General features: G+C 72.2%; 85 protein-coding genes (1 of these 85 running past the window's edge). 41 read left to right on the top strand and 44 right to left on the bottom strand.

All coding sequences use genetic code 11. The features are described from left to right. Both ggt and ACIO3P_RS08005 read left to right on the top strand, forming a co-directional pair. A protein-coding gene (ggt, locus tag ACIO3P_RS08010; protein WP_401848509.1) for a gamma-glutamyltransferase crosses the window boundary here: on the top strand, nt 1-595 show its 3' end. 1,232 nt of this gene lie to the left of the window's left edge; the window shows 595 of its 1,827 coding nt (coding positions 1,233-1,827); its start codon lies off the left edge, out of view; the stop codon is at nt 593-595. Between the two features lie 253 nt (nt 596-848). Beyond that, on the top strand, nt 849-3,872 hold the full coding sequence (locus tag ACIO3P_RS08005) for a family 16 glycoside hydrolase (protein ID WP_401848511.1): 3,024 nt from the start codon (nt 849-851) through the stop codon (nt 3,870-3,872). Between the two features lie 45 nt (nt 3,873-3,917). On the opposite strand, the gene map is transcribed toward ACIO3P_RS08005, so the two are convergent. Further along, nucleotides 3,918-4,685, bottom strand: coding sequence for a type I methionyl aminopeptidase (gene map, locus ACIO3P_RS08000; protein WP_329827998.1), 768 nt, complete (start codon nt 4,683-4,685; stop codon nt 3,918-3,920). A gap of 63 nt (nt 4,686-4,748) precedes the next feature. Between map and ACIO3P_RS07995 the strand changes: the two genes are divergently transcribed. The 15 genes from ACIO3P_RS07995 to ACIO3P_RS07925 all read left to right on the top strand — a co-directional run bounded on the left by ACIO3P_RS07995 (nt 4,749) and on the right by ACIO3P_RS07925 (nt 21,456). Beyond that, nucleotides 4,749-5,000, top strand: a complete 252-nt coding sequence (locus ACIO3P_RS07995) for a helix-turn-helix domain-containing protein (protein ID WP_401785702.1) — start codon at nt 4,749-4,751, stop codon at nt 4,998-5,000. Nucleotides 5,001-5,115: 115 nt separating this feature from the next. Then, nucleotides 5,116-5,499 (top strand): PPOX class F420-dependent oxidoreductase, encoded by a 384-nt coding sequence (locus ACIO3P_RS07990; protein ID WP_329827996.1) that lies wholly within the window; start codon nt 5,116-5,118, stop codon nt 5,497-5,499. Nucleotides 5,500-5,621: 122 nt separating this feature from the next. Beyond that, nucleotides 5,622-7,058 carry a hypothetical protein gene (locus ACIO3P_RS07985; RefSeq protein WP_401848513.1) on the top strand — a complete coding sequence of 479 codons (1,437 nt, stop codon included), beginning with the start codon at nt 5,622-5,624 and terminating at the stop codon, nt 7,056-7,058. Between the two features lie 160 nt (nt 7,059-7,218). Further along, nucleotides 7,219-8,061 carry a nitrilase-related carbon-nitrogen hydrolase gene (locus tag ACIO3P_RS07980; protein ID WP_329827993.1) on the top strand — a complete coding sequence of 281 codons (843 nt, stop codon included), beginning with the start codon at nt 7,219-7,221 and terminating at the stop codon, nt 8,059-8,061. Further along, on the top strand, nt 8,058-9,338 hold the full coding sequence (locus ACIO3P_RS07975) for an aspartate aminotransferase family protein (protein ID WP_329827991.1): 1,281 nt from the start codon (nt 8,058-8,060) through the stop codon (nt 9,336-9,338). The genes ACIO3P_RS07980 and ACIO3P_RS07975 overlap by 4 nt, the downstream gene beginning before the upstream one ends. Nucleotides 9,339-9,484: 146 nt before the next feature. Continuing rightward, entirely contained in the window at nt 9,485-10,891 is a 1,407-nt protein-coding gene (gene hydA / locus ACIO3P_RS07970) for a dihydropyrimidinase (protein ID WP_329827990.1), read from the top strand. Nucleotides 10,892-10,908: 17 nt separating this feature from the next. Continuing rightward, complete coding sequence (locus ACIO3P_RS07965) at nt 10,909-11,910, top strand: TIGR03842 family LLM class F420-dependent oxidoreductase (protein WP_329827989.1); 1,002 nt, start codon at nt 10,909-10,911, stop codon at nt 11,908-11,910. 182 nt (nt 11,911-12,092) lie between these two features. Continuing rightward, nucleotides 12,093-13,640, top strand: a complete 1,548-nt coding sequence (locus ACIO3P_RS07960) for an NCS1 family nucleobase:cation symporter-1 (protein WP_329827987.1) — start codon at nt 12,093-12,095, stop codon at nt 13,638-13,640. A 67-nt stretch (nt 13,641-13,707) separates the two neighbouring features. Then, nucleotides 13,708-15,054, top strand: coding sequence for a 6-phospho-beta-glucosidase (locus ACIO3P_RS07955; RefSeq protein ID WP_329827986.1), 1,347 nt, complete (start codon nt 13,708-13,710; stop codon nt 15,052-15,054). 93 nt (nt 15,055-15,147) lie between these two features. Then, nucleotides 15,148-15,585: a VOC family protein gene (locus ACIO3P_RS07950; protein ID WP_329827985.1), complete on the top strand. Its 438-nt coding sequence runs from the start codon at nt 15,148-15,150 to the stop codon at nt 15,583-15,585. 238 nt (nt 15,586-15,823) lie between these two features. Next, on the top strand, nt 15,824-17,428 hold the full coding sequence (locus ACIO3P_RS07945) for an ABC transporter substrate-binding protein (protein WP_401848514.1): 1,605 nt from the start codon (nt 15,824-15,826) through the stop codon (nt 17,426-17,428). Further along, nucleotides 17,425-18,378, top strand: coding sequence for an ABC transporter permease (locus ACIO3P_RS07940; RefSeq protein WP_329827983.1), 954 nt, complete (start codon nt 17,425-17,427; stop codon nt 18,376-18,378). The genes ACIO3P_RS07945 and ACIO3P_RS07940 overlap by 4 nt, the downstream gene beginning before the upstream one ends. Continuing rightward, complete coding sequence (locus tag ACIO3P_RS07935) at nt 18,375-19,277, top strand: ABC transporter permease (RefSeq protein ID WP_401848516.1); 903 nt, start codon at nt 18,375-18,377, stop codon at nt 19,275-19,277. Before ACIO3P_RS07940 ends, ACIO3P_RS07935 begins: the two co-directional genes overlap by 4 nt. Beyond that, a complete protein-coding gene (locus tag ACIO3P_RS07930; RefSeq protein WP_329827982.1) occupies nt 19,274-20,404 on the top strand; it encodes an ABC transporter ATP-binding protein in 1,131 nt (376 codons plus the stop codon). Before ACIO3P_RS07935 ends, ACIO3P_RS07930 begins: the two co-directional genes overlap by 4 nt. Next, the gene (locus ACIO3P_RS07925; RefSeq protein WP_401848517.1) at nt 20,401-21,456 is read left to right on the top strand and encodes an ABC transporter ATP-binding protein; all 1,056 of its coding nucleotides are present in this window, start codon (nt 20,401-20,403) and stop codon (nt 21,454-21,456) included. Before ACIO3P_RS07930 ends, ACIO3P_RS07925 begins: the two co-directional genes overlap by 4 nt. On the opposite strand, the gene ACIO3P_RS07920 is transcribed toward ACIO3P_RS07925, so the two are convergent. Continuing rightward, nucleotides 21,436-22,305, bottom strand: coding sequence for a LysR family transcriptional regulator (locus ACIO3P_RS07920; protein ID WP_401848519.1), 870 nt, complete (start codon nt 22,303-22,305; stop codon nt 21,436-21,438). The two genes, ACIO3P_RS07925 and ACIO3P_RS07920, sit on opposite strands and share 21 nt — an antisense overlap. Nucleotides 22,306-22,401: 96 nt before the next feature. Here ACIO3P_RS07920 and ACIO3P_RS07915 point away from each other — a divergent pair, with 96 nt between their 5' ends. The 12 genes from ACIO3P_RS07915 (at nt 22,402) to ACIO3P_RS07860 (ending at nt 34,609) form a co-directional block, all read left to right on the top strand. Next, the gene (locus ACIO3P_RS07915; protein WP_329827979.1) at nt 22,402-22,536 is read left to right on the top strand and encodes a hypothetical protein; all 135 of its coding nucleotides are present in this window, start codon (nt 22,402-22,404) and stop codon (nt 22,534-22,536) included. 294 nt (nt 22,537-22,830) lie between these two features. Beyond that, complete coding sequence (locus ACIO3P_RS07910; RefSeq protein ID WP_401848520.1) at nt 22,831-23,718, top strand: sulfurtransferase; 888 nt, start codon at nt 22,831-22,833, stop codon at nt 23,716-23,718. Between the two features lie 15 nt (nt 23,719-23,733). Then, the gene (locus ACIO3P_RS07905) at nt 23,734-24,636 is read left to right on the top strand and encodes an ABC transporter permease (protein WP_329827977.1); all 903 of its coding nucleotides are present in this window, start codon (nt 23,734-23,736) and stop codon (nt 24,634-24,636) included. A gap of 8 nt (nt 24,637-24,644) precedes the next feature. After that, nucleotides 24,645-25,511, top strand: a complete 867-nt coding sequence (locus tag ACIO3P_RS07900; RefSeq protein ID WP_401848522.1) for an ABC transporter ATP-binding protein — start codon at nt 24,645-24,647, stop codon at nt 25,509-25,511. Beyond that, the gene (locus ACIO3P_RS07895; RefSeq protein ID WP_401785730.1) at nt 25,508-26,500 is read left to right on the top strand and encodes an ABC transporter substrate-binding protein; all 993 of its coding nucleotides are present in this window, start codon (nt 25,508-25,510) and stop codon (nt 26,498-26,500) included. The genes ACIO3P_RS07900 and ACIO3P_RS07895 overlap by 4 nt, the downstream gene beginning before the upstream one ends. Before the next feature lie 37 nt (nt 26,501-26,537). Further along, nucleotides 26,538-27,647 carry an LLM class flavin-dependent oxidoreductase gene (locus tag ACIO3P_RS07890; RefSeq protein ID WP_401785731.1) on the top strand — a complete coding sequence of 370 codons (1,110 nt, stop codon included), beginning with the start codon at nt 26,538-26,540 and terminating at the stop codon, nt 27,645-27,647. Nucleotides 27,648-27,853: 206 nt separating this feature from the next. Next, nucleotides 27,854-29,182: an FAD-binding oxidoreductase gene (locus tag ACIO3P_RS07885; RefSeq protein WP_401848843.1), complete on the top strand. Its 1,329-nt coding sequence runs from the start codon at nt 27,854-27,856 to the stop codon at nt 29,180-29,182. A 139-nt stretch (nt 29,183-29,321) separates the two neighbouring features. Then, a complete protein-coding gene (locus ACIO3P_RS07880) occupies nt 29,322-29,759 on the top strand; it encodes an SH3 domain-containing protein (RefSeq protein ID WP_329827974.1) in 438 nt (145 codons plus the stop codon). Between the two features lie 302 nt (nt 29,760-30,061). Beyond that, nucleotides 30,062-31,276 (top strand): ABC transporter substrate-binding protein, encoded by a 1,215-nt coding sequence (locus tag ACIO3P_RS07875; RefSeq protein ID WP_401848524.1) that lies wholly within the window; start codon nt 30,062-30,064, stop codon nt 31,274-31,276. A 59-nt stretch (nt 31,277-31,335) separates the two neighbouring features. After that, a complete protein-coding gene (locus tag ACIO3P_RS07870) occupies nt 31,336-32,316 on the top strand; it encodes a carbohydrate ABC transporter permease (RefSeq protein ID WP_401848526.1) in 981 nt (326 codons plus the stop codon). A 28-nt stretch (nt 32,317-32,344) separates the two neighbouring features. After that, nucleotides 32,345-33,184, top strand: a complete 840-nt coding sequence (locus tag ACIO3P_RS07865; RefSeq protein WP_329827970.1) for a carbohydrate ABC transporter permease — start codon at nt 32,345-32,347, stop codon at nt 33,182-33,184. Between the two features lie 138 nt (nt 33,185-33,322). Continuing rightward, complete coding sequence (locus tag ACIO3P_RS07860) at nt 33,323-34,609, top strand: alpha-L-fucosidase (protein WP_329827969.1); 1,287 nt, start codon at nt 33,323-33,325, stop codon at nt 34,607-34,609. A 30-nt stretch (nt 34,610-34,639) separates the two neighbouring features. Here the strand turns inward: ACIO3P_RS07860 and ACIO3P_RS07855 are convergent, their stop codons facing one another. Together ACIO3P_RS07855 and ACIO3P_RS07850 are read right to left on the bottom strand one after the other, a co-directional pair. Beyond that, nucleotides 34,640-36,031 (bottom strand): ATP-binding protein, encoded by a 1,392-nt coding sequence (locus ACIO3P_RS07855; protein WP_329827967.1) that lies wholly within the window; start codon nt 36,029-36,031, stop codon nt 34,640-34,642. Further along, on the bottom strand, nt 36,025-36,756 hold the full coding sequence (locus ACIO3P_RS07850; protein WP_401848528.1) for a response regulator transcription factor: 732 nt from the start codon (nt 36,754-36,756) through the stop codon (nt 36,025-36,027). Before ACIO3P_RS07850 ends, ACIO3P_RS07855 begins: the two co-directional genes overlap by 7 nt. Before the next feature lie 341 nt (nt 36,757-37,097). Here ACIO3P_RS07850 and ACIO3P_RS07845 point away from each other — a divergent pair, with 341 nt between their 5' ends. Next, nucleotides 37,098-39,329 carry an MMPL family transporter gene (locus ACIO3P_RS07845; protein ID WP_401848529.1) on the top strand — a complete coding sequence of 744 codons (2,232 nt, stop codon included), beginning with the start codon at nt 37,098-37,100 and terminating at the stop codon, nt 39,327-39,329. A 157-nt stretch (nt 39,330-39,486) separates the two neighbouring features. Here ACIO3P_RS07845 and ACIO3P_RS07840 read toward each other — a convergent pair whose 3' ends face one another. The 7 genes from ACIO3P_RS07840 to ACIO3P_RS07810 all read right to left on the bottom strand — a co-directional run bounded on the left by ACIO3P_RS07840 (nt 39,487) and on the right by ACIO3P_RS07810 (nt 49,933). Further along, nucleotides 39,487-40,254 (bottom strand): SDR family oxidoreductase, encoded by a 768-nt coding sequence (locus ACIO3P_RS07840; RefSeq protein ID WP_401848531.1) that lies wholly within the window; start codon nt 40,252-40,254, stop codon nt 39,487-39,489. Nucleotides 40,255-40,258: 4 nt separating this feature from the next. Further along, entirely contained in the window at nt 40,259-41,020 is a 762-nt protein-coding gene (locus ACIO3P_RS07835; protein ID WP_329827963.1) for an enoyl-CoA hydratase/isomerase family protein, read from the bottom strand. Continuing rightward, complete coding sequence (locus tag ACIO3P_RS07830; RefSeq protein ID WP_401848533.1) at nt 41,017-42,681, bottom strand: AMP-binding protein; 1,665 nt, start codon at nt 42,679-42,681, stop codon at nt 41,017-41,019. Before ACIO3P_RS07830 ends, ACIO3P_RS07835 begins: the two co-directional genes overlap by 4 nt. Before the next feature lie 156 nt (nt 42,682-42,837). Further along, nucleotides 42,838-43,461 (bottom strand): TetR/AcrR family transcriptional regulator, encoded by a 624-nt coding sequence (locus ACIO3P_RS07825; RefSeq protein ID WP_329827960.1) that lies wholly within the window; start codon nt 43,459-43,461, stop codon nt 42,838-42,840. Between the two features lie 149 nt (nt 43,462-43,610). After that, nucleotides 43,611-45,527 carry a beta-glucuronidase gene (gene uidA, locus ACIO3P_RS07820; RefSeq protein ID WP_401848534.1) on the bottom strand — a complete coding sequence of 639 codons (1,917 nt, stop codon included), beginning with the start codon at nt 45,525-45,527 and terminating at the stop codon, nt 43,611-43,613. Between the two features lie 78 nt (nt 45,528-45,605). Continuing rightward, entirely contained in the window at nt 45,606-48,716 is a 3,111-nt protein-coding gene (locus ACIO3P_RS07815; RefSeq protein WP_401848535.1) for a glycoside hydrolase family 2 TIM barrel-domain containing protein, read from the bottom strand. Next, nucleotides 48,713-49,933 carry a glycoside hydrolase family 1 protein gene (locus tag ACIO3P_RS07810; RefSeq protein ID WP_401848536.1) on the bottom strand — a complete coding sequence of 407 codons (1,221 nt, stop codon included), beginning with the start codon at nt 49,931-49,933 and terminating at the stop codon, nt 48,713-48,715. Before ACIO3P_RS07810 ends, ACIO3P_RS07815 begins: the two co-directional genes overlap by 4 nt. Before the next feature lie 181 nt (nt 49,934-50,114). Here ACIO3P_RS07810 and ACIO3P_RS07805 point away from each other — a divergent pair, with 181 nt between their 5' ends. Beyond that, complete coding sequence (locus ACIO3P_RS07805; protein WP_401848537.1) at nt 50,115-50,735, top strand: TetR/AcrR family transcriptional regulator; 621 nt, start codon at nt 50,115-50,117, stop codon at nt 50,733-50,735. A gap of 88 nt (nt 50,736-50,823) precedes the next feature. Here the strand turns inward: ACIO3P_RS07805 and ACIO3P_RS07800 are convergent, their stop codons facing one another. The 4 genes from ACIO3P_RS07800 to ACIO3P_RS07785 all read right to left on the bottom strand — a co-directional run bounded on the left by ACIO3P_RS07800 (nt 50,824) and on the right by ACIO3P_RS07785 (nt 56,153). Further along, nucleotides 50,824-51,684 (bottom strand): ATP-binding cassette domain-containing protein, encoded by an 861-nt coding sequence (locus tag ACIO3P_RS07800; protein ID WP_329827954.1) that lies wholly within the window; start codon nt 51,682-51,684, stop codon nt 50,824-50,826. After that, on the bottom strand, nt 51,681-53,582 hold the full coding sequence (locus ACIO3P_RS07795; protein ID WP_401848538.1) for a dipeptide/oligopeptide/nickel ABC transporter permease/ATP-binding protein: 1,902 nt from the start codon (nt 53,580-53,582) through the stop codon (nt 51,681-51,683). The genes ACIO3P_RS07800 and ACIO3P_RS07795 overlap by 4 nt, the downstream gene beginning before the upstream one ends. Continuing rightward, a complete protein-coding gene (locus tag ACIO3P_RS07790) occupies nt 53,579-54,520 on the bottom strand; it encodes an ABC transporter permease (protein ID WP_401848539.1) in 942 nt (313 codons plus the stop codon). Before ACIO3P_RS07790 ends, ACIO3P_RS07795 begins: the two co-directional genes overlap by 4 nt. Before the next feature lie 76 nt (nt 54,521-54,596). Then, on the bottom strand, nt 54,597-56,153 hold the full coding sequence (locus ACIO3P_RS07785) for an ABC transporter substrate-binding protein (RefSeq protein WP_401848540.1): 1,557 nt from the start codon (nt 56,151-56,153) through the stop codon (nt 54,597-54,599). A 414-nt stretch (nt 56,154-56,567) separates the two neighbouring features. Here ACIO3P_RS07785 and ACIO3P_RS07780 point away from each other — a divergent pair, with 414 nt between their 5' ends. Continuing rightward, nucleotides 56,568-57,275, top strand: coding sequence for a TetR/AcrR family transcriptional regulator (locus ACIO3P_RS07780; RefSeq protein ID WP_401848542.1), 708 nt, complete (start codon nt 56,568-56,570; stop codon nt 57,273-57,275). A 16-nt stretch (nt 57,276-57,291) separates the two neighbouring features. On the opposite strand, the gene ACIO3P_RS07775 is transcribed toward ACIO3P_RS07780, so the two are convergent. Further along, nucleotides 57,292-58,308, bottom strand: coding sequence for a zinc-binding dehydrogenase (locus ACIO3P_RS07775; protein WP_401848845.1), 1,017 nt, complete (start codon nt 58,306-58,308; stop codon nt 57,292-57,294). Between the two features lie 182 nt (nt 58,309-58,490). Here ACIO3P_RS07775 and ACIO3P_RS07770 point away from each other — a divergent pair, with 182 nt between their 5' ends. Next, nucleotides 58,491-60,206, top strand: a complete 1,716-nt coding sequence (locus ACIO3P_RS07770) for an IlvD/Edd family dehydratase (RefSeq protein ID WP_329827949.1) — start codon at nt 58,491-58,493, stop codon at nt 60,204-60,206. A 147-nt stretch (nt 60,207-60,353) separates the two neighbouring features. After that, entirely contained in the window at nt 60,354-62,096 is a 1,743-nt protein-coding gene (locus ACIO3P_RS07765; protein WP_401848543.1) for a CocE/NonD family hydrolase, read from the top strand. Here ACIO3P_RS07765 and ACIO3P_RS07760 read toward each other — a convergent pair. The 4 genes from ACIO3P_RS07760 to ACIO3P_RS07745 form a co-directional block, all read right to left on the bottom strand. Next, nucleotides 62,080-62,328, bottom strand: a complete 249-nt coding sequence (locus ACIO3P_RS07760; protein ID WP_401848545.1) for a hypothetical protein — start codon at nt 62,326-62,328, stop codon at nt 62,080-62,082. The genes ACIO3P_RS07765 and ACIO3P_RS07760 overlap by 17 nt on opposite strands. Nucleotides 62,329-62,333: 5 nt before the next feature. Then, nucleotides 62,334-62,579 (bottom strand): DUF4184 family protein, encoded by a 246-nt coding sequence (locus tag ACIO3P_RS07755; RefSeq protein WP_401848546.1) that lies wholly within the window; start codon nt 62,577-62,579, stop codon nt 62,334-62,336. An 87-nt stretch (nt 62,580-62,666) separates the two neighbouring features. Continuing rightward, nucleotides 62,667-63,587 (bottom strand): trypsin-like serine peptidase, encoded by a 921-nt coding sequence (locus ACIO3P_RS07750; protein WP_401848547.1) that lies wholly within the window; start codon nt 63,585-63,587, stop codon nt 62,667-62,669. A 149-nt stretch (nt 63,588-63,736) separates the two neighbouring features. Beyond that, nucleotides 63,737-65,383, bottom strand: coding sequence for a TlrC/CarA/OleB/SrmB family ABC-F type ribosomal protection protein (locus tag ACIO3P_RS07745; RefSeq protein ID WP_401848549.1), 1,647 nt, complete (start codon nt 65,381-65,383; stop codon nt 63,737-63,739). A gap of 434 nt (nt 65,384-65,817) precedes the next feature. On the opposite strand from ACIO3P_RS07745, the gene ACIO3P_RS07740 reads away from it, so the two are divergent. Together ACIO3P_RS07740 and ACIO3P_RS07735 are read left to right on the top strand one after the other, a co-directional pair. Further along, the gene (locus ACIO3P_RS07740) at nt 65,818-67,632 is read left to right on the top strand and encodes a gamma-glutamyltransferase family protein (RefSeq protein WP_401848550.1); all 1,815 of its coding nucleotides are present in this window, start codon (nt 65,818-65,820) and stop codon (nt 67,630-67,632) included. 65 nt (nt 67,633-67,697) lie between these two features. Next, nucleotides 67,698-68,558 carry an inositol monophosphatase family protein gene (locus ACIO3P_RS07735; RefSeq protein ID WP_329827943.1) on the top strand — a complete coding sequence of 287 codons (861 nt, stop codon included), beginning with the start codon at nt 67,698-67,700 and terminating at the stop codon, nt 68,556-68,558. 63 nt (nt 68,559-68,621) lie between these two features. Here the strand turns inward: ACIO3P_RS07735 and ACIO3P_RS07730 are convergent, their stop codons facing one another. Continuing rightward, nucleotides 68,622-69,416, bottom strand: a complete 795-nt coding sequence (locus ACIO3P_RS07730) for a nucleotidyltransferase domain-containing protein (RefSeq protein WP_329828138.1) — start codon at nt 69,414-69,416, stop codon at nt 68,622-68,624. A 167-nt stretch (nt 69,417-69,583) separates the two neighbouring features. Here ACIO3P_RS07730 and ACIO3P_RS07725 point away from each other — a divergent pair, with 167 nt between their 5' ends. Continuing rightward, nucleotides 69,584-71,002, top strand: coding sequence for a phytoene desaturase family protein (locus ACIO3P_RS07725; RefSeq protein ID WP_401848553.1), 1,419 nt, complete (start codon nt 69,584-69,586; stop codon nt 71,000-71,002). A gap of 84 nt (nt 71,003-71,086) precedes the next feature. Here the strand turns inward: ACIO3P_RS07725 and ACIO3P_RS07720 are convergent, their stop codons facing one another. The 20 genes from ACIO3P_RS07720 to ACIO3P_RS07625 form a co-directional block, all read right to left on the bottom strand. After that, nucleotides 71,087-71,968 carry a peptidoglycan-binding protein gene (locus ACIO3P_RS07720; protein WP_329827941.1) on the bottom strand — a complete coding sequence of 294 codons (882 nt, stop codon included), beginning with the start codon at nt 71,966-71,968 and terminating at the stop codon, nt 71,087-71,089. Between the two features lie 106 nt (nt 71,969-72,074). Further along, the gene (locus ACIO3P_RS07715; RefSeq protein ID WP_401848554.1) at nt 72,075-73,742 is read right to left on the bottom strand and encodes a DUF6519 domain-containing protein; all 1,668 of its coding nucleotides are present in this window, start codon (nt 73,740-73,742) and stop codon (nt 72,075-72,077) included. Between the two features lie 68 nt (nt 73,743-73,810). After that, nucleotides 73,811-76,030, bottom strand: a complete 2,220-nt coding sequence (locus ACIO3P_RS07710) for a hypothetical protein (RefSeq protein ID WP_401848555.1) — start codon at nt 76,028-76,030, stop codon at nt 73,811-73,813. Then, entirely contained in the window at nt 76,027-79,992 is a 3,966-nt protein-coding gene (locus tag ACIO3P_RS07705; protein ID WP_401848556.1) for a putative baseplate assembly protein, read from the bottom strand. Before ACIO3P_RS07705 ends, ACIO3P_RS07710 begins: the two co-directional genes overlap by 4 nt. Beyond that, nucleotides 79,989-83,258, bottom strand: a complete 3,270-nt coding sequence (locus tag ACIO3P_RS07700) for a putative baseplate assembly protein (RefSeq protein WP_401848559.1) — start codon at nt 83,256-83,258, stop codon at nt 79,989-79,991. Before ACIO3P_RS07700 ends, ACIO3P_RS07705 begins: the two co-directional genes overlap by 4 nt. After that, nucleotides 83,255-83,638 carry a GPW/gp25 family protein gene (locus tag ACIO3P_RS07695; protein WP_329827936.1) on the bottom strand — a complete coding sequence of 128 codons (384 nt, stop codon included), beginning with the start codon at nt 83,636-83,638 and terminating at the stop codon, nt 83,255-83,257. Before ACIO3P_RS07695 ends, ACIO3P_RS07700 begins: the two co-directional genes overlap by 4 nt. After that, entirely contained in the window at nt 83,635-83,982 is a 348-nt protein-coding gene (locus ACIO3P_RS07690; protein WP_401848560.1) for a hypothetical protein, read from the bottom strand. The genes ACIO3P_RS07695 and ACIO3P_RS07690 overlap by 4 nt, the downstream gene beginning before the upstream one ends. Before the next feature lie 110 nt (nt 83,983-84,092). Next, the gene (locus ACIO3P_RS07685) at nt 84,093-84,617 is read right to left on the bottom strand and encodes a phage baseplate assembly protein V (RefSeq protein ID WP_329827934.1); all 525 of its coding nucleotides are present in this window, start codon (nt 84,615-84,617) and stop codon (nt 84,093-84,095) included. A 34-nt stretch (nt 84,618-84,651) separates the two neighbouring features. Then, the gene (locus tag ACIO3P_RS07680) at nt 84,652-85,791 is read right to left on the bottom strand and encodes a hypothetical protein (protein ID WP_329827933.1); all 1,140 of its coding nucleotides are present in this window, start codon (nt 85,789-85,791) and stop codon (nt 84,652-84,654) included. Further along, nucleotides 85,784-86,146, bottom strand: a complete 363-nt coding sequence (locus ACIO3P_RS07675) for a hypothetical protein (RefSeq protein WP_401848563.1) — start codon at nt 86,144-86,146, stop codon at nt 85,784-85,786. The genes ACIO3P_RS07680 and ACIO3P_RS07675 overlap by 8 nt, the downstream gene beginning before the upstream one ends. A gap of 6 nt (nt 86,147-86,152) precedes the next feature. After that, nucleotides 86,153-86,845, bottom strand: a complete 693-nt coding sequence (locus tag ACIO3P_RS07670) for a hypothetical protein (protein ID WP_329827931.1) — start codon at nt 86,843-86,845, stop codon at nt 86,153-86,155. Nucleotides 86,846-86,863: 18 nt separating this feature from the next. Next, entirely contained in the window at nt 86,864-87,550 is a 687-nt protein-coding gene (locus ACIO3P_RS07665) for a hypothetical protein (protein WP_401848565.1), read from the bottom strand. Nucleotides 87,551-87,565: 15 nt separating this feature from the next. After that, nucleotides 87,566-94,258 carry a DUF4157 domain-containing protein gene (locus ACIO3P_RS07660; protein ID WP_401848566.1) on the bottom strand — a complete coding sequence of 2,231 codons (6,693 nt, stop codon included), beginning with the start codon at nt 94,256-94,258 and terminating at the stop codon, nt 87,566-87,568. Continuing rightward, nucleotides 94,255-94,575 carry a hypothetical protein gene (locus ACIO3P_RS07655; RefSeq protein WP_401848568.1) on the bottom strand — a complete coding sequence of 107 codons (321 nt, stop codon included), beginning with the start codon at nt 94,573-94,575 and terminating at the stop codon, nt 94,255-94,257. Before ACIO3P_RS07655 ends, ACIO3P_RS07660 begins: the two co-directional genes overlap by 4 nt. Continuing rightward, the gene (locus ACIO3P_RS07650) at nt 94,566-96,593 is read right to left on the bottom strand and encodes an ATP-binding protein (RefSeq protein WP_401848570.1); all 2,028 of its coding nucleotides are present in this window, start codon (nt 96,591-96,593) and stop codon (nt 94,566-94,568) included. The genes ACIO3P_RS07655 and ACIO3P_RS07650 overlap by 10 nt, the downstream gene beginning before the upstream one ends. A 32-nt stretch (nt 96,594-96,625) precedes the next feature. Continuing rightward, a complete protein-coding gene (locus ACIO3P_RS07645; protein WP_401848571.1) occupies nt 96,626-97,486 on the bottom strand; it encodes a Pvc16 family protein in 861 nt (286 codons plus the stop codon). Between the two features lie 4 nt (nt 97,487-97,490). Then, the gene (locus ACIO3P_RS07640) at nt 97,491-98,264 is read right to left on the bottom strand and encodes a hypothetical protein (protein ID WP_401848572.1); all 774 of its coding nucleotides are present in this window, start codon (nt 98,262-98,264) and stop codon (nt 97,491-97,493) included. Further along, nucleotides 98,257-99,003: a hypothetical protein gene (locus ACIO3P_RS07635; RefSeq protein ID WP_401848573.1), complete on the bottom strand. Its 747-nt coding sequence runs from the start codon at nt 99,001-99,003 to the stop codon at nt 98,257-98,259. The genes ACIO3P_RS07640 and ACIO3P_RS07635 overlap by 8 nt, the downstream gene beginning before the upstream one ends. A 136-nt stretch (nt 99,004-99,139) precedes the next feature. After that, nucleotides 99,140-99,664 (bottom strand): phage tail protein, encoded by a 525-nt coding sequence (locus tag ACIO3P_RS07630; protein WP_313939720.1) that lies wholly within the window; start codon nt 99,662-99,664, stop codon nt 99,140-99,142. Nucleotides 99,665-99,699: 35 nt separating this feature from the next. Continuing rightward, a complete protein-coding gene (locus tag ACIO3P_RS07625) occupies nt 99,700-101,550 on the bottom strand; it encodes a phage tail sheath family protein (protein ID WP_401848574.1) in 1,851 nt (616 codons plus the stop codon). A 560-nt stretch (nt 101,551-102,110) separates the two neighbouring features. Between ACIO3P_RS07625 and ACIO3P_RS07620 the strand changes: the two genes are divergently transcribed. After that, nucleotides 102,111-103,610 (top strand): AlkA N-terminal domain-containing protein, encoded by a 1,500-nt coding sequence (locus tag ACIO3P_RS07620; protein WP_329828137.1) that lies wholly within the window; start codon nt 102,111-102,113, stop codon nt 103,608-103,610. A gap of 16 nt (nt 103,611-103,626) precedes the next feature. Beyond that, the gene (locus ACIO3P_RS07615; protein WP_329827922.1) at nt 103,627-104,229 is read left to right on the top strand and encodes a methylated-DNA--[protein]-cysteine S-methyltransferase; all 603 of its coding nucleotides are present in this window, start codon (nt 103,627-103,629) and stop codon (nt 104,227-104,229) included. 84 nt (nt 104,230-104,313) lie between these two features. On the opposite strand, the gene ACIO3P_RS07610 is transcribed toward ACIO3P_RS07615, so the two are convergent. The 3 genes from ACIO3P_RS07610 to ACIO3P_RS07600 form a co-directional block, all read right to left on the bottom strand. Next, nucleotides 104,314-105,528 (bottom strand): hypothetical protein, encoded by a 1,215-nt coding sequence (locus ACIO3P_RS07610; protein ID WP_401848576.1) that lies wholly within the window; start codon nt 105,526-105,528, stop codon nt 104,314-104,316. 182 nt (nt 105,529-105,710) lie between these two features. Further along, nucleotides 105,711-106,964, bottom strand: a complete 1,254-nt coding sequence (locus tag ACIO3P_RS07605) for a MerR family transcriptional regulator (RefSeq protein WP_401848578.1) — start codon at nt 106,962-106,964, stop codon at nt 105,711-105,713. A gap of 71 nt (nt 106,965-107,035) precedes the next feature. After that, the gene (locus tag ACIO3P_RS07600) at nt 107,036-110,047 is read right to left on the bottom strand and encodes an AAA family ATPase (protein ID WP_401848581.1); all 3,012 of its coding nucleotides are present in this window, start codon (nt 110,045-110,047) and stop codon (nt 107,036-107,038) included. Between the two features lie 196 nt (nt 110,048-110,243). Between ACIO3P_RS07600 and ACIO3P_RS07595 the strand changes: the two genes are divergently transcribed. Together ACIO3P_RS07595 and ACIO3P_RS07590 are read left to right on the top strand one after the other, a co-directional pair. After that, complete coding sequence (locus tag ACIO3P_RS07595; protein ID WP_401848582.1) at nt 110,244-113,180, top strand: AAA family ATPase; 2,937 nt, start codon at nt 110,244-110,246, stop codon at nt 113,178-113,180. 393 nt (nt 113,181-113,573) lie between these two features. Continuing rightward, on the top strand, nt 113,574-115,181 hold the full coding sequence (locus ACIO3P_RS07590) for a LuxR C-terminal-related transcriptional regulator (RefSeq protein ID WP_401848584.1): 1,608 nt from the start codon (nt 113,574-113,576) through the stop codon (nt 115,179-115,181). Nucleotides 115,182-115,343: the final 162 nt, after the last annotated feature.

Below are 115,343 nucleotides of genomic sequence, written 5' to 3'. Positions count from 1 at the left end.
GGGCGAGAACACCACGCATCTCACCGCCGCGGACAAGTGGGGCAACGTCGTCGCGTACACCCTGACCATCGAGTCGACGGGCGGCAGCGCGATCACCGTGCCGGGCCGGGGCTTCCTGCTCAACAACGAACTGACGGACTTCTCGTTCGCCCCGGCCAACCCGGCGGTCCACGACCCGAACCTGCCGGGACCTGGCAAGCGGCCGAGGTCGTCGATCTCCCCGACGATCATCCTGGACCGGCACGGCAAGCCGGTCCTGGCGGTCGGTTCGCCGGGCGGCGCGACCATCATCACCACCGTGCTCCAGACGCTGACGGGCACGCTCGACCGCGGTCTGCCGCTGGTCGAGGCGATCGCCGCGCCCCGGGCCAGCCAGCGCAACGCGGCCTCCACGGAGCTGGAGCCGGGGCTGTGGAACAGCCCCGTACGGCAGCAACTGGAGGCGCTGGGTCACACGTTCACCCAGAACCCGGAGATCGGCGCGGCCACCGGGGTGCAGCGGCTGCCGGACGGCCGCTGGCTGGCGGCGGCCGAGAAGGTACGCAGGGGAGGCGGCTCGGCGATGGTCGTCCGCCCGGCGGGCGGGACGCCCTGACCTGGTCCTGATCCACCGGTCCGAAGGGGCTGATCCACCGGGTCCGTAGAGCCCGTTCCACCGCGGGCGGAGGGCCCGGACCGCCGGTCCGGGCCCTCCGCCCGCGCCGTCCCGCCCCCACCGCCTCACGAGTTTCAACTCGTTGTGGACAAAGTGTGGACGGTTCGAGGCACTCTTCGTACGCTGGGCGTCGCTCTCGCACGGAAGGTCCGTCCCCGGCCGCGCTGCCCCGCAGCGCACAGCAGGAGGAAGAGTGACGCCCCGCACGCACCAGAGCGCCCCCAGCCATCGCCGTAGCCCCCGGAGAATCGCCGGGCTGTTCCTCGCGGCCCTCCTCACCGGCGGCCTCGCGGCGCCGGTCGCCGAGGCGGACGAGAGACCCTTCGGAGACCTGCCGCCCCAGGAACCCGGGGTCACCCTGCGGGTCTTCGACATCCAGTCCCCGCTGAGCAAGCTCTGCGACCTCAAACCGGCCCAGACCCCCAACGTCGACAAGCTGATCCCCACCGTCGACTGGTCCTCCACCGACGGCTTCGGTTTCACCGACAACTTCGTGTCGCAGATCATCGGCAACATCGACGTGCCCGCGGACGGTACGTACGCCTTCCGTCTGATCAGTGACGACGGTTCGCGGCTGTTCATCGGTGACAAGAAGGTCATCGACCACGACGGACTCCACGGCGCCGAGCCCAAGGACGGCGAGATCGCCCTCCTCCCCGGCTACCACCCCCTGCGGATCGACCACTTCGACCGCGGCGGCGGCCAGCAGGTCACCCTCCAGTGGAAGCCGCCGGGCGCCGACGCCTTCACCCTCGTCCCCAACTCCGTGCTCAGCACCGACGCCGGAGTCGTCCGGGTCACCGCCCCCGGCCGCAAGGAGTGCGAGGGAACCTACGACACCCCCGGCGACGGTCTCCCGCTGACCTCGGTCAACCCCGGCTACACCCTCACCGATCTGCGCCCCGAGGGCTTCGAGCCGCAGGTCTCCGCGATGGACTGGCTGCCGGACGGCCGGCTCGCCGTGACCACCTGGGGCGGCAGCACCGAGACCGAGGGAGAGGTGTACGTCCTCGACCATGTGACAGGCGACACCGGTCCGGAGAAGGTCACCTACACGAAGATCGCCGACGGCCTGAAGGAGCCGATGGGGATCAAGTACGTCGAAGGAAAGCTGTACGTCTCGGAGAAGCATCAACTGACCGAGCTGTCCGACACCGAGGGCGTCAACTCCGCTGACGAGATCCGCAAGGTCGCCTCCTGGCCGTACGGAGGGAACTTCCACGAGTTCGCCTTCGGACTGCTCTACGAGCGCGGCGACTTCTATCTGAACCTCTCCGTCGCCATCAACTACGGCGGCGCGACGACCGTTCCGCAGCCCGCCGAAAACCGCGGCACCACCGTCAAGGTGAACAGGAAGACGGGCAAGGTCAGTTACCTGGCCGGCGGCCTCCGTACACCGAACGGGATCGGACGGGGCCCGGAGGGTGAACTCTTCGTCACCGACAACCAGGGCGGCTGGCTGCCCGCCTCCAAGCTGCTCCATGTCAAGAAGGACCGGTTCTTCAACCACTACACCGAGCCGGACGGCCCGTTCGACGACCGTACGGTCACCAAGCCGGTGCTCTGGCTGCCGCAGAACGAGATAGCCAACTCGCCCAGTACGCCGATGCTGTTGAAGAAGGGGCCCTTCGCCGGGCAGATGCTCTTCGGCGATGTCACCTACGGCGGGCTCCAGCGCGCCGACCTGGAGAAGGTGAAGGGCGAGTACCAGGGCGCGGTGTTCCGGCACACGCAGGGTCTGGAGGCCGGCATCACCCGGATCAGCACCGGACCGGACGGTGCGATCTACGCGGGCGGTCTCGGTGCCGACGGAAACTGGGGCCAGGAGGGCAAACTCCGCTTCGGCCTCCAGAAACTCACCCCGAACGGCAAGGTCGCCTTCGACGTCAAGACCATGCGCGCCACCCGCGACGGCTTCGAACTCACCTACACCCAGCCCCTGTCGGAGGAGACGGCCGCCAAGCTGACGAGCGGCGCCTACTCCGTCGAGCAGTGGCGTTACGTGCCCACCCCGGCGTACGGAGGCCCCAAGGTCGACCAGGAGGTCCTGCCCGTCACGGCCGCCCGGCTGTCCGACGACCGCCGCAAGGTCCGGCTCACCATCCCCGGCCTCAAGACCGACCGGGTGGTGCACGTCCGGTCGCCGCGCCCGTTCGCCTCGGCCGCGGGTGAACAACTCTGGTCCACCGAAGCCTGGTACACACTGAACGCCCGCCCGGGACCCGAGCAGCCCGTCACCTCGTACGACGCCGAGTCGGGGCGCCTGAGCGGCGGGGCCGACATCGACACCGAGCACGCCGGCTACACCGGCGGCGGCTTCGTCGACGGCTTCGGCGCCGAGGGCGCCACCGTCACCTTCGAGGTCGACGCACCCGCGAAGGGCAGCTACGACGTGGGGCTGCGCTACGCCAACGGCCCCGACCCCTTCACCGGCACCAAGACCATCGGCGTCGGTGTCAACGGCGGGCAGACCCGGCAGACCGGTCTGCCCTCCACCGGCGCCTGGAACCGCTGGTCCACGAAGACCGAACGGTTCACCCTGAACAAGGGCCGCAACACCGTCACGTACACCCACCGGCCCGAGGACACCGGCCATGTCAACCTCGACATGATCGAGGTGCGCGGGGCGGGCAGCCGTATCGACCTGTTCTCCGGTGGCAGCGTCTCCAGCGCCTGGCAGCACACCGACGGCCGCGGTGTGGAATGGCCGCGTACCGCCGAGAACTCCATCGAGGTGTGCTGCGGCGACATTCGGACCAAACAGGCGTTCGGCGACTTCGCGCTGCACGCCGAGTTCCGGGTGCCGAAGCTGCCGGACGACGTCACCGGGCAGGACCGCGGCAACAGCGGCATCTACCTCCAGGAGCGGTACGAGATCCAGATCCTGGACTCCTTCGGTGTGGAGAAACTGGCCGCGAACGAGGCCGCGTCCATCTACAACAAGAAGGCCGCCGACCTGAACGCCGCCACCGCGCCCGAGACCTGGCAGACGTACGACATCGTCTTCCGCGCGGCCCGTTTCGACGCCGAGGGCCGGAAGACCGAGGACGCCAGGATCACCGTGGTGTGGAACGGCACGAAGGTCCACGACAACGTGGCGGTGGACGGCCCGACCGGCGCCGGCGACGCCGAATCGGCGGCCAAGGGGGCGATCCGGCTCCAGGACCACGGCAACAAGGTCCGCTTCAGGAACGTCTGGATCGAGCCGCTGGACTGACCGGCACGGGCGGAACGGCCGGTACGGTACGGGGGCCGCTGGTTCTCAGAGCGCCGTCAGGATCCGCGGCCCCTCGTCGGTGATGGCCACCGTGTGCTCCACATGGGAGGCGCGGCTGCGGTCGAGGGTACGGACCGTCCAGCCGTCACGGGCCGTGAAGCAGCGGTCCGTACCACTGCTCGTCAGCATCGGCTCGATCGCCAGCACCATGCCGTGGCGCAGCCGCATACCGCGGCCCGGGCGGCCCTCGTTGGGGACGCCCGGGTCCTCGTGCATGGTGCGGCCCACGCCGTGGCCGCCGAAACCGGCGGGGATGCCGTACCCCGCCGCGCGGCAGACCCGGCCGATCGCGTGCGCGATGTCGCCGATGCGATTGCCGACCCGGGCCGCGGCGATACCCGCCTCCAGCGCCCGGTACGACGTGTCGATCAGCCGGAGGTCGTCCGGGCGGGCGCGGCCGACCGTGAAGCTGACCGCCGAGTCCCCGACCCAGCCGTCGAGGACCGCACCGCAGTCGATCGACACGAGGTCGCCGTCGGCCAGCCGGTAGGAGCCGGGGATGCCGTGCACGATCATGTCGTTGACGGAGGCGCAGATGACCGCGGGGAAGGGGGTGGGCGCCCAGTCGGGGTGATAGTCGAGGAAGGGCGAGCCGGCGCCCGCCTCGCGCAGTACGGCGCGGGCGGTCTCGTCGAGGGCGCGCAGCGCGACCCCCACGGCCGCGGCCTCCCGTACGGCTGTGAGCGCCTGGGCGACGACCCGGCCCGCTCCGCGCATGGCGTCCAGGGACGCATCGGTTTTGATCTCCACCATTCCAATAACAATACCGGTGGGCGGGGTGCCCGGGAATCGCCGGGGCGGTATTACAATGACGGAATGGTACGGACCCCTCTCACCACCGAAGAGCGCGAGCGCGGCGAACGACTCGGCCGGCTGCTTCGCGAGGCGCGCGGCTCACGCAGCATGGTGGAGGTGGCCGCCGTCGCCGGACTCTCCCCCGAGACGCTGCGCAAGATCGAGACCGGCCGCGCCCCTACCCCCGCCTTCTTCACGGTGGCCGCGCTGGCCGCGGCGCTGGGGCTGTCGATGGACCGGATCGCGGCGAGCTGCTCGCCGGTGCCGGTCTGACGGACCCCGCCCGGCGCGTCTGACGGATCCCACCCGGCGCCGCTCCGGCGCCACGCGCCCGTGGCCCGGGCGGACATGGCGGGGGAAGCGCGGGGGAGTGCGTAGGCTCGTGGTCGTGACGACCCTCGACGACCTCGCCCGCAGCCGCTACGTCAGCCTCACCACCTACCGCAAGGACGGGACGGGTGTCGCCACCCCCGTCTGGCACGCGGTGGACGGCGGAGAGCTGTTCGTCTGGACCCGCTCCGACTCCTGGAAGGTCAAGCGCATCCGCAACAACCCCCGTGCGGTGGTGGCGGCGTGCGACGTACGCGGGCGGATCGCCCCGGGCGCGCCGGCCGCCGAGGGCACGGCGCGGCTGCTCGAAGGAGCGGACCTGGACCGGGTCCTGCGGCTCGTCGCGCGCAAGTACACCTGGCAGTTCTGGCTGGTCGACGTGCCGGCCCGGATCGTCCGGCGCGGCAAGCGTCCGCACACCGGGATCGCCGTCACCTTCTGACGTCCGGACACTGAGCGCATCGCACCCTCCCGGAAAACTGTCTGTATTCGGCCCGTAACACGACTGAGGTCGAATGCCTCGGACCGGAGTGTTCTCTTCGGCACGGGAGGGACGAGACAGCGATGGCGGTGCGGCAACTCCCGGTGGAGATCGGGACGTTCGCGCGATACTTAACGGATCTGACGACGCTGCTGAACCCCGGCGCCGGCTGGTACGGAGTCTTCCTCCACCGCGACCCCGACGGTCTGCGGGCCTGCCTCGACGGCACCGAGATCCCGCCGTGGGACGTGGTGGAGTCGCTGCTCCAGGACTTCGCCGCCGGACGCGACACCCACGCCGTCGCCGGGGAGCGCGAGCGGGCGCGACGGCTCCACTCCGCCTCCGCCGGGGCGTACGACCGGCTCCCCGGCGGCGGTGCGGCGCTCACCGAACGGCTGCGGCTGACGGACCGGGACCGGACGCACGCGGCGGGCCGGGCCGAGGAACTGGTCCGGCTGCTCCGTACCACGCCCGAGGGTTCGCCCGGCGAGCAGCAGCTCACCCACGATCTGGCCTGGATCCGCGACGACCTCGCCCGCGCCACCGCCCGCTGCGCCGAACTCCAGGCCAGAATGGCGGCGTTGCCCGGTCCGAGCGCCGCTCCCGGCGCCGCTCCCGTGGCCCTCGCGGCCCCCGCGAGCCCTGAGCAGGCGCCCGCGCGGGGCCGGACGCTCTGGGGCGGCCGGCGCCGTACCGGAGGGACGACGGCCCCCGCCACGGCCCCCGCCGAGGGCGACGCCGGTCCTGGCGCCGCCGAGGCCGCCGCCGCGCCCCGGCCCAAGGCCCAGCAGAAGAAGCGCAAACCGCGCGGCGCCCGCTTCGCCGGGATCGAGGTCGACGAGGCGGACGAGATCCAGGAGGCCGAGGAGCCGCCGCCCGCGCCCCTGCTCCCGGCGCCGCCGCCCGCCGCGCCCGCCACCCCGCGCGGCGCCCGGTTCGGCGGCGCGCCCGTCGCACCCCTGCGCGAAGCGCCCGCCGAGCCCTCGCCGGAGGACCGCCGCGCCGCCGTCCTGACCGTCACCGAGCTGCGCAGGCTGCGCGCCGAGGGGCGGACGGGCGAGGCGCACGTCGTGCTCTGCGAGGCCGCGGGCCGCCCGCCGCAGCAGCTTCCTCTGCTCGCCGCCGAGCTGCACCGCGCCGGCCTCGGCGCCGACTGGGCCGAACTGCTCTGGGAGGCGGCGTTCCTGCCGCCCGCGCAGCTCGCCGCGGCGGCCGGGGCGCTCGCCGTCGCCGGCCGCGACGACGACTGCGGGCAGTTGCTGCGCCAGGGTGTCTCCCGGCCGGCCGAGGAGATCACCGACGCCGTGCTCGCGCTGGGCGAGGCGGGCCGCGCGCACGAGGCGCGTGCGCTGCTCAGCGCCTTCGTACAGGCGCGTGCGCCGGAGGACTCGGCGCTCGTCGCCGCGCCCGATCCGCGCCGGCTCGTACCGCAGCTCCTCGACGCGGCGCGCGCCGTGTCGGCCTCCCGTGAGCGCGATGTGGTGCATGCTCTGCGGGTGGCCGGAATCGCACCGGCCTGAGCGGGGCGGCCCGATGTCGACCGCTCGGGTGTGAAACAGACTCGACCCTGCGGGTTAACGACGATGGTCTTGCCCCCGTGTGAACCGGGGCTTACGTTCTCCTCCTACGCAAAATCTACGTGCGTAGAGCTGGCCGAAGCACCCGCCGAAGGAGCAGCTCGTGGCCCGAGTCGTACGCGCCGCACTCGTCCAGGCGACCTGGACGGGCGACACCGAATCCATGATCGCCAAGCATGAGGAGCACGCCCGCGAGGCGGCCCGGCAGGGCGCGAAGATCATCGGATTCCAGGAAGTCTTCAACGCCCCCTACTTCTGCCAGGTGCAGGAGCCGGAGCACTACCGCTGGGCCGAGCCCGTCCCGGACGGGCCGACCGTCACCAGGATGCGCGAGCTGGCCCGGGAGACCGGCATGGTCGTGGTGGTCCCGGTCTTCGAGGTCGAGCAGTCCGGCTTCTACTTCAACACCGCCGCGGTGATCGACGCCGACGGCACGTATCTCGGCAAGTACCGCAAGCACCACATCCCGCAGGTCAAGGGGTTCTGGGAGAAGTACTACTTCAAGCCCGGGAACGCCGGCTGGCCCGTTTTCGACACCGCCGTCGGCAAGGTCGGCGTCTACATCTGCTACGACCGCCACTTCCCCGAGGGCTGGCGCCAGCTCGGCCTGAACGGCGCCGAGATCGTGTACAACCCGTCCGCCACCTCGCGCGGTCTCTCCAGCTATCTCTGGCAGCTCGAACAGCCCGCCGCCGCCGTCGCCAACGAGTACTTCATCGCCGCGATCAACCGCGTCGGCCAGGAGGAGTACGGCGACAACGACTTCTACGGCACCAGCTACTTCGTCGACCCGCGCGGCCAGTTCGTGGGCGAGCCCGCGAGCGACAAGGCCGAGGAACTGGTCGTACGGGACCTGGACTTCGCGCTGATCGACGAGGTACGTCAGCAGTGGGCGTTCTACCGGGACCGGCGCCCCGACGCGTACGAGGGGCTGGTGCGGCCGTGAGCGACCTCCACGACCGGCACCGCGCCGTCCTGCCCGACTGGCTCGCGCTCTACTACGACGAGCCCATCGAGATCAGCCACGGCGAGGGCCGCCATGTCTGGGACGCCGAGGGCAACCGCTACCTCGACTTCTTCGGCGGCATCCTCACCACCATGACCGCCCACGCGCTCCCCGAGGTCACCAAGGCGGTGAGCGAGCAGGCGGGCCGGATCATCCACTCCTCCACGCTCTACCTCAACCGCCCGATGGTCGAACTCGCCGAGCGCGTCGCGGCGTTGTCCGGCATCCCGGACGCCCGGGTCTTCTTCACCACCTCCGGCACCGAGGCCAACGACACCGCGCTGATGCTGGCGACCGCGTACCGCGGCTCCAGCCAGATCCTCGCGATGCGCAACAGCTACCACGGCCGGTCCTTCTCCACCGTCTCCATCACCGGCAACCGCGGCTGGTCGCCCACCGGGCTCTCCCCGCTCCAGACGCTGTACGTGCACGGCGGCGTCCGTAACCGCGGCCCCTACGCGGGCCTCACGGACGAGCGGTTCATCGAGGCGTGCGTCGCCGACCTGGAGGACCTGCTCGGCCACACCCGTACCCCCGCCGCGCTGATCGCCGAACCGGTGCAGGGCGTCGGCGGGTTCACCGCCCCGCCGGACGGGCTGTACGCCGCGTTCCGCGAAGTCCTCGACCGTCACGGCATCCTGTGGATCAGCGACGAGGTGCAGACCGGCTGGGGCCGCACCGGGGACCACTTCTGGGGGTGGCAGGCGCACGCCGGGAACGGCCCGCCGGACCTGCTCACCTTCGCCAAGGGCATCGGCAACGGCATGTCCATCGGCGGGGTCGTCGCCCGCGCCGACATCATGAACTGCCTGGACTCCAACTCCATTTCGACCTTCGGCGGCAGCCCCGTCACCATGGCGGCCGGCCTCGCCAACCTCTCGTACCTCCAGGAGCACGACCTCCAGGGCAACGCCCGCCGGGTCGGCGGTCTGCTCATCGAGCGGCTGCGGGCCATCGGCGCGTGTGTCGACTCCGTACGCGAGGTGCGCGGCCGGGGGCTGATGATCGGTATCGAGCTGATCAACCCCGCGACCGGCGAGGCGGCGCCGCGGACGGCCTCGGCCGTACTCGAAGCGGCCCGCGAGGGCGGGCTGTTGCTCGGCAAGGGCGGTGGCCACAACACCAGCGTGCTGCGGATCGCCCCGCCGCTGTCGCTGACCGTCGCCGAGGCCGAAGAGGGCGCCGAGATCCTGGAACAGGCCCTGCGGGGCGTCTGATTCCACACTCCGGCCGCCCCGCCCGACCGCGCGACGGTCCGACCGAGCGTCCGGCCGGGCACGGCCACGTACGACGGCCGGGCCCGGCCGGACCGCACCCGCCCCTCCCCCCTCCCACCGACCGTACGAAAGGGAGCGCCACCAGCATGAGCAGCACCCGCACCCTGATCCGCGGCGGGCTCGTCATCACCGCCGCCGACGAGACCCACGCCGATGTCCTGATCGAGGACAGCAGGATCGTCGCCCTCGCCGCGCACGGCTCCGACGTGGCCGCGGGCTGGACCGCCGGCCGTACGATCGACGCCACCGGCAAGTACGTCATCCCGGGCGGTGTCGACGCGCACACCCACATGGAGATGCCCTTCGGCGGCACCTTCGCCGCGGACACCTTCGAGACCGGCACCCGCGCCGCCGCCTGGGGCGGCACCACCACCCTCGTCGACTTCGCCATCCAGTCCCCGGGCCAGGCCCTGCGCGCGGGGCTCGACGCCTGGTTCGCCAAGGCCGACGGCAACTGCGCCATCGACTACGGCTTCCACATGATCATGGCGGACGTCAACGAGAGCTCGCTCAAGGAGATGGACCTCCTCGTCCAGGAGGGCGTGACCAGCTTCAAGCTCTTCATGGCCTATCCGGGCGTCTTCTACAGCGACGACGGGCAGATCCTGCGGGCCATGCAGCGCGCCTCGCACAACGGCGGGCTGATCATGATGCACGCCGAGAACGGCATCGCCATCGACGTCCTCGTCGAACAGGCCCTGGCCGCCGGACACACCGACCCGCGCTACCACGGCGAGGTACGGAAGGTCCTGCTGGAGGCCGAGGCCACCCACCGCGCGATCCAGCTCGCGCGGGTCGCGGACGCCCCCCTCTACGTCGTGCACGTCTCGGCCGAGGAGGCCGTCGCCGAACTCGCCGCCGCCCGCGACAAGGGGCTGCCCGTCTTCGGCGAGACCTGTCCGCAGTACCTCTTCCTCTCCACCGACAACCTGGCCGAACCGGACTTCGAGGGCGCCAAGTACGTCTGCTCCACCCCGCTGCGGCCCAAGGACCATCAGGCGGCCCTCTGGCGCGGGCTGCGCACCGACGACCTCCAGGTGGTCTCCACGGACCACTGCCCGTTCTGCTTCTCCGGACAGAAGGAGATGGGCCGCGGCGACTTCTCCAAGATCCCCAACGGGCTGCCCGGCGTGGAGAACCGCATGGACCTGCTCCACCAGGCCGTGGTCGAGGGGCACATCACCCGGCGCCGCTGGATCGACATCGCCTGCGCGGCCCCCGCCCGGATGTTCGGTCTCTACCCGCGCAAGGGCACCATCGCGCCGGGCGCCGACGCCGATGTCGTCATCTACGACCCGCACACCGAGCAGACCGTCTCCGCCGAGACCCACCACATGGCCGTGGACTACTCCGCGTACGAGGGCAAGCGGCTCACCGGCCAGGTCGAGACGGTGCTCTCCCGGGGCGAACTCGTCATCGACCGGCGGCAGTTCACCGGACGGGCCGGACACGGCCAGTACACCCCCCGCTCTCTCTGCCAGTACCTCGACTGAACCCAGGAGCGACAGCCATGGACTTCGGACTCGTCCTCCAGACCGACCCGCCCGCCTCCGCCGTCGTCGACCTCATGCGGCGCGCGGAGCGCAACGGCTTCCGGTACGGCTGGACCTTCGACTCGGCCGTGCTCTGGCAGGAGCCGTTCGTCATCTACAGCCGCATCCTGGAACACACCACCACCCTGACCGTGGGCCCCATGGTCACCAACCCGTCCACCCGGACCTGGGAGGTGACCGCCTCCACCTTCGCCACGCTCAACGAGATGTACGGCAACCGCACCGTGTGCGGCATCGGCCGCGGTGACTCCGCCCTGCGCGTCGCGGGCCGCAAGCCCAACACCCTCGCCACCCTGGGCGAGTCGATGGGCGTCATCCGCGACCTGGCCGAGGGCCGCGAGACCACCGTCGACGGGAAGACACTGCGGCTGCCGTGGGTACGGGACGGGAAACTGCCCGTGTGGATGGCGGCGTACGGGCCCAAGGCGCTGGCGCTCGCCGGGCAGAAGGCCGACGGGTTCATCCTCCAGCTCGCCGATCCGTTCCTCACCGAGTGGATGATCAAGGCCGTCCGCACGGCGGCCTCCGACGCCGGACGCGACCCGGACGCGATCACCATCTGTGTCGCCGCGCCCGCCTATGTGAGCGACGACCTCGCCCACGCGCGGGAGCAGTGCCGGTGGTTCGGCGGGATGGTCGGCAACCACGTCGCCGACCTCGTGTCGCGCTACGGGGAGCACTCCGGGCTCGTACCGGACGCGCTCACCACGTACATCAAGCAGCGCGAGGGGTACGACTACAGCCACCACGGCCGGACCGGCAACCCGTCGACCGATTTCGTCCCCGACGAGATCGTGGACCGCTTCTGCCTGCTCGGCCCGGTGGAGGCGCACATCGAGAAGCTGAAGGCGCTGCGCGCGCTCGGCGTCGACCAGTTCGCCCTCTACGACATGCACGACGCGAAGGAGGCGACGATCGACGCGTACGGCGCGGAGATCATCCCGGCGTTCCAGGACTGACCGGTCCCTGTTTTTCAGGACCGACCGGTCGCTGTTTTTCAGGACCGACCGGTCGCTGTTCCAGGACCGGTCCCGGCCCCGTCGGCCCGGTCTCCCCGCCCGCTCCCTCCGCGTAACTCCCCGCCCGCACGGCCTCGTTCGACGTCCCCGACACCCGCCCTCGAACGAAGGGTCCCGCCGTCATGACCGCGACCGTACCGCCCGCTCCCTCCGCCGAGGGACCGATAACCGACCCCCAGGGCCGCGTCGAGCTGCCGCCCGGCGCGGTCCCCGAGGACAGCCGCTTCGCCAACGCCGACCTGCTGCCCGTCCCGGTGGCGCGGCGCCGCTGGACGACGTACAACTTCGCCGCCCTCTGGGTCGGTATGGCGCACAACATCCCGTCCTGGCTGCTGGCGTCCGGCCTGGTCACCCTGGGCATGGACTGGAAGCAGGCGGTCCTCACGATCGCGCTGGCCAATGTGATCGTGCTCCTGCCGATGCTGCTGACCGGGCACGCGGGGCCGAAGTACGGCATCCCCTTCCCGGTGCTCGCCCGCGCCTCGTTCGGGCTGCGCGGCGCCAATCTGCCCGCGCTGATCCGCGCCGCCGTCGCCTGCGCGTGGTTCGGGATCCAGACCTGGATCGGCGGGCAGGGCATCTTCGTCCTGCTCGGCAAGATCTTCGGCGGCTGGGCGGAGGCGTCGCGGATCGGCGGCCAGCCCTGGACGCTCTGGCTCTGCTTCCTGCTCTTCTGGGCGCTCGAACTCGCCATCATCTACCGGGGGATGGACACCCTGCGGCGGTTCGAGAACTGGGCGGCGCCCTTCGTGATCGTCGGCGCGCTGGTCCTGCTGGTCTGGATCACCGTCAAGGCGGGCGGTCTCGGCCCACTGCTCGACCAGCCGTCCGAACTGGGCTGGGGCGCGGAGTTCTGGCCCGTCTTCTTCCCCTCGCTGATGGGGATGATCGCGTTCTGGTCCACCCTGTCGCTGAACATCCCCGACTTCACCCGCTTCGGCGCCGGCCAGCGCGCCCAGATCTGGGGACAGACGCTCGGCCTGCCCACGACCATGACGCTCTTCGCGCTGCTCTCGGTCTTCGTCACCTCCGGATCGCAGGCGGTGTACGGCGCCGCCGTCTGGGACCCGGTCGAGCTGGCGGCGAAGACGGACAATGTCTTCGGGCTGGTGTTCGCGCTGGTGACGGTGCTCGTCGCGACGATCTCGGTGAACATCGCGGCCAATGTCGTCTCCCCGGCCTACGACCTCGCCAACCTCGCCCCGAAGATCATCAACTTCCGTACGGGCGCGCTGATCACCGGGGTCGTCGGCGTCCTGATCATGCCGTGGAAACTCACCGCCACCCCCGAGCTGTACATCTTCACCTGGCTCGGACTGGTCGGCGGGCTGCTCGGTACGGTCGCGGGCATCCTGATCGCCGACTACTGGATCGTCCGGCGCACCGTGCTCGACCTCGCCGCCCTCTACCGGCCCGGCGGACCGTACTGGTACACGCGCGGCTGGAACCCGCGGGCCGTGCTCGCCTTCGTCGTCGGCGGTGTGCTGGCGGTGGGCGGCTCCCACTCCGCGCCAGGGAAGGGCCCCTTCCCCGAGGACGGCCTGATCCCCTTCCTCAAGCCGCTCGCGGACTACGGCTGGGCGGTCGGACTCGCGGCCTCCCTGGCGGTGTATCTGGTCCTGACCCCGCCGTCCCGGCGTACGGGCGCGAAGATGGTCCCGTACGAGTGACCAACGCCCCCGCGGGCCCGGCCGCACACGCCGTGCTCACGGAGGCCGGTGTGAAAGTGGTGCGGGTGTGAAGCTGACGATTCTCGGCGGCGGCGGGTTCCGGGTCCCTCTGGTGTACGGCGCTCTCCTCGGCGACCACGCGGAGGGGAGGGTCACCCAGGTCACCCTCCACGACCTGGACGCCGGCCGGCTCGGAGCCGTCGCCCGGGTCCTCGCCGAACAGGCCAGGGACGTCCCCGACGCGCCCGCCGTGACCGCCACGACCGACCTGGACGAGGCGCTGCTCGGCGCCGACTTCGTCTTCTCCGCGATCCGCGTCGGCGGGCTCGAAGGGCGCGCGGCGGACGAGCGGATCGCGCTGGCCGAGGGCGTCCTCGGCCAGGAGACGGTCGGCGCGGGCGGCATCGCGTACGGGCTGCGCACCGTGCCTGTCGCCGTCGACATCGCCCGGCGGGTGGCGCGCCTCGCGCCGGACGCCTGGGTCATCAACTTCACCAACCCGGCCGGACTGGTCACCGAGGCCATGTCCCGCCACCTCGGCGACCGGGTCATCGGCATCTGCGACTCGCCCGTCGGCCTGGGCCGCCGGGTCGCCCGGGTGCTCGGCGCCGACCCCGACCGCGCGTGGATCGACTACGTCGGCCTCAACCACCTCGGCTGGCTGCGCGGACTGCGCGTCGACGGCCGCGACGAACTGCCCCGGCTGCTCGCCGACCCCGACGCCCTCGGCTCGTTCGAGGAGGGCAAACTCTTCGGCGCCGACTGGCTCCGCTCGCTCGGCGCCGTCCCCAACGAGTACCTGCACTACTACTACTTCAATCGTGAGGCCGTCCTCGCCTACCAGCAGGCCGAGCAGACCCGCGGCGCCTTCCTCCGGGACCAGCAGGCCCGCTTCTACGAGGAGGTGGCCCGCCCCGGCGCCCCCGCGCTGCGCACCTGGGACCGTACCCGCGCCGAGCGCGAGGCCACGTACATGGCGGAGAACCGCGAGACCGCGGGGGCCGGTGAGCGGGACGACGCCGATCTGGAGTCCGGCGGCTACGAGCAGGTCGCGCTCGCGCTGATGCGGGCCGTCGCCCGCGACGAACGCACCACGCTCATCCTCAACGTCCGCAACCGGACCACCCTCGCTGCGCTCGACGCCGACGCCGTCATCGAGGTGCCCTGCCTGGTGGACGGCGACGGCGCGCACCCCGTCGCCGTCGCCCCGCTGCCGTACCACGCCACCGGACTGGTCTGCGCGGTCAAGGCGGTCGAGCGCGAGGTGCTGGCCGCCGCCGAGAGCGGTTCGCGCGCCTCGGCCGTCGCGGCCTTCGCGCTGCACCCGCTGGTGGACTCGGTCTCCGTCGCCCACCGGCTCCTGGACGGCTACCGCGCCGAACACCCCGGTCTGGCCTATCTCGACCGTCCATGACCCACGGCCCGGTGGCGACCGGGCCCCCCACCACCCGTCCTGCCGTCGGATCCGCCCGTCGGCTCCGTCCCCCTTGAGGCAAGGAGACAGCGCATGGCTCTCGCACCCTTCCACCTCGCCGTCCCGGTCGACGACATCGAGGCCGCCCGGAGGTTCTACGGCGGCGTGCTCGGCTTCGCCGAAGGCCGGTCCGACACCCGGTGGATCGACTGGAACTTCGGCGGCCACCAGGTCGTCACCCACCAGGTCGGCGACGGCCCCTCGGGGGCTCCCCGGGACGGCGTCGCGGGCACCAACCCCGTCGACGGACACGAGGTGCCGGTGCCGCACTTCGGACTCGTCCTGCCCGTCGAGGAGTTCAAGGACCTCGCGGCCCGGATGACCGCGGCCGGCACGGAGTTCGTGATCGAGCCCCACGTCCGCTTCGAGGGCGAGCCCGGCGAGCAGTGGACGATGTTCTTCCTCGACCCGGCCGGAAACGCCCTGGAGTTCAAGGCATTCGCGGACATCGGCCGGCTCTTCACGGTCTGACGGGCGCCGGTCCGGAGCCGGTCCGGAGCCGATGCGGATCAGATCCGGCGCCACGGGCGGCGTCTTCCGGAGGGGCGAGGCCGCCCGAATGGGCGACGGCGCCCGAATTGCCGTGCCGGGTTACCCGATCTTCATCGAAAACACCGGCCGAGCGCGGGCCTCGCCCTTGTCGTGGGTATGTATGCGAAATACGGTCGGCGGTATTCCTTGATCGGCTCCCGGCGGGAGGCAGAATCTCGTGCGCCGAACACCCCACGCCCTGGCCCTCGCTCTGACGCTGCTCCTCTCCGGCTGCGCCTCGCTCCAGTCCTCCGAGACCGGGGCCGGCGGGGTACGGATGACCGACGACCGGCCCGTACGCGACGGCGGCACCCTCACCGTCGCGCTCAACGCCGACCCCGACAAGCTCGATCCGAGCCTCGCCCAGACCCTCGTCGGCCGCACCGTCTTCGCGGGCATGTGCGAGAAGCTGTACGACATCGACCAGCACGGGACGATCGTCCCGCAGCTCGCCACCGCGCTGCCCGCGGTCTCGGCCGACGGCCGTACCGTCACCGTACGGGTCCGCGGTGACGCCCGGTTCAGCGACGGCACCCGGCTCGACGCCCGCGCCGTCGTCGGCTCCCTGCTGCGCCACCGCGATCTGCCGGGCTCCGCCCGTGCCACCGAACTCGCCCCGCTGGAGCGGGTGGAGGCCACCGGGCCCGACACCGTACGCATCACCCTCAAGCAGCCGTACGTGCCGCTCACCGGGGTGCTCGCGGACCGGTCCGGGATGGTCATGTCCCCGGCCGCGCTGAAGAAGTACGGCAAGGACTTCACCAACCACCCCTCCTGCGTCGGGCCGTTCCGCTTCGTCGAGCGGGTCGGCGGCGACCGGATCGTGCTCCGGAAGGACCCCCGCTACTACGACGCGGACCGGGTCCGCCTCGACCGCGTGATCTACAAGCCCATCCCCGACGGCACCGTACGCCTCGCCAATCTGCGCTCCGGCGACATCCAGGTCGGCGACCAGATGGCCCCCGTCGACGTCCGGGGCGCGCAGACCGAGCCGAAGCTCCAGGTCTTCAACTCGCCGTCCCTCGGCTACCAGGGCATCGGCCTCAACGTCGGCAATGTGAAGGGGCTCGGTGAGAAGCCGGGGAGGATCGACACCCCGATCGCGCGGGACGTCCGGGTCCGTGAGGCGTTCGCGCTCTCCCTCGACCGGGAGCTGATCAACAAGGTCGTCTTCCAGGGGATGTACGAACCGGCCTGCGGCCCCGTCTCGCCCGGCTCCGCCATCGCACCCGGCGTGGACCCCGCGCGGTGCCCGAAGCGGGACGCCGAGCGGGCCAGGCGGCTGCTGGCGGAGGCGGGGGTGAGGACGCCCGTACGGATGGAGCTGAAGGTCTCCACCACCCCCGAGTCCAGCAGGCTGGGCCAGGTCGTCCAGGCCATGGCCAAGGAGGCGGGCTTCGCGGTCACCCTGCGCCCCACCGAGTACGCCACGCTGCTGGAGGAGACCGACAACGGCGCCTTCGACGCGTTCACCAGCGGCTGGTCGGGGCGGCTCGACCCGGACGGCAACATCGCGAGCTTCCTCAGGACCCAGGGCGCGATGAACGCGTACGGGGTCTCCGACCCAGGCATCGACGCACTGGTCGCCCGGGGCCGCACCGAGGCCGACCCCGGCGAACGCACCAGGATCTACCAGGAGTTGACGCGCCGGGTGAACGCCGAACACGCCCTCATCTATGTCTACCGGCAGAAGAACTACGCCGTCGCCACCAAGGCGGTCGCCGGGGTACGGATCTACGGCGACGGACTCGTCCGCGTCGCGACCGCCGGATACGCCCGATGACCCGCCATCTGCTCACCCGGCTGCGCCAGTCCCTGATCACCCTCTTCCTGGTCAGTGTCGTCGTCTTCGCGGGCATCAGGGCGCTGCCCGGCGACCCCGCACTCGCCCTCGCCGGGGAGGAGCGCAGCCCCGAGGCGCTGGCCGCTGTCCGGGAGAGCTACGGGCTGAACGACAACATCGCCGTCCAGTACGGGCGTTACGTCGGGCACGCCCTCACCGGCGATCTGGGCACCTCCTCCCGTACGGGTCTTCCGGTCGCCGACGCCATCGCCGAGGCGCTGCCCGTCACCCTCGAACTCGCCGCGCTTTCACTGCTGTTGGCCATCGTCGTCGGTATCGGGTCCGGGGTCGTCGCCGCCGTACGGCGCGGCCGGCCCGAGGAGTGGCTCGCCAACGCCATCGCCCTGCTCGGGCTCTCCGTGCCCACCTTCTGGCTCGGCATCGTGCTGGTGCTCACCTTCGCCATCGCCCTGCCCGTCTTCGCGGCCTCCGGCTACGTGCCGTTCGCCACCGACCCGCTCGACAACCTGCGCCGTATGGTGCTGCCCTCGATCGTGCTCGGATCAGGACTCGCGGCGGTCGTGATGCGCCAGACCCGCGCCGCCATGCTCGACTCGCTCTCCGCCGACTACGTCCGTACCGCACGCGCCAAAGGTCTGACGCGGCGTCAGGTCATCGGCGGACACGCCCTGCGCAACTCCCTGGTCACGGTGGTGACCGTGCTCGGCCTCCAGCTCGGCCACCTCATCTCCGGCGCCGTCGTCACCGAACAGATCTTCGTCCTGCCGGGCTTCGGCAAGCTCACCATCGACGCCGTCTTCACCCGCGACTACGCGACGCTGCAAGCCGTGGTGCTGTGCACCTCCGCCGCGTACATCCTCATCAACCTGCTGGTCGACACGGTCTATTCGGTGATCGACCCGCGCATCAGGCTCGGAGGTGCCCGGTGACCCCACCCGTCCGTACGGTGCGCGGACCGGCCGCGGCGGCGGTGTACGCCACGAGGGCCGCGACGAGTGGCCCCCGGATGCGGGCCCTGCGGGCGAACCGGCTCGCGCTCACCGGCTCCGTCATCGCGGCGGTGTTCGTGCTGGCCGGACTCCTCGCCCCGCTGATCGCCCCGTACGACCCGGCCCGGCCGGACTTCACCGACGTCCTCGCCCCGCCCGGCCTCTCGCACTGGCTGGGCACCGACGACCTCGGCCGCGACCAGCTCTCCCGCATGATGTACGGCGCACGCGCCTCGCTCCAGGTCGGTGTGGTCGCGGTGGCGTTCGCCTTCGTGGTCGGCGTACCGCTCGGACTGCTCGCCGGGTACTACGGCCGGTTCGCGGACAGCGCGGTCTCCCGGCTCACCGACACGATGCTGGCCTTTCCCTTCCTGGTGCTGGCGGTCGGCCTCGCCGCCGTCCTCGGCCCCTCGCTGACCAACGCGACCATCGCCATCGGGATCGCGCAGATCCCCGCCGTCATCCGGATCAGTCGCGCCGAGACGCTCCGGCTGAAACACACCGACTACGTGGCGGCGGCGGTGGCGAGCGGCGGCGGCGACACCACCGTCCTCGGCCGCCACATCCTGCCCAACGCGTCCTCCGCGCTCATCGTCCAGGCCACGGTCGGCATCCCCACCGCCATCATCGGCGAGGCGCTGCTCAGCTTTCTGGGCCTGGGAGTCCAGCCACCCGAACCCTCACTCGGCGTGATGCTCTCCGGCGCGCAGTCCTTCCTCGCCCCCGCGCCCTGGCTGGCGGTCTTCCCCGGGCTGGCGATCGTCGCCGCCACGCTCGCCTTCAACCTGCTCGGCGACGGGCTGCGCGACGTCCTCGACCCCCGGGGAGGCACCCGATGAACACCGGCTCCGTGACAGAACCCACCGGCACCGGCGGCCCGGCAGGGGTGCCGCCCGTGCTGAGCGTGCGCGACCTGTCGGTGTCGTTCCGCTCCGCCACCCGGACCGTGCACGCCGTCGACTCCGTCTCGTTCGACCTCGCCCCCGGTGAAGTCCTCGCGGTGGTGGGGGAGTCGGGGTGCGGCAAGTCCGTCACCTCCATGGCCGCCATGGGCCTCCTGCCGCCCACCGCGACGGTGACGGGCTCCATCAGGCTCGGTGGCCGGGAACTGGCGGGCGCCCCGGACAAGGAGCTGCGGAAGGTACGCGGCAAGGACATCGCGATGATCTTCCAGGAGCCGATGACCTCACTGAACCCGGTCCTCACCATCGGCCGGCAGATCGGCGAAGTGCTCCGCAGACACCAGGGGTTGACCAGACGCCAGGCCAGGGAGCGGACCGTGGAACTGCTGGCGCTGGTCGGCATCCCGGCGCCCGCCCGGCGCGCCGGGGAGTACCCGCACCAGCTCAGCGGCGGCATGCGGCAGCGCGTGATGATCGCCGTCGCCGTGGCGTGCGACCCCGGGGTGCTGATCGCCGACGAACCCACCACCGCACTGGACGTCACCGTCCAGGCGGGCATCCTGGAGGTCCTGCACGCGCTGCGGGAACGGCTCGGCACGGCGATCGTCCTGATCACCCACGACCTCGGCGTCGTCGCCGACACCGCCGACCGGGTGCTGGTGATGTACGCGGGCCGCGCCGTCGAACAGGCCCCGGTGCACGAGCTGTTCGCCGCGCCCCGGCACCCGTACACGGCGGGCCTGCTGGGCGCGGTGCTGCGCCCGGGAGCCGGACCAGGGGCCGGACCGCGATCCGGACCAGGGGCCGGTACGGACCCGGGCGCGCGGACCGTGAAGCGCCGGCTGACGGAGATCCCCGGACTCGTCCCCAGCCTGGACGAACAGCCGGACGCCTGCACCTTCGCCCCGCGCTGCGCCCGCGCCGACGACCGGTGCACCCGGGCGCGGCCCGCCCTCGAACCGGCGGGCGCGGCCACGTACCACCTCGTCGCCTGCCGGCACCCTCACCCCGTCCATGACCCGTCCAGCGCGGACCCGCCCGCCGCCGAGGAGGACAGCCCGTGACGACCGAACCGCCCGTTCTCGAACTCGCCTCCCTCACCCGGCACTTCGCGGCGGGCAGCGGGACGGTCCGCGCCGTCGACGGGGTCACCCTCACTGTCGCGCGCGGTGAAGTCCTCGGCCTGGTGGGGGAGTCGGGGAGCGGAAAGTCCACGGTCGGGCGGTGCGCCGTACGGCTCGACGAGCCGACCTCCGGAACCGTACGGATCAACGGGAGCGACATCACCCGCCTCTCGCGCCGCGCGCTGCGCCCGTTGCGCAAGCGGTTCCATCTGGTCTTCCAGGATCCGTCGTCCTCGCTCGACCCCCGGATGACCGTCGGCCGGATCGTCGCCGAGCCGCTGCGACTCCACGGGATCGCCCGCGGCGAGGCCGCCCGCTCGCGGGTCGCCGCGCTCCTCGCCCAGGTGGGGCTGCGGCCCGAACACATCGACCGGCACCCCCATGAGCTGTCCGGCGGCCAGCGTCAGCGCGTCTCCCTCGCCCGCGCCCTCTCCGTCGACCCGGATCTGCTGGTCGCCGACGAGCCGACCTCGGCGCTCGACGTCTCCGTCCAGGCGTCCGTCCTCAATCTGCTCGCCGACCTCCAGCGCGACCGGGGTTTCGGCTGTCTCTTCATCACCCACGACCTCGCGGCCGTGGAGTTCCTCGCCGACCGGATCGCCGTGATGTATCTGGGGGAGATCGTCGAACTGGCCCCGACCGCCGAGCTGTTCGCGTCGCCCAAGCACCCGTACACGCAGGCGCTGCTCTCCGCGGCGCCCGTACCCGACCCGGTCGCCCAGCGCTCCCGCGAGCGCATCGTCCTCAGCGGGGAGCTGCCGAGCCCGCTCGCGCCACCGCCCGGCTGCCGCTTCCACACGCGCTGCCCGGTCGCGGTGGACCGGTGCCGTACCGAGGTTCCCGAACCGCGGACGCTGCCGTACGCGTCGGGGGCGGCCGGCGGCCGGCAGGTCTCCTGCCATCTCGTCGCCGACGACGGCTCAGCGCCGGACGCCGGGGCCGCCGCCCACGCCCGCGGCGCGCGGCCGGCGTCAGTGCGCGGCGGGGGCTGAGCCCGCCGAGAGCAGCGCGCTGACCGCCGCGACCGCGCCCGCCACCATCGCGGGATCGGCGCCCCGCCTGGCGTGCGCGCTCATCCGGATCGCCGGGACCGGCGGCAGGTCATGGCGCTCGGTCAGCCCGTCGGGCCGCTGGCCGACCGAGGCCAGCAGCGCGGCGCCGAGCCCGGCGCGGGCGGCGTCCAGGACCCCGGCGAGATAGCCCGCGTCACAGACGACGGTGGTGGGTATGGCGCGTTCCGCGAGCACACCCAGGGCCCGGCGCCGGATCGCGCAGGGCTCCTCGACGGCCACCAGCGGCAGCGGCGCCGGCGCCTCCGGCAGCACCCAGTCGGGCGCCGCGTACCAGCTCAGGGGCAGGCCGCCGACCGGGGTGCCCTCCGTACCCGCCGCCTCCGTCACATACACCGCGAGATCCACCGTGCCCCGCTCCACGGCTTCCACCAGCCGGGCCGAGCGGTCGATGCGGAACCGCACCCGGCACTCGGGCCGCGCCTCGCGCACGGCGGCGGTCAGCAGCGGCAGGATCTGGTCGGCGGCATGCTCGGTGGAGCCGATGACGACGGAGTCCCCGGCGTCCCCGAGCAGCGTACGGACCGCCTCGTCGTGTACGGCGAGAACGCGGCGGGCCTGCTCCAGCAGGCGCGCGCCGTCCGCCGTGAACCGGGTGCCACGGCCCTCGCGTTCGACCACCGGGCGGCCCAGGGTCTTCTCCAGCCGCCGTACGTGCTGGCTGACCGCGGACTGGCTCAGCGCCAGGGCCTCGGCGGCGCGGTGGAAGCCGCCGCGGTCCGCGACCGCGACGAGGCTGCGCAGCGCGGTGATGTCCAGAACGGGTGCCATGGCCGCACGCTAGCACCCATCGATCAGGGAACGTGATCGATGATGAGTGCGAATCGTCGTTGGACGTGTGACCGGTACGTCAGCCATGCTGGGGCCATGTTGCGAACCGTGCACGGGGTGGCCGTCGAGCCCAACCCCTTCGACGCCCGGCGGCGTGCCGCCCTGGGCGCGCCGCTGACGCAACGCCGCGTGGTCGACTTCGGCCTCGTCAACAGCGCTCGCTGTCGCTGAACACCCTGATCACGCGCTGATCCCCTGCCGCCGCCCGTCGGGCGCCGCGCCGTGCCGCGGGTCCGTCCGGTCGGCGCCGACGCAGGACGCGCCGTCCCGCCCGAGGTGACGCGCCCCGCCGTACCTCCCCGGTGGTCCCGGCAGTCCCGGTGCCCCCACCTCTCCCGCCGCACCCGTCCGTACCCCCGCCCGGCCTGACCCGCGCGCGTTCAGCGCCGTACGCACGCGGTCCGGCGGGTGCCCGCTGCCCTGCCGTAACCGCCGAGACGTCCCCACCCCGCCGGAGGCGACCGTATGCCCGCGCATGCCACCACTCCCCATGGCACCACCGCCCACTGTGTGCTGACCACGGTCCCCGAACTGGAGGGGCTGCTCGCCTCCTCCCACCCGCCCGTCGTCCTGGACGTGCGGTGGGCCCTCGGCGATCCGCACGGCCACGCCCACTACCGCGCCGGTCACATCCCCGGCGCCGTCCACGCCGGCCTCGACACCGAACTCGCCGCCCCCGCCACGCCGCACGACGGCCGGCACCCGCTGCCCGGCGTCGATGTCCTCCAGGCGGCGGCGCGCCGCTGGGGCATCAGCGCCGGGCGGCCCGTCGTCGTGTACGACGACAACGGCAACACCGCCGCGGCCCGCGCCTGGTGGCTGCTGCGCTGGGCCGGGGTCGCCGAGGTGACCCTGCTCGACGGCGCGCTCGGCGCCTGGCGCGGCGCCGGACTCCCCGTGGAGACCGGCGAGACGGTGGCGGAGCCCGGGGACATCACCCTCACCGCGGGTCACCTGCCCACCGTCGACGCCGACGAGGCCGCCGCACTGGCCCGGTCGGGCACCCTGCTGGACGCCCGCGCCGCCGAGCGCTACCGGGGCGAGACCGAGCCCGTCGACCCCCGCGCCGGCCACATCCCGGGCGCCCGCTCGGCCCCCACCGGCGAGAACCTCGCCCCCGACGGTACGTTCCTGCCGCCGGACGCCCTGCGCGCCCGCTTCACCGCGCTCGGCGCGGGTGGCGCGGACGGCACCGGGCCCGTCGCCGTCTACTGCGGGTCCGGTGTCACCGCGGCCCACCAGATCGCCGCACTCGCCCTCACCGGCACCGACGCCGCCCTCTTCCCCGGCTCCTGGTCCGCCTGGTCCGCCGACCCCGCCCGCCCCGCCGCCACCGGCCACCAGCCGGGCTGATCGAGAGGAACCGAGATGTCAGTGCAGGAACACACTGCCCCCGGCACCGCCCCACCGCCCGACACACACACGGTCACGGAGGTGCGTACGGCCCCGGTCAAGGCCCCCCGTCTCACCATCAGGCCCGCACGGCAGGCCCGGCGCGGGATACGCGTCCCCCGGTGGGCGCGGCGCGCCAGCGGACCCGTCGGGGTACTCCTCGCCTGGTACGTGGCGAGCGTGACCGGCGTCCTGCCTTCGAGCGTCCTCGCCTCGCCGGTCGACGTCGTACGCCAGGCGTGGGACCTCACCGCCAGCGGCGAACTCCCCAGCGCCATCGCCGCGTCCGGGAAACGGGCCGCGACCGGCTTTGTGATCGGCGCCGTGATCGCCCTCTCCCTCGCGCTGGCCGCCGGCCTGTTCCGGCTCGGCGAGGACGTCATCGACTCCTCGATGGGCATGTTCCGGGCGATCCCGTGGGTGGGGCTGATCCCGCTGTTCATCGTCTGGTTCGGCATCGAGGAGACCCCGAAGATCGCCCTGGTGGCGCTCGGAGTCACCTACCCCCTCTACTTCAACATCTACGGCGGCATCCGCTCCGCCGACTCCCAACTCATCGAAGCGGCACGGATGCTGGGCCTCGGCAGGCTCGGACTGATCCGCTACGTGATCCTGCCGTCCGCACTCCCCGGCGCGCTGATCGGACTGCGGTACGCCCTGTCCACCGCGTGGCTCGCGCTGGTCTTCGCCGAGCAGGTCAACGCGAGCAACGGCATCGGTTATCTGATGAGCAACGCCCAGCAGTACTTCCGTACCGATGTGATCGTGCTCTGCCTCGCCGTCTACGCGGTCCTGGGGCTGATCTGCGACTTCATCGTGCGGCTGCTCTCCAAGCGCCTGCTGAGCTGGCGGGCGTCCTTCGACGGCGACGGGGCGTGAGGAACGCGATGAGCACGCATACACATACGCAGACATCTACGCGCACATCTGTGCATACGGGCACGCACGTCGACGCGAGTGTGGAGATCCGCGGCCTGACCCGGACCTTCGACGGCAGGACCGTCATCGACGGACTCGACCTCACCATCCGGCAGGGCGAGTTCGTGGCCCTGCTCGGACAGAGCGGCTGCGGCAAGAGCACCCTGCTGCGCATCCTGGCCGGGCTGGACGACGAGATCAGCGGCGAGGTCACCGTGCCGAGCCGCCGCTCCGCCGCCTTCCAGTCGCCCCGGCTGATGCCCTGGCTGAAGGTGTGGCGCAATGTCGTCCTCGGTCTGCCCGGCAGGCCGGACCGGGAGCTGGCCACCCGCCATCTCGCCGAGGTCGGCATCGAGCAGCGCGCCGGCGTGTGGCCCAAGACCCTTTCCGGCGGCGAGGCGCAGCGTGTCTCGCTCGCCAGGGCTCTGGTACGGGATCCCGAACTCCTGTTGCTGGACGAGCCGTTCGGCGCCCTGGACGCGCTGACCCGGGCCAAGGCGCAGCGGCTGGTGGGCGAGTTGTGGCAGCGCCACGGCTGCTCGATCCTCCTGGTCACCCATGACGTGGAGGAGTCGCTGCTGCTGGCCGACCGGGTCCTGGTGATGGACGCGGGCGGCATCGCGCACGAGGTGACCGTGGACCTGCCCCGCCCCCGTGCTCTCGGCTCACCCGAATTCGTCGCCCTGCGCAGCCAGTTGCTGGCCTGGCTGGGGGTACGGGACGCCTCCGCCGACCCGGCTCAGGACCCCGCCGCCGCCCACACCCCCGAAGCCGACCCCGTACCCACGCCGGAAACGGCACCGGGGACGAAGACCCTGGAAGGAACCCCCTCATGACCCGGAGCCCCCGCGCCCTCGCCGCCGCGCTCGCCCTGTCCGTCCTCGCCCTCGTGACGGCCGGATGCGGTACCCAGGACGACGGCGCGGCCTCCGGCCCGGCCGGCGCCGCCTCCGACGTCACCCTCACCCTCGGCGACCAGGCCAAGAACCTCCAGACCCTGGCGAACGCCGCCGGTGCCTTCAAAGGCGCCCCGTACCAGGTGAAGTGGGCCGAGTTCGAAGGCGCGGCGCCGCTGTTCCAGGCGGCCCAGGCGGGCGCGGCGGACACCACGTACGCCGCCGATCTGCCCACGCTCCAGGCGCTCAGCGGAGGCGTGCCGATCAAGGCGGTGGCCGCGCTGCGCAACGACGGCACGTCCGTCGGCATCGTCGCCCAGAAGAACTCGACGATCAGGAAGGTGGCGGATCTCAAGGGCCGGACGGTCGTGGTCTCCTCCGCCAAGGGCAGCATCTCCGAGTACCTGCTCGCCAACGCCCTGCAGCAGGCCGGACTCTCGTACTCCGACGTCAAGGTCAAGTACCTGCTGCCGACCGACGCGCAGGCCGCGTTCAGCGCCGGGAAGATCGACGCGTGGGCGATCTTCGGCGTCTACAAGGCGGTGGCGACCCAGCAGGGCGGCCGGGAGATCGTCAACGGCGCCGACGGCCGGGTCAGCGGCTACGGATTCATCGGCGCCACCGACAAGGCGCTGGCCGACCGTTCGAAGAAGCAGGCCCTCACCGACGCGGTCGAGCGGCTCGGCACCGCCCTGACATGGGCCAGGACCCACCCCGACGCGTACGCCGCCGCCATCCGGAAGAACAACGGCGCCTCCGCCGAGGTCGCCACCACCATCGTCAGCCAGAGCTACGGCGAACTGGTCCCGATCACCCCCGAGGTGACGCGGTCGGTCCAGAAGGTCGCGGACACGATGCACGGCATCAAGGTCCTGGACCCGAACGTCACGGTCGCCGACTCCGTCGACACCAGCATCCACGCCAAGTAACCCCGCCGCCCGCCCCGTTGTCAGGAGTCCGCCCGCCATGCCTGTCGAATTCATCAGCGCCGTCCACCCCAACCCCACCTTCGACGGAACCTCCACCTTCGGCCGGGGCATCGACCCCGACTTCACCCGCCGCTACGCCCGCGCCCTGGACGACGGCGGCTTCGACTACACACTCGTCGCCTACCACTCGTCGTCCGCCGACGCACTCCAGCTCGCCCAGTTCGTCGCGAACAACACCGAGCGCCTGAAGCCGATGCTCGCCCACCGCCCCGGTGTCATCTTCCCGACGCACGCGGCCCGCGCCTTCGCCACCCTGGACCGGATCAGCAAGGGCCGGCTGGCCGTTCACATCATCTCCGGCGGCAGCGACCAGGAGCAACGCCGCGAGGGCGACTACCTCAACAAGAGCGAGCGCTACGACCGGTCGGACGAGTACATCCAGATCCTGCGCAAGGTCTGGTCCGCCGACGGACCCGTCTCGCACGAGGGCACGCACTACCGGTTCGAGGACTTCGTCTCCGACGTCACCCCGTACCACGGCACCATCCCCGTCTCGGTCGGCGGCTCCTCCGCCGACGCGTACCGGGTCGGCGGAGAGCAGGGCGACATCTTCGGCCTCTGGGGCGAGCCGCTGAAGGAGACCTCCGAGCAGATCGCCGCCGTCAACGCCGTGGCGGACGCGGCGGGCAGGACCCGGCCGCGCATCTGGGTCTCGTTCCGCCCGATCATCGCCCCCACCGACGAGCTGGCCTGGGAGAAGGCGCACCGGATCCTCGGACAGGCCAAGGAGGGCGCCGCCGAGCGCGCGCGGAACCAGCACGCCCACCACTACCCGGCGCCCGGCGCGGGCCGTCCGGCCAACGTCGGCTCCCAGCGGCTGCTGGACATCGCGGCCCGGGGCGATCTGCACGACCGCGCGCTGTGGACGCCGCTGGCCACCGCCACCAACGCGGCGGGCAGTTCGACCGCGCTCGTCGGCTCGCCCGAGACCGTCGCCGCCGCGCTGCTGGACTACGTCGACATCGGCTGCGAGCTGCTCTCCATCCGCGGCTGGGACCCGCTCAACGACGCGATCGACTACGCGCGGTACGTACTGCCGCTGGTACGGCAGGAACTCGCGTCCCGCGAAGCCCGCACCGCCGCCTGAGCCCGGTCCTGCCCGCCGTTCCGGAGCCCGGCCTCCCCGCCCTCCGGGGCCGGGCTCCCCGCCCCCGACCCGACCGAGGAGCCCGCGTGACCCTCACCCATCAGCAGCCCCACCAGCCCCCGCGGCACCCCGGCCACCACCCCGCTCACCAGCCCACCGCGCAGGCCACCGCCGCCGCCCAGCTCCTCGGCCTCCTCGCCCGCGACCTGGCCCCCGACCGTCTCACCACCGACCCGGCCGCCACCGCCGCGTACGCCACCGACCGCTCCGGCGCCCGCCCCGACGGCCAGCCCATGGCCGTCGTGCACGCCGCGCACGCCGACGACGTACGGACCACCCTCCGCCACGCCGACGCGCTGCGCGTCCCCGTCGTCCCCCGGGGCGCGGGCACCGGCCTCTCCGGCGGCGCCACCGCCCCCGAAGGCTCCCTCGTCCTCGACCTGGCCCGGATGAACCGCGTCGTCGAACTCTCCCCCGACGACCAGCTCGCCGTCGTGGAACCCGGAGTGGTCACCGCCGACCTCGACCGGGCCGCCGCCGCGCACGGGCTGCGCTACGCTCCCGACCCGGCCAGCGCCGCGATCTCCACCATCGGCGGCAACATCGCCACCAACGCAGGCGGCCTGCGCTGCGCCAAGTACGGGGTCACCCGCGACAGCGTCCTCGGCCTGGACGCCGTACTCGCCGACGGCACCCTCCTGCGCACCGGCCGCCGTACGGTCAAGGGCGTCGCCGGGTACGACCTCACCGCGCTGCTCACCGGCTCGGAGGGCACACTCGGCGTGATCACGGCGGCGACCGTACGGCTGCGGCCGATCCCGGTCGCGACCTCGACCGTCGCCGCGTACTTCGCCGGCTTCGCCGCCGCGGCGGCTGCCGCGACCGCCCTCACCGCGGCCCGGATCGAACCCGCCATGGCAGAACTGCTGGACGGCCCCGTCCTCTCCGCCATCGACGACGCGCAGGGCTCCGGCCTGCGCGGCAAGGGCGCCGCGCTGCTGCTCGTCCAGTGCGACGGGGCCGGCGCGGCGGCCGAGGCGGCGCGGGTCGCGGCCCTCCTGCGCGGCCGCGCCACCTCCGTCGAACTGACCGACGACGAGGCGGAGGCCCAGGACCTGCTCGCCGCGCGCCGGCTCGCCCTGCCGTCCCTGGAGCGCCTGGGCCGCCCCCTCATCGAGGATATCGCCGTGCCCCGCTCCCGGCTGGCCGAGGCGGTACGGGAGATCGAGACGATCTCGGCGCGCCACGGTGTACCCGTCCACACCCTCGCCCACGCCGCCGACGGCAACCTCCACCCGATCCTCGTGATCGACCCGGCGCTCCCCGAGGTCCCGGACGCGGCCTGGGCCGCCGCCTCCGACATCTTCGCCACCGCGCTGCGCCTCGGCGGCACCCTCACCGGCGAACACGGGGTGGGCACGCTCAAGCGCCGCTGGCTCGCCGACGAGCTCGGGGCCGAGAGCGTGGCGCTGCACCACCGGCTGAAGTCCGCGTTCGACCCGCACGGCATCCTCAACCCCGGTAAGGCGATCTGACACCTCGGTAAGGCGATCCGACAAACCGACCGCGCGCTGTCCCAACTCCCTATTCGGGTGAGGTTTCTGTCCGGCTCTGGCGGTTGTGCCGCCCGGCGTGCCATAAGGAGGTAACGCCCAAAAGGGAAAGAGGATGACGATGTCCGCACTTCGCATCAAGAGCCACCTCGCCGCCGCGCTCGCGGTACTCACGCTCGCCGGTTCCGCCGCCCTCGCGACCACCCCGGCGACGGCCACTCCCGCGACCGCCACCCCTGCGTCCGCCACCCCCGCGACCGTCACCACCGCGACGGCCACCCTCGCGTCCCCGGCTCCTCCGGTCGCGGTGCCGGCGCCCGCCGCCGAGCCGAAGGGGCGGGTCGTCTCGCGGCTCACCCTGTCCATCCGTGAGCGGCCCACCGCGAACTCCGGATACCTGGGAGGTATCCAGCCGGGTACGGTCATCGCCCTGTCCTGCAAGGTCGTCGGCCAGAACGTGGACGGCAACAACCTCTGGTACCTCCTCGGCAACGGACGCCCCGGCTATGTCGCGGCCCGGTACGTCGAGAACCTGTCACCGGTGCCGTACTGCCGCTGATCCCTCCGCACATGCGTCGGGCCGCCACCCGGAATCCGGGTGGCGGCCCGACGCATGTGCGGAGGGCCGAACGCGCCTCGGTGATTCATCCAAACTCTGCCCCGGTTCACGGCTCAATAACGCTGCTGTGAGGGGAGAACCGATCCCTTGACACTGGATACATCCGATGTTTTGATGCGCGGAACGCCAGAAGGGACCGGCACGAGCAAAGGCACCCGGCTCAGCACCACCCGGCCCACCATCACCCCGGTCAAGCAGCCATACACGACGAAGTGGATGTCGCAATGAAACAACGGCTTTGCGTGAGTGCCACGGCGGCGGGCGCCGCGATGGTGCTCGCGCTGACGGGATGCTCGTCCAGCACGGGCGCGGCGGGTCAGTCGAAGGACAGCCTCGTCTGGTCGATGTGGATATCGGGTACGGCGGACAAGGCGGCCTGGCAGAAGGTCGCCGACGAGGCCGGCGGGAACGGCGGGGCGAAGGTCACGGTCCAGGGCTCGCCGTTCAACGACTACTGGACCAAGCTCCGTACCCAGCTCGGCACCGGCGGCGCGCCGTGCATCGTCACCGTACAGAGCCTGCGGGCGGCCAACTACACCGACGTCCTGCGCCCGATCGACACGTACACCAAGAGCTCGGGCACCGATCTGACGGCCTTCGACGCGACGGCGCTGAACGGTATGAAGGTCGACGGCAAGCTGTACGCCCTGCCGTACGACACCGGCCCGTTGATGATGTTCTACAACAAGGACCTCTTCCGGCAGGTCGGCGCGCAGCCGCCGAAGCCGGGGTGGACGGTCGCCCAATTCGAGGCCGCCGCCGCGAAGTTCAAGGCGGCGGGGAAGACGATGTTCGCCTCGACGGTCGAGGACCTCAACCTGGAGTCGATGATCCTCGGCTACAACGGCGGCCGGGTCATCACCTCCGACGGTCAACTCGACCCGGAGAACCCGAAGTTCGCGCAAGGGCTCGACTGGCTCTCCGCCCTGGTGAAGAAGGGCGGGGCGACCCAGGCGAGCGCGGACGGCTCGGCCGACGACAACGCGTTCGTCGACCAGAAGGCCGGGCTCTACGTCGACGGCCCCTGGTCGCTGCTCCAGCAGAAGTCCAAGGTGTCGTTCCCGCTCGGTGTGACCACCATCCCGTCCGGCACCTCAGGACCTTCGAGCTTCTCGGCGGGCTCCGGCTTCGGCATATCGAAGCAGTGCAAGTACCCCGAGCAGGCGTACCGGGCCATCGAGACCATGACCAGCGAGAAGATCCTGACCTCACTCGCCCAGCAGGGCAGGGCGTTCCCGGCGCGTACGGCGGCGCAGAAGACCTGGTACGCCAACGCGGGCATCGACGGCGCCGAGTCCGTCTTCACCGTGGCGCAGAAGGCCGCCACCCCGCTGCCGGGCAACAAACAGAGCGACCAGCTCAACCAGTTGTTCGTGCAGTACGCGATCCAGGCGGTCAACGGCCAGGCCACGGGCGCGGAGACCATGAAGTCCATCGCGGGGCAGCTCGCCCAGTGACGAGCGCGATGGTGCCGTCACCGGTCCCTCCCGGTGACGAGGACGGAAGAAGTCGGTCGGTGAAGAGCGTGGCGGACGCGCCGGACACCAAGAAGACGCAGGAGAAGCAGGAGACGCGGGAGACGCGGGAGACGCGGGAGACGCGGGAGACGCGGGAGACGCGGGAGACGGAGGGCGCGCGTCGCTCCTGGTGGGGAGCCGCCTTCGCCGCGCCCCACTCGATCGGGCTGGCGATCTTCACGGTGGTCCCGATCCTCGCCTCCCTCGCCGTGAGTTTCATGAACTGGCCCCTGATCGGGGAGCGTTCGTGGCACGGACTCGGCAACTACACCCAGTTGTTCTCGGACCCGGTCTTCCGGACCGTCATCCTCAACACGGCCGGCTTCGTGGTGCTGTACGTGCCGCTGAACCTGGTGATCTCGCTCGGTCTCGCGGCCTGGCTGACCCCGCGGATCCGCCACCGGCAGATCTTCCGGGTGCTGTTCTTCATCCCGACGGTGACGCCGATCGTGGCGAACGTCGTCGTGTGGCGGATGCTGTACCAGCCCGACGGGCTGATCGACGCGACACTCCGTTCGACGGTCGGGGCGCAGGCGCCGAACTTCCTCGCGGACGAGAAGTGGGCGATGTTCGCCATCGTCGCGATGAGTGTCTGGCAGGGCTTCGGCTACAACATGCTCATCTTCTCGGCGGCGCTCGACGCGGTGCCGGAGAACCTGATCGAGGCCGCGCAACTCGACGGCGCCGGCCCGTGGCAGACGTTCTGGCGCATCAAGTTCCCGGCCATCTCACCCTCGGTCTTCTTCGCGACGATGATGACGCTCATCACCTCGTTCCAGGTGTTCGCACAGCCCTTCCTGCTGACGAAGGGCGGCCCGGGCACCTCGACGGAGACGCTCGTCCAGTACATCTACACCACCGGTTTCCAGAACCAGCAGCTCGGGCTCGCCTCGGCGGGCGCGTGGGTGCTGTTCGTCATCATCCTCGGGATCACGGCCGTCCAGTTCCTCGGCCAGAAGCGTTGGGTGCACTATGGCTAGCGGTACGCGGACGATCACAGCGGCAGGAGTGGGCACCGGCCTGGGCACGCGAGCGCGGCGCGCGACCGGGTACGCGATCCTGTGCCTCATAGCCCTGCTCTTCATGGCGCCGCTCATCTACATGGTGGCGACCAGCCTCAAGCCCGGCTCCGAGACCTTCTCGAACCCGCCCACCCTGTGGGGCTCCTCGATCCAGTGGCAGAACTACGCGGACGTCTTCACATATCTGCCCTTCGCCCGCTTCATCCTCAACGGCGTACTCGTCGCCACTCTCGGCACCGCCGTCAACCTCGCCGTCGCCGCGTTCAGCGGCTACGCCTTCTCGCGGCTGCGCTGGCGCGGCAGGAACCTCGTGTTCCTGCTCTTCCTGGTGACCCTGATGATCCCGCAGGACGTCCTCGTCATCCCGATGTACGTGATGATGCAGGGCGTCGGATGGGTCGACACGTTCCAGGCGCTGATCCTGCCGTGGGCGTTCACGGCCCTCGGCGCCTTCCTCATCCGCCAGTTCTTCCTGACGGTCCCGCAGGAGCTGGACGACGCCGCGCGCGTCGACGGCGCCGGCACCGTCCGTACCTTCTTCAGTGTGATGCTGCCGCTCGCCCGCCCGACCCTCGCGGTCCTGGCCGTCTTCACCTTCATCAGCTACTGGAACTCCTTCCTCTGGCCGCTCGTCGTCATCAACGACGTCGACGCGCGCGCCACCATCCCGCTCGGCCTCCAGGCGTTCTTCGGCCAGCAGGGCAGCCAGTGGAACCTGGTCATGGCCGCGTCGGTGGTCTCCATGCTGCCCACCGTGATCATCCTCGTCCTCCTCCAGAAACACCTGGTCCGGGGCATCGTCACGAGCGGCCTCGGCGGGCGCTGAACACCGGCCGGCCGCCCCGCCCCGTACAACACCCCCGTACAACACCCCCCGTACAACACCCCCCCCGTACAGCAGCCCTCGTATAGAAAAAACCCACTGACGACAGCACACACACTCCCGCACGGAAGGAACCCGTCCATGACCGTCCCCGCCTGGTTCACCGAGGACCGCTTCGGCATGTTCATCCACTGGGGCCTCTACTCCCTGCCCGCCCGCCACGAGTGGGTGATGAACCGCGAGCGGACGACGGACGCGGAGTACGAGAAGTACTTCCGCCACTTCGAACCGGACCTCTTCGACCCCACCGAGTGGGCGCGGGCCGCCAAGAAGGCCGGTATGCGGTACGTGGTCCTCACCACCAAGCACCACGAGGGCTTCTGCCTCTGGGACTCCGAGCTGACCGACTACACGTCGATGAACACCCCCATCGGCAAGGACCTCGTCCGCGAGTTCGTCGACGCCGTACGCGCCGAGGGGCTGCGCGTCGGCTTCTACCACTCGCTCATCGACTGGCACCACCCGGACTTCACGATCGACGGCCACCACCCGCGCCGCGACGACGCGCCCGAGGAGATCGAACGGCTCAACGAGGGCCGGGACATGGACCGGTACCGGGCCTATCTCCACGGCCAGGTCGAGGAGTTGCTGACCCGGTACGGCACCATCGACTACCTCTTCTACGACTTCTCGTACCGGCAGGACGACCACCACCAGGTGTGGAACGGCAAGGGCGCCGAGGAGTGGGGCTCCGAGGAACTCCTCGCCCTCACCCGCCGGCTCCAGCCGGGGATCGTGGTCAACGACCGGCTCGACATCCCCGGGGACCTCGTCACCCCGGAGCAGTACCAGCCCGACCGGCCCATGGAGATCGACGGCGTCCCCGTGGTGTGGGAGGCGTGCCAGACCCTCAACGGGAGCTGGGGGTACGACCGTGACAACGTCCATGTGAAGAGCGTCGACCTGCTCGTCCGGATGCTCGTCGACGGTGTCTCGAACAACGGCAACATGCTGCTGAACATCGGCCCCACCGGACGCGGCGAGTTCGACGCGACGGCGGTCACGGCCCTGGAGGGCATCGGGGAGTGGATGCGCCGCCACGAACGCTCCATCCGCGGCGCCGGCCCCGCCGCCTTCAGCGCCCCGGCCGACACCCGCTACACCCGGCGCGGCAACCGCCTCTACCTCCACCTCTTCGCCTGGCCCTTCGAGCATCTGCACCTGCCGGGCCTCGGCGGCAAGGTCGCGTACGCGCAGCTCCTCAACGACGCGTCGGAGATCCCGTTCCGCGAGATCGACCCCTCGGTCAAGGCCCTCACCACGGGCCTCGGCGGCCAGCCCCCGGGCACCCTGACCATCACCCTGCCGATCATCCGCCCCGATGTGGCCGTCCCCGTCGTCGAACTCTTCCTGAAGGACGATGCCTGACCGGCCGGTGCCGGGCGGCCGGGTCGCCGTTCACAGGACGGGAAGGACCACTTCGACCAGGGTCCCCCGGCCCGGTGGGCTCTCGACGCGGACCGTGCCACCGTGCAGGTCGGCGACGGCCGCGACGATGGAGAGTCCGAGGCCGCTGCCGCCGCGGGCCCGGCTCCGGCTCTTCTCGGCCCGGTAGAAGCGGTCGAAGACATGGGGGAGCGCGTCGGCCGGGACACCGGGGCCCTCGTCGGCGACGCGCAGCACGGCGTGCTCCTCCGCCACCGACAGCTCGACCGCGCAGGCCGTGCCGGGCGGTGTGTGCATGCGTACGTTGGCCAGCAGGTTGGCGACGGCGCCGCGGAGCTGGCCCTCGTCCCCGCGTACCGTCACATCGGGGGAGACGGTGACCGTCCAGAGACGCGCCGGTTCCACGGCCGCCGCGTCGCGGCAGGACTCGGCCACCACCCTGCTGAGGTCGACGGGTTCGAGGTCGGCGGGGTCGTCCTCGTCGAACCGGGCCAGCATGAGCAGCGACTCGACGAGGCGTGTCATCCGGTGCACCTCGGCGAGCATGCGGTCCACGGCCTCGTCGACCGCCCGGGTGTCGGGCAGGGCTCCCCGCTGGTACAGCTCGCCGTAGCCGCGGATCGACTGGAGGGGCGTGCGCAGTTCGTGCGAGGCGTCCGCGACGAACTGGCGCAGCCGCTCCTCGGACTCGTCGCGGGCGGCGAGGGCGGCGTGGATCTGGTCCAGCATCCGGTTGAGGGCGCCGGCGAGCCGGCCCACCTCGGTCCTCGGCGCGATGTGGGCGTCGACCAGCCGCGGGGCGAAGTCGCCGGCGGCGACCCGGTCCGCGGTGCGTGCCGCCTGCTCCAGCGGGCGCAGCGAGCGCCGTACGACGAGGAGGCCCAGCACGGCCAGGACGACATCGGCGAGCAACTGGACGGCGACGACCACCTGGACGGCCCTGCCGACGGCGGCATCGGTGGCGGCGGTGTCGACGGCGGCCACGGCCGTCCGCCCGTCGGTGAGCCGGGTGGTGACGAGCCGGTACCGTACGGAGCGGTCCTGGCCGTTCGCCGGTACGGTCACGGGCCGGCCCGCCGGGGGCGCCGGGTCCGGGTAGCGGGGGCCGGGGCCGTGCGGGCGTTCGTCGCCGCTGAGCAGGGCGATGTACAGGTCACCGCCGAACCTCACCCACCCGTACTCGGCGGAGTTCTTGCCCGGGATCCGGATGCCGACGGAACCGGCGGTCGCCATACCGGCGGTCGTCGTGGTCAGCCGGTGGTCGAGTCCCTGGTGGAGCGAGGACCTCAGCACGGAGAACGTCACGACGCTCGTGACCGTCATCAGACCGTTGAACAGGACGATGAGCAGAATGCTGAGCCGGGTGCGCAGCGGCCGGTTCCGCCACCAGAGCCTGGTCAGCACCGTACGGTCCTGAGGCTGTAACCGATGCCGCGGTGTGTGTGGATCAGCCGCTCGCCGTGGCTGTCGACCTTTCGGCGGAGATAGCTGATGTAGGTGGCCACCACGGTGTCGTCGCCGTTGAAGTCGTACGACCACACATGTTCCAGGAGCCGGCCACGGGTGATCACCTTGCCCTGGTGCAGCATCAGGTACCGCAGGAGCCGGAACTCCGTGGGGGAGAGGTCGATGACGGCACCGGCCCGGCGCACCTCGTGCGTCAGGGTGTCCAGGGTCAGATCGGCGACCCGGAGGGTGGGGTCGCTCGGGCTGCGCTCCCGGGTGCGGCGCAGCACCGCGCCGATGCGGGCCGCGACCTCGTCGAGGCCGAAGGGCTTGGTGATGTAGTCGTCGCCGCCCGCGGTGAGCCCGCGTACGAGATCCTTGCGGGTGTCGCGGGCGGTGAGGAAGACCACGGCGACCGGCAGGCCGTCGGCGCGGACCCGGTTCAGCACCTCGAACCCGTCGCTGTCCGGCAGCATGATGTCGAGCAGGATGAGCTCGGGCAGGAAGTCCCGCGCGAGGGCCAGCGCCTCCAGGCCGGTGGCCGCGGTGCGCACCTCGTACCCGAGGAAGCGCAGGAACCGGGTGACGGTGTCCACGATCGCCGGTTCGTCGTCGACCACGAGAAGGCGCCCCCGTGTGCCGGGCGCGCTCTGCCGCCCGTCGACGGCCGTCTCCTCGCTCACTGGCGAAACCTTTCCGTACGGGTGTCAGGGGGCCCGGAGTGTGCCGGGGCCCTGGAGTGTGCCATGGGGCCGGAGTGTGCCGGGACCCGGATGGGCCGGGGCCGGAGTGTGCCGGGGCCCGGATCGGCCGGGGGACGCGGCCGGGCAGGCCGGGTCCCGCGATCAAGAGTGCCTGACGGCGCGGACGCCTTCCATGGGAGTTCCGTGTGAATAGAGGTCCCCGGAGGGCCGAATCGCGCTCGCCGTGAGGAGCGGCTCCTAGCGTCGCGGTTGTCGGGCCCCGCGTCCTCGTACACCTTGCCGGGCCCTCCTGTTCGCGCGTTCACCTCCAGGGAGTCTTCTTGTCCACGTTCCTGTACCGCTTGGGAAGGCTCTCCTACCGGCGTAGATGGACGGTGATCATCGGCTGGCTCGTGGTGCTCTGCGCCCTGGGCGTGGCGGCGCTCACGCTGATGAAGCCGTTCGCGTCCGGCACGAGCATTCCGGGCACCGAGGCCCAGCGGGCCTCCGACGTCCTCGCCGAGGAGTTCCCGTCGGGCAGCGACGGCATCACGGGGAAGGTCGTCTTCCGTGCCGCGGACGGGAAGACGGTGACGGCCGGTGCGGAGGGCGACGCGATCAGGGCGGTCACCGCCCGGATCGCGAAGACGCCCGGCGTTGAGGCCGTGACCGCTCCGTCCACCCGGGCGGGGAGCGTCTCCGCCGACGGCCGCACGGGATTCGCCCAGCTCACCTTCACCGTGGAGCAGGCCGACGAGATCGCCGCCGCGACGTTGAAAGCGATCGAGGAGGCGGCCGGGCAGGCCCGGTCCGCCGGACTGACGGTGGCCCTGGGAGACAGGGCGTTCGACCCCGTCGACAGGGCGGCCGGAGGAGGCGCCGGAGAAGCGGTCGGTGTGCTGATCACCCTGGTCGTGCTGATCCTGGTGTTCCGCTCGCTGCGGGCGGCGATCGTCCCGCTGGCCACGGCCCTGGTGGGGGTGGCGATCGGCACCCTGTCCCTCCTCGCGCTCACCCACGTCGTCGAGATGGACAGCACCGCGCTGATCCTCGCCCTCATGCTGGGCCTGGCCGTCGGCGTGGACTACGCGCTGTTCATCGTCTCCCGGCACCAGACGCAGGTCAGGGACGGCATGGACCCGGAGGAGTCCGCGGGGCTCGCCGTGGGGACGGCCGGCTCGGCCGTCCTGTTCGCCGGGGCCACGGTGGTCATCGCGCTCGCCGCCCTGACCGTGGTCGGTATCCCGTTCCTCGGCATCATGGGACTGGGCGCCGCCCTCACCGTCGTCATCGCGGTGGTGCTGGCGCTCACTCTGCTGCCCGCCGTGCTCGGCCTCCTCGGCGCGCGTATCGCCTTCAGCCGGATACCCGTACTGCGCAGGTCCGCGCGGCGCTCACTGGACCGGCAGCGGGCCGGCGTGGTCACGGTGGGGGTGCGCTGGGCGCGGCTGATGGACCGGCGCCGCTGGGCCGTCCTGCTGCTGGGCGTGGTCGGTCTGGGGATCCTGGCGGTGCCCGCCGCCGATCTGCGCCTCGGGCTCTCGCTGCCCAGCACGAACGCGGAGGCCGTACGTGCCCAGAAGATGATCGACGAGGCGTTCGGCCCCGGCTACAGCGGCACGCTGGTCATCCTGGTCGAGGGGGACGGTGCCACGGCGACCGGGGCGGCGGCCGAGCGGATCGCCCAGCAGGTGACGAAGCTTCCGGACGTCGCCTCGGTGGCACCCGCCCGGCTCAGCGGGACGGGGGACGCGGCCATGGTCGGCGTCGTACCGGAGAGCGGCCCCCAGTCCGAGCGGACCGAGAAGCTGCTGACCGACATCCGTGCCGCACGCGACGACCTGGAGAAGTCCACGGACACGGAGATCAACGTGACCGGCAGTACCGCAGTGAGCCTCGATGTCGCCGCCAAGCTCAGCGCCGCGCTGCCCGTCTACTGCCTGCTGGTCATGGGGCTCGCCGTCCTCCTGCTGACCCTGGTGTTCCGCTCGATCGCCGTCCCCCTGAAGGCCGCGCTGGGCTTCCTGCTGTCGCTCGGCGGCTCGCTGGGTGTCCTGGTCGCCGTCCTTCAGTGGGGCTGGTTCTCCTCCGTGCTCGGTACGCAGGCCAGTCCGACCGTGATCAGCTTCCTGCCGATCCTCCTGGTCGGCATCCTCTTCGGTCTCGCGATGGACTACGAGGTCTTCCTCGTCTCCCGGATGCGTGAGGAGTACGCGCGCGGCAAGAGCCCGGTGGCGGCCATGGTGGACGGCTTCGGCCACGGCTCGAAGGTGGTCACCGCCGCGGCGGTCATCATGGTGAGCGTCTTCGGGTCCTTCGTCTTCGCCGACATGCAGATCACCAAGGGCATGGGCCTCGCCCTGGCCGTCGGCGTCCTGCTCGACGCGTTCGTCGTCCGGATGGCCCTGGTGCCGGCGGCGATGTCCGTCCTGCGGCACGCCGCCTGGTGGCTGCCGCGCTTCCTGCACCGGACGCTGCCCCATGTCGACGTCGAGGGCGAGAAGCTGACCGGCCGGGTGGAGCCCCAGGAAGACGCCGGCCGGAGGGACGACCTGCTCACCTCGCACCGGTAGAACCGAAGGACCGGTAGCACGACCGGGCGAGTTGGACCGGTGACAGGTTCGAGCGGCGGCGGGAACGGGCGTACGGCCCGTTCCCGCCGCTGTCGCGATGACGAGGTCAGGGGCGTCGGCCAGGGTGTGACGCCCTTTCCCCTTCGTCGGTGGGTGGTCAGCGCGGGGCGCCGCCGATGCTGATGCCGCCGTCGACGTCGAGGACCACGCCCGTCACGTATCCGGCCGCCTCCGAGCAGAGGTAGGCCGCGGCCTCGGCGATGTCGGTCGGGTCGCCGATGTGTCCCAGGGGCACCCGGGCGGCGAGCTTGGCCCGGCCCGCCGCGTTCATCGAGGCCAGCATCGGTGTGTCGATGAGGCCGGGCGCGATCGCGTTCGACGTCACGCCGTGCGGGGCGCCCTCCAGGGCGATCGTACGGGCCATGCCGACCACGCCCGCCTTGGCGGCGGCGTAGTTGACCTGCCCGAAGTTGCCGCGCCAGGACATGGAGGAGAAGGACAGGATCCGCCCGTACCCCTGCGCCTTCATGTGCGGGAAGGCCGCGCGGCAGCAGTGGAACATGCCGCGCAGGCTGACATCGACCACGGAGTCCCACTCGTCGTCGGTCATCCGCTCCAGGCGGTTGTCCCGGATCACACCGGCGTTGTTCACCAGGACGTCCACCCGGCCGAAGGTCTCCAGCGTCCCGGCCACCCACGCGTCGACCTGTGGGGCGTCGGCCACGTCCACGACCGAGGTGCGGACGTCGCCGTCCGGACGGATGCCGCCGTCGCCGCAGCGGGCGGCCGTCTCCTGCACCGATGCCTCGTTGACGTCGCACAACGCCAGTCGCGCGCCCTCAGCGGCGAACCGCAGGGCCATGGCACGGCCCAGTCCCTGTCCGGCTCCGGTGATCATCACGGTCCGGTCCGTATAACGTCGCACGGTGCTACCTCACGGCTCGCTGGTCGAAGAAACGGGTCAGCTCGGCGGCGATGTCCCGCTCGCGCCAGTGCTCGGCGAACACGTCGAGCTCCCGCAGCAGGGCGTCGGGGACGCCGGGGTCGGCGAGCAGGTGCTTCATCCGTCCGTGGCAGCCCGGCGGCAGCCCCGTGAAGGAGTCCGCCACGGCCGTCACCGTCGCCTCGAAGTCACCGGGTCCGGCCACCGCCTGGACGAAGCCGCTGGGCAGGAAGTGTTCGGCGGGCAGCAGTTCGCCGGTGAGCATCAGGCGCCGGGCCAGGGGATCACCGACCTTGCGGGCCAGCCGTACGCTCGAACCGGCGCCCGGCAGAAGGCCGTTGCGGATGTGCCCGTCACCGATGAGGGTGCCGGCCCGCGCCACCACCGCGTCGCAGGCGAGCGCCAACTCCAGCCCGCCGGCGACCACATGGCCGTGGACGGCGGCGATGACGGGTTTCGGCGCCGACTCCAGCCGGGTGAAGCACGCCGAGACCGAGCCGAGGAACGCCAGCGGGTCCCCGCCGGTGCGGGCCAGCTCCAGCAGATGCCGCAGATCGGCTCCGGCGCAGAAGCTCGGCCCGTTCCCGGCGATCACCACCGCCTCGGTGCCCGGGTCGCGCATGGCGGCGGCCACGGCGTCGTCGAGGGCCCGGATCAGCTCCGGGTTGATCGAGTTCCGGCTGTCGGGCCGGTTGAGCCGGATCCGGCGCACGGCGCCGGTCTGTTCGATGAGTACCGCGGTGGTCACGGGCGGGGCTCCGGGGCGGTCTGGCGCTGTCGGCGCAGGACGAATCGCTGGATCTTTCCGCTGGGTGTCTTCGGCAGCCGGTCGGCGAAGTGCACCGTGCGGGGGTAGGCGTGGGCGGCGAAGCGCTTCTTCACCAACTGCTGGAGTTCGGCGGCGAGTTCGCCGGTGGCCTCGGCTCCGTCCTGGAGGACGACGAAGGCTTCCAGGACCTCGCCGCGCACCTCGTCGGGTGCGGCGATCACCGCGCACTCGACCACCGCGGGGTGGGTGACCAGGACCGATTCGACCTCGAACGGACCGATGCGGTAGCCGGCCATGATGATGACGTCGTCGTCCCGGGACGAGAAGTGGAAGTAGCCCTCCTCGTCCACGCGTCCGACATCGCCGGTGTGGTACCAGCGGCCGTCGGCGCTGAACTTCCCCGCGCTCCGCGCCGGATCGCCCTCGTACCCGTGGAACCAGGCCAGCGGACTGTCGGTGAGGTCGGCGGCGATCCGGCCCACGGTGCCGGTGGGGGCGACCTCGTCGCGGTCCTCGTACAGCACCCGCAGGCTCCACCCGGGCATCGGATGCCCCATCGAACCGGGCCGCACCTCCCGCCGCAGCGCGGGGAGTTGGTGGTTGTTGATCAGCATGCCCGCCTCGGTCTGTCCGTAGTGGTCGTGCACCTGGACGCCGAACGCCTCCTCGGCCCACGCGTTGACCTCGGGCGTCAGGGGTTCGCCGGCGCTGGACGCGCGGCGCAGCGCCAGCCCTTCCGGCACCGGGACACCGGAGGCGCGCAGCGACCGGTACACGGTGGGCGCGGCGGTGAAGTTGGTGACCCGGAGCGTGTCCATCACCCGCCAGGTGAGGTCGGCGGAGAACCCGGAGTGCAGCAGGACGCCGGGTACCCCGAGGCTGAGCGAGGCGATCACCCCGAAGTAGAGCCCGTAGGCCCAGCCGGGGTCGGCGGCGTTCCAGAAGACGTCGTCCCGCGTCACCCCGCAGCCGTACTCGGCGTAGACACGGAAACCGGCGATCGCGGCGGTGGGTACGACGACGCCCTTGGGCCGGCCCGTCGTGCCGGAGGTGAAGATGTGCACGAGCGGCGCGTCCCCGCCGAGGGCCGCCGCGGGACACCCGGGCCCGTGCGCGGCCAGCAGGTCGGCGAAGCGGAGATCCCCCGGCCGGCCGTCGCCCCCGCTGACGACGATCTGCCACGTCGCGTCGGCCGGGATGTCCTCGCCCGGTTCGAGCTTCGGCCGCTGCGCGGCGTCGCAGATGACGATCCTGGTGTCACTGGCCAGCAGCCGCAGCGCGATCGCCGGGGGAGCGAAGGCGGTGAACAGCGGCACCGTCACGGCGCCGAGCCGCCAGGTCGCGAGCAGCGCGACCAGGTAGTCGGCGCTCTTGCCCATCAGTGTCGCCACCCGGTCGCCCGGCCGGACCCCCAGATCGGCGAGGGCGGCGGCGAACCGTTCGGACTCCGTCCGCAGCCGGCCGTAGGTGAGCACGGTGGCCGACAGGTCCGGCTCGACGACGGTGTAGGCGACGGCGTCGGCCGGATGTCCGTCGCAGAGCAGGTGGGCGACGCCGGCGCCCGGGTCGCTGTAGAGGGTGACCAGCTCGCGGACCCGGTCGAGCGGGTCGGTGGCGGAGCCGGGGTCTGAGAGGGCCATCGTTTGCCTCATCTCGGAAGGACGAAGACGATCTTCAGGCTGAGTACTATTACGCGTACGTTAGTACCGCGTGACGTATTCATCAAGAGTGTGCGGCGGGCAGCCGAGGGCCGGAGCGGATCGTGTGCACCGGCGCCGGGGGCGCCGGTGGAGGGGTCAGCGGGACGTCTTGGAGAGCGCCGCGAGAACGAGATTGCTCAGCTCGACGAAGGCGTCCCCGGAGGAGAGCCCGGTGGAACCGAGCAGTTCGCGGCTCTGAATGCCGTCGATCAGCAGCCCGACGGCCTGGCTGACGAACTCGGCGTGCACCGAGCGGAAGTCGCCCGACTCCACGCCCGCGTGGATCATCTCCCGGACCCTGCGCGTCGCGGCGAGCGAGTTGACCGTGTAGATCTCCCGGGTCGCGTCGTCGTCGAGCATGTCGTCGTAGCACGCCGCCGACATCCGCCGCATCTGCGCGCCCACCGCGGCGAGATACGTCGCGATCTGCCGGGCCGGGTCCGCGACCTCGGTGACCTCTTTCTCCACCCGTTCCGCGGCGTCCCGGAAGAAGCTCTTCAGTACGGTCGCCACGAGATGGTGACGGCTGGAGGAGATCGCGTACAGCGTGGACTTCGAGCACTGGAGGCGCGCGGCGAGGGTGTCGACGGTCAGCCGGGCGAACCCCTCCGTCAGGACGATCGCCTGGAGCCGCCCGAGCAGCTCGTCCCGCCGGTCGTCGTCGAGGCGCTTGCGTCCGCCACCGGCCGCGCGCCGACCGGTCCGCGAGCCGGGCTGCACCGTTGCGTCACTCCCTACCGAGGCCGAGCTGTTCCGGGTACTGCGTCACGCCTCATCGTACTGCGGGTCCCGGGGAGCGTGGCACACGGAAGCGGTCGGGGGGGGAGAGAGGGGAAGGGGGGAAGGCGGCGGGGGCCGGCCGGTGTGGATCATGCCTGTCCCGGTTCGGGTGGGACGGCGGGCCGGCCGCCGTCCCCGTGCCGGGCGTCGTGCTCGGGCCGGCCGTCGTCCCCGGGACGGACGGCGGGCGACGGCTTCCGTCCGCCGAGCACGGTCCATCGCCTGCGCAGTGCGTGGGCCGCCGCCTTGGGGTGCCGTTCGCGGGTGAAGACGCCCTTCTTGTTGCCGCCGACCCGGTGGATGCCGTCCGCGGTCTGGAAGTCGGCGAAGTTCCAGACGTGTTCGCCGACGAGGGCCTCGACACGGTCGAAGGCGCGCTGGTTGGCCTCCAGGTAGGCGAGCTGGTACTCCTCCGTCCAGGGCGCGTCCCACACGGAGTGCAGCCCGGGCATCGTGTCGGCTCCGTACTCGCTCAGCATGATCGGCTTGCCGAACTTCTCGGCCCAGCCGCGCAGATCGGCCTCCAGGTAGGTCTCGGCCGCGGCCAGGTCGCCCGTGGCGACGTACCAGCCGTAGTAGCGGTTGACGCACAGGACGTCGAAGAGGTCGGCGATGAGATCGTTGTCGTGCGTCGCGAACATCACCGCCGCATAGGTCACCGGGCGGGTGGGGTCGAGCCTGCGGGTCAGTTCGACCAGCGGCTCGACGTACTCACGGGCGCCCTTCTCGTTGGAGGACGGCTCGTTGGCGATGCACCACATCACGACGCTGGGATGGTTCTTGTCGCGGGCGATCAGCTCCCTGATCGCCTGGGCGTGGGCCGCGCGGGTGTCGTCGTGGAACGTGTCCTCGGAGAAGGTGGGCCGGGGCGGTGTGCCCATGAGGCCGCTCCCGACCGCGAGGTTGAGGCCGACGGCCGCGGTCTCGTCGATGACGACGATGCCGTGCCGGTCGGCGAACTCCATGACCTCCTCGGCGTACGGATAGTGCGAGGTGCGGAAGGAGTTGGCGCCGATCCACTCCATGAGCTGGAAGTCGTGGACGAGGTAGGCGTCGTCGTGGCCCTTGCCGCGTACGGGGCTGTCCTCGTGCTTGCCGAAGCCGGTGAAGTAGAACGGTTCGCCGTTGATGAGGAATCGGGTGCCGCGCACCTCGACCGTGCGGACCCCGAACGGCTCGGTGTACGTGTCCACGACCCGGTCACCGCCGCCGCCGTCACCGTCACCGTCACCGTCCAGGATGTCGACGACGAGCTCGTAGAGGTACGCCGCCCCCGGCCGCCACAGCGTCACGTCGTCGATCCGCAGCGTGCCGTTCGCCCCCTCCCCGGCGGCCACCTCGGTGCCGTGCGCGTCGAGCGCCCGTACTCGCACGGCGGCGGGCACGTTCGTCCCGACCGTGTAGCCGACCGTGCCGGTGGTGCCGTCGGCGCCGTCGAGGCCCGTCACGACGGTGATGTCGTCGATGTGGACCGGGGGCGTGCTGTACAGCCACACCGAGCGGGCGAGTCCCGCGTAGTTGTAGAAGTCGTGCAGGTACGTCTGCTTGCGCCGGCCGTCCTGGGCGACGGTGATGGTGCCCGGCGGTATCGTGACACCGGTCAGCTCATTGTTGACACCGATGGTGAGCCGGATCTCCTCTCCCGGGCCGACGTGTTCGGTGATGTCGGCCTCGAAGGGCGTGTATCCGCCCACGTGTTGGGCGACCAGGGCGTCGCCGACGTACACCCTCCCCTCGTGGGTGGCGGCGTCGACCCGCAGGACGACCCGTTCACCCGTCCAGCCGCGCGGCACCCGTACCTGCCGCTGGTACCACACCCAGCCCACGTGGTCGCGGATCGCACGGTCGGTGAACAGGTCGTTGTAGCTGGCCGGCACCGGCGCTTCCAGCCGGGTGCCGAGCGGGCCGGTCCACGGTTCGGGGCCGACGGTCCCGGCGACGGCGAACCGCCAGATCCCGTCGAGGTTCACCAGCTCGCGGGTGGCGGTGGAGCGGGGCTTGAGCATCGGGCGTTCTCCTGCGCGGTGTTGTCGTGGGAGCCGGCGAAGGGCCGGCCGGCGGGCCGGGTGGTGTGTGGGGCTCCGTCAGCCGGCGCTCTCCAGCGTCAGGCGCCATTGCCACGCGTACTCGCTCCCCGGGAGCCGGTGGCGCGGGTGCGTGTCAGGGCCGAGGACCGCCGTACCGAGACCGCGGTGCGCGATGTCGAGGTGGACGACGGTTTTACGGCTCGGCGGAAGCTCCCACCAGTGCGCCGCCGCCTCCAACTCGCCCACCCGGTACCGGCCCACGTTCATGTGGAGCGGGGTCGGGTGGCTGGTACGGACCGTGCCGGCGGGGCCCGTCAGTGTGACGGCGGTGACCTCGCCGCGCGTGCCGTTCTCCTGCGGGAGGAGGTACGGCACGGCCAGGTCGTCGATGCCGCTCTCCCAGGAGCCGAGCAGCGCCGACGTCCGCCGGTCGGGGTAGTTCTCCCACGGGCCGAGACCGACCCAGCGCGCGTCCTCGAAGCCGTCGACGAGCTCGAACTCCATGCCGACCCGCAGCCCGTCCCGGGTGTCCTCCGGCAGCGACACCTGCTCGGTGAGGACCCAGTCCCCCTCGGAGAGCGCCGTGATCGTCCGCCGGTGCACGACCTCGTCGCCGAAGGCGGCCTCGTAGCGGGTGGTGACGACGGCGCCTTCGCCGGTCTCCTTGATCTCGACGTCGACGGGTGTGAGCCGGAAGAAGCCGGAGCGTACGAACCGGTTGTCGAGCGCGAAGGACTTGTCGTGACAGGTGAGCGCCCGCCACAGGCTGAGCCGCGGGGACCGGCGGAGCAGGGGATGGCGCAGGTGGCCCTCGGCGTCGAGGGGCACGGTGGCCCCCGTACGCGCCGCGGCCCCCGTACGCGCCGCGGCCCCCGTCCCCACCGTGGCCCCCGTACGCACGGCGGCAGCGGGCAGCTCTCCGGGCGTACGCGGGAAGGTGATCTGCTCCGCCGCCACCTCGGTGCCCGCCGGCGCCCACAGTGCGTCCTCGCGGGTGCGTACGGTCAAGGTCAGGGCCAGGGACGGTTCGACGGCGATCAACTTCCGCAGCGGGGCCGGGATCTCGATCGTGCCCTCGCCGCCCGCGGCCACCTTCGGCGTTGTGACGGTCATGGCTCCGGCCGGGCCCGTACCGGTCTCGGCCCGCAGTTCCAGTGTGTAGGCGCTCAGGTCCGCGAACGTCCGGCGGTTGCGGATACGGAGCGTCCCCGCCAGGGCGTCGTCGGCGTCCGAGACGATACGGACCGGGCTGAAGAGGCCGCGCGCCTCGAAGAGCGCCGGCTTCGGCGTCAGGTCGGGGAACACCACGCCGTTGGCGAGCATGGGGCCGTTGTGGGTCTCGTCGCCGAAGTCGCCGCCGTACCGGTACTTTCCGTCGCCGTCCGGGTCGAGGCTGTGGTCCGTGAACTGCCAGATGAAGCCGCCCTGGAGGCCGGGCAGCGACTCGAAGAGCTTCCAGTAGTCGGAGAGTCCGCCCGTGCCGTTGCCCATGGAGAACGCGTACTCGCAGGTGATAAGCGGACGGTCCGCCCGTGGGTCGCGGGAGTACCCCTCCAGGCCGGCGAGGGCCGGATACATCGGGCAGAGAAGGTCGCTCACGGCATGCCCGGCGTGCCAGTCGAGGGAGATCGCGCCCTCGTAGTGCAGGGGCCGGGTCGGGTCGAAGCGCCGTAGCCAGCCGGCCGCCGCGTCGTGGGCCGAGCCATGACCGGTCTCGTTGCCCAGGGACCAGGAGATCACCGAGGGGTGGTTGCGGTCGCGCAGCACCATACGGGAGACGCGCTCGACGATCTCGGGCAGATAGCGGGGGTCGTCGGCGATGGTCGAGGCGAAGGCGTGCCCCTCGACGTCGGCCTCGTCGACGACGTAGAACCCGATCTCGTCGCACAGGTCGAGGAACCGCGGGTCGTTGGGGTAGTGGGCCGTGCGGATCGCGTTCACGTTGAACCGCTTGAGCAGGGACAGCTCCTCCAGCAGCCGTTCGGGGGAGAGGACGCGCCCGGTGCGCGGGTCGACATCGTGGCGCGCGACGCCCTGGACGAGGATCCGCCTGCCGTTGACCAGCAGATCGCGGCCCTCGACCCGCACCCGGCGGAAGCCGACACGGACCCGTGTCTCGTCGGCGACGGTCCCGTCCGGCGACAGGAGCTGGACCACGAGCTCCTCCAGATGAGGGATCTCCGCCGACCAGGGGACGACATCGAGGTCGTCAAGGGCGAAGAACGCGTTTCCGGCGGGCGCCGCCGGCTCCGGGAGCCGGGTCATGGTGGCGGGTATCGCGCGGAACTCCGGGGGGACGGGCGCGTCCGCCGCGTTGATGCTGAGCAGGTCCATGAAGTCCTCGGGCAACCGGGGCTCGGGACGCGCCGACCTGTCCAGGGACGGCTTCGGGAGCGTCCGGGTGGCGAGGCGGGGGGTGACCGGCAGCGTCAGGGACCGGCCGAGCACCTCGATCCGCACCGAATGGTCCACCGCGTAGAGGTGGTCGAGCCCCGACGTGGAGACGGTCACACGGAGGTCGCCGCGCCCGGTCGCCGGATCGTGGTCGGCGACCACGGCCACGTCCGCCAGCCGGACCTCCGGCACGGTGTACAGGAAGACCGGGCGGCTCAGCCCCGACTGCCACCAGTGGTCCTGGTCCTCCAGATAGCTGGCGGAGGACCACTTGGCGACCCTGAGGTCGATCCGGTTCGTGCCGGTGACCAGGGCGTCGGTGATGTCGAACTCGGCCGCGAGGTGCGAGTCGGAACTCGACCCGACCGGACGGTCGTTGACGTACACCCGCAACAGGCCCTCGGCGGCCCCCACATGAAGAACGGTCCGCCGTCCCGGAACCGGGGACAACTGGATCACACGCCGGTAGACGCCCGTCGGGTTGTGGCGCGGGACCTGGGGCGGGACCTCCTCGAACGGCATCGGTACGTTCGTGTAGTGCGGCCGGTCCCCCTCGGCGTCCGCGAGATCCTTCCGCATCGTCCACAAGCTCGGGACCTGGACCTTCTTCCACTCCAGGCCGAGCCGCGCCGTGGGGGACGGCAGCAGTTGGAAGTCCCAGGCGCCGTCGAGCCCGATCTCGGGGGTACGGCGCAGGGCGTGCGTCGGGAGCCGTCCCACCGGGTGCAGCCCGGAGGCGTCCCAGGGGCCCGTCGTGTGTTCCGTTCCCGTCATGCCGACTCCTCCAGCCGCTTGCCGCCGCTGCGGGCGACCTCACCCAGCCAGCCGAGGCTCGGTTTGGGGTGGCGCTCGAACGTCTCGCGGTCGACCGCGACAAGCCCGAACGTGGGCTCCCAGTGGCCCCACTCGTAGTTGTCCAGGGCGCTCCAGTGGAGATAACCCCGTACGTCGACGCCGTCGTCGACGGCCGCGAACAGGTGCCGCAGCGCCTCGGAGGTGTAGGCGATCCGGCGGGTGTCGTCGTCGGTCGCGATGCCGTTCTCGGTGACCAGGACCGGGACGCCGCCCGTCACCTCCCACGCGTGCCGGACCGCGATGCCGATCGCGTCGGGCCGGTACGCGTTCCCCGTCAGTGTGGTGCCGGGGCCCGCGGGGTGCGGGACGATGCCGTTCTCGTCGACGGCCTGACTGGAGTACGACTGCACCCCGATGAAGTCGTCGCCGCGGGCCGCTTCGAGGTACAGGTCCTCCCGGACGTACCGCACCTCCCGCAGTTTCGCCTCGTTGCCCGGGGTCCCGGTGAGCGCCTGACAGGCCACCGTCCAGCCGGACTTGGCGTCCGTTCGCCGGCCCAGGACCTCGCGGGCGGCGTGGTGCGCCTCGGCCAGCCGCCGCCCGATCCGGGGGTCGGGGGACGGCAGCACCGGGCGCGCCGCGCCCTCGACGGTGGGGCTCAGCCACTTCCCCGCGTCGTCCTCGGGCGCGGGCCTCGGCCGGCTCATCATCGCCATCAGGGCCAGTATGTTCGGCTCGTTGACGGTGCAGACCCACTGGACACCGTCGAGGATCCGGGTGGCCGTCTCCACGTACCTGCGGAAGCGGTCGACGGCGCGGTCCTCCAGCCAGCCGCCGTCCTCGGTGAACCAGCGCGGATGGGTGAAGTGGTGCAGGGTGACGACCGGTTCGAGACCGAGGCCGAGGGCGGTGTCGATCATCCGCCGGTAGTGGGCCAGCTCGGCGCGGGAGACCTGCCCCTCGGCCGGTTCGATCCGGGCCCACTCGATGCCGAAACGGTAGGAGTTCAGGCCCGCGTCGGCCAGCAGCCGCATGTCCTCGGCATACCGGTGGTAGCTGTCGATCGCGTCACCGCTGCGCGCCATGCCGGGCATGTTCGGCTCGTACGCCCACCAGTCGCTGTTGACGTTGTTGCCTTCGATCTGGTGCGGGGCCGTCGACGCGCCCCAGAGGAATTCAGGAATGAGTTCGGTCACCGTCGAGATCCCTTGTTCGAGACCGGAGGGGAGGCCGCGGCCCGGTGGAGGGGGAGCGGCGGCGAGAGTTCCACGCTAGCATGAATATCGAATCGCGATACTATTTTCGCGATGGTCGACCACGCGATGGTCGACAATGGGGCGCCGGGACGGTCCGGGATCCAGCGGCGGGAGAGAGCGCATGAGTGCAGGCGGCGGCCGTGGGCCGTACGCGAAGTCGGCGGAGGTGCGCCGGCGGATCCTCGAAGCCTGTGCGGAAGCCTTCGGCGAGACCGGCTTCTACGGCGCGACCATGAAGGACATCGCGAAACGCGCCGCCATCAGCCACACCGGACTGCTCCACCACTTCGCGCGCAAGGAGGACCTGCTCATCGCCGTGCTGGAGCTGCGCGACGAACACGGCGCCCGCTTCCTGGAGTCGGCCGACGCGATCGACCCGGCCCGTAACCCCGTCGAGGCCCTGAGCGGCATGCTGGCCGTCGTCGTGGACAACGAACTGCGGCCGGGAATCATGGAACTGCATTGCGTCCTCTCCGGAGAGGCGACCTCTCCCGGCCACCCCGCGCACCCGTACTTCGCGAACCGCTACCGCAACGTCCGCCGCTTCTACACCGCCGCGTACACCGCACTCGCGGAGCGCGGCGAACTGCGCGCGCCGGTGGCCCCGGAGACCCTCGCCACGATGACGATCGCCCTCATCAACGGCCTTCAGGAACAGTGGCTCTTCGACCGGGACTCGGTGAAGCTGGAGTCCGCCCTCCGCGCCTTCCTGCTCTCCGCCGTCCCCGCACTGACCCGCTGAGCACCACCGTCGGCGTACTCGGCGGCGTTCCGGCGTGGACCGTGCGGCCGGCCGGGGAGCGGCCCGCGCCATCGCGGGAGCCGCGCGGTCAGGCCGCACCCGGCCGCGCCTCCCGCCCGGCGTCCGCCCCGGCCAGGCGCCGGCGCTCGGCGCGCCGCCGCCGCTGCTCGACCGGATCCGCGACGGGCGCGGCGAGCAGGAGGCGCCGCGTGTACGGGTGCTCGGGGGTGGCGGTGACAAAGCCGGCGGGACCGGTCTCGACGATGTCGCCCCGGTGGACCACGCTCACCCGATGGCTCACATGCCGCACCACCGCCAGGTCGTGCGAGACGAAGAGATACGCGACCCCGGTGCGCCGCTGGATGTCGATGAACAGGTCGAGCACCCGCGCCTGGGTGGTCAGGTCCAGCGCGGAGACGGGCTCGTCGCAGACGATCAGCCTCGGCTCGGGCGCCAGCGCGCGGGCGATCGCGACGCGCTGGCGCTGACCGCCGCTGAACTCCCGGGGCAGCCGCTCCGAGGCGTCCTTCGCCAGCCCCACCTGGTCGAGCAGGCCACGTACCCGCGCCCGCGCGTCCCGAGCGGCCGCCCCCCGCACCACGAGCGGCTCGACGAGGATGTCCCCCACGGTGAGCGAGGGGTTGAGCGAGGTGTACGGGTCCTGGAAGACGACCTGGATGTCGCGCGCGAGAGCGCGGCGCTCCTTCGGAGAGGCACGGGTGATGTCCTCGCCCGAGAACCGGACATGTCCGCCGCTCGGCGCCACCAGGCCGAGCACCGCGCGGCCGATGGTCGTCTTGCCGGAGCCGGACTCGCCGACGAGCCCGAGGGTCTCGCCCTGCCCCACGGTCAGGGACACACCGTGGAGGATCTCCGTCGGACGGGCGCGGAAGCCGCGCCCGGAGTAGGCCACGCGCAGGTCGTCCACGTCGAGCAGGGGAGCCGTCATGATGTCTTCTCCTCAAGGGCCTCGGCCGTGTCACGGGCCCCGGCCGGGCCGGCCGGGGGCTCCTCGGCGCCGGGCGCGGTCGCCGCGGCCGGGGGATCGGACCGCACGCTGCCCTCGTCGAGGAGGGAGCCCAGGAGCGTCCGGGTGTACGGATGCCGTGGCGTCCGGAAGATCCCCGACGCATCCCCGGTCTCCACGACCTCACCCCGCCGCATGACCGCGACCCGGTCGCAACTGTCCGCGACCACACCGAAGTTGTGGGTGACGAGCAGCACCGCCATGCCGAGTTGCTTCCGCAGGTCCCGCAGCAGGTCCAGGATCTCCGCCTGGACGGTCACGTCGAGCGCGGTCGTCGGCTCGTCGGCGACGAGCAGCTTCGGGCGGCTCGCGACGGCGCCGGCGATGAGCACGCGCTGCGCCATGCCGCCGGAGATCTGGTGCGGATACGAGTCGAAGGTGCGCGGCGGGTCCGGGATGCCCACGCGCTCCAGCAGGCCGAGCACCTGCTCGCGCGCGGCCCGCCGGGACAACCGCTGCGAGGCGCGCAGCCCCTCCACGAGCTGCGAGCCCACGGTGAACGAGGGGTCCAGGTTGGACATGGGTTCCTGCGGTACGTACGCCACGGACGTGCCCCGCAGGGCGCGCAGTTCGCCTTCGCCCAGGTTCAGGAGTTCGCGTCCGTCGAGCCGGATCGAGCCCCGGGTGACGACCGCCTCCGACGGCAGGACACCGAGGAGCGCGAACGCGGTCTGGGTCTTCCCGGACCCCGACTCGCCGACGAGGCCCAGGGTTTCCCCCGCGTCCAGGCTCAGGGTGACGCCGCTGACGACCTCGCGGAGTTCGCCCGAGGGCGACGGGTAGGCGATGGCGAGGTCCTCCACCGTCAGCAGATGGGCGGCCGGTGCGCCGGCGCCGGAGCCTCCGGGGGTTCGGCGCCGGGCGGACGCGGTGATCCGCACCGCCTTCGGCCTGCCCCGGTCGAGCGCGTCCCGCAGCGCGTTGCCCAGCAGGACGAACGACGCGTTGATGACACCGAGCAGCAGGCTCGGCCAGATGAACTGCATCGGTTTCTCATAGAGGTTGACGAAGCCTTCGGCGATCATCAGGCCGAAGCTGGGGACGGTGTTCGACCCGAGGCCGAGGAAGGCGAGCCCCGACTGCAGGCTGATGGACGACCCCATCAGGAACGCCGCCGCGATGATGACCGGGCCCCGGATCACGAACAGCACATGCCGGCCGAGGATGCGTCCGTTCGTCAGGCCCGAGACGCGCGCGGCGTCCACGAACAGCTCGTTCTTCACCCCGACCACGAGGTTGCGTACGAGACGGAAGATGCCGGTGGACGACAGCACCCCGAAGATCAGCATGGTGGCCCGGTAGTCGCCGCCCGTCAGGGGAAGCAGCACGATCAGCAGGAGCAGGCCGGGGAAGGCCATGACGAGGTTGAACACCCAGTCGGTGGCGGTCCGCACCCGGCGGCCGAAGTATCCGCCGACGAGCCCCGCCGTGACACCGATGAGGAGGGAGACGCCCGTGCCGATCAGACCGGCGATCATGCTGGTGTTGATGGAGTGCAGAAGCCGCGAGAAGATGTCGCGGCCGCTCTGGTCGCCCCCGAGCGGGTAGCCCGGACTGCCCGGACCGGCGTTGATCGCGTCCAGTGACGCCTGGTTCGGGCCGTGCGAGGTGAGCAGGGGGCTCAGCACGCCGAGTGCGACGACGACGAGCAGCAGGACGGTCGTGATGACGGCCTGCGGGTCCTTGAGGAGCTTGCGCAGGGGCGAGTGCCGCCGCGGAACGGTCGGCTCCGGAACGGTCGGCTCCGGAGCGCTCGCCTCCGGAACGGTCGGCTCCGGAGTGCTCGGCTCCGGAACGGTCGCGAGGTCGTCGGCGCTCACTGGAGCCTCGCCTTCGGGTTGAGCCAGCCGTTCACGACATCGACGACCAGGTTGACGCCCACGACGAACAGGACACCGAAGAGGGAGAGACCCATGATGATCGGGACGTCTCCCTGGAGGGCCGCGGAGAAGGAGTAACTGCCGATCCCCGGCAGCGCGAACACGTTCTCGATGATGAGGGCGCCGCCGAGCATGCCGATGAACTCCAGGGACAGGACGGTGAAGGCCGGCCCCGCGGCGTTGCGCAGGGCGTGCCGCAGCACGATCGACCCGGGGGAGAGACCGCGGGTGCGCAGCGTACGGACGTAGTCCTTGCGCAGCTCACCGATCATGGCGCCGCGGATCTGGGCGGACAGGTTCGCGACGCCGCCCACCGTCAGCGCGATCACCGGGATGACGATCGAGGCCGCCCACCGTCCCGGATTCTCGGTGAAAGGCGTGTAGCCGGTGGCCGGCAGCCAGTCCAGCTCGACGGCGAGCACGACGACGAGCCCGATCGCGAGCAGCAGGTTCGGCACGATGTAGCCGAAGAGCGAGGCGCCCTGCGCGAGCCGGTCGATCACACCGCCGCGCGAGGCCGCCAGCACACCGAGGACGACGCTGATGGCGGTGGTGATGAGCAGGGCCGTCACGACGACGGACAGGGTGACGGTGAGGTGGTCGGCGACGGCCGTCCCGACGGGTTGGCCGGTGAAGTACGAGACGCCGAAGTCGCCCCGGACGGCGTGGAACAGCCAGTCGGCGTACTGGACGATCACCGGACGGTCCATGCCCATCTCGGCCTTCTTCGCCTGGACCGTCGCGGACGTGGCGGCGGTGCCGAGGATGCTTCGGACGATGCCGTCGAAGGAGTTACTCAGAAGGAAGAACGTGATCATGGAGACGAGGACGGTGAGCACCAGACTCGTCCCGAGCCGGCGCGACACGTAGGAGATCATGGACGGTGCTCCTTCGGACCAGGGCCGACGGAAGGTGGTTCCGGGCGCGCGTCGGGCGCCTCCGCTGTCCGGGAACTCACTCGGGCCGGCCGGAGACGCCGAACGCCCTGATGGTGCTGTTGACGTTGGTCCCGTTGCCGAGGTACTCGACGCCCTTGGTGGCCCAGTTGTTGCCGAGGAAGGAGATCGGCGCGTTCCACGCCTCCTCGACCACGAACGCGTTGACCTTCCGGTAGGCGTCCGCCGCCTTCGTCGGGTCGAGCTCGCTCTCCGCCCGCTCCAGCAGCTCGGTGAGTTCGGGGTCCGTGGAGTGGAAGGGGTTCAGGTAGCCGCTCGGGGAGAAGTTGTTGCCCGCCTCGCGCGGAGTGGTGCTGATTCCGTCGACGAAGAGGAACATCGGGTACTTCTTCGAGGTGATCGCCGAGAAGATGTTCTGCGCGGGCACCGGCGTCCACTTCACCTTGATCCCGATGGTGCCGAGTGCCTGCGTGACGGTCGGCTCGAACGTCTTGGTGTAGACGAAGCCCGGCATCGTCACGGAGAACCCGTTCGGGTACCCGGCCTCGGCCAGCAGCTTCTTCGCGGCCGCGGGGTCGAAGGGGTAGGTCCTGTCGAGCGCGGCGTCGTAGGCCGGGCCCATGGGGTTGAACACCTGGACCGTCGGCCGTGCGACGCCCTTCAGCAGTTGCCCGGCGATCTTCGGCCGGTCGAACGCCATGTTGACCGCCCGCCGCACCCGCGGGTCCGCGAGAGGTTCGAGCACGGTGCCCGCCCGGTCGGCGAGGATCAGATCCGCCACCGCCGTGGCCTTGACGAGCGTGGTGCGGAAGCCGGCCGCCGTGAGCTGGCGGGCGTACTCGGGGGCGACCGAACCGGCGTTGAGCTGCCCGGCCCGCAGCGCGTTGAAGGCGGCGGTGGGATCCGCGATCACCTTGATCGTGACGGTCCGGAACGGATATGCCTTCGCGTTCCAGTAGTCGTCCCGCCGCTTGAGTACGTACGTCGAGCCGGTCACCGTCGCCTTGTCGAGGACGTAGGGACCCGAACCGACCGGGTTGAGCACGGCGCCCTTTCCGGCCATCGTCGCGGGGTCGCCGATCACCCCCGCTCCCATCGACAGGCTGGACAGCAGCGTGCTGTCCCGCTTCTTCAGCCGGATCACCACCGTCGTGGCGGCGGGAGTCTCCACCGCCCGGACGGAGCGCAACAGGGTCTGCTCCGGTCCGGGCGTGGTCAGGGTGCGTTCCATGGTCGCCTTCACCGCGGCGGCGTCCACCGCCACGCCCGAGCTGAACCTCATCCCCGGGCGCAGCTTCAGCGTGAGGGCCAGCCCGTCGGCGCTGTACGTCCAGCTCTCGGCCGCGTTGGGCTTCAACTCGCCCTTGTTGTCGGTGTGGAGCAGCGTGTCGTACAGGGCGCTCCAGACATAGGCCGCCTGCCCGTCGTTGATCTGGGCCGGATCGAAGGAGTTCGGAGTGGCCTGGATGGCCAGGGAGAGCGTCGTGCCACCGGGAGAGGACGAGCCCTCCGTCCCTCCGCCGCACGCGGTCAACGCCAGCAGCGCCGCCGTGATCGCAGCCGCGGGCCGTGTCCGGAACCGCGGTCGCGGGTCGTTGGATCGAATGCGCGTCATGTGGATTCCCTTTGTCCCGTACGGACCGGGCCGGTGCGCCGCATGCGGCTGACACCACCCCGGGGCTCCTGCCGGCCGCCTCGCGGTCGGTTCCTCGACGCCGGACACAGGCGCGGCACAGGACCACCTGAACCGGCACGCTGCGTCTCGAACGTGTTGACTCGGCAACACTTACCAGGCGGTTGGATTTCGCTCGTGGAACGTAGGCGCGGGTGAGAGTGGCCGGGAAGGGGGTGTGCGGCGTTCTTGACCAGAGCGTTATCTTTCGACCGAGGTGCGGCCAGGTCGCGTCCCACCCGAATCTTGACCATCTGGATGTTTTGGAGCGGGGGCGTTACGGTGCCAGGATCAGCTCCGATGGGAACCCGACCCGGCCGCCGTCGACAGGCGCGGCCACCAGCGAGGGGACGTGACGTGGACCGGGCAAAGGTGCGGGGGCCGTATGCGAAAACGGCGGCCCGGCGGGCGGACATCATCCGTGCGGCACGCGACAGCTTCGTCGAACACGGTCACGCGGCGGCCTCTCTCCGGGACATCGCGAAGCGGGCCGGCATCAGCCATGCCGCCGTGCTCCACCACTTCCGGAACAAGGACGAACTGCTCACCGCCGTCCTCGCGCAACGCGACGACGAGGAGTGGGAATTCGCCTTCACCGAAGCCAGAGCCGGGGCCGGAGCCGCAGCCCGCGGTGAGGGCGGCGGTGAGGACGGCGGCGAAGGCGAGGGGGACGGTGACGGTGCAGGCGACGACCCGGCCTCGCCCGTGCGGTACCTCGCGAAGATTCTGCTCGGGCATCAGAAGACGCCCGAGCTGATGCGCCTGTGGGCGGAACTCAGCGCCGCGGCCTCGCGCCCCGACCATCCCGCCCACGCGTACTTCTTCGACCGCTACGAACGCGTGCGCCTCCACGCGACCCAGGCCATGCGGGAACGCGCGGCGCAGGGGAGGCTGCGGGAAGGGCTGGACCCGGACAGCGCGGCAGCCCTCCTCCAGGCCGTACTGCACGGTCTGCAGTCGCAGTGGCTGCTCAACAAGGAACTCGACATCATCGAGCCCCTCAACCGCTTCTTCGACCTCATCCTCGTACCGGCCGACGAACAGCGCTCCACGGACGGCTCCTAGGGAATCGTGCCGCCGGTCACCCCGCCCGCGGGTCGACGTGGATCTTCGGTCCCGGTCCGGCGCCGGCCGGGCGCTCTCCGGCGAGTACGGCTCCGGCCTCCTCCAGGCCGACGGTCGCGGCGACGAGCGGTCGCGGGTCGACGGACCCGTCGGCGTACGCGCGGATGGTGTCGTCCAGACCGGGGGAGGCGGACAGGACGCCCACCGCGGTCACGTCCTTGAGCGCGAGCGCGCGGGTGTCGATCCCGCTCGGCTCACCGGACAGCCCCACGTACACGAGGCGCCCGGCCGGCTCGACCAACTCCAGCGCCAGAGCGGGCAGATGCGCCGCGTTCGAGGCATCGACGACCGCGTCGAACGGCAGATCCGGGACCGTCTCCTCCGTCCACACGTCCGCGAAGCCCGACGCGCGGGCGAAGGCGAGGGAGTTGTCGGCGCGGCCCATCAGATGCACCTCCGCACCGGCGGCCCGGAGGAACATCGCGACCAGCAGGCCGATCGTCCCCGGACCGAGCACCAGCGTCCGGTCGCCGGGACGCGGCGCGGCGGCCCGCGCCGCGCGCAGGGCGTTGCCGCCCGGCTCGACCAGCGCGCCGAGCACGGCGTCGACGGAGTCGGGCAGGACATGCAACGAGGAGACGGGCACGGCGAGTTGCTCCGCGAGCGCGCCGGCCCGCGCCCCGCGTATGCCGACCTCCTGCCGCTTCGCGCACACATGCTGGTGACCCCGGCGGCAGCGCCGGCAGACACCGCAGCCGAGCATGGTGTCGCCCATGACCCGCCGGCCCACCCACCCGGGGTCGACCCCGGCGCCGACCGCCGCGACCCGCCCGGCCCACTCGTGGCCGAGCCGTATCGGGTAGGCGGAGTGCCCCTGGTGGAGGTAGGCCATCGCGCCGGTGAAGAACTCCACGTCGGTGCCGCACACACCGACCCGCTCGACCTCGACGACGGCTTCGCCCGGGGCCGCCACCGGGGCCGGGACCTCCCGTACCGCGTACTCCCCGGGTGCCGTCAGCACGAACGCCCGCACGGAGCGGGAGGGCGTCGCCGGTGAGATCGACGCGCCGGGCTCCGCCGATCCGCCGGACTCCGCCGGTCCGCCGTGGTCTGTCGATCCGTCGAACGCCTGCGTAAGCTTCATCAGCTTCACCACGTTCCCATTCACCACGCTCCAAAAATTAGACCGCCGTGTCGATTATTGGAAGGGGCTCCATGACGAGGCTCCGCAGCGCACAGTGGTACGCGGGTCAGAACCGCAACGCCTACATCCACCGGGCCTGGATGCGCCGCGGCGCGCCGGGGGACGCCTTCACCGGCCGTCCGCAGATCGCCATCGCCAACACCGCCTCGGACCTGACCCCCTGCAACGCGCACCTGGGCGAGGTGGCGCGCTCGATCCGTGACGGGGTGTACGAGGCGGGCGGCATCCCGCTGGATCTGCCCGTGGTGTCGCTCGGCGAGACACAGATGCGGCCCACGGCCATGCTCTGGCGCAACATGGCCGCGATGGCGACGGAGGAGATGCTCCGGGCCAACCCGGTCGACGGCGTCGTCCTGCTCGGCGGCTGCGACAAGACCATTCCGTCGCTCCTCATGGCCGCCGCCTCGGTGGACCTGCCCGCCGTCGTGGTGCCCGGCGGCCCGATGCTGACCGGGACCTTCCGCGGCACGCCGCTGGGGTGCGGCACCGATGTGTGGCGGCTCTCCGAGGAGGTCAGGGCCGGCACGCTCTCCCAGGAGGAGTTCACCCGCTCCGAGTCGTCGATGATCCGCAGCCGGGGCCACTGCAACACGATGGGGACCGCCTCGACGATGGCCCTGGTGGCCGAGGCCCTGGGCACGGTCGTCCCCGGTGTCGCCGGCACCCCCGCCCCCGACAGCCGCCTGCTGGAGGCCGCTCACGGCACCGGCCGGCTCGCGGTGGAGATGGTGTCCGCCGACCGGCGCCCCGGCACCTTCCTGACCAAGGCGTCCTTCCACAACGCGATCGTGGCGCTGGCCGCCGTCGGCGGTTCCACCAACGCCGTCGTCCATCTGCTGGCGATCGCCGGCCGGCTCGGGGTCGAGCTGACCATCGACGACTTCGACCGGATCGGCTCACATGTGCCGGTCCTCGTGGACCTCCAGCCGGCCGGCCGCTTCCTCATGGACGACTTCCATCGCGCGGGAGGTCTGCTCGCCGTCCTGCGCGAGGTCCGTGACCTGCTCGACCCCGACGCGCTGACCGTCACCGGCACGCCGCTGGTGGACCATCTCGACGACGCACCGATCTGGGACACCGAGGTCATCCGTACCCGCTCCGCGCCCCTGGTCGCCGAGGGCGGCATCGCCGTCCTGCGGGGCAACCTCGCACCCGACGGAGCGCTCATCAAGACTGCGGCGGCCTCGCCGCACCTGCTGCGCCACCGCGGCCGGGCGGTCGTGTTCGACAGCATCGAGGACTTCCACGCCCGCGTCGACGACCCGGACCTCGATGTCGACGCCGACTCCGTCCTCGTCCTGCGCGGCTGCGGCCCCAAGGGGTACCCCGGCATGCCGGAGGTGTCGAACATGCCGCTGCCCAAGAAGCTGCTCGAACAGGGTGTCCGCGACATGGTCCGGGTGTGCGACGGCCGGATGAGCGGAACGGCCTACGGCACGGTCGTCCTGCACGTGGCACCGGAGGCCGCGGCCGGCGGCCCCCTCGCCCTGGTACGGACGGGGGATGTCATCAGCCTCGACGCGGAGGCCCGCCGTATCGACCTCGACGTCCCGGCCCATGAACTCGCCCGCAGAACCCCGAACGAGGCCACCGTCACCGGCTTCGCCAACCCCCGGCGCGGCTGGGAACGGCTCTACGTCGACCATGTCCTGCAAGCCGACACCGGCGCCGACCTGGACTTCCTGCTCGGGTCCAGCGGCTCGGAGGTGAGCCGCGAGTCGCACTGACCGCCCCGTCCGGCGCACCCGTCGGCCAAAGGCCGACGGTTCACGGGTGCGCGGGACGCTGTCGCCGCGGCCGTTGACCGGTTCATTGTGCGGTACTAGCGTACGCGTTTACGTACCCGAGAGTTCGATCCCCCCTGGAGCGACGCTGTGACACGTCTTCCCCGACGGCGGAGAATCGGAGCGCTCGCCGCCACGATGGCGACCGCGCTGACCCTGGCCGGATTCGCCTCGGCCCCGGCGAACTCCACCGACGCGGCACCGGCCCGGGCCGTCACGCCCGGACTGCTCGACTCGCCGGCCCCCCGGGCCATCCACGACTGGCTCCGCTACGACCGGCCGGCCGAGTACGAGAGCGTCCGCTCACAGATACGGGTGCCCATGCGCGACGGCACCCGTATCGCCTGCGACCTCTACCGGCCGGGCCATGACGGCACGGCCGACACCGCCAGGCACCCGAGCGTCATGGCCGACTTCACGCCGTACCTCAGGATCGCCAGCGGACCGAGGGCCGGCTACCTGGCCGAACGCGGCTACAACGTACTGAGCTGCGACGTCCGGGGATCGGGCAACTCGACAGGCACCTTCCCCTCGTGGTTCCAGCCCAAGGAGACCACCGACAACTACGACCTCATCGAGTGGCTGGCGCGACAGCCCTACGCGACCGGGGACGTCGGCCAGATGGGGGAGAGCTACGGCTCCATCACGTCCTACCGCGCCGCCGCGCTGAAGCCGCCGCACCTGCGCGCCATCATCCCCATCGTCTCCCCGACCGACATCTACGCGGAGTGGGTGTACCCCGGCGGAGTGCCCTCGGTCAACGGCGCCTGGTGGGCCAACAGCGGCCCGGTCATCAGCCCGGAGGACCACACGAACACACTGCGCGGCTTCCAGCGGCACCCGCTGTACGACGCGTACTGGAAGCAGGCGGTCACCACCGACAAACTGCGCGACGTCGAGGTTCCGGCACTGCACATCGGCGGCTACTTCGACATCTTCAAGAACGGCGGCTTCGACGCACTGGAGCAGCGGCCCCGGAAGACCTGGCTGCTGAACGGGCCCTGGACCCACGGCGGGTTCCTGCACGTCCCGGGCACCGATCCGGTCACCCACGGCGTGGACCTCCCGAACGCGATCTCGGCCTCCGTCGTCCTGCAATGGTTCGACCACTGGCTGGCCAAGCGCCCGGGGGCACAGTTGCCCCCGGACCGGGTGATCAGTTACGCGTCCACCTCCGCCAAGGCGTCGGGCAGGTGGGAAGGGCACCGCACGTGGCCCCCGGCATCGGCGTCCGGCACGCGCCTGTACCCGACGGCGGACGGCGCACTCGCCGCAAGCGCTCCCGCGGCCAGGGGGCTCCGCTATCAGGTCAATCCGATCGACGGCCCCTCGGCCGACGTCACCGGAACCCTGCCCTACGACCCGGGCCAGAACCAGGCCCCGGCCGAACGGAACGGCGCCCTGCCCAACGGCAACTACGCGACCAACCGGGCCACCTTCACCCTCCCGGCCTTCACCGCGAACACCACACTCGCCGGACCGGTCACGCTCCATCTGAACGCGTCCATCAGCGCCGAGGACACCTACTTCGTCAGCAAGCTGGAGACCGTCCTTCCCGACGGCCGCGTCCTGCCGATCGAAACGGGTTACCTACGGGCCCAGTTGCGGGACAGCCTGGAGAAGGCCAGGCCCGTCACCCCGGGCGCGCCGACGCAGTACACGATCGCGCTCGGCCAGACCCACTGGCAGTTCAAACCCGGCGAGAAGCTGCGTGTCACCATCGGCGGCGGCGACTCCCCCCGGATCATCCCCGACAACCCCGCGGGCAGTGTCACCGTCCACCTCGGCGGCAGGACCTACGTCGACATGCCCGCCCTCAGGTACCTCGGGTAGAAGCGTCCCGCGCACCGGACGAGGGGACGGAGCGGCGCGAGAGGGCGGTGATCCGCCAGGTGACGGAGTACAGCACCAGGACGACCGCGAACGAGGCGCCCGCTCTCTTGGCGACCCCGGTGAGCACCCCTTCGGCGAGGGACCCCCACGGGGCCCGGACCGTCCGCGAGGGATAGGTGGTCTCGCTCGCGCCGCCGCCCAGGTCGACGGTGGTGGGCCGGCTGTAGTCCACCTCGGTCACCTGGGCGACGACGAGAGCGAGGGCACACGGCAGGGCGGCCAGCAGGCCACACCGGGCGAGTGGGTCAGCGTGGCGTTGAGGAGCGGCCCGTACCAGTCCTGGGAGCTGGTCTCGGACACACCGACGACGGCCAGGAAGTACGGCACATCAGGGGCCATGGCACCCGCGACCAGAGCGGCCGGGACGAAGGGCCGGCGCATCAGCGGCAGCACCGCCGCGGGGTGGGACAGTGTGAACGGCAACGTGATGTTCTTTCCTGCTCGGACGCCGCCCGGCGGATCTCCGGTCGGCCGGACGGCGCGCGGTCGGCCGCGTCAGCGTCGGCCGCGTCAGCTCTTCTGAGCCCGGTCGTACACCTTCTTCGCCGTGGCTCCCATGATCTCCCCGTACATCTTGGTCGGGGCCGTGGAGTCGAGCGCGGAGTTGACCGAGATCAGGACGCCCTTGCCGGTGGTGGTGTCGAAACCGGCCAGCCAGGGGCCGCCGCTGGCGCCGCCGCTCAGGCTACAGGGGATGACCTGCGTGCCGTGCTCCTTCTTCGCCGTACCGACGCAGCGCAGGAGCTCCTCGCCGCGCTGCGGGCTGGTGGCCGGGTAGCCGAGGGCGGAGACGGTGCCGCCGACGGCGCGGTTGAAGGCGATGTCCTGGCCGCCGACGACATCGGTGAGCTTGCGGCCCTTCTTGTCGGTGTCGACGGTCAGGGCGGCCAGGTCGTCGGTGGAGTCCTCCACCCAGGCACGCGGGGTCGCGGCGCTGCGGACCGCGAACGTGCCGTACGGCATCCTGCCCTTGCCGTAGCCGGGCACGAACACCATGTCCACGCTGGTGTTGTAGGGGGAGGAGCCCCGGCGCACGCAGTGGGCCGCGGTCATCACGGCCGACCTGTTGGCGCTCTTCACCGCGGTGGCCGTGCACCAGGTGTCGGCGCCGTTGGCGTTGACGAAGAAGAGCCTGCCCACCGTCTTCAGAGGGGTGCCCCGGTACGGCTTGGCCTTCGGCCCGGTCGGCCCGAGGTCCACCGACCTGCCGACGGCCTTGATCCGCGCCGGTGTCCAGTAGGCCAGGGCTCCCTTGCGCTCCTCGGCGGTGTACTTCAGGACGGAGACCGGGTCCGCCGCGGCGGCACGGGCCTGGCCGGTCACGGCCGACGCAGGGAGCGGGGCGGTGAGGGCGAGGGCCGTACCGGCCACGGCGAGTCCCATGGCCCGGCCACGGAAGCGCCGGATCACGGAAGCGGATGTCTCGGACACAGCAGATGTCTCCTCGGCTGGTGCGGGCGGCGGACAGGGGCTGTCGGCCCGCTCTCGAAGAGCGGGAACCCGCCCGCCCGGTTGCGTTGTCGACGATCTGTGACACAAGTGCCGGGACATCACGACGGGCACACGGAGGAGCGTCGGGGTCAGCGCATCGCGGCCTCCTGGCGCTGTGCCACCTGGCCGGCGGCCAGCTCCAGGTGGGTGCCGGTGAAGCGGGCGCGCATACGCCGGTCGTGCGTGACGACGACCACCGCGCCCCGATAGCCGGCCAGCGCTCCTTCCAGCTCCTCGACCAGGCCGGGGGAGAGATGGTTGGTGGGCTCGTCCAGCAGCAGCAGGTCGACGGGGTCACTGACCAGACGGGCCAGTTCGACGCGCCGCCGCTGCCCGTAGGACAACTCGCCCACCCTCAGGCGCAGATCGGCGGGGCCGAACAGACCGAGCGACAGAAGACGGTCGGTGTGCTCGTCCAGGTCGCCGCCACGGCCACGGGCGAACGCCTGCGGAACCGTCAGGCCCGGCGGCCACGGAGTTTCCTCCTGCCGCAGATGCCCGACCCGGCCCCAGGTACGCACCGTCCCCTCATCGGGCCGCAGCTCCCCCGCCAGAACCCGCATCAGCGTCGTCTTGCCCGCCCCGTTGGGCCCGGTGACCAACAGCCGCTCCTCGCCGCCGATCCGCAGCGACGCCACGTCCAGCCGGCCGCCGACCCGGACGCCGGTGAGCTCCGCCGCCTGCGGCGCCTTCTCCTCGGCGGTGGTCATCCGGGCGGCGAACACCAGCGGGTCGGGCGGCGGCGCGACAGGCCGGTCCGTCAGCCGCTCCACGCGCTCCTTGGCGTTACGGATACGGGACATCGCCCCGTGCCCACGGCCGCGGGTACGGAAGCCACCGTGACCGAACACGGCGAACGGCAGCTTGCGCGGGATCGCCTCCAGCCGTACCACGTTCGTGGCGGCCAGCTCCCGGTTGCGGGCCAACTCCGCGCACCAGTCCGCGTACTGCCGCAGACGGCGCCGCCGCTCGGCGGCCTTGGCCGCGAGATAGCCGTCGTAGCCGTCGCCGTAACGCGTCACCCTGCCCTCGCCGACCTCCAGGATCGTGGTGGTGACCCGTTCCAGGAACACCCGGTCATGCGTGATCGCGAGCACGGTGCCGCGGTGCGCTCGCAGGTGCGCCTCCAGCCAGCCCACCGCCCGGTCGTCGAGATCGTTGGTCGGCTCGTCCAGCAGCAGCAGCTCCGGCTGGGACGCCAGCGTGGCCGCCAGCGCCAGCCGCGACCGCTCACCGCCGGACAGGGTCCCCAGGGCCCTGGTGCGGTCCAGGTGCGGCAGGCCGAGCCCGTGCAGAGCGCCCTCCACCCGGACATCCGCCTCGTACCCGTCGCGCGCCTCGAACCGGGCGACCAGACGGGCGTAGGCGTCCAGCGCGGCGTCGAGTTCCGCACCCGCCAGGCCCTCCAACCCGGCCTCGGCGCGCCGCATCCGCGCTTCGAGGTCACGCAGATCGGCGAGGGCCAGATCCACCGCGTCCTGGACGTCGGCCTCGGGGGAGAGCGCCAGGGACTGGGCGAGATAGCCGACCCCGCCCGGCGCGACCACGGTCAACTCACCGTTGTCGGACCGGTCCTGACCGGCGATCAGACGCAACAGGGTTGATTTTCCCGCCCCGTTGTCACCGATGATGCCGGCCTTCTCGCCGGGCTTGACGGTGAAGGACACGTCGTCCAGCACGACATGGTCGTCGTAGCGGCGGGTGACGTTCTGAAGAGATAGTTGTGCGGCAAACATGGAGGAGCCCCTGTTCTCGGCCAGGCCGATCGGAACGGGTCGGTGGACGCATCCGCGTACGCCGGAACACTCCACGCGGCACGCCGGAGCAGCAGGCATCCCGGGAAGAGGGGAGACGCGGAGGAGAACGTGCGACGGCGGAGCCGAGCTCAACGCGGTCGCACGGGGACTGTCACAGGGAACCCATGCACCGCACGCTACGCCGGGAGTCCGCGCGCCTCAACCCATTTACCGTCCGGGGGGCCGGGGTTCGGGGGCCGGGGTTCGGGGCCCGTGATCCGGAGGCGGGGCGGATGGGACGACAGGTGATCGATAGTCTGCTCGCCGATCAGGCGAACGAGAACCCTGGCCACCACTCCCCGGAGACTCCCCCAGGGTGTCGTGAGCACTGATCGGCCCGATGGACTTCGACACAAGCGCAGGTGAGGAACGGTATGTTCACAACCCGGCCGACTCTCCAGGGCACCTTCGGCATGGTGTCCTCCACGCACTGGCTCGCCTCACAGTCCGCGATGGCCGTCCTGGAGGACGGCGGCAACGCCTACGACGCGGCCGTCGCCGCCGGCTTCGTCCTCCATGTCGTGGAGCCGCACCTCAACGGCCCCGCCGGCGAGGTGCCGATCATCCTCGCCCCGGCCGGCGGCGAGGTCCGCGTGCTCTGCGGACAGGGCCCCGCGCCCCGGGGCGCCACCATCGAGCACTACCGCTCCCTCGGGCTCGGCCTCGTCCCCGGCACCGGACCGCTCGCCGCCGCCGTGCCCGGCGCCTTCGACGCCTGGATGGTGCTGCTGCGCGACCACGGCACCAAGTCCCTCGCCGAGGTGCTGCGGTACGCCGTCGGATACGCCGAGGACGGCCACGCGCCCGTCGAACGGATCGGCCTGACCGTCGAGACCGTCCGCGAACTCTTCGAGACCGAGTGGACCACCTCCGCCGACGTCTACCTCCCCGGCGGTAAGGCGCCCGCCCCCGGGGAGCTGTTCCGCAACCCCGCGCTCGCCGCCACCTGGCGCCGGCTGATCACGGAGGCCGAGGCCACCGGATCCGGCGACCGTACCGCCGAGATCGAGGCCGCCCGGGAGATCTGGCGCACCGGCTTCATCGCCGAGGCGCTGCTCGCCCAGTCCGCCCGCCCCACCATGGACACCAGCGGCTCCCACCACACCGGCACCCTCACCGCCGCCGATCTGGCCGACTGGTCCGCCCCGTACGAAGCGCCCGTCACCTACGACTGGAACGGCTGGACCCTCTGCAAGGCGGGCGGCTGGAGCCAGGGGCCCGCCTTCCTCCAGCAGCTCGCCCTGCTGCCCGCCCGCGCCGCCGACCTGCCCCGCTACGGCTCGGCCGACTACGTCCACCTCCTGGTGGAGGGGTGCAAGCTCGCCATGGCCGACCGGGAAGCCTGGTACGGCGACGCCGCCCCCGTACCGCTCGACACCCTGCTCTCCGAGCCGTACAACACCGCCCGCCGCGCACTGATCGGCGAGCGGGCCTCGTACGAGCTGCGCCCCGGCAGCCCGGACGGGCGCGCGCCCGTGCTCAGCGACCACGCGCGCGCCGTCGCCGCGGGCGAACCCGGCCTCGCGTCACCGGGCGTCCCGGCGGCGGGCGCGGGCGAACCCACCGTCGCCAAGGACGGCGCCACCCGGGGCGACACCTGCCACCTCGACATCGTCGACCGCTGGGGCAACATGGTCGCCGCCACCCCCAGCGGCGGCTGGCTCCAGTCCAACCCCGTCGTCCCCGGACTCGGCTTCCCCCTCGGGACCCGCCTCCAGATGGCCTGGCTCGACCCCGGCCTGCCGAACTCCCTGACCCCCGGCCGCCGCCCCCGCACCACCCTCACCCCGTCCCTCGCCCTGCGCGACGGCACCCCCGTGGTGGCCTTCGGCACCCCCGGCGGCGACCAGCAGGACCAGTGGCAGCTCCACTTCTTCCTCGCGCTCGCGCTGCGCGCCCCCGTCCGCGGCGGACTCGACCTCCAGGGCGCCATCGACGCCCCCAACTGGCACAACGACAGCTTCCCCGGCTCCTTCTACCCGCGCGCGATGCACCCGGGCAGCGTCACCGTGGAGGAGCGCATGGACCCCGGCGTCGTCGCGGAACTACGCCGCCGCGGCCATGACGTCACCGTCGGGGACGCCTGGTCGGAGGGGCGGCTCTGCGCCGTCGCCAGGGACCCGGCGACCGGCATCCTCTCCGCCGCCGCCAACCCGCGCGGCATGCAGGGATACGCCGTGGGCCGCTGACCGGCCCCACGCCCCCGCACCCGCCCCGGGCGCCGGATGTCAGCGGTCCATGATTGGCTGGACACATGGTCGACGACTCGGTGTACGGAACGGTTCCCCTGCGCGGGACGGCTCAGGCCGTCCAGGTCTCCGCCGTGGAGGAGGCGGTACGCAAGGCGGCGGCGGCCGAGATCATGCCACGCCACCGGCGGCTCGCCGCGCACGAGATCACCGAGAAGAGCGCCCCGCACGACCTCGTGACCATCGCGGACCGCCGCGCGGAGGAGCACCTCACCGCCGCGCTCACCGCGCTGCTCCCCGGCTCCGCCGTGGTCGGCGAGGAGGCCGTCCACGCCGACCCGGCGCGGTACGAGGCGCTGCGCGGCGAGGCGCCCGTGTGGATCGTGGACCCGGTCGACGGCACCCGCCAGTTCATCCGCGGCGAGGACGGCTTCTGCACCCTGGTCGCCCTCGCGCAGGGCGGCGAACTGGTGGCGTCGTGGACGTACGCGCCGGCGCTGGACGAGATGGCGATCGCGGTACGCGGCCGGGGCGCCGTCCTCGACGGCGTCCCGCTGCGCCCGGGGCCGCCCGACGAGGCCGCGCCCCTGCGGGTCGCGACGTCCCACCCGGACTACACCACGCCCGAGCAGAAGCGCGCCCTGCTGGGGCTGCGGACGGAGGGGATCGACGCCCGGCCGTGCGGCGCGGCGGGGCTGGAGTACCTGGCCGTGGCGCGGGGCTCGCTCGACGCGGTGGCCTTCAGCTGGGAGCTGGCGTGGGACCACGCGGCGGGCCTGCTGCTGGTGACGGAGGCGGGCGGCACGCACGCGACGCTGACCGGTGAGCCGTACCGCATCACGGGAGGCAACGCGCTCCCGTTCACGGCCGCGAGGGACCGGGCCACGGCGGAGCGGGTACGGGAGCGGCTGCTGGCCGGTGTCTGAGCCGGGGCCGCGGGGGTCCGGGGCGCGGGACCGGCGGGGCAGATGCGCGCGCAGGCCGCCGCCTCACCCGTCCCGTACGGTCTCCAGGACGGCCACCGTCTCGCGCACCAGCGCGGCGGCCTCCGCCACCGCCTCCGGGGCCGGCGCCGCCAGGGCCCGCGCGACCCGGTCAGCGAAGTCCGGCGGTGTGTCCGGCAGGGCGGCGGCCACCGCCACGGAGCCCTTCTCGTTGAGACACCACAGCCGGTGGTGCGCGAGCAGGCCCTGGACGAGGACGCCGAAGGCCCGGGACAGGCACAGCGACACGAACAGCGGGTCCCGCACCCCCGCCCGCGTCACCTTACGGGCCGCGGCGACCGAGAAGTCCGCCTCCCACACGGCCCCGGTGAGCGCGGCGCGCAGCGGCTCGGGATAGCTCCCCGCCGCCGTGCGCAGCGCGGTCAACTCGCCGTGCGGATCCGCCAGTACGCGGCAGAGCGCGACCTCACCGGCGTACGCGGGCGACCAGAACCCGAGCGGATGCCCCGGCTGCGTGCCCACCTCGTAACGGCCCTGACGGCACTCCTCCCAGACCCGCTCCACCCGGTCCAGGTCGCGCAGGATCCAGTCCACCGGCACCCCGTCCACCCTCAGCCAGGCGCCCCCGTCGACCCAGGGGCCCCAGCCGCCGGGGCCCGCGACCTCGACGGGGGAGCCGGTCACCTCGGCGGCCAGCGCCGCCAGCGCGGGTACGTCCACCGCGCCCCGGTAGTAGACCCCCAGGTCCCAGTCGGAGCCGGGGTGGTGCGTCCCCCGGGCGCGGCTGCCGCCGAGCGACACCGCGCGTACCCCGCGTACCGAGGCCAGCCGGGCGGCCATGGCCAGGACCTTCGCCTCCGTCGCCCCGTCCCTCGCCCCGTCCCTGGCCTCGTTCGTCGCGTCACTCGTCGCGTCATTCATCGTGTGCGGACCGTACCCGCCTTCGGGCTGTCGGTGCCCGGGAATATCCTGGGCTTCCTTGTCACCGGCTGATGAAGGAGTCCGAGGTGACGTCGATGCTCGATGCCGTCGTCGTGGGGGCGGGACCCAACGGGCTGACCGCCGCCGTCGAGCTGGCCAGGCGGGGGTTCTCCGTGGCCGTGTTCGAGGCCAAGGACACGGTGGGCGGCGGGGCCAGGACGGAAGAGCTGACCCTCCCCGGATTCCGTCACGACCCGTGTTCCGCCGTACACCCCCTGGGGATCGGCTCGCCCGTCTTCAAGACCATGCCGCTCGCCCGGTACGGCCTGGACTGGCTCCACCCTGACCTGCCCATGGCGCACCCCTTCGACGACGGGACGGCCGCCGTGCTGTCCCGCTCCGTCTCCGAGACGGCCGCCTCGTTCGGCCCGCGCGACGCCGGCGCGTACCGGCGGCTCGTCGCGCCCTACCTCGGCAAGTGGGACACCCTGGCGCGGGACTTCATGTCCCTGCCGCTGACCGCGCTGCCCCGCGACCCCGTCACCCTCGCCCGCTTCGGCCTCACCGGACTGCCCCCGTCGACCTGGCTGACGCGCCGCTTCCGCGACGAGCGGGCGAAGGCCCTGTTCGCCGGGCTCGTCGCCCATGTGATCGCCCCGCTCGACGGCCTCGCCACCGGCGCCGTCGGCCTGATCTTCGCCCTCGCCGCGCACGCGGGCGGCTGGCCCGTGCCGCGCGGCGGCTCCCAGTCGATCTCCGACGCGCTCGCCGCGTACCTCGGCGACCTGGGGGGCACGATCCACACCGGGTACGAGGTCAAGCGGCTGGACGACCTGCCGCCCGCCCGTGCGTACGTCTTCGACACCTCGCCGACCGCGCTCGCCAGGATCGCCGGCCTCGGCAGGGTCTACGACGGCTACCGCTACGGTGCGAGCACCTTCAAGATCGACTACGCCCTGGACGGGCCCGTCCCGTGGACCGCCGAGGAGCCCCGCCGCGCCGGTACGGTCCAGATCGGCCCCACCAGCGGGGAGATCGGGCTCGCCCTGCGCCAGGCGTCCGGCGGGCAGGCGCCCGGCACACCGTTCCTGATCACCGCCCAGCCCAGCCTGGTCGACGCCTCACGCGCGCCCGAGGGCAAGCACGTCTTCTGGGCGTACGGCCACGTCCCCAACGGCTGGGACGGCGACCTCACGGACGCCGTCGAGCGGCAGATCGAACGCTTCGCGCCCGGCTTCCGCGACCGCGTCCTGGCCCGCGCCACCGCGGGCCCGCCCGAGCTGGCCGCCCGTAACGCCAACTACGTGGGCGGGGACATCGCGTGCGGCGCCGCCTCCGGGCTCCAGCTCATGCTGCGCCCCAAGATCTCCCTCTTCCCGTACGCCACCGCCCACCCCGCGGTCTTCCTCTGCTCCTCCGCGACGCCGCCCGGCCCCGGGGTGCACGGCATGTCCGGGCACAACGCGGCGAAGGCCGTATGGCGGCGGCTGCGGGCCCAGGGCTGAGCGGGACCGGGGGGCGGACGGGACCGGGGCGTCGTCCGCCGGGCGGGCCGCCTCGGCGGTGGCGCCGGCCGGCGGACGCGTCGGTCAGACCTGGGGGACCTTGAGACGGTCCCAGCTCGCCTTGCCCGGGATGCCGTCGGCGTCGCCGCCCTCGTACCCCAGCTTGCGCTGCCACGCGGCGTACGAGGCGCGGTCGGCCTCCGACCAGTCGGGGCCGGGCCCGACCTGATACCGCCCGCACCCCTCCGCCACCAGCCGCTTGCCCATCGCCGTGACGACCGCGCTGTGCCGCCCGGCCGCGAAGAACGCCGCCCCGGGGAACGGCTCGTACCGGGCCGGGGGCTTGGCCGGAGGCGTTGAGGGGCCGTCGGGCTTGCCGCCGAGCCGGCTGCCGATCCGGCTCCGCATCGAGTCCATCGTGAAGCCGCGCGGATCGATCTTCCCGGGCTGCCACTCCTTGTGACCGATCACCGAACGCTGACTCCAGCCGTGCGCACGGCAGATCGCCGCCGCGGCCTTCTCGATCGCTTCGAGCTGGGCGGCCGGCCACGGGTCCGTACCGTTGCCCAGGTTGACGCACTCGAAGCCGTAGAAATAGCGGTTGCCGTCGGTGTTGGCCTCGTTGTCGGCGGGCAGCGCCGTCTCGTTGATCACCGCGCGCAGCACGTCGTCGTCGCCGAGACCGGCGTGGTTGGCCCGGCCGTTGCCGACGAGATGGACCGAACCGTCCTTGGCGATCACCCCGTGGCAGAGCGGGCCCGGCAGCGAGGAGTGGCCGTTGTAGCAGAGTTCGACGGAGCTCTGGGTGCCGGAGGTGACGGTGTGATGGATCATCACCCCGTGCATCGGCCCCCAGGCACCCTTGTGGTTGCGGTTGTGGGTACGCCAGCTCCGGTGTTCGACGACGGTCAGCCCCTCGTCACGGAGGGCTTTGAGCAGTCTGGCGGCGGTCAGAGGCGTGGCCATCGTGGTGCTCCTTCACGGATCTTCCGGTGTGCTGTGTGCTGTGTGCTGTGTGCTGTGTGTCGTGAGTGTGTGTCGCGAGCTGTGCTGTGTTCCGCGCGGCGGGTCGTCAGTTCCCCGGCTGTTCCTCGCTCCCCGGAGCCTCGGTGCCTGCGTCGGTGCCGGTGCCGGCGTCGGCGGGCCGCGTCGCCGCGTCGGCCGCGGCCCGTTCCGCCGCCACGGTCTCCTCCTCCGCCGCGCGCTCCGCGGCCAGTTCCGCCTCGCTCGCCGCCGGGACCGGCGCGGCCAGCGGTCCGAACGCCAGCCGCAGATCGGTCACCGCGCTCTCGCTGAGCACCCAGGCCAGCGGCGCGTAGTGCGTCCCGATCCCGTGCGGGGAGCGCAGCAGCGGCCGGCGGGCCGCGTCCGTAGGCCACTCGACGTCGCCCGTGGCCGTACGCGCGGCAACGGTCCAGAAGTCACCGGAGCGGTACGTCTTCCCCGGCTCGAAGTACACGTGAACGCCGTCCTCCAGCGGCAGCCAGCCGCCCTCCTCGATCCGCAGCGCGCCGCCGCGCGTCCTCCCCGCGCCCTGCTTCGTGCGGCCGGACCCTCCCGTACCGCCGCTCCCGGTGTGGCGCGGGACCGGCCGGTGGTCCCAGCGCCGCAGGAACGGGTGGAGTTCGGGGCGCCGTCCGATGTGACGGTCCGGCTCACCGGAGAGCCGTACGCGCCGGCCCGGCAGGTCGACCTCCTCCACCCGCAGCAGCGGCAGCGGCTCGCCCCGGCCGATGGCACCGGTGTCGGTGAACTCGACCAGGTCGCCCACGTTCAGGTCGAGTTTGTCGTCACTGCCGAGGGAGGCCAACTCCACCCACGTACCGTCGAGTTCGTCGACGGCGAAGGTCACGGAGCCGTTCTCCCGCGACCACTTGAACGTCGCCTCCTTCGCCGTGCCGCCCTCGTGGATCTCCACGCGGTACATCTGGTTCTCCGGCCCCCGGTAGCGGGCGTCCGGCTTCACCAGGCACGGTTCGTCGTCCGCGTGCTCCGGCCGGCGGCTGCGCGCCGCCATCCGGGCCGTCGGCGCCTGCGCCGCCACCCACCGGGCGAACGCCGCGCGGACCTCGTCCTGGCCCTGGGGCGATCCGTCGGCCGTCTCCAGCTCCAACTCGGCGCCGGGCAGCGGCAGTACCTGCCAGACGACCTTGAGCCGGGCCGCCGTGTCCGGCAGCGCGGAGCCCAGCGCCACCTCGCGGAGCAGCGGGTCCTCGGCCGCCGTGACCGAGCGCTCCCACACCTTCAGATAGGCCAGATAGGGGAATTGGGCGGGCAGCCGGTCGCCGGGGCGCTCCGGGTCGCGGTACGCGTCCGGCTGGTCCCAGTACGTCCAGCCGGCCGGCGGCTGCGGCGCGGCGGGCGCCGGGGCCCCGGCGCCGTCCTGGCCGTCGTCGGTGTCCTCGGCCGCGGGCTTTCCGGGCTCGTCGTCCGCGACCGGGACGCCGGGCTCGGGGCGGGTCGCGTCCAGCAGGATGCCGTCCACGTAGTAGCGACCGCCCCCGATCGTCAGGTCGTCCAGCTCCCGGCTGCCCGGCACGAAGCCCACCGCGAAGCCGGTGGCGTCGCGCGGTCCGCCGTGCTGCCCGATCAGGTCGGCGGCGACGGTACGGGCCTGGGCGAGCTGGATCGCGGCCTGTTCGTTGGCGTCCGCGTCGAGCTGGACGCGGCCCTGCTGCGCGATCACGGCCGAGTAGTGGAGCTCGGGCCTGAAGGTGTCACGGGAGATGTCTGCGTGCATGGGAAGGGGTCCCCCTCGGAAGTTCGGTATGACATGGGGCGGTGGGTGCGGAGGCGGGTGGGCGGCTTTCAGGTGACGCGGAAGATCCCGGCGTCCGTACCCGCCGGGGTGTACTCGGCGAGCCGGGCCCGCAGGCTGTCCAGGCGCTGCGGCTGGTACAGGTCGTGGAAGGCGCCCATCTCGGAGCCGTCCTCCGCGCCCCGCCCGATCTCCTCCGCGCACCCGTCCGCGAGTTGCCCGTACGCGGGTGTCCCGTACCGCTCGCTCGTGAACAGCGGCCGTACGAGCCGCGCGTTCTCCCCGCCCACCAGATCCGGCTGGCAGCGGTGGCGCCGCGGGGTGCGCGAGCCGGGCGGCACGTACGAGAACCGCATACAGCCGACACCCCGCCGGGCCACCCGGACCACCCCCGTGAAGATGCTGTTCTCGGCGGTCCCCACCGCGTGCGTGTGGATCTCGCCGATCACCGTGGTGCGGTGCGCGTGCAGGACGGCGTGGGCGTGGCGGCAGTCCGGCGCTGACAGGGCGGCCCGGTCGTGGCCGGTGGCGTCGAGGACGCTGTCGCGGATGTGCAGGGCCAGCGGGTCGTGCCGTACCTCGTCGCCGATCACCTCGATGGTGCCCAGGACGCACCGCTCGATCGCCACGCACGCGGTGGTGCGGTCCAGCACCAGGCTCGGCTCCTCGGGGGAGTGCGGCGCGCAGTGCGGCTCCAGCGACCAGCCGGGCACGAGCGTGCAGTGCCGCAGGACGAGCGTGCCGAGGGGCCCGGAGACGTGGAGACCGCGTCCGGTGATCAGCAGACCGTCCAGCACGATCCGCGGCGCCGCCGGCCGTCCTGGCCGTGCCGGGTCGCCGCCCGTGCGGTCCCCGTCGTCGTCCTCACCGGCCTCTCTATTGGCCTCCCTGGCACGGATGTTGAGCGCGTCGGGCCGGTTGCTGTACCAGTCCAGCAGCCGGATCACCGGCCGCGCGCCCTCCGCCGCCCGTACCTCCAGGCGGTCGCCGGGATCCAGCTCGAAGTCCAACTGCTCCTGGTACGCGCCGCTGTGCGTGATCTCGATGACGCCGTCGGGGCCGCACCGCCCGCCGCGCCGGTCTTCGCGCCACGCGCCGTACGCGTCCATGATCCGCTGGTACGCACGGCCCGGCCCGACCTGGTAGACCGTCGCCGTGACCGGCGTCTCGCGGTCGCGCGGGTACTCGCCGCCGCCCGTGTCGTCGGAGAACGCGGTGTGATAGCTGACCCACACGCCCTGGCGGGGCGCGGAGCGCGCCCCGAACGCGATCCGGCCGAGCACCGGGTCGACGGCCACCTGCCCGCGCGCGGGGCGGTAGCGCCAGTCGGTCAGGTCCGCCACGACGAGGTCCGACAGCGGCACCGGCTCCTTCCCGCCGTCGCGCCGGATCGTGAAGCTCTTCCCGGGCCCGTAGTAGTCCACGAGCCGGTCGGCGAGCTGCCTGCGGCGGATGTACGCGGGGACGTGGTCGACCGTCGCGACATGGGTGGGCGACGGCTCGGGCACCGGTTTGGTCACCAGCGGGGTGTCGTTGCCGAGGATCGAGAACGTGTAGAGGTTGCGGGCCCGGTCGACGCAGTACGCGGGCGCCGCGGTCACCTGGTGCGGCTTCAGCCGCCATACGAACAGCCCCACCCCGGCAGGGGAGTTGCCGCCAGGGCGGCGCGCCGAGCCGGCCCGCCGTACTTCCGCGGTCCGAGCCACCGCGCCGAAGGGACCGCCCGCCAGATCCAGCGCGGCGCCGTCCCGTACGTCCGCGAGCCGGCCGCGCTCCAGGCGGCGGGCCCGGGTGGCGTCGGTCGCGGCTCCGTACAGCTTGACGGGCTGGTGGTGCGCGACGAGCCGGGAGAGCTCCACGGCCCGTGACGGCCAGCCGGCCACCCCCGTGGCCAACTCCTCCAGCAGGGCGAGGGTGCCCTTGCGCCGCCGGTTGGCGACGGTCGCCGCGACATCGCGGCGCGGCGCCAGCGCCTCCGCGAGACGCTCGCGCGCGTCCACGTCGTCCCGGGCGCCGAGTCCTGGCGCCGGTACGCGCTCGTAGCCCGGCAGCGGGGTGTGGCCGACCAGATCGCCGAGGTACGGCAGCACCCACGGCGCCGCGGTCTCCACGAACCAGTCCTCGTACCCCTGCTCGACCCCGTCCCGTACCCGGTCCACCTGTTCGGCGATCACCGCGAGCAGGGCGCGCAGCGGCTCACCGTCCTCGGCGTCGCGCAGCCGGTGCCACTGCGGAAGCAGCTCCGCGAGCCCGTCCGGTTCCCTGCTCATGCGGTGACCTCCGTCAGAATCAGTGTGTCCGCGACCTCCGGCGTCAGCACGGCGAGCTGCGCGGGCCTGATGCCCCGGAAGACCACCACCACCCGCCCCTTCGCCAGCCGCCGGGTATCGGTGATGTCCGGGTTCAGGCGCAGCAGTTCGGCCAGCGCCATGCCGTACCGCGCGGCGACCAGGGTGAGGGTCTCGCCGTCCGTCGCGGTGACGTGGTGGGTGTCCACGTCGTACGTGGCGGACCGCGCCGGGACCGAGGAGCGCGGGCGGCCCAACTCGCCCGCGAGTCCGGCCAGTCCGTCGGCGGTGACCGACGCGGGCACCCCGGTGAGGACATCGACGTCGACATGGTCCACACCGGGCACCCGGTGAGCGGTCGCCAGGACCTCGGAGAGCTGGACGGGACGCCCCAACTCCCGCCGCCCGCTGCCGAACGCGTACAGCAAGGTCTGCCGCAGCCGGGGCTCGACCACGCTCCAGGTGTGGTCGGGGGCCACCTTCACCCGTGCCGCGAGCAGCAACAGCACCAGCTCGCGCACGTCGACCCGGACCGGGAGGCGCGCGTCGCCGTACCGTACGAGCGAGGAGCGCAGCGCGCGCAGCACCTCGGAGTCCTCGGCGATCGCGATGTCGTCGGTCCCCGCGACCGTCAGATGCAGCACGCGGCGCCGGCCGTCGAAGATCTCGCGGGCCGCCGCCCGGCCGATGCCCGCCCGTGAGCGGGCGAAGTCCTCGTAGTCCTTCAGGGAGACGAGACGGTCGAGCGCGGAGACCGCGAGAGGGATCGTGCGGCGGGTCGGACCGGGCCCGTCCCCGTCCGCGCCGCCCGTCGCGGCCAGCGGATTGGTCACGGCGGTGATGCCCAGCGGCCGGGTGATCGCCTGGGTGATCCGGTGCGCGGGAACATTGGCGGCGCGGCCGGTGCCGAAGCGGTAGCGAGCCCGTACGTTCTCGTGCCCGGTGGGCAGCCGCGCGCCGAACACCCCGTCGCCGAAGGTCACCGTCGGGCGGCCGTCCGCGTCCGTCCCCGACACGTACACCCGGTCCCGCGGCCCGTGTCCGGCCAGGCTGTCCACCTCGTGCCAGAGCAGCCCGTCGACGCGCACCTCCAGGGTCGGGACGGCGCCCAGCGGATTGTCGGCGGGCAGCCAGGTCAGCGGCGACTGCCAGAGCGTGAACGTCTGGTGGATCCGCTCCGCGTCGCCGTTGCCCAGCGGCTCGTCACGGCTCTCGCCGCGCGTCGCCGGGACCACATTGCCCTGGACACGCACCGTGTCACGCCGGTAGCGGTGGGCCAGATCGGCCGTGAGCGTCAGCGTCGTACGGACCTGGTCGCCGGGCAGCAGCGGGTCGAGACGCTGCTCCACCGCGGCGATCACCGCCGGCTCCGTGCCCCGCACCCCGGCCGTACCGGGGATGTCGGTGCGCTCCCCGGACACGACGAGATGGCGGCCGGGGGTCAACCCGTCGTAGAGGGCGTCGAGTTCCAGCTCGTTTCCGTGCACGTCCGCACCCAGTGGCTCGTCGGCGAGGCGCAGCGGCTCGCCGCCCGTGTGCACGACGGTGTCCCGGATCGTGGAGAGCAGCACGTCGTGCGCGTCGAGCCACGGATCCGCGAGGGTCAGCTCGGTGCCCCGCCCCGTGATGCCGTAGTCGGTGTACACGGTGGTGCGTACGGCGGTGACCCTGGTCGTGACGTACGAGAGCTTCGGGTCGCCGGGGATCCCGTCGGGGCCCGTGGCGCCCTTGCGGGGACGCTCGACGGCGACCCAGCTCCCGACCGTGACGCCGTCCTGCACGGAGTCGAGCGGCAGGAGGTGGCGGCGGGGCTGCTCGGGGACGGTCGCGATGCCGATCTCGACATTCGCCGGCTCGCCGCCACTCGCGTAGCGGACGGTCAACTCATACCCCTCGTGGGCGATTTGCCGACGCTCGCCGGGCGCCAGTGACCACTCCTTCGGCTCGCCGTTGTGGACGGTGACCCGGACGCGTCCGTCGTCCCCGGGGAGGGAGACGAAGAGGGTCCGCTCGGGGAGACCGGGCAGCAACCGGGCGGTGAAACCGGGCTGTTCGGGCTCGGCGCGGTCGCCACGGTCGCGGCTTTCGGCGTTGTCGCCGCTGTCCGTGCCGTCGTCGCTGTCCGTCCCGTCGCCGGTGCTCGGCGCAGGGCGGCTGCTCAGGGCGACCTGGCCGGGCCCGAGGTCGACGGTCTTCTCGGCGGGGAGGCTCTCCGACGTCTGCACCGAGGAGCCGTGCTCCGTGTGCTGCAACTCGGCCCGCACCTGCACCTTGCCCGCCGTGTCGAACACCACCCGCACGGTGGTCAGCGCCGATCCGGTGAGCGGCCAGTCCGTCTGGCGGATGACCCGGCCGCGCTCGTCCTGCACGGGCTGGAGCGGCGCCGTGGCCCCGAAGGGGGCGGCCGTCACCCGCAGCGCCTGGAGTTCGCGCAGCAGCGGGACGGTGACATCCGCGGCGGTGGCCACCGGGGAGGCGCTCCGCCATGCCGTGTACAGGCCGTCCGCCACCCGTGGATCGAGCGCGGCCAGCAGCCGCGCCCCGAGGTCGGAGCCGGGCGCGAGGAGGTGCCCGGGGTCGTGCGACGGAGCGCGGCGCCCGGTCGGCGGCTTCGCGGCGCGGGTGCGCAGCGCGGGGAGTACGGAGCCGAGCGCCCGCAGGGCGGCCCCGGTCGTGGCCCCGGGGGTGGCGGGCCGGGCGTGCTGGCTGAACTGGTCGGGCTGCTTTGACCGTTCCGACCGTTCCGGCTGCTCCGGTGGGTCAGGCTGGTCCGGTGGGTCGGGTTGGTCGGGCTGGGTGGTGTCCAACTCGGCTGCCCGCTCGGCCAGTTCACCCACCACTGCGGCCAACCGCTCGAACCAGGCGGCGACCTCCTCGTAGGCGGCGGCCACGGCCGCCGCCTCGACCATGCGCTCGTGCGGATCCACGAGCCGCCGTACGAGCCGCGCCGGAGTGGTGATCCCGGGCAGATCCGTGCGCAGCGGCGCCAGCACCTGGTCGTCGAAGTCCGAGATGATCCTGCTGACGGGGCGCGGATTGGGGTTGTCCGGGGAGGGGGCGCCGTCCTCGGTCTCCCGGTCGTCCTCGGTGATCCACTCGCGCAGCTCGGCCACGAGTTCGGTGAGCGAGGGCGGCGGGGACTCCGGCAGCGCGATCGCCGTCACGTCGTCCTCGCGGTCGATCCGGACCCGCGCGACCGGCAACAACAGCGGCTGTCCGCCCTGTCCTTCGCCCGAACCCGAACCCGAACCCGAACCCGAAGCCGTACCGAAGACGAACAGCAGCTTGTCGCCGGTCCGGAGCGAGGTGTCGGTCCCCGCGACCTGGATCTCGGACCGCTTCCGCAGATCGTCCGGGGTGAGCAGCGCCGGCCGGCGGCGGCGTACCGCGAGTTCGTTCCAGGCGGCGCGCGCCGTGAGGTCCGCACTGGTCTCGAACGCCTGCGACTCCTCGTCCGCGGTGGCGGGCACACTGTTGGCGCGCGCCCCACGGGGGATCAGCACCGGCAGGTCCTCGGCGCGCGGGTCGCGGTCCAGTGTGTACGCGAGGTGGGTGTCGGCGGCGATGCCCGGCCGGGGCCGGTGCCCGACCAGCCGCCCGAGCAGCGCCAGGGAACGGTGTTCGTTCGCCGTGCGCAGATACCCCTCGTCGGCCGCGCGCTCGCTGTGGAACGTCAGCAGATCGCCGACGACCGCCGAGGCGTCCAGCAGGCCGATCGCCGGGTCGTCCGGTGTGCGGACGGTCAGCCCGCGCAGCGCCGGGTAGGCCGGGGAGGCGAGCCGGTCGAGCATGGCCGCGAGGAACGAACCGTACGTGCCCACGCGGTAGTTGAGCGCGGTGCGGCCCGGCGGGTTGTACAGCGCCTCGGGCGCGTACCGCTCGTCGTGGCCACCGCCACCGCCACCGCAGTCGCAGCCGCAGTCGGTTCCAGGGATGCCGCTCATCGGGCACCTCCGCCGAGCTCGATCGACAGGCGGCCGTTCTCGGGCCGGTCGGGGTCGTTGTCGCAACGCGCGATCTCCAGCGGTCCGAGCCGCAGCACGCCGTCCTCCAGTGCGGTGTCATCGAGGGGGTCTCCGTGGAACAGCCTGCGCAGCCGGGTCACCCGGACGCTCTCCACGCCCTGTACGCCCGCCGCCACGGCCACCAGCCGGCTCAGCCGGACCGGATCGCCGAAGGACAGCGCGTCAGGATGGAAGAAGCCGAGTCCGCCGCCCGGCAGCCGCCGGCCGCCCAGCAGCCGGTACAGCTCGGCCAGGATCTGCCCGTGCTGATGGCCCGGTGCGGCACACACCGCGAGGCCGACATCCAGCGGTACGGTGCGCGCGGGGCCCACCACCAGGTCGTGACCGATCCGGCGGAAGCTCTCCAGCGCGTACGACACGGAGTCGAGCAGCTCGGCCGAGGGCTCACCCGCGCCGAGCGCGTCGACGGCGACATGCGCCTCCCGCACACTCCCGGTCCAGCGGATCTCCGCCGCAGCGCGCTGCACCCCGGGCAGGGTCGTCGCCAGCGCCGCGTAGTCCTCGGCGGTGACCGCGCGCAGCCGCGCACGCTTCAGATCGAGCGGGGCCAACTGGCGTACCTGGTCCATCGGTTCGGGATCCGTCCCACCGACGGCGGGCAGCGGGTTGCGTACCGCGCGCACCGACGTCGGATCCTGGTCGCCGGGGGAGTTCCCGGAGGTCTCCGGCGCGTCCGGATCACGGCACAGCACAAGATGGTTGATGGCCTCGGCCCCGACATTGCCCGCGGTCCCGCCGCCGAGCCGGTAGCGCGGCTCCAGCCGGGCGCCGGGCCGTGGCCGGGCACCGTACCGCCCGTCGCCGAAGCGCAGCGCGATCCGCCCGTCGTCCTCCAGCTCGCCCACGAAGTGCCGGTCCCGTGGCCCGCTGCCGAGCAGGTCCCGGCGCGGCGCCCAGAACGCGTCGCCGTCCTTCACCCGTACGGCGGGCAGCGCGGCCCGCGGATCCTGTACGAGGGCGGCGGCGGGGCCGTGCAGCACCGGATCGGCCGGGTGCAGTCCGACCGCGTACTCCGGGCCCCAACTGTGCTCGATCTCCCAGGAGATGGAACCGTCGAGCACCGCGCCCGCGCGGGCCCGCGCGCTCAGCACCTCGATCCGGCGCAGCTTCGCGGCCAGCAACCGCTCACTGCGGTGCAGCAACTCGCGCAGCGCGCGCACCGGATGGCGGCGCAGCTCGAAGCGCTCCAGCACCCGCAGCCCGAACAGCACAGTCAGCTCCTGGACTTCCGGCTCCGAAAGTCCGTCGTGGTCGCGGGCGCTGCGCCACAGCTCCACGAGCCGCTGCCGGGCGTGGCCCGGGATCGCCGCCAGCCGGTCGGCCTGCCCCGCCGAGACATGCCGGGGCTCCGGGAACGGTACGGACTGGACGACGGGGGAGCGGTGCAGCACCGGCCGGAAGCGCGGCGCGATACCCGGGTAGGTGACCTGGGCCAGCAGCGCCGCCAGCGCCTCGGCCTGGGCGTACGCGGTGCCGGGGACGACCTTCTCCCGCTTGCGGCCCGCCTGTTCCAGCCCGATGCCGACACGTTCCGTGGCGGCGTCGCCGACGACGGTGAACAACTCCCGTACCTGGTGCGGCGTGAGGGACTGTCCACCCCGCGTCCGGTCGAGCAGGGAGGTGAGGAGCATGGCGGGTGCGTTGCCCTGGTCGGGCTCCCAGCAGCCGAATCCGGCGGGCGTGCAGGACCCGGGAACGGCGGGCGCGGGCGGCACGACCATCGTCTCGCCCCTGCCACCCTCGCCCCTGCCACCCTCGCCGCAGTCCCCGTCCCCGTCCCCGTCTCCGGCGCCGAAGGCCAGGGACCGGCCGTGGTCGACGAGCACGACATTGCCGCGCGCCACGCTCACGTCCTCGACCGGCCCGCAGCGCGGTCCGCCGCGCGTGGCGAGGCGTACGGGGAAGCCGAGCGCGTCCCGCGCCGCCCACGTCACCTCCAGCACGGGCTGATCCGCCAGCCGGTCCACGGCGGGGGTGACGGACAGGAGCCGTACGGCCTGCCGGTGCGCGGGGTCGGCGTCACCGGGCGTACCGGTGCGCGCTCCCCGTACCTCCTCGATCAGCAGCAGATCGCCGGGCGACAGATCCAGTGCACGCGCCGAGCACTCCTCGTCCGTCCACGCGTCCCGCAGGGTGGCGGAGACGGCGCCCCGGGGCAGCGAACACACCTCGCCGCCCCAGGTCCAGAAGCGGATGGTGTTGTGTTCCGGCCGCAGTACGAGCGGCGCCGTGTCCTCCGGCGCGTCCTCGGGGACGACCGGCTCGAAGATCTCCACCGACCCGCGCTCCTCCAGCACGGCCAGCTCCCGGTCGTCCAGGACGGTGCCGGTCTCGGGCCGGTCGCGCGGCCCCAGCCGCCGTACGTCGACGGCCGCGAAGCGGAACGTCCCCGGAGCCAGCGCGAGTTCACGTACGGTCTCGACGGCCACGAACGCCCGTGCGTTGACACCGTCGTGCATCGGATAGTCGATGAGCCGTACATGGCGGCGCACCGAGACCCGGCGGCGGGCCGTGTCGAGATAAGCCTCCGTGGCCACCGCGTCCTGCTGGTAGCTGATCACATCGGCCGTGTGGGCGAGGAGTTCGACCAGTGTCGTCCCGAGATCGGCGGCGTTGCGCTCGACCCAGCCGGGCGTGGTCAGCGCCAGCCGGTCCAGGATCACCTTGCGGATCGAGTCGTAGTCGCGCGCCACGTAGTCGATGAGGGGCGCCGCGCCGATGCCGGGCCCGGGGTGGGGGTCCGGCGCCTCGTCCACGTCCACGCAGTCGAAGGGCGTCGGGCAGCCGGCCCGGAAATCGAATCCGGCGGAGAAGTACCGCTGGTCGAAGCCGGGGAACGGCTCGGTGCCCGGCCGTCCGTACGGGTCCGTGTCGACGAGGGAGAGCCGGTAGCGGGAGGTGTCCCCGGTCCGGTCGAGCGTGACGAGGAGCCGGTCGTCGAGCTCCGGATCCTCCTCGCGCTCGACGGAGACGTCCACGGCCTCGATGCCGGTGATCCGCCGGCCGCCGTCGATCCGTACGTTCTCCGGACACACGCCGTGCGGAGCCTTCCCGAGGAAGGTGACGGTGAGCGTCAGCCCGTCGTCACCGACCTCGACCGCGTCCACACCGCCGAGCCGCGCGGCCCGTACCCTCGCGCGCCGTCCGTCCGTCCGGCACTCCACCTGGCCTTCGGGCCCGCTCATGCCGGACCACTCCCCTCGAACACCTCGTCGCGACGGCTCGCGGTGGAGCGCACCACGTACCGCAGATGCACCCGCACCACGTTCTCCTCGCTGATCACGTCCAGGGCCTCCACCTCGATCAGTTCACCCAGCCAGCGCTGGAGCGACGCCTGCACCGACAGCTCCACCGCGGAGGCGAGTTCGGGGCTGTTGGGCGTGAAGACCAGATCGAGCAGCCCGCACCCGAAGTCGGGGCGCATCACCCGCTCACCCGGGCTGGTGAAGAGCAACTGCTCGATGAGGTCGCGCACATGGTCGTCGTACGCGGCGTGGGCGGTACGCCCCCGGCGGTCGACCCGGAACGGGAAGGCGATGTCGCTCCGTACGGTGCCGTTCCTCATCGCGAGCTCACCGCCCGGCTCGTCGGCGCGGTCACGACCGGCGGCCCCTGCGGCACGAGCGCGGCGCTGAAGCAGAGCGCGGACGTGCTGTCCAGCAGCACGGGCGAATCGTCGATCCGTACGCTGTCGTCGCCGTGGCCCGGCGTCCAGCGGACCGTGACGCACGGGTACGGCACACGGTCGACGGTGTGCCGGCAGCCGGTGACGGTGAACGTGTCGGTCGCCGCGGGCACGGGCAGGCCGTCGAGCCGTACACCGGACGACGCGCCGGAGGCGGGGGTGACCCGGCCGCCGTGCGGACAACTGATGGCGGAACCGGTGGTGATGAGATTCCCGGACAACATGTCTCTCCCCGTCGCAGTGCTCTTCGTCGCTGTGCCCGTTACCGCTGTGCTCGTCGCCTCTGTGCTCATTGCCTCTGTGCTCGTCGCTGCCGCGCTCGTCGCTGCTGCGCTCATCGCTTCTTCGGCACGGTCAGCCGGCCCCCGTTGATGCTGACCTCGTCCCCGATCAACTCGATCGTCGCGCCACTGCCGTTGCCGACGGTCACGCCCCTCTCGTCGATCCGGATGTACGCGCCGCCCCTGGCCTCCAGCAGAATCCCGGTGCCGCCGGGCACGTCCGACATCACCAGCTTGTGGTTGCCGGGGGTCTGGATCACCACGGGCTGCGAGGCGGGCAGTTCGGCACTGGCCAGCGGCGGCAGCTCCGACACGTCCCCGTACCAACACCCGGTCCAGATGGGGAAACTGGGATCCCCCTGCTCGAACTCCACCCACACGCCCGCCCCGATCTCCGGGACGACGTACTGCCCCGACTGACGCCCGGTGAACGGCAGACAGGGCATCGCCCAGGTGGACGCCTCGTCGCCGAGCACGTCCGGCACCTGCGCCGTGACCCTGCCGATCCGCAGCGGATCCCTGTTGTCGATCACCCGGCCCCGGAACTTGCCGAGGAAGCGGTTGTTCGGTGCCGCCATACGCTGTAGCTCCTGGTCTGATCCCTGGCGTCCACTACGGACGGACGGTGGTGCTCCGGGCGATGAGTCCCTCGCGGGAGAGCGTGAAATTCTGCTGGTACGAGCCGGGCCTGAGGGTGTGGGTGACGGACTTGACGTAGTAGTCCCCGTCGTACGTCACCCCGGCGCCGCGCACCCCGACCAGCTCGCGCGGGCGCAGGATGTAGCCGTGCCGGTTCACATCCAGCGACCCCGACCCGGAGATGGCATCGGCGGACATCGCGGCGCGCGCCAGGGCCTCCGCCTCGGCCTGCCCCGGGTCCTTCTTGGCGGTGCCGGAGAGCGTCCTGCGCTTGAGCGCGGGCGTGGCGCGGCGGCCCAGGGGCGGGCGGAGCGGACTGATGTCGGGCTGGGCGAGCAGGGTCACGTCCCGGGTACGCGGGTTCTGGACGCGGGCCTGCGGCTCCTCGCGGGCGGTCCCGTCGTACGCGAACGTGAGCTGGTCGACGGTGGAGTTGTTGTCCATATTGACGTTGAGCGCGTGCTGCCGCTGCCCGAGGCGCTGCTCGGGCCCCCAGAACGCGACGGACCGCCCGGGACGCGGCCCGGGTTCGAGGTAGAACGTGAACCCGTTGGCCCTGGCCAGGTCGTTCACGTACTGGAGATCGGTCCCGGTCTGGTAGTCCACCCGCCACTGCTCGCGGGGCGGTTGCTGCACCTGCTCGCGGATGATGCGCGTATCGATCCCGTAATCCGCGTACTTGGCGAGGATCCGCTCGACGCGCTGGGAGGGCGCGAGATTGGGGTACCGGTCGGTGCGCTCCTCCAGATCCATCAGCAGGGTGAGGTCCTCGCCGGTGACGGTGAGCGTCGTCTGCCCTGGCTGATTGCTGGCCCCGACCTCCTGCCGCACGATCAGCCCGTCGAGCAGCACCGTGGAGACGCCCTTGACGGACGCCGTGACGATCACCCGGGTCCGTGGGTCGAAGAACCCCTCGGGCAGCAACCGCCGGTTGATCACCCCGGTCTTGGTCAGATCGAACGCGATCTGGAAGCCGCTCCGTTCCCCGGCGGTGGTGGTGATCTGCGCGGACAGCAACGCCTCACCGACCTCGGCGGGCACGGGTCGGGTGAGCTTGGGCCCCATGTGCAGGGTGAGATGTACGGGCCCGTTCCCGACCGGCTCGTCAGCCACGGCCACCCCCGGGGAACCCGCCCGGCAGCGGAACATCGATACGCCGGCCGGGCTCGGCGGTCAGCTCACGCGGATCGAGCACGGGGTTCGCGTCGGCGATCTGCCACCACTGCCCGGGATCACCGAAGTACCGCTGCCCGAGATGATCGGGCCGCTCACCACTGCTGACGGTGTGCGTCGCGACCGCGTCCTCCGCGTTGTCCAAGGCAGGCAGCAACCGCCGCTTGGCGTACCGCACTTCGGTCCCGTCGGCCTGGACGTGCACCCCGATCCCGACGTCGTGGTACCGACTGCCGCGGGGGTACGGATGGGCCCCGGGTATCGCGTCGAGGGCGCTCTCGTACGGCTCGATCATGACTGCCTACCTCCCGATCCCAGCGCTGAATCCCACGCCACCACTCAGCCCGAGACTCCCGAGCTGCCCACCCACCGCGGCGGCGGCGAGCCGTTCCTTCTGCGCGAGATGCGCGAGATACAACTCGGCCCCGCGATGCCCGGCGGGCAGATCGCTGACGGTGAGCACCTTGAGCCCGATGCTGAGGCTCGCCCGGATGGGATTGAGGTTCACATCGAAAGCCGACTCGTTGACGGACAGCTCGGTCAGCCGCACCGGCATCACCCGCTTGCTGCCCCAGGTGAAGAGGGTGAGCGGCGTCTCGATCGGACTGATCTCGATGGTCCCGTTCTGCGCGAGCCGCGAGGCGGCGCGGAGCTGCGCGGTGGTGGGCTGCACGAGCATTTCGAGCACGGCGAGCTGAGGATGAATCCCGTCGGGCGCGGCGACCTCGAACTGATCGGTGGCGTCGATCTCGGCGGTGAACTTCCACGTCTCCTGCGCGGGCCCCTTGAGCCGCAGGGCCTCGTTCCTGTCCCCGCTTCCGCTGCCTCCACCACCGGAATCCCCGCTGCCGCCGGCGGCCTGGGGCGAGACGGAGCGTTCGAGGGTGTCGGGGTTGAACTGCAGCACGATGATGCGCTGCGGGGTGCCGCGCTCGGGGTCGACGATGACGATGCCGGAGCGGATGGGCTTGGGTATGTCGGCGTAGCGGGTCATGGGTTTCCTTTCCGGGATTTAGCGCAGGCGTTCGGCGAGGCGAGCAGCGAAAGGGGCATAGTCATATTGAGGGAAGATTTCTGGAAAGATCTGCAACATGTCCTGGATGTTCTCCGCTGCGCCTTGGAAATCGATGTCGCGCAGAGAGACATCGGTGAAAAGATATTGCCAGCCATATGTTCCTTTGGTGGCGAGCAAGGCATCCATGTACTCGGCGTATCCCAGATCCATGCGAAAGACGCCACGAGTGGCGTGGTAATACCAGACCTCGGGTGAGTTCATCCCTGGGTTGATGCGCAATGCGGCCAAGGTTCCGCCGCCGCCACGTGGCTGTTCGTCGAAGGGGCGAAGCGCGGCGCAGAGAGCTCGTTCCTGGTCGGAGGGCTCATCGGTCGCCGGGTCGACTCCGGTGTTGAGCATGACGCCGGCGAGGTGCGCAAGGGAGAACTCGCCCGTCAGGTAAACACCCGGGCGCTCGGCAGCCCAGTGACTCGAGAGACCTTCGAAGCGCAGGTAACTGCGATGCAGTGATGGATCCAGTACCACTCCTTCTTCTTCGGCGATCATGGCGAAGGCTTCCGTGGCATCTCCTACCAGTTCCTCGATCGGCCCTCGCTCCTCGTACAGGACGTCCACGTCGGAAGCGCCCTGCAGCTCGTCGAGCATGGCCAGGAAGCGCTGTTCGTAATCAGTCAGATCGGACACAGAAATTCTCCGGGGTCAGTTGTATCGAAGTTCGCTCTGCCTGGTGGCAAGCTTCTGAAGGTCTGTATCGAAACTCGCCAGTTGTCCGCCAGGCAGGGTCCTCTTGTACTTCGTCATTCTCAATCTGAGTGAGCGGAAATCACGGTACGGGGACTGAAGAACGACGGCCTTCGCGAAGACGGGGGTCACATGGAACGTCCGGGCGATTCTTGCGGGACTCCGGCCGTTGATGTTGAAGAGGCTGTAGCGACCCGGCTTTTCGATGTCGTCACGCACATATGACATGTGCGTCGGCTTCTTGGTCCACCGCTTATTCTTCGGCGTGTATCCACCCCATTTCATGCCGATGGATTTCGGGTAGCCGTAGTTAAGGTCCGTCCGATCATCAGAGTGGAAGGAGACCGCGACGTCGTACCAGATCATGTCCTCGCTCTTGTCGATCGCGACAGCCCTGTGGGCGGGTCCTTCCAGGCGGAAGTGGAATTTGGTGTTCACCTCGGATCCTGGTGCGGGCACCAGGTTGGATCCTCTGGCAGGGCCCGAGAGTCGCTCGGTGAGGAGGTGCATGCGCACCCAGGTCGAGTCCGTGCTGGGCAGAGTGTCCCAGCCGAGCGGATTTCCGGCGCGTGCCCTGGTGGAGACCTCACCACGAGGGATGCTCTTGTTGATACCAGTAGCCTCGAAGCCGCGTGCACGTACGTCGTCCTGGAAGGGAGGGATGACGGTCGGAAGTAGCGGAGGCTTTGGCTCGTTGGACTCTCGAAGCTCCAACAGCACGGCGAGGCGCCGCAATTCGTTGTGCAGCCGGTCACGGACGGTCAACGCTTGCCTGTAGTTAGCCGTCGTGACGGAGCTGGGCAGCCTTTTCTGCTCCAATTGCACCTGGCGAAGTGCCCCCTCTGCCTGGCTGTGAAACACATCCTGGGTCCGCCCGCGCTGGGTGTTCCTGACGGGCTCGATGTCGTTGTCCCAGCTATCCAAGTAGCTGCGAATCTCCCGGGGGTCCGAGCGGACTATCAGTTCCGCGGTCCTCCCGCGTCCTCGGTACATCAGCGTGTGAAGTTCGCCGTCCAAAGCACGGAAGCGCACCATAGGCATGGTGTAGGAGCGCGCTGGATCCTTCTGCCCCTCCTTCTGCCTTTCTCCGTGTCGGTCGCGGTCCTGCCGACGCCGCCACTGGTCCCGCAGGCGACGCAGCCGGCCGTTCAGGCGGTTGCCCAGTTTGCGGCGCGCCTTGCCGTACAGCTTGCGGGCTGCCCGACGCGCCCTGTTGACAGCCGACTTGATGGTCTGGCGGGCACGCCGGAGCGGGCGGCGGCGGGGGCGGTCCCCGGGGCGGCGGTCCTTGTCGGTGTCGCGGCGTCGGTCGTCCCTGCGGTCGTCGTCCCGCCGACGGTCGTCGGGGCGTGTGTTCCTCGGGTCGCGGTCACGGTCGCGGTCGTTCGTACGGTCCGAGTCGGGGCGCTGCCGGTCGGGGCGGAGTGTGTCGCGGGCCGGGCCCCGGCGCGTGGGCCTGGTCGTGGGGGCGTCCCGGTCCTCGTCGCGTGTCCTGCGCTCCGCGTCCCGGGTTCGCCGCCTGGCCGCGTTCACCTCGCGGCCGTCCTCGCGCCGCTCCTCGTCGTCGCGGCGCTTCTTCGGCCGTGTCGTGTGCGACGGACGGGGCTTCTTCTCCGGGGAGGAGCGTTTGCCGGGGCTGGGCTTCGGCCGGGGGCGGGAGGTTTGGTCCGGTGTCGGCTTGCGAGGCGCCGGACGGTCGGACGGCCTGTCGGACGGAGTCCGGTCCTCCGACGTCCTGGCAGGCCCGCCGTTCTCGGGCTTGTCCGGCGCGTCCGGCTGGCCCGGCCTGTCGGATCCGCCCGGCTTCTTCTTGCGGAGGTTCTTCAGCAGGTCGCCGAGCCGGTCGGCCACCTTGCCCATGAACCGGCCGACGCCCTCGATCAGGAACTGGTAGACCAGCTCCAGCAGCGCGACGACCCCCGCCGCGACCGCCTTCGCGAAGGGCAGCGCCCCGTTGCCGCTCTTGACCGACTTCAGGAAGTCCATGAAGAGCCCGAAAGCGGCCAGGATCTCGCTGAGGGCACCCCAGGCCGTCTGGAGGGCGTCGATGACGGCCATGACCCAGCCCGCGCCCGGGATGAGCCTGGCGACGACCTTCTCGACGACCAGGACGCCGATGATGAGCGGCAGTTGCGGCAGGGCCTCGTCCCAGGCCATCTGGCCCATCTCCTCGGCGGTGACCCCGCCGTCGAGGAGCGCCTGGAAGTCCTCCATCGGGATGCCGATGATCTCCTGGACCTTCTGGTTGAACCATGCCTTGACGGCGGTCTTGATCTCCTCGAAGAGGTGATCCCTCGCCCCGGTCTCCGCGGCGGCGCCCGCCTTGCTGATCCAGTCACCCGGGTCGGAGACGATGTCGTTGAAGATGGCGGCCCATTCGCCGAGCCCCTGCACGACGGCGGCGCCGAACTCCAGCGCGCCGACGGTCACCGTCTCCGCGAGGTCGACGGCCGCCAGCAGCCCCGTCTCCAGCAGGTCCAGCCCCGCGACCAGCGCGTCGCACAGGCCGTCGAGCAGCTTCCCGGCGACCTCCTTGAGGGCGTCGGCGAACTCGTTGACCTTCTCCACGGCCCAGTCACGCGCGCCGTCGATCGTGTTGCGCCACTTGTCGCGCATCGCCGGGTAGTCGGCGAGGAGTTCGTCGCCGAGGGCGATCAGGGCGTCGGCGAAGACGTTGATCTGGTCGATGACCCAGTTGCGGGCGTCGTCGATGAGCTGGAAGACCGCCTGCTTGAACTGGTCGATGACGTCGGTGACGAACTGGCGTGCCTCCTCGAACACCGTCTTGATGGCGTTCTTGAGCTCCTCGAAGAACTCCTTCAGCTTCTCGATGGCCTCTTCGAGCCAGTTGTCGGCGTCGCTCTTGCCCTCCTCCTGCTTCTCCTCGGCCTCCCGCTCCGCGTCGGTCTGTGTGTCCGTGATCCTCTGGTTGTCGTCCTCGGTGCGCTTGTCGACGTCCTCGTCGGTCTCCGTTTCCTTGTCCGTGATGTCCTGGCGGACCTTCTCGTACTTCTTGCCCTTCTTGCCGTCGATCTCCGCGACCTTGTCGTCCTGCTCCTGGCGCCAGTCGGCGCGGGAGGCGGAGATGTCGGACCTGCCCTTGTCGCGGGTGTCGGACTGCTTCTTGCCGCTGGCGTCGACCTCGCGCTTGAGGTCCCGGTCGTACTTCTCCTTGTCCTGCTGCGACTTCTCGTCCTTCGCCCCCCGCTCCTCGGCCATCTTGCCCCGGCCCTCGGTGAAGCCCGCCTGGATCTGCGGGCCGCGGTCGTGCTCGGCCACGGCGGACGCGGACTCGATCGGGACGCCGCTCCCGGACACCGACCGGGGGCCGCTCGCCTTCGCGGTCTTCTTCCCGCCGGGCACCTTCCCGGTCAGGGTCTCCCCGGGCACGTCCGGATAGATCTGGTCCTCGCCCATCGGCAGGCCCGCGTCCGTACGGCCCGACAGGTGCAGCTCGTTCTTCCGCTCGTCGAGCTTCTGGCTCTGCTCGTCCGTGCGCTGCGGATCCGAGTCGTTCTCCAGCGGCAGCCCCGGCGCGTCGCCCACCCGGGCGTTCCGCAGCCCTTCGTCCTTGGTGGGGAGCCCCAGGATCGAGTCGATCAGGTCGTCGAGCGGCAGAATCTCCTTCAGCAGTCTGCCGAAGAGCTGCGCGCCGATCGTCACGGCGATGTCCCACCAGCTCGGCTCCGGCACGTTCGAGCCCGGCAGCTCGCCTTCCGGCCTCTGCTCGCCGCTGATCTCGGGCGTACTGCCTGGGGTTGCCTGCGTACGGGCCACCTTGGCGTTGGTGTAGGCACCGGGGGCGGACACCGTCGGGCCGCCCGGGACCGTCCTCGGGGAGCCCGACGGGCGCCGGGTCTTCGGAGGCGCCTTGCGCAGCGTCGTACGTTCCTTGTCGACGGAACGGCCGACCGCCCCGTCGACCCCCTTCAGCGTCTCCAGGGCCTGGTGCGGCTTGAGTCCCGCCGCGGTGGCCAGCCCCGACTCCGGAGTGGCGTTCGAGACGTCGGGTGCCGGAGCTTCCTTCTTGGACTTCCCCGAGCCCGACCCACCGGCCCGGCCGCCGCCCCGACCACCCCGTGCGGGGGCCGGAGCCGGGGCCGGACGACCGCTTCCCCCGCCGCCTGCGCCCCGGCGGACGGTCTTGGCCGCCTTCCGGGCGGTCTGCCGCTGGGCAGGCGTCTGCTTCGACCGTGGCGCCGCCCCCGCGGACCCGGAGCGCGGCGCCCCCGCCGCCTTGGGGGAGTTGGTCTTCGCGTCCGGGCCGGCCATGGGCGTGGGGCCGTTGCCCGGCGCCAGTTCCGGGGCGGAAGCGGGCCCCGGCGTCGAGACCTTGTCCGGGCCGGTCACCGGCCCGGCCGACGTGTCAGGACCCTTGCCCTCGGTGACGTCCTGCTCAGCGGGGCCGGGGGCCGGCGTGGGTGTGGGCGTTCCCTGCGCGGTGTCTCCGCCCCCGGCCCGGTCCGTACCCGTCTCGGCGGCCCCGCCGACTCCGGCACCGGTCTCCGTCCCGGTCGGCCCGGCAGCGCCCTGGCTCTCGGCGGTACGGTCCGACTCCCTGGCCGTGTCCGTCCGGCCGCCGCCATCCGCCGCCGTGGCCCGGCTCTCCGCCGCGGCACCGGACGAGGCCGTGCCGGCTCCCTGGCTACGGGCGTCCTCACCGGCCTTGTCCAACTGCTGAGGGGCAGCCGTCTCGCCGGTCCCGGAGGCCGCCGCGCCTCCCGCGCTGTCGGCGGTACGGGCCTCCTCGTCCCGCCGTCGCGCCTCGGCGTCCTCTCCCCGTTCCTCTGCCTGCCTCTTCTCCCAGGCCGCTTCAGCGGAGTCCGCCACAGGTGCCGCGGACGGCCCCGAACCCGTCACACCCGGGCCACCTGCCCCGTCACCGCCTCCGGACCCGAGGTCCTGCTCGGCGGACGTGGCGTTCAAGAGATCCTGGATGGCCCCTGCCTCGGACTCCTCCTCCGCTTCGGGACGTGAGGGCGCCTCCTGCGCCACGTCGGAATCGGGCGCGTCCGGCACCACGTCCGGGGCTGACGCGCCAGCCGTGGAGGGAAGGCTGGGCCGAGCGGCGGTTCCCTTCTTCCGTTCCTCGACGAGGCCCGGATTCTTCGCCGCATCGGTGTATCCGACGAGGTCGATGTCGGGGACGGGCACGTTCCCTCTGGCCTCTTCCGCGTCCCCCTCAGCGTCCCGCTGCTCCTCGGCGCCGTCCTCCGCGGATTCGGACTCCAGCCCCAACGGCTCGTCGTCCGTGTCCTCTTCGTTCTCCGGGTCGCCCGCGGTGCGGGCCGTGGCCGGGTCGCCGCCTGTCCTGGCCTTCTCGCCGGGTTCGGCCCCGCTCCTGTCCACGGCTGCCGGGCCGGCCGTGGCATCCCCCTTGACGGTGGGACCCCCGGACTGCTCTTCGGCCTGCCGCGGCTCCTCCGCCGCGGCCTGTGGCTCCGGCTCCTGCGCCGCCTCCTCCGCCGGTTCCTCTGCCTCCTGCTCCTCCTGCGCGCCCGCGTCGTCCTTCGACGCGTCCTGCGCGCCGGAGGCGTCCCTGTCCTCCTGCTGGGCCTGGGACCGGTCCTGCTGCCGTGCGGCCGCCTCGTCCCGGTCCTGGGCCGCCGCCTGTTCCGGGGAGGCCGTGGACGCCCCGGCGTCGTCGGCCCCGCCCCGGCCACTCGGCGGGTCGGTCTTCCCGCCGCCGTCGGCGGGCTTCCCGTTCTCGCCCCGCGGGCCGGGCTCGCGGCCGCCGTCACCGGTGCCCTCCGCCTGTTCTCCCCACCCCTCGCCCGCCGCGCGCTCCCGCTCCCGCGCGACCTCCTCCGCCTCGCCGGGAACGGCCAACGGAGCCCCGGCCGCCCTCAGCGGCAGCGGGCCCTGCTGCTCCGTCTCGTCGACCAGGCCCAGCAGCCGGTCGAGGGCGGGGGCGGGCAGCCGTACCTCCAGCCGGTCGAGCACGCTCTCCTGCACCGTCGGTGCCATACGGGCCAGTTGGAGCCGTGCCCGGCCCGACCGGTCCTCGGGGTCGCCGCGCAGGGAGCGCATGACGCCGTTGGCCAGGCGGTCGACCAGTGTCGCGGGGTCCAGCTCCTCCATGCGACGCCGGTCGGCGTCCGCGGTGGCGTACCGCAGCCAGCCCGGTGTGGCCTGGCCCTTCTCGACCTGCGGGGCGGGCTGTTCGGCGTCGGCGGTCTCCGGGCGTACGAGCGCCTGGGCCGTCGACTCCGCCTCGCGTTCCATCGTCTCCTGCGGCAGGCTCACCGCGCCCAGGCCGCGGCCCGCGCGCAATGCGCCCAGCCCGTCCGGGTTCTGGACCGTGTGCAGCAACTCGTGTGCGAGCAGGCGCTGTCCGTCGGCCGTGCCCGGCCGGTAGGCGCCCTCGCGGAAGAAGATGTCCTGGCCCACGGCGACCGCGTCCGCGCCGAGCAGGTCCGTGAGGGTGCCCGCGTCGCGGTCGGTGTGGAGGCGTACGCGGCTGAAGTCGTGGCCGAGCTGCTCCTCCAGCTCCCTGCGTACGCTCAGGTCCAGCGGCTGGCCCGCGCCGCTGACGATGTCCTTGGGCTCGGGGGTACGGGACGCCGCCGCGCGCTCCTTGCGCTTGCGCCGTTTGGCCTCCTGCGCCGAACGGGCCTCCTGCGACGCGGCGGACGCCGACCGCGCGCTCATCGCCCGCCCCCTCGTGATCCGTCGGGCGAGGTGTACGTGGCCTCGCCGCGCCCCGAGAGCCCCGCGTGCACCGCGCGCGCCAGCGCCTCGCCCAGGCGGCGCGGCGAGGTGGTCGCGGGGAGGGGCGGCAGCCCGGTCAGGGCGTCCAGCGCCCGGCCGCCGTCCGTGGCGAGGGGAATGCCCCGGTCGTGCACGAGCCGGGCCAACTCGGCCTCGAAAGCGGCCGATACGCGCTCGGGGTCCACCCGGTCGAAGCCGTCGAGGACCAGCTCGCCGATGTCCACCCGTACGGTGCGCGGTGCCTCGTTCAGATCCATCCCTGAACCTCCGAAGGCGTCAACGAGCGGTCCAGCTTGAGGTATTCGGTGCGCGCCGCCTCCAGCATGTGACGCATCTGGAGCCGGTCGCCCTCCTCCGCCGCGAGAAAAGCGCCCGACAGCGCGATGTTGCGGATCGAGCCGCCCGCCACGGTCAGCCGGGCCAGTCGCTCGGGGTCGATGCCCTTCATCGGGGCCCGCTCGGGCAGCACCCGCCGCCAGATCTCGGCCCGTTCGGACTCGCCGGGGAACGGGAAGTCGACGACGAAGCGGATACGGCGCATGAACGCCGTGTCCAGGGCCTGCTTCATGTTGGTGGTGAGGATCGCGAGCCCCCGGTACGCCTCCATCCGCATCAGCAGATAGCTCACCTCCAGGTTGGCGTACCGGTCGTGGCTGTCCTTCACCTCGCTCCGCTTGCCGAAGAGCGCGTCCGCCTCGTCGAACAGCAGGAGCGCGCCGCCGCGTTCGGCCGCGTCGAAGACCTTGCGCAGGTTCTTCTCCGTCTCACCGATGTACTTGCTGACCACCTGGGACAGGTCGATGATGAAGAGATCCAGCCCCAGTTCCCTCGCCATCACCTCGGCGGCCAGGGTCTTTCCGGTGCCCGAGCCGCCCGCGAAGAGGGCGGTGACGCCGAGGCCACGGCGCAGCGTGGACGCGAACCCCCACTCCTGGTAGACGGTGGCCCGCTGCCGTACATGCGCCACGGTCTCCCGCAGGATCCTCAACTGCCTTTCCGACAGCACCAGATCGCCCCAGGACGCCTGTGGCTCGATCCGCCGGCCCAGCTCGTCCATGCCCATCCGGGCCTCGTCGAGACCGGCCTGCCAGGCCAGTGCGGTGGCGTTCGCGCCGTCCGCGTGCGGCAGATCCCGTACGACGGTCGCCCCGGCGGCCCTGATGAGATGCGGCGGCAGCGAGAACTGCTCCACCAGGCCGCGCAGATCGTCCTCGCAGACGTCCGGTACGCCGTCGAAGGCGTCCGCCCACACGCCGAGCTGTTCCTCGGAGTCGAGCGCCGGTACGGTGACCCGCTCCCCGCGCCGGCGCTCACTCGGCCGGGGATCGGTGCTGGAGACGCAGAGCGGTACGGCCGCGCTCTCGATGAACGCGTCCGTGGCGGCGGCCTGTTCACGGTCCAGGCTGTCCCCGGCCTCCACCAGCAGCGCGGCCGGCAGCAGCACGGCCTCGCGCTGCCAGAGCCGGGCCAGCCGGTCGCGTTCGGCCGGGGCGGCGGGCAGGTCCTCCGCCGCCAGCGCGTAGAGCCCGAGCCCCGAACGGTGGGCCGCCGCGGCGGCGATGTCGGCGCGCGAGCGCAGGTCGCCGCCGACCAGCTCGACCCGGAGCGGGGCCCGCTGCCCGGTGCCGCCCGCCCAGCCCGCAGCGACCCGGTCCGCCGCCAGCTCGTACGAGGCGGGGAGTGTGTCCGGTGCGGGCGCCCGGCGCAGCAGCCCGTGCAGCCGGGCGTCGAGGTAAGGCGAGCCGGCCAGGAAATGGAGGATGCGTTCGTCGAGGCGGAGCCGGGACGTGGTCAGCCGGGTTTCGTCGGCCGGCTCGATCAGCCGCCAGCGGCGCAGCGGAGCGACGGGCGTCAACGCGCTCCAGTGCGGTTCGATGAGCACGGCCAGGGCGAGGGAGAAGGTCGGGAACGCCCTGTCCTGGTCGCCGCAGGCCGCGGCGCAGCGGGCGCCCGTGGTGGGGTCCAGCTCCGCCGCCGCGGCGAGGAGCACGACCTCGCGTTCGAAGGCGCTGAGCCCGAAGCAGGAGGCGAGGGCTTCCAGGGTGGAGGGATGGGCCGGGTCGGTGGCGGTGGCGGTGGTGGTGTGGGACGGGTCGGGGGTGTGGGATGGGCCTGCTTCGGGCGGAGTTGGGGCGTCCTCGGGGTGCGCGCGCCGGGCGTGGGCGTCGACGCGAGCGAGGACGGAGCGTACGGCCTCGGTCAGCGCCCGGCCGTCCGTCGCCGTACCGCCGTCCGCCGCCGTACCGGTGTGCCCCGTCGGCGTGTCCGCACCCATGTGTTCACCTGCCCCCGTTCCGCTCACTCGCCTCAGCTCTCCTTGCCGTCGTCGCCCGTGCCCGGATCCGCGTCCGTGTCACCGGCGCGCGAGGGTGTCCGGCCACGTCCGCTCGTTCCGGTGGCCTTGCGGGTGCGGGAGGTCGTCGTCGCCGCCCGTTTGGACGCCGGAGCCTTGCCCTGCGCGCGCTTCTTCGCGGGCGCCGAGGAGGTGGCGGGCGCGGGCTCGTCGGGTTCGGCGGGCTCGGTGGGTTCGGCGGTTTCCGCGCGGGGCTGGTCCCCCGGTGCGCGGAACGGGACCGCCCGTACCGTCCGCCGCCGCACGGGCTGCGCCGGGACCGGCTTCTCCCGGCCCTCGATCAGCACCAGCGACGCCTGATAGGCCACCGACAGCGCGTACGGGGTCTGGTGGAGCATCCCCCAGAGCTTGGAGGTCTCGTCGATGTCCATCACCGTCGGGGTGAAGCGCACCCGCTGCGGGGACGCCGCGAGATCGCTCCCGGTCAGATACGGCCGCTCGGCGGCCAGTTCGATCAAGTCCTGTGGCAGTACGGGGATTTCGTGCAGCGTGCGGATCACGCAGCCGATCAGCCGCTGGCCGACCAGCGTGGCCTCGTCCCCGTACGCGCTGATCAGGAAGTGCAGATCCAGCGCCGCCGCGGGGCGGTTGACCAGGGTGCCGTCCGAGGCGCGGGTCGGCAGGTCGGTGTGGCGCATCGAGGGGTTCGGTGTGGCCTGGTAGAGGAAGACATTGATCGTCGGCTCGGTCGGCGGTTCGGCGGGCGGCTTGCGGGTCTCCACCGTGACCGCGATGTCCATCTCCGGGGACAGGTTGTTCCCGATCAGCAGGGCCAGGGCCTGGGTGACCGTCGCGATGGCAAGTGCGTTGCTCATGAGGTCAGTTCCTCCTCTCGCCGCGGGCCAGATAGTCGTCCAGGTTGAGCACCGGCGCGCGCCGTCCGGCAGGGCCGGGGCGATCGGCCTCCGCGCGCCGTGTGCCGGGTGGCGGCGCCGCGCTCACCTCCAGCCGGCCGATCTGTACCTGGACGACACGCTCGGCCGGCCGGGGCGCCCGGCGGCCCACCCTGCTCTGCGCGGCGCCGCGCGCGGCGGTCGTGTCGGTGTCACGGGGCCGGGGCGACGGGGTGGCTCCCCGGGGGGCGACCGGCGCGCCGGGCGAAGGGGTGACGGGTCCACCACGGGGCACCGGAGAGGTATCGGCCTCCGCCGAAGCCGAACGGCGCGCGGAGCGCGAGCCGTCGGCCGCGCCCCGGCGCACCCCCGGAGCCGGGGACGGCCGGGCCGAGGGCCTGGCCGTCTCCTCCACGCGGAAGGGGTCGGTGGTCGTCGTCGTCCGCTCCGTACGGTCGCCGGGCCGGGCCGCCTCGGTCCGTACGACCGTCTGCCGGTCCGTGCGGATCTCGCGTTCGTGCCGGATCGACTCGGGTGCTCCCCAGGCGGGGTGCGGGGCCGACGGGACCAGGGAGGCGGGCGCGTCGGGCTCCTGCGGCGCCGTACGCAGCGCCTCGACGCGTTCGAACGGTCCGGGCAGCCGGGGGCGTACCCGGGTCACCCGGGTGTCCGGACCACCCGCGTCGCCGGAGTCCCCGCTGCCGTCGGCGGCCGGCACCGGGGTGTACCGGGCGAGCAGCCGGTCGAAGTAGTCAGACATCCGCGCACAGCTCCAGGTAGTAGCGGCGCCGCAGCGGGCTGAGCGCCAGGATCTCCGGCTCGCTCCACCCGTAGGCGGTGGCGAGCAGATGAACGTCGAGGAGCAAGTCCCTTGCCCAGGTGTCGAGTTCCGTCCACAGGTAGGAAGCGATGTCCAGCTCGGCGGGGGTGGCCCCGCCGCACTCGGGACAGTTCACGTTCAAGGTCACCTCGGCCGCCGGGTCGGCCTCCTCCGCCGCCTCGGCGAGCCGCCGCTGCACCTCGGCCGGGAGCAGCGCGGCCAGCCGCTCCGGCGGAACGGCCTCCCCGCCCCGTACGGCCGAGACCGTGCAGCGCGCCACCAGCAGCCGGCGGGCGTCCGCCGGATCGTCCGTGGCACCGGCCGCCGCGAGGTCGGCGACGCTGGGCAGCCGGAACTCGACGACCCACTCGCCCTCCGACACCCGCAGCGGCCCGTCCGGGATGTGCTCCCGGACACCGAACACCGTCGCGTCGAGGTCGAACTCCATGTCGGCCCCGCAGGCGCCGCACTCGACACGTACCTGCATACGCTCGCCGAACAGCGCCCGGCGCAGGGCGAACAGGTCCGCCTCCCGCTCGCCGACGGGCAGCGACAGCAGGGTGTCGGTGGCGGCCCCGGGGCGGGCCGCGTGGTGCAGCAGCAGCGACCTTTCCGAGTCGTGCTGTGCCAGCCCGGCCTCCCAGGTGGCGAGCAGCTCGGCGGGGCCCGTCGGCGTCATCCCTCGTTCCTCCGTGCGCGGGTGGTGCTGGGGTGGTGCTGGGGTCGTGCGGTGGTGATGCCGGCCCGTGCCCCGGTGGGGCCCGGGACCGGATGGCAGGGACCGGGGCCGGTGCGGACCGGTGTCCCTCCCGGTGCTAGGCCGGATGGGTGAAGGAAGGCTCCACCGGCTCCTCCACCTCGTAATCCCTTTCCCAGCCCTCGCATTCGAGCTTGACGCTCTGGATGGCGACGGCGTTCGCATTGGCGTCCAGCTCGCCGAGTACCTGGTATTCGCTCACCCAGGCCCGGTAGAGCTTGTGCGAGACGGCGACCTGACCGGCCTCGTTGAGGACCTGGATGATGATGTCCTTGCGGAAATCGCGGAGCGACACCTCGGCGCCGAGGCCGGCCCCGACCTGCCAGACCTTGTTGGCCCAGCGGTCGAACTCCGGGTCGTGCGTGACGCCGCGCTCCAGCGTGACGCCCTCGAATTCGGAGCGGCCCGGCGATTTGCGCGGCGAGCTCGGGTCGCCGCCGTGGCGGTGTTTGACCACTTCGGTGGTGCGCTTCAGCGGACTGATCTTGCTGATGCCCGCGACCGTTCGACCGTCCCAGAGAACCAGGAACTTGAAATTCTTGTACGGGTCGAAGCGATGGGCGTTGATCTGGAACTCAGCCATCGGTTTCCTTCGGGTTCCTTGTTCCTCGGTCTGGGTCAGGAGAGGTCGAACTGTCCGGCGACCTGCTGGATCTTCACGATCACGAACTCCGCGGGCCTGACCGGCGCGATGCCGATCACGACGTTCACCACCCCGTTGTCGATGTCGGCCTCGGTGGTGGTGTCCTTGTCACACTTGACGAAGTACGCCTCGCGCGGTGTGCCGCCCTGGAACGCGCCCTGCCGGAACAGGTCGTTGAGGTACGCCGACGCCTTCAGCCGGATCTGCTGCCACAACTGCTCGGTGTTGGGCTCGAAGACGACCCACTGGAGGCCCCGGTACAGGGACTCCTCGACATGCAGCGCGAGCCGGCGCACCGGTACGTACTTCCACTCGCTGTCGAGCGCGTCGGAGCCCGCCAGCGTCCTGGCGCCCCACACGAGCGGGCCGACCACCGGGAACGTACGCAGGCAGTTCACCCCGAGGGGGCCCAGCAGGCCGTTCTCCCGGTCGGTGAGCTTGACCGTCAGCGACCGCACCCCGGCCAGCCGCGCCTCGGTCCCGGCCGGCGCCTTCCACACCCCGCGCTCGCTGTCGACCCGGGCGATGACACCGGCGACGGCGCCCGACGGGGGGAAGGCGCGGAGCCGTCCGGTGAGCGGATCGGTGAGCTGTACGTGCGGGAAGTACAGCGCCGCGTGATCGCCGCGCACCGCGTCGAAGGAGCCGATCCCGGCCCGTGCGGCGTCCACGTTGCCCCAGGCGGAGGGGGAGTCCACGAGCAGGAAGATCCGTCGCTCCTGGCAGAGTTGGCCCGCCGCGGAGACCACCGTGACCATGTCCGCGGTGGACTCGTACGCCGAAAGCTCCGGCAGGACCAGCAGGTTGACGTCGTCGACGTCGCGCAGGGCCTGCATGCCGGTCTTGGCCGTCTCGCTGCCGATGAGGTCGCGGGGGCCCGGCGGGTCGCCGTCCTCGCCGCCCTCCAGGGCGAAGGCGGGCGGGTTGACCGAGCCCTCCAGCCCCAGGTCGTTGGCGCACTCCCCGACGAAGCGCACGACGTCGGCGGGGTCGATGGACCCGGCGACGACCTGGATCCGGCGGCCGAACGGGGTGACCTGGACACCGGCGTACGTGTGCTTCCCCGGCGCGTCGGGCAGCGAGCGCAGCTTGCGCTCCAGCAGCAGCGCCAACTCCACCACGTTGGTGGGTGCTTCGCCGTCGTGGTGCGGGTCGTGGAGGGTGAACTCGCGCTCCACCTCCCCGATCTTGACCTTCAACTCGACGTCGAGGGCGGGGAGTTTCGCCGCGAAGGGCTTGGACACGGTGCCGGAGGGGTCGGGGCGGTCCCGGTCCAGGGCCTTGACCCGGACGAGGCCGGAGCCGCTGTTGACCACCGTCTCCACGAAACGCCCGTGGTCGGGGTCCATCGACAGGCCGGTGAAGGACTCGCGGGCTCCGCCGCGCGCGTCGAGGACCTGGAGGTTGAACGTACGGTCCGGGGTGGGGGTGTCGTGGTCGACGGCCACCCGCAGCCGCGATCCCCAGCGGCCGGGCTCCTTGGCCTGCACCTCCAGGACCGGGCAATCGCTCTTCCCCTCGGTGGAGTTGAGCGTGACGCAGGCTTCCTTGCCGGTGCCGGCCTTGGCCACGCGCACGATCACCGCGACCGTCCCGCCGTTGCCGAAGAACTGGTGCACGGCGTAGCCGACGGCGCCGCGGGACGTGAGCCCACCGAAGCGGCGCTCGAAGTCCGCGAAGCTGGTGACCCGCACCGGCTGGTTGAGCGGACCCCGGCGGGTGTGGCCCACGAACGCGGTCACCGAGGTGGTGACCGACGCGATGGTACGGACGCTGCTGGGGAGTTCTTCGATGTAAACGCCGGGATAGCCCATATGCGTCGGCATTCCCCCTCCATTCCCTTCGCGCATCAAGACATGAGGAGGGAAGGTGAAGGTATGGCGTCCATGCGTGGAAGTTGAATACGCATGCGTACGCACCCCCTCCATTCCCCCGTTACATCCCATGCGATAGCGGTACCGGTCTCGCATGGTCATTCGCATGGCCGTACGCGGTGGTCGTCCGCGCCGCCATCCACATGACCATGCGTTGTGACTCTTGGTGTATGAGTGCCGCTTGCGAGTCTCGTTTCTTTTCCAAGGAATGGTCAAGAGGTCGATTCGGTCATCGGATGATCCTTTCCCGAACGGGCCGCCCGGCGGGTATACGGCGTGGTCAGCGGCGTGCGACCGGAAAAGTATGGAGAGTAATTCACGGTGGCTTCACAGAAGTGTTTCCGGCCGTGGTGGAAAACCAGCCGAAGAGAATTTCCTGCGGCGCGCCCCTTTGCCCGGGGGTGGCATCCGTGCGGCCGTGGCGCGGGCCGGACGCTGATGTCGTTTTTCTGCCAGCCGGGACACCCCGCGTGCCCGATGCTTGACCCATGCACACCGCCACGCACCTCGCGATGCACGCCGACACCGAGCGCTGTGTCCGGGCCGTCAGGTCCAAGGACGCACGCTTCGACGGCTGGTTCTTCACCGCGGTCCTGACCACTCGCATCTACTGCCGCCCGAGCTGCCCGGTGGTGCCGCCGAAGGCCGAGAACATGACCTTCTACCCGAGCGCCGCCGCCTGTCAGCAGGCCGGATTCCGCGCCTGCAAGCGGTGCAGGCCCGACACCAGCCCCGGCTCCCCGGAGTGGAACGCCCGCGCCGACACCGTCGCCCGCGCCATGCGGCTGATCCAGGACGGGGTCGTCGACCGGGAGGGCGTGCCCGGCCTCGCCACCCGCCTCGGCTACTCCGCCCGCCAGATCGAGCGCCAGCTCCTCGCCGAACTGGGCGCGGGGCCGCTCGCCCTCGCCCGCGCCCAGCGGGCACAGACCGCGCGGCTGCTCATCGAGACGACCGGACTGCCGATGGCCGAGGTCGCCTTCGCCGCAGGCTTCGCGTCGATCCGGGCGTTCAACGACACCGTACGAGAGGTCTTCGCGCTCTCACCGAGCGAACTGCGCGACCGGGCCGCCCGGAGCGCGCACGGCCCGCGCGCCCGGCGCGCCACGGAGCGGACCCGTACCCCCGGAGTGATCTGTCTGCGCCTGCCGTTCCGCGCGCCCCTCACCCCGGACAACCTCTTCGGGCATCTCGCCGCGACCGCCGTCCCGGGCGTCGAGGAGTGGCGGGGCGGCGCGTACCGCCGCACGCTCTCCCTCCCGTACGGGCACGGCATCGTCTCCCTCACCCCGCGTCCCGATCACATCGCCTGCCGACTCTCCCTCACCGACCCGCGCGATCTCACCCTCGCCATCAGCGGCTGCCGCCGGATGCTCGACCTCGACGCCGACCCCGTCGCCGTCGACGCACAACTGCGCGCCGATCCGCTGCTGGCCCCGCTGGTCGACAAGGCACCGGGGCGGCGGGTGCCCCGTACCGTGGACGCCGCCGAGTTCGCCGTACGGGCCGTGCTCGGCCAGCAGGTCTCCACCGCCGCCGCCAGGACACACGCGGCCCGGCTGGTCAGGGCGTACGGAGAGCCGGTCGACGACCCCGAGGGCGGGCTCACGCACCTCTTCCCGTCCCCGGCGGCGCTCGCCGGGCTCGACCCGGAGGCCCTGGCCCTGCCGCGCAGCCGGCGTACGACGCTCACCACGCTGGTCGCGGCCCTCGCCGACGGCGCGCTGCGGCTCGGCCCCGACAGCGACTGGGAGGAGGCGCGGGCGCGGCTCACCGCGCTGCCCGGGTTCGGGCCGTGGACGGTCGAGGTGATCGTCATGCGCGCGCTCGGCGACCCCGACGCGTTCCTGCCGACCGACCTCGGGATCCGCCGGGCCGCGGCACACCTCGGACTGCCCTCGACGCCCGCCGCGCTGACGGCACGCGCCGCCGCCTGGCGGCCCTGGCGCGCGTACGCCGTGCAGTACCTGTGGGCCGCCGAGGACCACGCCATCAACCACTTGCCCGCGTAAGGGAGTTGAACCCGACATGAACGCCATGAACCCCATGAACCCCATGACCGGCATTGCTGGAGAGCACACCGCGACCGCCACCGGCGCGGTGCGTACCGCGCACACCGCTCACACCACTCACACGGTGGTCGACAGCCCGTACGGACCGCTGACGCTCGTCGCCACCGACGGCGCCCTGAGCGGTCTCTACATGCACGAGCAGCGCCACCGGCCCCCCGAGGAGTCCTTCGGCGTCCAGGACCCCGGGCCGTTCACGGAGACCGTGCGCCAGCTCACCGCGTACTTCGACGGTGAACTGACCGCATTCGACGTGCCGTTCACCCTGCACGGCACGCCGTTCCAGCGTCAGGTGTGGGAGCAGCTTCTGCGGATCCCGTACGGCGAGACCCGTTCGTACGGCGAACTCGCCGAACGCCTCGGCAAGCCGGGCGCCTCCCGGGCCGTCGGCCTGGCCAACGGCAAGAACCCGATCAGCATCATCGTCCCCTGCCACCGGGTCATCGGCTCCACCGGCAGCCTCACCGGATACGGCGGCGGGCTGAGCCGTAAGCAGCGGCTCCTCACCTTCGAGGGCGCCCCCGCGGCCGGCGGGGGCCCGGTGACCGACGGGCTGTGGTGAACCGCGGGGCCGGGGTGCGGGCGCCGGGTGCGCGGCGCCGGGTGCGTGGCGCCGCGGTGTGTTTCCGGGACCCGGCCCCGTCGTTCAGGAGGTGCTCGCCGGTGTGAACGGGTTCGGTGTCAGCGCTGTCCAGCGGTGCAGGACCGCGCGGCCGGTCTGCCGGGTCACCCCGCCGGACTGGACCGTGCCGGCCTCGGCGACGTAGTAGCGGCCGTCGTCCAGCGAGACCAGCCCGTACTGTCCTGCCGCCTCCCAGCCGTACACACCGGACGCCGCGTGGTGCAGCCCGCGCGGGAGCAGGGACAGCAACGAGCCGCGCTCGGCGCGCTGTTGGCCGCGTACGGCGCTCTTCACCGGGCGCTTGGAACCGTCCACGACGAAGAGGGAGTAGTTGGGGAACGCGGTCTTCTTGCCCCGGTACACGGCCATCAGCCAGTTGCCGCTGCGCGCGTCGTACTCCAGGTTCTGCACGCCGTAGGTCGTGTTGCCGGTGTACGCGAAGTACTTGCCGTCCGGCGCCGCCGGACCCGAGGTGTGCGGCGCGTCCTCGGTCAGCGGGCGCTCGTACTTCTTCCACGCCCGGACGTCGTACTGGAGCAGGACCTGATGGTCGTTGTCCCGCCGGGCCGTGTTGGAGTAGATCCCGTACGCCACGGTGAGCTTGAGGCCGCCCCTGCCGTCGAACGACGAGCCGAAGGTGACCCCGTCGATGCCGCTGCAACCGTAGCGGTGGTCCGGGGTGTCGGCGACGTCGCCGTCGAAGACACCGTCGCCGTTCATGTCGGCCGTGTAGTCCTTCACGACCTCGTCGAGATGGACGGTGGAGACCACACCCGTGGACGCGGCGTCCATGTTCATCCGGTCGATGCGGTCCCCGTCGAAGACGGCGATGTAGAACGCCTTCGCGGCCTTGTACTCCAGGGAGCCGTACACCCGGCCGTCCGCCGTGTTGAAGTCCAGGTCACCGAGGTGGCCGGTGAAGCCCGTGACGGAGCCGAGGGGTCTGCCGGTCAGATCCGTCTTCACCAGCAGGTTGGTGAAGGAGAAGTACATGACGCCCTTGACACGGTCCACCGTCATGCCCTGGAGATGCCCCGACTCCCAGGCGCCGCCGTCGACCGCCGTGGGCAGCGTGGGCAGGGCGGCGGCCAGGGCCGGCGGGGCGGCCGGCTTCCGTACGGTACGGGCCGCCGCCGCGTCCTCGGCATGGGCCGCGCCCCCGCCGGCCACGACGGCGGAGCCGACGAGCACGGACGTGAGGAGCGCCGTTGTGAGCCGACCGCGTGTCTGCCTTCGCATGGTGCCTCCGGGGGCGTGGGACTCCAGTGGGACACCAGGATGATGCCGCGAAGGCGTGCACGGGGGACCAACGCGGAATGAACGCGGGATACGGCTCGAACGGGCCGTCATATCGTCTGTACGGGCGGTGCCGTCAGGCCGATCGGGTCCTGATCGTGTCCGCACGGCCTGTCGGCGTCAATTCAGTCCTCCGGGGTGGCGGCGGTGAGCGCGACGGGCATGACCAGGGTGGTGAAGCTGCCCTGGTCGGCCGAGCGGACCACCACCGGTTCGGTCACGGCGGAGATCTCCAGCAGGACGTCGGGGCCGACGCTCGCTTCGAGCGCCGGGGCGAGGACGGCCGGGTCGAAGCCGATCCGCAGGGGCGGTTCGCCGATGCGCAGCGCCCGCAGGGTGGTGGATCCGTCCGAGCCGTCCGACCGGTCCGCGCCGTCCGACCGGTTCGCGCCGTCCGTCCGGTCCGGTCGGGGCGGCTGGTCCGGTCGGTCGGCCGGGGAGATGTGTACGTCGTCCTCGCCGAGCCGCAGGGCGACCGCCGAGGTGCCTTCGCCGTCCGCCCCGGTGCACGCGGTGACGGCGTCGAGCAGCGCCGTCCGGTCGACGATCAGCCGGTGGCGGGCCTCGGGCAGTTCGGTGAGCACGTCGCGGTAGGCGGGGAACTCGCCGTCCCACAGCTTCAGTTCGCGGGATCCCGCGCCGTCCACGTCGGATATCCGGGCCTCGTCCGCGTCGATCTCGACGGTCACCGCTGAGCACCGTGCCGCCCACGCTCCCACCTCGGCCAACGGGGCGGCGTCCAGCAGGACATGGCGGTCGGGGCCCTCCACCGCGACCACCGGCTTCAGGACGCGGGTCGAGAGGCGGTAGCGGTCGGTGGCCACCAGGCGTACCTCGCTGTCGTCGATCTCGACGAGGACGCGGCCGAGGACCGGATGGTCCGGGTCGGCGCCGACGGCCGCACCCACCTGCCGTACGGCACCGGCCAGTTCGGCGCCGCCGAGCCGCACCCGTGTGACCGGCCCGGCTCCGTCCCCCGTTCCGTTGCCGTCCTCCGCACCCGGCAGGGAGCGCAGCACGGCGGCGATCGTCTCATCGGCCGTGCGTGAGCGTTCCCGTACGGTGCTGCGGTGGCGCTCCAGTACCGTACGGGCCGCGTCCGGATCGCCGTCGAGCACGACCATGACCTCAGCGAGGGGCAGCCCCGCCTCCCGCAGGCTCCGCAGGACCCGCGCCCGCATCTCCTGGTCGAGGCTGTAGGAGCGGTAGCCGGTGGTGGCGTCGACCTGGGCGGGGGGCAGGACGCCGCAGTCGTCGTAGAAGCGCAGGGCGCTCGGGGCGAGGCCGACGCGCCGGGCGAAGGCGCTGATGCTCAGCAGCTCCGGCTTGAAGAGGCCGATCGAGATGTCCACGGGGGTGGAGCCTGTAGTGCTGTCCATGGCGGTGATTGTCGAGGTTCAGGCAACCTGAAAGTCAACTCCGGCCCCGTACGGCCGCCCGGCCCCGGTCCTCACGGATAGCTCGCCGTCAGCATCGAGGTCGCCAGTTCCACCCGGGAGCGCAGCCCGGTGCGGTGGAAGAGTCTGGTCAGCCGGCTCGCCACACTGCCCTCGCTCACCCCGAGCGCCGCCGCGAGCTGGCGGTTGGACAGTCCCTCCGCGACCAGGGTCGCCAGCAGCCGTTCGTTCTCCTCGGTCACGGTCCGCCGGTCCGGCACCGGCAGCCCCGCGTCGCGCAGCGCCGTCCGGGTCCGGTAGCGCCACAGCAGCGCGTCCAACTCCCCGAACAGGTCGTACGCCTCCCGGAGCCGCGCCTCGCTCCGCGGTCCCGTGGCGATCCCCGGCGACGCGACGGCCAGCAGCGTACAGGCCGTCTCGAAGGGCCGGCCGGAGGCGCGGGCCAGGGCGAGGGCCTCGCGTACGGACCGGTCGGGGTCGGGCAGCAGCGCGCGCAGGTCGGGGCAGAGCCGCAGGACCCGGACGCGGGTCAGCAGGGCGAGCAGCCGCGCGCTGTCACCGCCCGAGGCGGCGGCCGTACGCTCCAGCCGGCTCAGGCAGGTCGCCGCGCGGTCCGGGCGGCCCCGTTCGGCCTCCATGGCCGCGAGGGCCGCCCACAGCGGCTCGGTGCCGAAGGCGTAGCCGTGCTCCGACGCCTCGGCCAGGCCCCGGCGAAGCGCCTTCTCCGCGCGGGAGTCCTCGCCCATGAGCCGGTGGACGGCGGCCTGTTCGGCGTCGAGGAGATACGTCATGGAGTTGGTGACGGCCCGCGCGGTGTCCAGCACCGTCCGCGCGCGCGACGGCCAGCCGCGGGCGAGCAGCATGGTCGAGGTCCGGGCGTGCGCCAGCACACTGGCCGGCATCCGGGCGGTCGCCGGGCTGTTGGCCATCAGGGAGCGCGCGCTCGCCATAGCCTCGTCCCAGGATCCGGCCAGATAGTGCGTCAACATGACATTTCGGATGGGGAGGTGGCCGATGGTCAGCCCGCGGCGGGCCACAAGGGCGCGTGCCTCGGCCAGTTCGCCCATGCCGAGCAGGAAGTCGCATTGCAGAACGGTCAGTTCGAGCATCAGGTGCGGCGCCGGGATCCCGTCGACGGGGTGGCGCAGCGTGCGCCGGAACGGGGCCGCGTCCCCGGTCATCAGCCGCGCCGCCGTCTCGCACATCATGACGAAGAGCCGGGCGACCGGATGCGGATGACTGTGGGCGCGTGACCGGGCGATCAGCTTCAGGGCCTCGGACCAGAGCCCCAGCAGACACAGCGCGACCACGCCCAGGACCTCGGACTCGCTGTCGGCGCCCGCGCCCGTGGCCCGCGTGCGGTGGAGCGCGGCGGGCCCGCACAGCGCGCTCGGATCGCCGGAGGCCGCCCGCGCCGCCAGCTCGACCACCGCCAGCTCCAGCCGGGTGCCCGGGTCCATCGCGCGGGCGTGCCGCTCCAGCAGGGCCGCCGCCGCGTCCGCCGCGCCGGGCCCGTTCCCGGTGGAGTCGGCGGTGGCCGCGTACCGGGCCAGCGTCGACGCGAGCAGCGCGGGATCGTCGGTCAGCCCGGCGGCCGACTCCAGCCAGCGGGACGCCTCCGGCACCTCGGCGGCGTCCGACTCCCGTGCCGCGGCGAGCAGTTCGGCCGTGGCTCTGCCCCGGTCGACGAACGTGCCGGCCTCGACGACGCGGTTCGCCAGATAGGTGCGGCGTACGCTCGCGGCGTCCCGGGGTACGACCACCGCGCCACGGTGCGTGGACGCCATGCCGTCCGCCGGGGCCACGGGGGCGGACGTGGCGGACGGCCCGCGGTCGGCGGTCTCCCACAGGGCGTGCACGGCGGTGGCCGAGACGGCGCGGCGTTCGTAAGGGCCGAGCCGGTCCGCCGCGGCGACGGCGACCAGCGGGATACGGAACGTCCAGCCCGCCCCGCGGCCCGGTCCCGCGACGAGGCCGGGCTCCGTCAGCCGGTGCAGCGCCCGGAGCACGGTGTGTTCGGGCAGCCCGGTGGCCGCCGCGACGAGCCCGGCTGTCCGCTCGCCCAGCGGCTCCAGCACACTCAGCGCCTTCGCCACACGCCACGCGGTGTCGCCGAGCCCCCGCAGGGCGCGGACGAAACGGTCGTCGTCCGGCAGTACGGGAACGGGCGCGCCCGCCACCAGATGCGCATGGCCGATCATGGTCCGGATCGCCCGCGAGCCCGCGTGGAGCGCGGCCACCAGCGCCCCGGGGTTGCCGCCGGTCAGCCAGTGCGCCTCCTCGACCAGTGTCTGTTCCGGCACGGCGCGCAGCCGGTGGGTCAGGAGCCGCGCGACCTCCTCCACCGTCAGCGGCGGCAGATCCACCGCGCCGATCGACACCCCGTCGGCGAGCGCCAACAGGGCTTCCTCCCCGGCCCGTTGGCTGCTGGACCGCACCGGGCCGAGGGGGGACACCCCGAGGATCAGCCGTACGGGGGAGGAGACGAGCCGGGGCGCGAGCGCGTACAGCAGCTCGGTGGTCTCCGGATCGGCGAACTGCACGTCGTCGACCAGGACGACGGCCGGGGTACGGGTGCGCAGCGTGCGGGCCAGCAGGACGGACACCGCCTCACCGGATCCGCGCGGCTCGGTGTGCGAGCGCAGCGCGTCGTCCAGCGGCCGGTCCTCCGGTACGGCCCCACCCGTACCACCGGCCCCCGTGGCACCGCCCACCGCTGCCGGCCCACCGGCACCGGCACCGGCACCGGCCGCACCGCCCGGCCCGGACAGCGCGGTGATCAGCCGATGGGCCAGAAGATGCGCGAGGAGATGGTCGCCCGGCCGGCACGCCACCGCGTGCACCGGGAGGCCCGCCGCCCGCAACCGCTCAGCGACCACCCCGAGCAGCGCGGTCCGGCCCGCCCCGATCCCGCCGCGTACCAGATGGATCGCCGGACCCGACGGTGCGGTGGCGGCGTCCAGCATCCGTTGGATCACTCTGTCCCGGCCGAAGAGCTCGGGCTCCGTACGGGGCAGCGGTCTCTCGCCCCCGGTTCGAAGGTCCCCCGTGATGTGTCCCGTCACCATCACCCCTTTGCGCAACCGGGGCAGACTGGATCACCACCTGGCCCCCGTTGACCGATCGGCCAATAGTAGACGAACGCCTGGACGAGGAATGGGCCGTTCGATCAACTCGTGAAGGCGCCGGAGGTTACGTTGAGGCCGGGGCCCCTCGACGGGCCCGCAGCCGGGCTCTGCGTGGGGGGAGTGGTGCCGACCGATGTCGACCAACCGGAAAACCCAGTTCGTCGGACGGAAGGAAGAAGTGCGCGAGATCGGTGCGGCCCTGCGCCGTGCCGAGGGGGACGCCCGGCTGCTGGTCGTGCACGGCGAACCCGGTATCGGGAAAACCGCCGTGCTGGACGCGGCGCTCCAACCCGCCCTGCGGGAAGGGGCCCTGGTGGTCCGGGTCGACCTCGCCGACTGCCGGGAACCGGTGGTGGACACCGTGGCGGACCGGCTCTGCGACCTGCTGACGGAACTGGGCGACAGCGCCGCCCTGGCCCTCGTCACGGCCGTCCGGCGCGCCCAGGCCGGGGCGGCCAGGGACCGGCGGCACTCCCTCCACCTGCTGCTGGAGGCACGGGCCGCCGTCCGGCACATCGCGGGCCACCGCCCGCCCGCCGTCGTCCTCGACGACGCGCAGCTCGTCCCCGAGGACGAGACCGGCGCGCTCGGCGCGTTGCTGCGCGCGATCCGCTCCGACGGCGTGCCCGTCGTGGTGTGCGGGCGGATGGAACCAGGGGCTCCCGGCGCCGTCCACGCGCTGGCGGCGGCGGCCGACCGCGTCCTGGCGCTGCCGCCGCTGACCTGGGCCCAGACCAGCGCCCTGACCGGCCGTAGGCTGGGACTGCCGGCCGCACCCGAACTGGTCTCCGCGCTGCGCCGCGCGCTCGGCCCGCTGGCCGGCAACCCCCGCGCCGTACTCGCCGCTGTCGGCACACTGTGGGAGCGCGACCGCCTGCTGGTGGTGGACGGCTCCGCGTGTCTCTCCGGCCCCGACACCCCTGTACAACTACCCATCGGGCGCACGGAAGTTCACCGGATCTGGCGGCTCGCCGGCGGCCCCGCCTTCGCCGACGAGGCGTTCCTGGAGGAGACGCTGGCGCTGCTCGCCCGGCTGACCGAGGCGGCGCGGACGACGGTCGACGACTTCCTCGATCTGGCACCGGAGCTCGGCGGGTCCGTGGCACACATCGGCCGGGTCCTCGACGCGCTGGTCGAGCACCGCATGGTCACCGTGGACGACAAGCAGAGCCTCGCCTGCGCGGTCCCCGGCCTGGGCGCCGATCTGCGCACCGCACGGACCCGGCGCCAACTCGCCAGGCTGCACGCCCGCGTCGTGACGAACGCGGGACGCCGGCTGGGCACGAGGAGCGGCACCCTGGACCCGCGCCTGTGCGACCACGCGCTCGCCGCGGGCGCCGAACTGCCCGTCGCGCTGTCCAACGAGATCCTGCTGGCCGCGGTCCGCCGCGGCGGGGCCGGCGCGGAGCGGCGGCGGGCCGCCCGCGCGGCCCTCGCGCTCTCCCGCCAACTGGCGTCCGACGACGAGAGTCTGCCCGGCGTACTGCGGACCACGATCGCGCTCATGCTCGACCACGGTGACGCCGACGGGCTGCTGGAACTCGGCGGCCGGCTGCTGCCCACCGGCACCCGATGCCCGCCCCGGTCCTGGGAGTTCCTGCCCGATCTGGCCTCCGCCTGGGCGCTCGCCGCCCTTCACGAGCAGTGGCTCGGAACCCGGGTGGTCGACCACGAAGGCCCGGCCGCCCGTACGGCGGTACGGTTCCCGTCCGCCGCGGCGCTCATGGCGATGGCCGCGCGGATCCGGGGCGAGCCGCCGCGCGGGGGACCGGTGGGGGGAGAACCGGTGGGCAGGGGGCCGGTGGTTGGGGAACCGGTGGGCGGGGGACCGGGGGGAGCGCCCGCCCATGCCCCGCTGTCCGGCTTCCACTTACCCGGCTGCCTCTTACCCGAGACCCCGGACACCGATCTGCCCGTCGGGCTCGTCCCGGCCGCCGCCGAGACCCGGCTGGCCACCGGCACCCTGGGGACCCGCGCCGAGTTCGACGCCGCCCTGGCCGCCGTCCAGAACCTCCGTTCGTCCAACGGTCTCGCCCCGCTCGACGTCACCGACCGGCTGCGCGAGGCGGCCTCGCTGGGCGACTGGGCCAGCGCCTTCGAAACGGTCCTCGGTGACCGCTGCGCGCAGTTCGAGGACAGCCCGCTCCGCACCTACCAGTCCCTGGTCCGTGAGTATCTGACCGGATCGTGGGAGGTCGCGCTCGCCCTGGCCCGCCGGATCGAGATGCACTCCGAGGGCACCGGGCGCGGACCGCTGTACGACCACAGCCGCAGCCTGGCCTCCGAGATCTGCCGCTGGCAGGGCGACACCGACCGTGCCGCCGCCTGGCTCTCCGGCGTCGAGCCCGCCACGGGCTGGGGGCCGCTGCCGAGCTGGTCCCGTGCGGGGCTGCGGCATGTGACGGGCGACGCCGTCGGCGCGTGGCGGGACGGCTGGCGCGACTACCGGATCCTTCGGGCGGCCGGCCATCTCGCCGGACTGGAACGCCTGTTGCTGCGGCTGCTGGGGTACGCGGTGGTCCAGGGGCACGACCGTGCGGTACGGGAGTCGCTGGAGGCCCTGGAGGAACTGCACGCGTCCGTCGACTCGCACGCGACCCGGGCCACCACCATGCTGGCCCTTGCGGTGGCCCGCGACGACGTGGACAGCGCCCTCGCCGCCTACGCGCTCCTCGCCCGCCACGGCGACCAGAGCCTGTCCTTCGTCACCAGCCTGTGGCTGGCCCGCGCCACCGGTACGGAGAAGTGGCTGGCCGAGGCGTGGGAGTGGTGCGAACGGCTCGGGGCGCGGCGCGCCCGGCAGACGCTGGCCGATGTCGCCCACGACCTCGGGCATCCGCTGCCGCGCCGGCGTGCGACCCGGTCCGTCTTCAGCCGGCTGGAGGTGGAGGTGGTCGGGATGGTCGCCGACGGCTGGACCAACCGGCAGATCGCGGCCGTGCTGGCCCGCAGCGAGAAGAGCGTCGAGACCTATCTCGCCCGGATCTTCGAACGCACCGGCTGCCGCTCGCGGTTGGAGCTGACCACCGCATGGCTGGACGGTGGGCTCGCGCGCTTCGTACCCGGCTGAGCGGCCCGGCCGTCCGGCCCCCGGGGGCGGAGACGGACGGCCACGTACCCCGGGACGGCCGCCGCCCACGATGTTCGGGCAAGGGTGGAGGTACGAACAGGCACGGAACGCGGTCGTGGTTGCGTCGGCGCGCGCGGCGGTGTTTTTCTGGGACGCGTCCACGGTGAGGCCCGCGCGCACCCTCACAAGGCATTCCGGAGAGCCGGAGTGCAAAGGAACTCCCGCTGAAAACAGGGCAGTTGACATGGTGTGATCGGAGGCGCGCTGCGCGATGGACGACAGAGGACGGAACGACACCGCCCGGTACCCCGGCACTGCCCTGTACCCCGGCACCGCTCCGTACGTCGGCACCGCCCCGTACCCCGGCACCGGCACCGTCGCACCGGTCCGCGCATGCCCGTCCTGACCGGCCCCGGAGTACTGGCCGGACCCGGCCCCCTCCACGCCGTACCGAGCCCTGCCGCCCGTCACCGTAGGGGCCCGGCCGACCGCGGCCCGGACACCACGGCGGCGCGGGCGGAGGCGCTGGCCCGCTCGGGCCACGGCGGCGCGGCCCTCGACCTGCTCGACGAGGTGGGCGCCGACCCGTCCGCGACCGACGCCACCGCCAGGGACGCACGGGCGCTCCGTACGCTCGTCAGGGGCGAGCACCCCGGTGAGCGCGGCGCGCCCCGGGCCCCGGCGGCCGGCGACTGGGGGCGCGCCCTGGCGGAGGGGCCCGTGCGCGCCGCGGCCGACGCGTGGGCCGGGGTGCTGGCAGGACTGCCGGCCTACGAGATCGCCCCGCGCGCCACCCACGCGCTGGCCGCCCTCTCCCCGCCGTCTCAGCCGTCCCCGCAGCCCCCGCCGTCCTTCCGTGACCCGGGCGGCCCGTGGAGCGCGACGGTGGCCGCCGCCGCGGTCCGGGCGCTCCTGCACACCGACCGGCTCGCCGCCGCCGCCGGATGGAGCGGGCGGCTGGCGGCCCGTGCGGAAGAAGACGGTGCCTCCGAGCGGCAGGCCGAGTTCCTGACCCTGCTCGCCGTGGCGGAGTACCGGCAGGGCGAGTTGTCCGCCGCCCGCGGCCATCTCGCCACGGCTCTCGGCCTCGTACCCGGCGGCGATGCCCAACCCTGGCGGCTGACCGCCCTGTTGACGCGGGGCCGGGTCCTGGCCCTCACGGGCCGCCCGCCCGCTCCGGGGCACACCGCCGCGCCCGTACCCGTACCCGTACACACCCCGCAGCCCCGCCACGCCGACGCCGTCCCGCGCGCACCGTCCCCCAACAGCCTCCAGTGGGTCGATCACCTGTACTTCCGCGGCGAGACACGGCTGGCCCGGGGCAGGCCGGCGGAGGCGCTCATGGACTTCGTACGGTGCGGTCGCGCGCTGCGCGACTGGGGCGCCGACCGGCCGACCGTCACCCCGTGGCGCTCCGGCGCCGCCCGCGCCCACCTCGCGCTGGGCAACCGCGGCCCCGCGCTCGCCCTCGCCCTCGCGGAGGTCCGGCTCGCGCGGGAGTGCGCGGCCCCCCGGACGCTGGGGATCAGCCTCCGCGAGGCCGCCGTGGCGGCCGACCCGCTCTTCCGGATGGACCTCCTCCAGGAGTCGGCCCGGACCCACGAGACCGCGGGCGCCCGGCTCGAACTGGCCCGCACCCTCGCCCTCATCGGCAGGGAGCGGCACCGTACGGGCGACCGGAAGGCGGCCCGTGCCGTGCTCAGCACCGCGTGCGAGGCGGCTCACGCGTGCGGCGCCGCGGCGCTGGAGAAGCGGGTACGCCAGGAACTCGCGGCGGCGGGCGGCCGGGTGTGCGGCAAGGCCGTACGGGACTCCCGGACCCTGACGGCCCGGCAGCAGCGCGTCGCTGAGCTGGCCGTCCAGGGGTACGGCAACCGGGAGATCGCGGCCCGGCTCTCCCTCACCGAAAGCACCGTGGAACAGCACATGACGCAGATCTACCGGAAACTCGACATCGGAAAGAGAAGCGAGATAAAGATCTCCGGAGAAACGCTCGGATAACGCCCGTAAGTCGCCCGCGCGGCGCGCGAATACCATCCGGAGCGGTGGGGGGGGGGGGGGGGGAGGGGGCGGGGGCCCCCCCCCCCGGGGGGGGGGGGGAGAAAAAAGGACGTAAGATAACGATACACAACGCGACCAAAAACAGGATAAACCAAAAAAAAA

Source organism: Streptomyces sp. NPDC087310 (assembly GCF_044744405.1).
Classification (GTDB): domain Bacteria; phylum Actinomycetota; class Actinomycetes; order Streptomycetales; family Streptomycetaceae; genus Streptomyces.
Note: the sequence above shows the minus strand (reverse complement) of the source record. Positions and strands in the feature narration are given on the sequence as shown.

Excerpts from the sequence above, each read along its gene's own strand:
- map (WP_329827998.1), bottom strand. The coding sequence starts at position 4,685 with ATGGTGGAGATCAAAACCGATGCGTCCCTGGACGCCATGCGCGGAGCG.
- ACIO3P_RS07995 (WP_401785702.1), top strand. The coding sequence starts at position 4,749 with ATGGTACGGACCCCTCTCACCACCGAAGAGCGCGAGCGCGGCGAACGA.
- ACIO3P_RS07985 (WP_401848513.1), top strand. The coding sequence starts at position 5,622 with ATGGCGGTGCGGCAACTCCCGGTGGAGATCGGGACGTTCGCGCGATAC.
- hydA (WP_329827990.1), top strand. The coding sequence starts at position 9,485 with ATGAGCAGCACCCGCACCCTGATCCGCGGCGGGCTCGTCATCACCGCC.
- ACIO3P_RS07965 (WP_329827989.1), top strand. The coding sequence starts at position 10,909 with ATGGACTTCGGACTCGTCCTCCAGACCGACCCGCCCGCCTCCGCCGTC.
- ACIO3P_RS07960 (WP_329827987.1), top strand. The coding sequence starts at position 12,093 with ATGACCGCGACCGTACCGCCCGCTCCCTCCGCCGAGGGACCGATAACC.
- ACIO3P_RS07950 (WP_329827985.1), top strand. The coding sequence starts at position 15,148 with ATGGCTCTCGCACCCTTCCACCTCGCCGTCCCGGTCGACGACATCGAG.
- ACIO3P_RS07940 (WP_329827983.1), top strand. The coding sequence starts at position 17,425 with ATGACCCGCCATCTGCTCACCCGGCTGCGCCAGTCCCTGATCACCCTC.
- ACIO3P_RS07930 (WP_329827982.1), top strand. The coding sequence starts at position 19,274 with ATGAACACCGGCTCCGTGACAGAACCCACCGGCACCGGCGGCCCGGCA.
- ACIO3P_RS07920 (WP_401848519.1), bottom strand. The coding sequence starts at position 22,305 with ATGGCACCCGTTCTGGACATCACCGCGCTGCGCAGCCTCGTCGCGGTC.
- ACIO3P_RS07915 (WP_329827979.1), top strand. The coding sequence starts at position 22,402 with ATGTTGCGAACCGTGCACGGGGTGGCCGTCGAGCCCAACCCCTTCGAC.
- ACIO3P_RS07910 (WP_401848520.1), top strand. The coding sequence starts at position 22,831 with ATGCCCGCGCATGCCACCACTCCCCATGGCACCACCGCCCACTGTGTG.
- ACIO3P_RS07905 (WP_329827977.1), top strand. The coding sequence starts at position 23,734 with ATGTCAGTGCAGGAACACACTGCCCCCGGCACCGCCCCACCGCCCGAC.
- ACIO3P_RS07900 (WP_401848522.1), top strand. The coding sequence starts at position 24,645 with ATGAGCACGCATACACATACGCAGACATCTACGCGCACATCTGTGCAT.
- ACIO3P_RS07895 (WP_401785730.1), top strand. The coding sequence starts at position 25,508 with ATGACCCGGAGCCCCCGCGCCCTCGCCGCCGCGCTCGCCCTGTCCGTC.
- ACIO3P_RS07890 (WP_401785731.1), top strand. The coding sequence starts at position 26,538 with ATGCCTGTCGAATTCATCAGCGCCGTCCACCCCAACCCCACCTTCGAC.
- ACIO3P_RS07880 (WP_329827974.1), top strand. The coding sequence starts at position 29,322 with ATGTCCGCACTTCGCATCAAGAGCCACCTCGCCGCCGCGCTCGCGGTA.
- ACIO3P_RS07860 (WP_329827969.1), top strand. The coding sequence starts at position 33,323 with ATGACCGTCCCCGCCTGGTTCACCGAGGACCGCTTCGGCATGTTCATC.
- ACIO3P_RS07830 (WP_401848533.1), bottom strand. The coding sequence starts at position 42,681 with ATGGCCCTCTCAGACCCCGGCTCCGCCACCGACCCGCTCGACCGGGTC.
- uidA (WP_401848534.1), bottom strand. The coding sequence starts at position 45,527 with ATGCTCAAGCCCCGCTCCACCGCCACCCGCGAGCTGGTGAACCTCGAC.
- ACIO3P_RS07815 (WP_401848535.1), bottom strand. The coding sequence starts at position 48,716 with ATGACGGGAACGGAACACACGACGGGCCCCTGGGACGCCTCCGGGCTG.
- ACIO3P_RS07805 (WP_401848537.1), top strand. The coding sequence starts at position 50,115 with ATGAGTGCAGGCGGCGGCCGTGGGCCGTACGCGAAGTCGGCGGAGGTG.
- ACIO3P_RS07800 (WP_329827954.1), bottom strand. The coding sequence starts at position 51,684 with ATGACGGCTCCCCTGCTCGACGTGGACGACCTGCGCGTGGCCTACTCC.
- ACIO3P_RS07790 (WP_401848539.1), bottom strand. The coding sequence starts at position 54,520 with ATGATCTCCTACGTGTCGCGCCGGCTCGGGACGAGTCTGGTGCTCACC.
- ACIO3P_RS07785 (WP_401848540.1), bottom strand. The coding sequence starts at position 56,153 with ATGACGCGCATTCGATCCAACGACCCGCGACCGCGGTTCCGGACACGG.
- ACIO3P_RS07770 (WP_329827949.1), top strand. The coding sequence starts at position 58,491 with ATGACGAGGCTCCGCAGCGCACAGTGGTACGCGGGTCAGAACCGCAAC.
- ACIO3P_RS07745 (WP_401848549.1), bottom strand. The coding sequence starts at position 65,383 with ATGTTTGCCGCACAACTATCTCTTCAGAACGTCACCCGCCGCTACGAC.
- ACIO3P_RS07740 (WP_401848550.1), top strand. The coding sequence starts at position 65,818 with ATGTTCACAACCCGGCCGACTCTCCAGGGCACCTTCGGCATGGTGTCC.
- ACIO3P_RS07735 (WP_329827943.1), top strand. The coding sequence starts at position 67,698 with ATGGTCGACGACTCGGTGTACGGAACGGTTCCCCTGCGCGGGACGGCT.
- ACIO3P_RS07730 (WP_329828138.1), bottom strand. The coding sequence starts at position 69,416 with ATGGCCGCCCGGCTGGCCTCGGTACGCGGGGTACGCGCGGTGTCGCTC.
- ACIO3P_RS07720 (WP_329827941.1), bottom strand. The coding sequence starts at position 71,968 with ATGGCCACGCCTCTGACCGCCGCCAGACTGCTCAAAGCCCTCCGTGAC.
- ACIO3P_RS07715 (WP_401848554.1), bottom strand. The coding sequence starts at position 73,742 with ATGCACGCAGACATCTCCCGTGACACCTTCAGGCCCGAGCTCCACTAC.
- ACIO3P_RS07710 (WP_401848555.1), bottom strand. The coding sequence starts at position 76,030 with ATGAGCAGGGAACCGGACGGGCTCGCGGAGCTGCTTCCGCAGTGGCAC.
- ACIO3P_RS07705 (WP_401848556.1), bottom strand. The coding sequence starts at position 79,992 with ATGAGCGGCATCCCTGGAACCGACTGCGGCTGCGACTGCGGTGGCGGT.
- ACIO3P_RS07700 (WP_401848559.1), bottom strand. The coding sequence starts at position 83,258 with ATGAGCGGGCCCGAAGGCCAGGTGGAGTGCCGGACGGACGGACGGCGC.
- ACIO3P_RS07695 (WP_329827936.1), bottom strand. The coding sequence starts at position 83,638 with ATGAGGAACGGCACCGTACGGAGCGACATCGCCTTCCCGTTCCGGGTC.
- ACIO3P_RS07690 (WP_401848560.1), bottom strand. The coding sequence starts at position 83,982 with ATGTTGTCCGGGAATCTCATCACCACCGGTTCCGCCATCAGTTGTCCG.
- ACIO3P_RS07685 (WP_329827934.1), bottom strand. The coding sequence starts at position 84,617 with ATGGCGGCACCGAACAACCGCTTCCTCGGCAAGTTCCGGGGCCGGGTG.
- ACIO3P_RS07675 (WP_401848563.1), bottom strand. The coding sequence starts at position 86,146 with ATGATCGAGCCGTACGAGAGCGCCCTCGACGCGATACCCGGGGCCCAT.
- ACIO3P_RS07670 (WP_329827931.1), bottom strand. The coding sequence starts at position 86,845 with ATGACCCGCTACGCCGACATACCCAAGCCCATCCGCTCCGGCATCGTC.
- ACIO3P_RS07660 (WP_401848566.1), bottom strand. The coding sequence starts at position 94,258 with ATGAGCGCGCGGTCGGCGTCCGCCGCGTCGCAGGAGGCCCGTTCGGCG.
- ACIO3P_RS07655 (WP_401848568.1), bottom strand. The coding sequence starts at position 94,575 with ATGGATCTGAACGAGGCACCGCGCACCGTACGGGTGGACATCGGCGAG.
- ACIO3P_RS07650 (WP_401848570.1), bottom strand. The coding sequence starts at position 96,593 with ATGGGTGCGGACACGCCGACGGGGCACACCGGTACGGCGGCGGACGGC.
- ACIO3P_RS07645 (WP_401848571.1), bottom strand. The coding sequence starts at position 97,486 with ATGAGCAACGCACTTGCCATCGCGACGGTCACCCAGGCCCTGGCCCTG.
- ACIO3P_RS07640 (WP_401848572.1), bottom strand. The coding sequence starts at position 98,264 with ATGTCTGACTACTTCGACCGGCTGCTCGCCCGGTACACCCCGGTGCCG.
- ACIO3P_RS07635 (WP_401848573.1), bottom strand. The coding sequence starts at position 99,003 with ATGACGCCGACGGGCCCCGCCGAGCTGCTCGCCACCTGGGAGGCCGGG.
- ACIO3P_RS07630 (WP_313939720.1), bottom strand. The coding sequence starts at position 99,664 with ATGGCTGAGTTCCAGATCAACGCCCATCGCTTCGACCCGTACAAGAAT.
- ACIO3P_RS07625 (WP_401848574.1), bottom strand. The coding sequence starts at position 101,550 with ATGCCGACGCATATGGGCTATCCCGGCGTTTACATCGAAGAACTCCCC.
- ACIO3P_RS07620 (WP_329828137.1), top strand. The coding sequence starts at position 102,111 with ATGCACGCCGACACCGAGCGCTGTGTCCGGGCCGTCAGGTCCAAGGAC.
- ACIO3P_RS07615 (WP_329827922.1), top strand. The coding sequence starts at position 103,627 with ATGAACGCCATGAACCCCATGAACCCCATGACCGGCATTGCTGGAGAG.
- ACIO3P_RS07610 (WP_401848576.1), bottom strand. The coding sequence starts at position 105,528 with ATGCGAAGGCAGACACGCGGTCGGCTCACAACGGCGCTCCTCACGTCC.
- ACIO3P_RS07605 (WP_401848578.1), bottom strand. The coding sequence starts at position 106,964 with ATGGACAGCACTACAGGCTCCACCCCCGTGGACATCTCGATCGGCCTC.
- ACIO3P_RS07595 (WP_401848582.1), top strand. The coding sequence starts at position 110,244 with ATGTCGACCAACCGGAAAACCCAGTTCGTCGGACGGAAGGAAGAAGTG.
- ACIO3P_RS07590 (WP_401848584.1), top strand. The coding sequence starts at position 113,574 with ATGCCCGTCCTGACCGGCCCCGGAGTACTGGCCGGACCCGGCCCCCTC.